125 protein-coding genes, 1 tRNA gene, 1 pseudogene, 1 riboswitch and 1 other annotated feature (1 of these 129 cut by a window edge) are annotated in these 114421 nt (G+C 38.5%); of the genes and pseudogenes, 14 read left to right on the plus strand and 113 right to left on the minus strand.

Annotation, left to right across the window (positions count from 1 at the left end; translation table 11 throughout):
- From ACH0AK_RS06010 to ACH0AK_RS06260, 51 genes and pseudogenes are all read right to left on the minus strand, one after another.
- The coding region (locus tag ACH0AK_RS06010) for a holin (RefSeq protein ID WP_499796788.1) at nucleotides 1-278 on the minus strand (278 nt) is incomplete at its 3' end.
- A gap of 1 nt (nucleotide 279) precedes the next feature.
- Entirely contained in the window at nucleotides 280-513 is a 234-nt protein-coding gene (locus ACH0AK_RS06015) for a hypothetical protein (RefSeq protein ID WP_062804778.1), read from the minus strand.
- A 17-nt stretch (nucleotides 514-530) separates the two neighbouring features.
- Nucleotides 531-1337: a hypothetical protein gene (locus tag ACH0AK_RS06020; protein ID WP_010734001.1), complete on the minus strand. Its 807-nt coding sequence runs from the start codon at nucleotides 1335-1337 to the stop codon at nucleotides 531-533.
- The gene (locus ACH0AK_RS06025) at nucleotides 1337-1474 is read right to left on the minus strand and encodes a CD1375 family protein (RefSeq protein WP_010734000.1); all 138 of its coding nucleotides are present in this window, start codon (nucleotides 1472-1474) and stop codon (nucleotides 1337-1339) included. The genes ACH0AK_RS06020 and ACH0AK_RS06025 overlap by 1 nt, the downstream gene beginning before the upstream one ends.
- Before the next feature lie 37 nt (nucleotides 1475-1511).
- Nucleotides 1512-1625 carry a CD1375 family protein gene (locus tag ACH0AK_RS06030; RefSeq protein ID WP_264082979.1) on the minus strand — a complete coding sequence of 38 codons (114 nt, stop codon included), beginning with the start codon at nucleotides 1623-1625 and terminating at the stop codon, nucleotides 1512-1514.
- A 1-nt stretch (nucleotide 1626) separates the two neighbouring features.
- The gene (locus ACH0AK_RS06035; RefSeq protein WP_010733999.1) at nucleotides 1627-1932 is read right to left on the minus strand and encodes a hypothetical protein; all 306 of its coding nucleotides are present in this window, start codon (nucleotides 1930-1932) and stop codon (nucleotides 1627-1629) included.
- 1 nt (nucleotide 1933) lies between these two features.
- Nucleotides 1934-4039 (minus strand): BppU family phage baseplate upper protein, encoded by a 2106-nt coding sequence (locus ACH0AK_RS06040; RefSeq protein ID WP_499796789.1) that lies wholly within the window; start codon nucleotides 4037-4039, stop codon nucleotides 1934-1936.
- Nucleotides 4040-4057: 18 nt separating this feature from the next.
- On the minus strand, nucleotides 4058-5101 hold the full coding sequence (locus ACH0AK_RS06045) for a hypothetical protein (RefSeq protein ID WP_010733997.1): 1044 nt from the start codon (nucleotides 5099-5101) through the stop codon (nucleotides 4058-4060).
- Complete coding sequence (locus ACH0AK_RS06050; protein ID WP_096081705.1) at nucleotides 5101-5976, minus strand: phage distal tail protein domain-containing protein; 876 nt, start codon at nucleotides 5974-5976, stop codon at nucleotides 5101-5103. The genes ACH0AK_RS06045 and ACH0AK_RS06050 overlap by 1 nt, the downstream gene beginning before the upstream one ends.
- Entirely contained in the window at nucleotides 5976-11024 is a 5049-nt protein-coding gene (locus tag ACH0AK_RS06055) for a tape measure protein (protein WP_499796790.1), read from the minus strand. The genes ACH0AK_RS06050 and ACH0AK_RS06055 overlap by 1 nt, the downstream gene beginning before the upstream one ends.
- Nucleotides 11017-11586 (minus strand): Gp15 family bacteriophage protein, encoded by a 570-nt coding sequence (locus tag ACH0AK_RS06060; RefSeq protein WP_169058388.1) that lies wholly within the window; start codon nucleotides 11584-11586, stop codon nucleotides 11017-11019. The genes ACH0AK_RS06055 and ACH0AK_RS06060 overlap by 8 nt, the downstream gene beginning before the upstream one ends.
- Nucleotides 11587-11594: 8 nt before the next feature.
- The gene (locus ACH0AK_RS06065) at nucleotides 11595-12056 is read right to left on the minus strand and encodes a hypothetical protein (RefSeq protein ID WP_126134284.1); all 462 of its coding nucleotides are present in this window, start codon (nucleotides 12054-12056) and stop codon (nucleotides 11595-11597) included.
- Between the two features lie 27 nt (nucleotides 12057-12083).
- Nucleotides 12084-12245 (minus strand): HeH/LEM domain-containing protein, encoded by a 162-nt coding sequence (locus ACH0AK_RS06070; protein WP_080637949.1) that lies wholly within the window; start codon nucleotides 12243-12245, stop codon nucleotides 12084-12086.
- Entirely contained in the window at nucleotides 12200-12676 is a 477-nt protein-coding gene (locus ACH0AK_RS06075; RefSeq protein WP_010733992.1) for a phage tail tube protein, read from the minus strand. Before ACH0AK_RS06075 ends, ACH0AK_RS06070 begins: the two co-directional genes overlap by 46 nt.
- Before the next feature lie 10 nt (nucleotides 12677-12686).
- Nucleotides 12687-13064, minus strand: a complete 378-nt coding sequence (locus ACH0AK_RS06080; protein ID WP_074799462.1) for a minor capsid protein — start codon at nucleotides 13062-13064, stop codon at nucleotides 12687-12689.
- Complete coding sequence (locus ACH0AK_RS06085; protein WP_224434333.1) at nucleotides 13064-13426, minus strand: minor capsid protein; 363 nt, start codon at nucleotides 13424-13426, stop codon at nucleotides 13064-13066. Before ACH0AK_RS06085 ends, ACH0AK_RS06080 begins: the two co-directional genes overlap by 1 nt.
- Complete coding sequence (locus tag ACH0AK_RS06090) at nucleotides 13426-13761, minus strand: putative minor capsid protein (protein ID WP_226076025.1); 336 nt, start codon at nucleotides 13759-13761, stop codon at nucleotides 13426-13428. Before ACH0AK_RS06090 ends, ACH0AK_RS06085 begins: the two co-directional genes overlap by 1 nt.
- Nucleotides 13758-14213 carry a head-tail connector protein gene (locus tag ACH0AK_RS06095; RefSeq protein ID WP_284592129.1) on the minus strand — a complete coding sequence of 152 codons (456 nt, stop codon included), beginning with the start codon at nucleotides 14211-14213 and terminating at the stop codon, nucleotides 13758-13760. Before ACH0AK_RS06095 ends, ACH0AK_RS06090 begins: the two co-directional genes overlap by 4 nt.
- Nucleotides 14214-14244: 31 nt before the next feature.
- A complete protein-coding gene (locus ACH0AK_RS06100) occupies nucleotides 14245-14349 on the minus strand; it encodes a HeH/LEM domain-containing protein (protein WP_161643373.1) in 105 nt (34 codons plus the stop codon).
- 59 nt (nucleotides 14350-14408) lie between these two features.
- Entirely contained in the window at nucleotides 14409-15293 is an 885-nt protein-coding gene (locus tag ACH0AK_RS06105) for a hypothetical protein (protein ID WP_265262215.1), read from the minus strand.
- Between the two features lie 13 nt (nucleotides 15294-15306).
- On the minus strand, nucleotides 15307-15870 hold the full coding sequence (locus tag ACH0AK_RS06110; RefSeq protein WP_284592128.1) for a capsid assembly scaffolding protein Gp46 family protein: 564 nt from the start codon (nucleotides 15868-15870) through the stop codon (nucleotides 15307-15309).
- Nucleotides 15871-16171: 301 nt separating this feature from the next.
- On the minus strand, nucleotides 16172-17320 hold the full coding sequence (locus ACH0AK_RS06115; RefSeq protein WP_284592127.1) for a phage minor capsid protein: 1149 nt from the start codon (nucleotides 17318-17320) through the stop codon (nucleotides 16172-16174).
- A gap of 4 nt (nucleotides 17321-17324) precedes the next feature.
- The gene (locus ACH0AK_RS06120; protein ID WP_438844318.1) at nucleotides 17325-18863 is read right to left on the minus strand and encodes a phage portal protein; all 1539 of its coding nucleotides are present in this window, start codon (nucleotides 18861-18863) and stop codon (nucleotides 17325-17327) included.
- A gap of 14 nt (nucleotides 18864-18877) precedes the next feature.
- Nucleotides 18878-20173 (minus strand): PBSX family phage terminase large subunit, encoded by a 1296-nt coding sequence (locus ACH0AK_RS06125; protein ID WP_271526013.1) that lies wholly within the window; start codon nucleotides 20171-20173, stop codon nucleotides 18878-18880.
- Nucleotides 20148-21035 carry a phage terminase small subunit gene (terS, locus tag ACH0AK_RS06130; protein WP_284592125.1) on the minus strand — a complete coding sequence of 296 codons (888 nt, stop codon included), beginning with the start codon at nucleotides 21033-21035 and terminating at the stop codon, nucleotides 20148-20150. Before terS ends, ACH0AK_RS06125 begins: the two co-directional genes overlap by 26 nt.
- Nucleotides 21036-21081: 46 nt before the next feature.
- Nucleotides 21082-21744, minus strand: a complete 663-nt coding sequence (locus ACH0AK_RS06135) for a hypothetical protein (RefSeq protein WP_081129468.1) — start codon at nucleotides 21742-21744, stop codon at nucleotides 21082-21084.
- A 35-nt stretch (nucleotides 21745-21779) separates the two neighbouring features.
- Complete coding sequence (locus tag ACH0AK_RS06140) at nucleotides 21780-21986, minus strand: hypothetical protein (protein ID WP_271526009.1); 207 nt, start codon at nucleotides 21984-21986, stop codon at nucleotides 21780-21782.
- Nucleotides 21987-22123: 137 nt separating this feature from the next.
- Nucleotides 22124-23395 (minus strand): site-specific DNA-methyltransferase, encoded by a 1272-nt coding sequence (locus ACH0AK_RS06145; protein WP_438770837.1) that lies wholly within the window; start codon nucleotides 23393-23395, stop codon nucleotides 22124-22126.
- Complete coding sequence (locus ACH0AK_RS06150; protein ID WP_271525986.1) at nucleotides 23385-23627, minus strand: hypothetical protein; 243 nt, start codon at nucleotides 23625-23627, stop codon at nucleotides 23385-23387. The genes ACH0AK_RS06145 and ACH0AK_RS06150 overlap by 11 nt, the downstream gene beginning before the upstream one ends.
- A complete protein-coding gene (locus ACH0AK_RS06155; protein ID WP_071866029.1) occupies nucleotides 23627-23806 on the minus strand; it encodes a hypothetical protein in 180 nt (59 codons plus the stop codon). The genes ACH0AK_RS06150 and ACH0AK_RS06155 overlap by 1 nt, the downstream gene beginning before the upstream one ends.
- 804 nt (nucleotides 23807-24610) lie before the next feature.
- Nucleotides 24611-24793, minus strand: coding sequence for a hypothetical protein (locus ACH0AK_RS06160; RefSeq protein ID WP_023520218.1), 183 nt, complete (start codon nucleotides 24791-24793; stop codon nucleotides 24611-24613).
- A 530-nt stretch (nucleotides 24794-25323) separates the two neighbouring features.
- A complete protein-coding gene (locus ACH0AK_RS06165) occupies nucleotides 25324-25740 on the minus strand; it encodes an ArpU family phage packaging/lysis transcriptional regulator (protein WP_034687947.1) in 417 nt (138 codons plus the stop codon).
- Nucleotides 25741-26486: 746 nt separating this feature from the next.
- Complete coding sequence (locus ACH0AK_RS06170; protein WP_499796791.1) at nucleotides 26487-26924, minus strand: hypothetical protein; 438 nt, start codon at nucleotides 26922-26924, stop codon at nucleotides 26487-26489.
- The gene (locus ACH0AK_RS06175; RefSeq protein ID WP_499796792.1) at nucleotides 26921-27211 is read right to left on the minus strand and encodes a hypothetical protein; all 291 of its coding nucleotides are present in this window, start codon (nucleotides 27209-27211) and stop codon (nucleotides 26921-26923) included. Before ACH0AK_RS06175 ends, ACH0AK_RS06170 begins: the two co-directional genes overlap by 4 nt.
- Nucleotides 27201-27743, minus strand: coding sequence for a DUF1642 domain-containing protein (locus tag ACH0AK_RS06180; RefSeq protein ID WP_347082602.1), 543 nt, complete (start codon nucleotides 27741-27743; stop codon nucleotides 27201-27203). The genes ACH0AK_RS06175 and ACH0AK_RS06180 overlap by 11 nt, the downstream gene beginning before the upstream one ends.
- Before the next feature lie 15 nt (nucleotides 27744-27758).
- A complete protein-coding gene (locus tag ACH0AK_RS06185) occupies nucleotides 27759-28091 on the minus strand; it encodes a nucleoside triphosphate pyrophosphohydrolase family protein (RefSeq protein ID WP_347082600.1) in 333 nt (110 codons plus the stop codon).
- A 13-nt stretch (nucleotides 28092-28104) separates the two neighbouring features.
- On the minus strand, nucleotides 28105-29199 hold the full coding sequence (gene dcm, locus ACH0AK_RS06190) for a DNA (cytosine-5-)-methyltransferase (RefSeq protein ID WP_499796793.1): 1095 nt from the start codon (nucleotides 29197-29199) through the stop codon (nucleotides 28105-28107).
- Nucleotides 29196-29600: a YopX family protein gene (locus tag ACH0AK_RS06195; protein WP_499796794.1), complete on the minus strand. Its 405-nt coding sequence runs from the start codon at nucleotides 29598-29600 to the stop codon at nucleotides 29196-29198. The genes dcm and ACH0AK_RS06195 overlap by 4 nt, the downstream gene beginning before the upstream one ends.
- Nucleotides 29597-29728 (minus strand): hypothetical protein, encoded by a 132-nt coding sequence (locus ACH0AK_RS06200; protein WP_260653152.1) that lies wholly within the window; start codon nucleotides 29726-29728, stop codon nucleotides 29597-29599. The genes ACH0AK_RS06195 and ACH0AK_RS06200 overlap by 4 nt, the downstream gene beginning before the upstream one ends.
- Complete coding sequence (locus ACH0AK_RS06205) at nucleotides 29725-29898, minus strand: hypothetical protein (protein ID WP_198508209.1); 174 nt, start codon at nucleotides 29896-29898, stop codon at nucleotides 29725-29727. The genes ACH0AK_RS06200 and ACH0AK_RS06205 overlap by 4 nt, the downstream gene beginning before the upstream one ends.
- Nucleotides 29899-29910: 12 nt before the next feature.
- Nucleotides 29911-30297, minus strand: a complete 387-nt coding sequence (locus tag ACH0AK_RS06210; protein WP_034687964.1) for a beta-sandwich lipoprotein — start codon at nucleotides 30295-30297, stop codon at nucleotides 29911-29913.
- Nucleotides 30294-30797 (minus strand): hypothetical protein, encoded by a 504-nt coding sequence (locus ACH0AK_RS06215; protein ID WP_185953858.1) that lies wholly within the window; start codon nucleotides 30795-30797, stop codon nucleotides 30294-30296. The genes ACH0AK_RS06210 and ACH0AK_RS06215 overlap by 4 nt, the downstream gene beginning before the upstream one ends.
- 25 nt (nucleotides 30798-30822) lie before the next feature.
- The gene (locus tag ACH0AK_RS06220) at nucleotides 30823-31104 is read right to left on the minus strand and encodes a hypothetical protein (protein ID WP_271525988.1); all 282 of its coding nucleotides are present in this window, start codon (nucleotides 31102-31104) and stop codon (nucleotides 30823-30825) included.
- Nucleotides 31098-31262, minus strand: coding sequence for a hypothetical protein (locus ACH0AK_RS06225; RefSeq protein ID WP_175401332.1), 165 nt, complete (start codon nucleotides 31260-31262; stop codon nucleotides 31098-31100). The genes ACH0AK_RS06220 and ACH0AK_RS06225 overlap by 7 nt, the downstream gene beginning before the upstream one ends.
- A 70-nt stretch (nucleotides 31263-31332) precedes the next feature.
- Nucleotides 31333-32187: pseudogene (locus ACH0AK_RS06230) on the minus strand (phage replication protein O); the annotation flags it as partial.
- A gap of 17 nt (nucleotides 32188-32204) precedes the next feature.
- On the minus strand, nucleotides 32205-32702 hold the full coding sequence (locus ACH0AK_RS06235) for a hypothetical protein (RefSeq protein WP_161643697.1): 498 nt from the start codon (nucleotides 32700-32702) through the stop codon (nucleotides 32205-32207).
- 4 nt (nucleotides 32703-32706) lie between these two features.
- The gene (locus ACH0AK_RS06240; RefSeq protein WP_271525990.1) at nucleotides 32707-33393 is read right to left on the minus strand and encodes a putative HNHc nuclease; all 687 of its coding nucleotides are present in this window, start codon (nucleotides 33391-33393) and stop codon (nucleotides 32707-32709) included.
- A gap of 5 nt (nucleotides 33394-33398) precedes the next feature.
- Nucleotides 33399-34073 (minus strand): Sak single strand annealing protein, encoded by a 675-nt coding sequence (locus ACH0AK_RS06245; protein ID WP_178946500.1) that lies wholly within the window; start codon nucleotides 34071-34073, stop codon nucleotides 33399-33401.
- Nucleotides 34057-34407: a hypothetical protein gene (locus ACH0AK_RS06250; RefSeq protein ID WP_271525993.1), complete on the minus strand. Its 351-nt coding sequence runs from the start codon at nucleotides 34405-34407 to the stop codon at nucleotides 34057-34059. Before ACH0AK_RS06250 ends, ACH0AK_RS06245 begins: the two co-directional genes overlap by 17 nt.
- Before the next feature lie 217 nt (nucleotides 34408-34624).
- Entirely contained in the window at nucleotides 34625-34750 is a 126-nt protein-coding gene (locus tag ACH0AK_RS06255; RefSeq protein ID WP_499796795.1) for a hypothetical protein, read from the minus strand.
- A 138-nt stretch (nucleotides 34751-34888) separates the two neighbouring features.
- Nucleotides 34889-35077 (minus strand): hypothetical protein, encoded by a 189-nt coding sequence (locus ACH0AK_RS06260; RefSeq protein ID WP_010733950.1) that lies wholly within the window; start codon nucleotides 35075-35077, stop codon nucleotides 34889-34891.
- A gap of 188 nt (nucleotides 35078-35265) precedes the next feature.
- Here ACH0AK_RS06260 and ACH0AK_RS06265 point away from each other — a divergent pair, with 188 nt between their 5' ends.
- Nucleotides 35266-35535 (plus strand): hypothetical protein, encoded by a 270-nt coding sequence (locus ACH0AK_RS06265; protein WP_023520241.1) that lies wholly within the window; start codon nucleotides 35266-35268, stop codon nucleotides 35533-35535.
- Here the strand turns inward: ACH0AK_RS06265 and ACH0AK_RS06270 are convergent.
- The 4 genes from ACH0AK_RS06270 to ACH0AK_RS06285 are packed head-to-tail and all read right to left on the minus strand — an operon-like array spanning nucleotide 35532 to nucleotide 37251.
- Complete coding sequence (locus ACH0AK_RS06270) at nucleotides 35532-35930, minus strand: hypothetical protein (protein ID WP_096081726.1); 399 nt, start codon at nucleotides 35928-35930, stop codon at nucleotides 35532-35534. The two genes, ACH0AK_RS06265 and ACH0AK_RS06270, sit on opposite strands and share 4 nt — an antisense overlap.
- Before the next feature lie 11 nt (nucleotides 35931-35941).
- Nucleotides 35942-36718, minus strand: coding sequence for a phage antirepressor (locus tag ACH0AK_RS06275; protein ID WP_096081727.1), 777 nt, complete (start codon nucleotides 36716-36718; stop codon nucleotides 35942-35944).
- Between the two features lie 17 nt (nucleotides 36719-36735).
- Nucleotides 36736-37044 carry a DUF771 domain-containing protein gene (locus ACH0AK_RS06280; RefSeq protein ID WP_096081728.1) on the minus strand — a complete coding sequence of 103 codons (309 nt, stop codon included), beginning with the start codon at nucleotides 37042-37044 and terminating at the stop codon, nucleotides 36736-36738.
- Nucleotides 37045-37047: 3 nt separating this feature from the next.
- On the minus strand, nucleotides 37048-37251 hold the full coding sequence (locus ACH0AK_RS06285; RefSeq protein ID WP_096081729.1) for a hypothetical protein: 204 nt from the start codon (nucleotides 37249-37251) through the stop codon (nucleotides 37048-37050).
- Nucleotides 37252-37554: 303 nt separating this feature from the next.
- On the opposite strand from ACH0AK_RS06285, the gene ACH0AK_RS06290 reads away from it, so the two are divergent.
- From ACH0AK_RS06290 to ACH0AK_RS06300, 3 genes are all read left to right on the plus strand, one after another.
- Nucleotides 37555-37893, plus strand: a complete 339-nt coding sequence (locus ACH0AK_RS06290) for a helix-turn-helix domain-containing protein (protein ID WP_074799438.1) — start codon at nucleotides 37555-37557, stop codon at nucleotides 37891-37893.
- A 9-nt stretch (nucleotides 37894-37902) separates the two neighbouring features.
- On the plus strand, nucleotides 37903-38307 hold the full coding sequence (locus ACH0AK_RS06295; protein WP_096081731.1) for an ImmA/IrrE family metallo-endopeptidase: 405 nt from the start codon (nucleotides 37903-37905) through the stop codon (nucleotides 38305-38307).
- A 279-nt stretch (nucleotides 38308-38586) separates the two neighbouring features.
- Nucleotides 38587-39759, plus strand: a complete 1173-nt coding sequence (locus tag ACH0AK_RS06300) for a site-specific integrase (protein WP_438840772.1) — start codon at nucleotides 38587-38589, stop codon at nucleotides 39757-39759.
- Nucleotides 39760-39844: 85 nt separating this feature from the next.
- Here the strand turns inward: ACH0AK_RS06300 and sufB are convergent, their stop codons facing one another.
- From sufB to ACH0AK_RS06360, 12 genes are all read right to left on the minus strand, one after another.
- Nucleotides 39845-41236 carry a Fe-S cluster assembly protein SufB gene (gene sufB, locus ACH0AK_RS06305; protein WP_034686829.1) on the minus strand — a complete coding sequence of 464 codons (1392 nt, stop codon included), beginning with the start codon at nucleotides 41234-41236 and terminating at the stop codon, nucleotides 39845-39847.
- 4 nt (nucleotides 41237-41240) lie between these two features.
- Nucleotides 41241-41711, minus strand: coding sequence for a Fe-S cluster assembly sulfur transfer protein SufU (gene sufU, locus ACH0AK_RS06310; protein ID WP_010734639.1), 471 nt, complete (start codon nucleotides 41709-41711; stop codon nucleotides 41241-41243).
- Complete coding sequence (locus ACH0AK_RS06315; protein ID WP_194179497.1) at nucleotides 41698-42933, minus strand: cysteine desulfurase; 1236 nt, start codon at nucleotides 42931-42933, stop codon at nucleotides 41698-41700. Before ACH0AK_RS06315 ends, sufU begins: the two co-directional genes overlap by 14 nt.
- Complete coding sequence (gene sufD / locus ACH0AK_RS06320) at nucleotides 42930-44219, minus strand: Fe-S cluster assembly protein SufD (RefSeq protein ID WP_019724375.1); 1290 nt, start codon at nucleotides 44217-44219, stop codon at nucleotides 42930-42932. Before sufD ends, ACH0AK_RS06315 begins: the two co-directional genes overlap by 4 nt.
- 14 nt (nucleotides 44220-44233) lie before the next feature.
- Nucleotides 44234-45007 (minus strand): Fe-S cluster assembly ATPase SufC, encoded by a 774-nt coding sequence (gene sufC / locus ACH0AK_RS06325; RefSeq protein WP_010734636.1) that lies wholly within the window; start codon nucleotides 45005-45007, stop codon nucleotides 44234-44236.
- Nucleotides 45008-45218: 211 nt separating this feature from the next.
- A complete protein-coding gene (locus ACH0AK_RS06330) occupies nucleotides 45219-46070 on the minus strand; it encodes a MetQ/NlpA family ABC transporter substrate-binding protein (RefSeq protein ID WP_023520252.1) in 852 nt (283 codons plus the stop codon).
- Between the two features lie 23 nt (nucleotides 46071-46093).
- Complete coding sequence (locus ACH0AK_RS06335) at nucleotides 46094-46780, minus strand: methionine ABC transporter permease (RefSeq protein ID WP_010734634.1); 687 nt, start codon at nucleotides 46778-46780, stop codon at nucleotides 46094-46096.
- Entirely contained in the window at nucleotides 46773-47807 is a 1035-nt protein-coding gene (locus ACH0AK_RS06340; protein WP_010734633.1) for a methionine ABC transporter ATP-binding protein, read from the minus strand. The genes ACH0AK_RS06335 and ACH0AK_RS06340 overlap by 8 nt, the downstream gene beginning before the upstream one ends.
- A gap of 67 nt (nucleotides 47808-47874) precedes the next feature.
- Nucleotides 47875-48124: a binding site (T-box leader), on the minus strand.
- A 67-nt stretch (nucleotides 48125-48191) separates the two neighbouring features.
- On the minus strand, nucleotides 48192-48530 hold the full coding sequence (locus ACH0AK_RS06345; RefSeq protein ID WP_010734632.1) for a glycine cleavage system H family protein: 339 nt from the start codon (nucleotides 48528-48530) through the stop codon (nucleotides 48192-48194).
- Nucleotide 48531: 1 nt separating this feature from the next.
- On the minus strand, nucleotides 48532-48888 hold the full coding sequence (locus tag ACH0AK_RS06350) for an arsenate reductase family protein (RefSeq protein ID WP_010734631.1): 357 nt from the start codon (nucleotides 48886-48888) through the stop codon (nucleotides 48532-48534).
- 6 nt (nucleotides 48889-48894) lie between these two features.
- On the minus strand, nucleotides 48895-50082 hold the full coding sequence (locus ACH0AK_RS06355) for an FtsW/RodA/SpoVE family cell cycle protein (protein WP_153830134.1): 1188 nt from the start codon (nucleotides 50080-50082) through the stop codon (nucleotides 48895-48897).
- Between the two features lie 187 nt (nucleotides 50083-50269).
- Nucleotides 50270-51091 (minus strand): LysR family transcriptional regulator, encoded by an 822-nt coding sequence (locus ACH0AK_RS06360; protein ID WP_010734629.1) that lies wholly within the window; start codon nucleotides 51089-51091, stop codon nucleotides 50270-50272.
- A 290-nt stretch (nucleotides 51092-51381) separates the two neighbouring features.
- On the opposite strand from ACH0AK_RS06360, the gene ACH0AK_RS06365 reads away from it, so the two are divergent.
- Both ACH0AK_RS06365 and ACH0AK_RS06370 read left to right on the plus strand, forming a co-directional pair.
- A complete protein-coding gene (locus ACH0AK_RS06365) occupies nucleotides 51382-52350 on the plus strand; it encodes a TDT family transporter (protein ID WP_499796796.1) in 969 nt (322 codons plus the stop codon).
- A gap of 122 nt (nucleotides 52351-52472) precedes the next feature.
- A complete protein-coding gene (locus ACH0AK_RS06370; protein WP_194179498.1) occupies nucleotides 52473-53516 on the plus strand; it encodes a YeiH family protein in 1044 nt (347 codons plus the stop codon).
- A gap of 87 nt (nucleotides 53517-53603) precedes the next feature.
- Here ACH0AK_RS06370 and ACH0AK_RS06375 read toward each other — a convergent pair whose 3' ends face one another.
- Nucleotides 53604-54068 carry a methylated-DNA--[protein]-cysteine S-methyltransferase gene (locus ACH0AK_RS06375; protein WP_010734626.1) on the minus strand — a complete coding sequence of 155 codons (465 nt, stop codon included), beginning with the start codon at nucleotides 54066-54068 and terminating at the stop codon, nucleotides 53604-53606.
- Between the two features lie 196 nt (nucleotides 54069-54264).
- Between ACH0AK_RS06375 and ACH0AK_RS06380 the strand changes: the two genes are divergently transcribed.
- Nucleotides 54265-55218, plus strand: a complete 954-nt coding sequence (locus ACH0AK_RS06380) for a glycosyltransferase family 2 protein (RefSeq protein ID WP_137072797.1) — start codon at nucleotides 54265-54267, stop codon at nucleotides 55216-55218.
- Between the two features lie 1378 nt (nucleotides 55219-56596).
- Here the strand turns inward: ACH0AK_RS06380 and ACH0AK_RS06385 are convergent.
- The 11 genes from ACH0AK_RS06385 to ACH0AK_RS06435 all read right to left on the minus strand — a co-directional run bounded on the left by ACH0AK_RS06385 (nucleotide 56597) and on the right by ACH0AK_RS06435 (nucleotide 69809).
- Nucleotides 56597-58837 (minus strand): glycoside hydrolase domain-containing protein, encoded by a 2241-nt coding sequence (locus tag ACH0AK_RS06385; RefSeq protein ID WP_226076070.1) that lies wholly within the window; start codon nucleotides 58835-58837, stop codon nucleotides 56597-56599.
- Between the two features lie 37 nt (nucleotides 58838-58874).
- Nucleotides 58875-59546, minus strand: coding sequence for a BacL2 family protein (bacL2, locus tag ACH0AK_RS06390; protein WP_499796797.1), 672 nt, complete (start codon nucleotides 59544-59546; stop codon nucleotides 58875-58877).
- A gap of 72 nt (nucleotides 59547-59618) precedes the next feature.
- A complete protein-coding gene (locus ACH0AK_RS06395) occupies nucleotides 59619-60023 on the minus strand; it encodes a phage holin family protein (protein WP_023520259.1) in 405 nt (134 codons plus the stop codon).
- 10 nt (nucleotides 60024-60033) lie between these two features.
- Nucleotides 60034-60717 (minus strand): LysM peptidoglycan-binding domain-containing protein, encoded by a 684-nt coding sequence (locus tag ACH0AK_RS06400; protein WP_226076081.1) that lies wholly within the window; start codon nucleotides 60715-60717, stop codon nucleotides 60034-60036.
- 158 nt (nucleotides 60718-60875) lie between these two features.
- On the minus strand, nucleotides 60876-61418 hold the full coding sequence (locus tag ACH0AK_RS06405; RefSeq protein ID WP_226076083.1) for a hypothetical protein: 543 nt from the start codon (nucleotides 61416-61418) through the stop codon (nucleotides 60876-60878).
- 80 nt (nucleotides 61419-61498) lie between these two features.
- A complete protein-coding gene (locus ACH0AK_RS06410) occupies nucleotides 61499-62773 on the minus strand; it encodes a hypothetical protein (protein ID WP_226076086.1) in 1275 nt (424 codons plus the stop codon).
- Nucleotides 62774-63445: 672 nt separating this feature from the next.
- Nucleotides 63446-64846: a glycoside hydrolase family 43 protein gene (locus ACH0AK_RS06415; protein ID WP_499796798.1), complete on the minus strand. Its 1401-nt coding sequence runs from the start codon at nucleotides 64844-64846 to the stop codon at nucleotides 63446-63448.
- A 30-nt stretch (nucleotides 64847-64876) separates the two neighbouring features.
- A complete protein-coding gene (locus tag ACH0AK_RS06420) occupies nucleotides 64877-66670 on the minus strand; it encodes a glycoside hydrolase family 2 protein (RefSeq protein WP_194179501.1) in 1794 nt (597 codons plus the stop codon).
- Between the two features lie 19 nt (nucleotides 66671-66689).
- Complete coding sequence (locus ACH0AK_RS06425) at nucleotides 66690-67523, minus strand: carbohydrate ABC transporter permease (protein ID WP_194179502.1); 834 nt, start codon at nucleotides 67521-67523, stop codon at nucleotides 66690-66692.
- Nucleotides 67524-67534: 11 nt separating this feature from the next.
- Nucleotides 67535-68410, minus strand: coding sequence for a carbohydrate ABC transporter permease (locus ACH0AK_RS06430; protein ID WP_041684286.1), 876 nt, complete (start codon nucleotides 68408-68410; stop codon nucleotides 67535-67537).
- A gap of 157 nt (nucleotides 68411-68567) precedes the next feature.
- Nucleotides 68568-69809 carry an ABC transporter substrate-binding protein gene (locus ACH0AK_RS06435; protein ID WP_023520267.1) on the minus strand — a complete coding sequence of 414 codons (1242 nt, stop codon included), beginning with the start codon at nucleotides 69807-69809 and terminating at the stop codon, nucleotides 68568-68570.
- Between the two features lie 246 nt (nucleotides 69810-70055).
- Between ACH0AK_RS06435 and ACH0AK_RS06440 the strand changes: the two genes are divergently transcribed.
- On the plus strand, nucleotides 70056-70964 hold the full coding sequence (locus ACH0AK_RS06440; RefSeq protein ID WP_010734611.1) for an ArsR/SmtB family transcription factor: 909 nt from the start codon (nucleotides 70056-70058) through the stop codon (nucleotides 70962-70964).
- A gap of 560 nt (nucleotides 70965-71524) precedes the next feature.
- On the opposite strand, the gene ACH0AK_RS06445 is transcribed toward ACH0AK_RS06440, so the two are convergent.
- From ACH0AK_RS06445 to ACH0AK_RS06460, 4 genes are all read right to left on the minus strand, one after another.
- On the minus strand, nucleotides 71525-72685 hold the full coding sequence (locus tag ACH0AK_RS06445) for a MalY/PatB family protein (protein ID WP_226076090.1): 1161 nt from the start codon (nucleotides 72683-72685) through the stop codon (nucleotides 71525-71527).
- Nucleotides 72686-72704: 19 nt separating this feature from the next.
- A complete protein-coding gene (malX, locus tag ACH0AK_RS06450) occupies nucleotides 72705-74273 on the minus strand; it encodes a maltose/glucose-specific PTS transporter subunit IIBC (RefSeq protein WP_499796799.1) in 1569 nt (522 codons plus the stop codon).
- 90 nt (nucleotides 74274-74363) lie between these two features.
- Entirely contained in the window at nucleotides 74364-75155 is a 792-nt protein-coding gene (locus ACH0AK_RS06455; protein ID WP_499796800.1) for a MurR/RpiR family transcriptional regulator, read from the minus strand.
- Between the two features lie 191 nt (nucleotides 75156-75346).
- On the minus strand, nucleotides 75347-76057 hold the full coding sequence (locus ACH0AK_RS06460) for a glucosamine-6-phosphate deaminase (protein WP_010734607.1): 711 nt from the start codon (nucleotides 76055-76057) through the stop codon (nucleotides 75347-75349).
- 544 nt (nucleotides 76058-76601) lie between these two features.
- Here ACH0AK_RS06460 and ACH0AK_RS06465 point away from each other — a divergent pair.
- A complete protein-coding gene (locus ACH0AK_RS06465; protein ID WP_010734606.1) occupies nucleotides 76602-77180 on the plus strand; it encodes a DUF4352 domain-containing protein in 579 nt (192 codons plus the stop codon).
- 247 nt (nucleotides 77181-77427) lie between these two features.
- Here the strand turns inward: ACH0AK_RS06465 and ribH are convergent, their stop codons facing one another.
- The 5 genes from ribH to ACH0AK_RS06490 all read right to left on the minus strand — a co-directional run bounded on the left by ribH (nucleotide 77428) and on the right by ACH0AK_RS06490 (nucleotide 81437).
- On the minus strand, nucleotides 77428-77889 hold the full coding sequence (gene ribH / locus ACH0AK_RS06470) for a 6,7-dimethyl-8-ribityllumazine synthase (RefSeq protein ID WP_062805754.1): 462 nt from the start codon (nucleotides 77887-77889) through the stop codon (nucleotides 77428-77430).
- An 18-nt stretch (nucleotides 77890-77907) separates the two neighbouring features.
- Entirely contained in the window at nucleotides 77908-79083 is a 1176-nt protein-coding gene (locus tag ACH0AK_RS06475; protein WP_023520270.1) for a bifunctional 3,4-dihydroxy-2-butanone-4-phosphate synthase/GTP cyclohydrolase II, read from the minus strand.
- On the minus strand, nucleotides 79080-79700 hold the full coding sequence (gene ribE, locus ACH0AK_RS06480) for a riboflavin synthase (protein WP_023520271.1): 621 nt from the start codon (nucleotides 79698-79700) through the stop codon (nucleotides 79080-79082). Before ribE ends, ACH0AK_RS06475 begins: the two co-directional genes overlap by 4 nt.
- Nucleotides 79685-80758 (minus strand): bifunctional diaminohydroxyphosphoribosylaminopyrimidine deaminase/5-amino-6-(5-phosphoribosylamino)uracil reductase RibD, encoded by a 1074-nt coding sequence (gene ribD, locus ACH0AK_RS06485; RefSeq protein ID WP_499796801.1) that lies wholly within the window; start codon nucleotides 80756-80758, stop codon nucleotides 79685-79687. The genes ribE and ribD overlap by 16 nt, the downstream gene beginning before the upstream one ends.
- 109 nt (nucleotides 80759-80867) lie before the next feature.
- Nucleotides 80868-81001, minus strand: a riboswitch (FMN riboswitch).
- A gap of 363 nt (nucleotides 81002-81364) precedes the next feature.
- Nucleotides 81365-81437: transfer RNA gene (locus tag ACH0AK_RS06490), tRNA-Thr, on the minus strand.
- 121 nt (nucleotides 81438-81558) lie between these two features.
- Here ACH0AK_RS06490 and ACH0AK_RS06495 point away from each other — a divergent pair.
- Nucleotides 81559-81801: a hypothetical protein gene (locus tag ACH0AK_RS06495; RefSeq protein ID WP_010736620.1), complete on the plus strand. Its 243-nt coding sequence runs from the start codon at nucleotides 81559-81561 to the stop codon at nucleotides 81799-81801.
- 99 nt (nucleotides 81802-81900) lie between these two features.
- Here ACH0AK_RS06495 and upp read toward each other — a convergent pair whose 3' ends face one another.
- From upp to ACH0AK_RS06530, 7 genes are all read right to left on the minus strand, one after another.
- On the minus strand, nucleotides 81901-82530 hold the full coding sequence (upp, locus tag ACH0AK_RS06500; RefSeq protein WP_010736621.1) for a uracil phosphoribosyltransferase: 630 nt from the start codon (nucleotides 82528-82530) through the stop codon (nucleotides 81901-81903).
- 216 nt (nucleotides 82531-82746) lie between these two features.
- Nucleotides 82747-83688: an alpha/beta hydrolase gene (locus ACH0AK_RS06505; protein WP_010736622.1), complete on the minus strand. Its 942-nt coding sequence runs from the start codon at nucleotides 83686-83688 to the stop codon at nucleotides 82747-82749.
- 472 nt (nucleotides 83689-84160) lie between these two features.
- On the minus strand, nucleotides 84161-85405 hold the full coding sequence (gene glyA, locus ACH0AK_RS06510; RefSeq protein WP_010736623.1) for a serine hydroxymethyltransferase: 1245 nt from the start codon (nucleotides 85403-85405) through the stop codon (nucleotides 84161-84163).
- 189 nt (nucleotides 85406-85594) lie between these two features.
- Nucleotides 85595-86620, minus strand: coding sequence for an L-threonylcarbamoyladenylate synthase (locus ACH0AK_RS06515; protein WP_226076106.1), 1026 nt, complete (start codon nucleotides 86618-86620; stop codon nucleotides 85595-85597).
- A 192-nt stretch (nucleotides 86621-86812) separates the two neighbouring features.
- Entirely contained in the window at nucleotides 86813-87649 is an 837-nt protein-coding gene (gene prmC / locus ACH0AK_RS06520; RefSeq protein ID WP_010736625.1) for a peptide chain release factor N(5)-glutamine methyltransferase, read from the minus strand.
- Complete coding sequence (gene prfA, locus ACH0AK_RS06525; protein ID WP_010736626.1) at nucleotides 87642-88715, minus strand: peptide chain release factor 1; 1074 nt, start codon at nucleotides 88713-88715, stop codon at nucleotides 87642-87644. The genes prmC and prfA overlap by 8 nt, the downstream gene beginning before the upstream one ends.
- A gap of 2 nt (nucleotides 88716-88717) precedes the next feature.
- Entirely contained in the window at nucleotides 88718-89302 is a 585-nt protein-coding gene (locus ACH0AK_RS06530; protein ID WP_010736627.1) for a thymidine kinase, read from the minus strand.
- A 178-nt stretch (nucleotides 89303-89480) separates the two neighbouring features.
- Here ACH0AK_RS06530 and ACH0AK_RS06535 point away from each other — a divergent pair, with 178 nt between their 5' ends.
- Complete coding sequence (locus tag ACH0AK_RS06535) at nucleotides 89481-90080, plus strand: class I SAM-dependent methyltransferase (RefSeq protein ID WP_153830075.1); 600 nt, start codon at nucleotides 89481-89483, stop codon at nucleotides 90078-90080.
- Nucleotides 90081-90334: 254 nt separating this feature from the next.
- Here ACH0AK_RS06535 and ACH0AK_RS06540 read toward each other — a convergent pair whose 3' ends face one another.
- The 4 genes from ACH0AK_RS06540 to ACH0AK_RS06555 form a co-directional block, all read right to left on the minus strand.
- Entirely contained in the window at nucleotides 90335-91300 is a 966-nt protein-coding gene (locus tag ACH0AK_RS06540) for a peptidylprolyl isomerase (RefSeq protein ID WP_499796802.1), read from the minus strand.
- A gap of 235 nt (nucleotides 91301-91535) precedes the next feature.
- On the minus strand, nucleotides 91536-92105 hold the full coding sequence (gene lepB / locus ACH0AK_RS06545; RefSeq protein WP_224434234.1) for a signal peptidase I: 570 nt from the start codon (nucleotides 92103-92105) through the stop codon (nucleotides 91536-91538).
- A gap of 207 nt (nucleotides 92106-92312) precedes the next feature.
- Nucleotides 92313-93092 carry a DUF6681 family protein gene (locus tag ACH0AK_RS06550; protein ID WP_224434235.1) on the minus strand — a complete coding sequence of 260 codons (780 nt, stop codon included), beginning with the start codon at nucleotides 93090-93092 and terminating at the stop codon, nucleotides 92313-92315.
- The gene (locus ACH0AK_RS06555; protein ID WP_023520277.1) at nucleotides 93089-93562 is read right to left on the minus strand and encodes a hypothetical protein; all 474 of its coding nucleotides are present in this window, start codon (nucleotides 93560-93562) and stop codon (nucleotides 93089-93091) included. Before ACH0AK_RS06555 ends, ACH0AK_RS06550 begins: the two co-directional genes overlap by 4 nt.
- 359 nt (nucleotides 93563-93921) lie before the next feature.
- Between ACH0AK_RS06555 and ACH0AK_RS06560 the strand changes: the two genes are divergently transcribed.
- From ACH0AK_RS06560 to ACH0AK_RS06570, 3 genes are all read left to right on the plus strand, one after another.
- The gene (locus ACH0AK_RS06560) at nucleotides 93922-95322 is read left to right on the plus strand and encodes a TrkH family potassium uptake protein (protein ID WP_224434236.1); all 1401 of its coding nucleotides are present in this window, start codon (nucleotides 93922-93924) and stop codon (nucleotides 95320-95322) included.
- A gap of 199 nt (nucleotides 95323-95521) precedes the next feature.
- Nucleotides 95522-96874 (plus strand): Mur ligase family protein, encoded by a 1353-nt coding sequence (locus tag ACH0AK_RS06565; RefSeq protein ID WP_096081777.1) that lies wholly within the window; start codon nucleotides 95522-95524, stop codon nucleotides 96872-96874.
- Nucleotides 96867-97568 (plus strand): type 1 glutamine amidotransferase, encoded by a 702-nt coding sequence (locus tag ACH0AK_RS06570; RefSeq protein ID WP_010736635.1) that lies wholly within the window; start codon nucleotides 96867-96869, stop codon nucleotides 97566-97568. The genes ACH0AK_RS06565 and ACH0AK_RS06570 overlap by 8 nt, the downstream gene beginning before the upstream one ends.
- A gap of 87 nt (nucleotides 97569-97655) precedes the next feature.
- Here ACH0AK_RS06570 and ACH0AK_RS06575 read toward each other — a convergent pair whose 3' ends face one another.
- The 14 genes from ACH0AK_RS06575 to ACH0AK_RS06640 all read right to left on the minus strand — a co-directional run.
- On the minus strand, nucleotides 97656-98807 hold the full coding sequence (locus ACH0AK_RS06575; RefSeq protein ID WP_438846695.1) for a mannitol-1-phosphate 5-dehydrogenase: 1152 nt from the start codon (nucleotides 98805-98807) through the stop codon (nucleotides 97656-97658).
- Between the two features lie 13 nt (nucleotides 98808-98820).
- Nucleotides 98821-99258, minus strand: a complete 438-nt coding sequence (locus ACH0AK_RS06580; protein ID WP_019723779.1) for a PTS mannitol transporter subunit IIA — start codon at nucleotides 99256-99258, stop codon at nucleotides 98821-98823.
- Nucleotides 99259-99270: 12 nt separating this feature from the next.
- Nucleotides 99271-101043 carry a PTS mannitol transporter subunit IIBC gene (locus tag ACH0AK_RS06585; protein ID WP_499796803.1) on the minus strand — a complete coding sequence of 591 codons (1773 nt, stop codon included), beginning with the start codon at nucleotides 101041-101043 and terminating at the stop codon, nucleotides 99271-99273.
- A gap of 257 nt (nucleotides 101044-101300) precedes the next feature.
- The gene (locus ACH0AK_RS06590; RefSeq protein ID WP_226076119.1) at nucleotides 101301-102317 is read right to left on the minus strand and encodes a hypothetical protein; all 1017 of its coding nucleotides are present in this window, start codon (nucleotides 102315-102317) and stop codon (nucleotides 101301-101303) included.
- Between the two features lie 60 nt (nucleotides 102318-102377).
- Entirely contained in the window at nucleotides 102378-102905 is a 528-nt protein-coding gene (locus tag ACH0AK_RS06595) for a hypothetical protein (protein ID WP_224434238.1), read from the minus strand.
- The gene (locus tag ACH0AK_RS06600; protein ID WP_224434239.1) at nucleotides 102902-104827 is read right to left on the minus strand and encodes a peptidoglycan amidohydrolase family protein; all 1926 of its coding nucleotides are present in this window, start codon (nucleotides 104825-104827) and stop codon (nucleotides 102902-102904) included. Before ACH0AK_RS06600 ends, ACH0AK_RS06595 begins: the two co-directional genes overlap by 4 nt.
- Nucleotides 104824-107226, minus strand: coding sequence for a VirB4-like conjugal transfer ATPase, CD1110 family (locus ACH0AK_RS06605; RefSeq protein ID WP_371740697.1), 2403 nt, complete (start codon nucleotides 107224-107226; stop codon nucleotides 104824-104826). Before ACH0AK_RS06605 ends, ACH0AK_RS06600 begins: the two co-directional genes overlap by 4 nt.
- Complete coding sequence (locus tag ACH0AK_RS06610) at nucleotides 107210-107593, minus strand: PrgI family protein (protein WP_023520286.1); 384 nt, start codon at nucleotides 107591-107593, stop codon at nucleotides 107210-107212. Before ACH0AK_RS06610 ends, ACH0AK_RS06605 begins: the two co-directional genes overlap by 17 nt.
- A 21-nt stretch (nucleotides 107594-107614) precedes the next feature.
- The gene (locus ACH0AK_RS06615; protein WP_010736644.1) at nucleotides 107615-108448 is read right to left on the minus strand and encodes a VirB6/TrbL-like conjugal transfer protein, CD1112 family; all 834 of its coding nucleotides are present in this window, start codon (nucleotides 108446-108448) and stop codon (nucleotides 107615-107617) included.
- A gap of 13 nt (nucleotides 108449-108461) precedes the next feature.
- A complete protein-coding gene (locus tag ACH0AK_RS06620; RefSeq protein WP_010736645.1) occupies nucleotides 108462-108665 on the minus strand; it encodes a hypothetical protein in 204 nt (67 codons plus the stop codon).
- A 10-nt stretch (nucleotides 108666-108675) separates the two neighbouring features.
- Nucleotides 108676-110316 (minus strand): immunoglobulin-like domain-containing protein, encoded by a 1641-nt coding sequence (locus ACH0AK_RS06625; protein ID WP_224434241.1) that lies wholly within the window; start codon nucleotides 110314-110316, stop codon nucleotides 108676-108678.
- A complete protein-coding gene (locus tag ACH0AK_RS06630; RefSeq protein WP_226076125.1) occupies nucleotides 110309-113431 on the minus strand; it encodes a SpaA isopeptide-forming pilin-related protein in 3123 nt (1040 codons plus the stop codon). The genes ACH0AK_RS06625 and ACH0AK_RS06630 overlap by 8 nt, the downstream gene beginning before the upstream one ends.
- A gap of 156 nt (nucleotides 113432-113587) precedes the next feature.
- Nucleotides 113588-114031: a PTS mannitol transporter subunit IIA gene (locus ACH0AK_RS06635; protein WP_023520289.1), complete on the minus strand. Its 444-nt coding sequence runs from the start codon at nucleotides 114029-114031 to the stop codon at nucleotides 113588-113590.
- 15 nt (nucleotides 114032-114046) lie between these two features.
- Nucleotides 114047-114421 carry the 3' end of a BglG family transcription antiterminator gene (locus tag ACH0AK_RS06640; protein ID WP_023520290.1) on the minus strand. It continues 1656 nt past the right edge of the window, so the window shows 375 of its 2031 coding nt (coding positions 1657-2031); its start codon lies off the right edge, out of view — the gene reads right to left on this strand; the stop codon is at nucleotides 114047-114049.

A 114421-nucleotide genomic window follows, 5' to 3' on the forward strand; every position in this document is an offset into this window, starting at 1 on the left:
CCATCACCATAATCCGGTGGATCAACGTCTGGTTTAACCATGCTGTTTCCTAAATCAAATAATCCGCCAGCGGCTAATCCTGATACAGCCCCAGCCCATGCGTAGATTGCTAAATCTTGTGGTGCTAGGGTCATTGCATAAAGCACCCCTAACAAAATACCCGCAATCACATTGATCACGGGTAAGAGTTTGTACTCCTTCATTTGTGTTTTAATTAACCCTGTGACACCAACGACTAGTGGTGTAATAATACTTGAAGCAGCTAAGATTTCTGTCATGTTATTTTCTCCCCTTTCCAATTTGCTTAAAAATAGATCTGATTTGTTCTTCAATAATTGAAAGCCGATTGCCATAGTCAATCTGACTTTTTTCTACGCGGATGATCGTCTTTTCTAACTTTCCTAACGTGTGATCAAGTTTCGTGAACATCGCATAAAATTTCGCCACACCCACCATTAATGATCCACCGAGTGTAAGAATCGCGATCCACTCCCCGATTGTAATTCCCTCCATAAGTAACCTCCTTTATATCAAACTTCTCGAATTTCCCGTAAAACAGCCTTTAATCCTTCAGAACTCACATTCCCACCATGTCCCCAAATTGAATTAGAAGAATAATCCACTTGAATTCTCTTATTGATCCAGTTACTACTAGAATTTAATACTTGACTCACATGTAAACCTGCTCGTTTAGGTAAAAATTGTGTCGTAAAATCATAATTCCATGCTGAACCGTTAGCGTAAGGTGCCCAGATCAGTAATAGTCCTGAATTAAGATCCTCGAATTTTTTAGAAAGTCTTATGATGTGACTCGTATTCATAGTCAATATTCCTGTCCAAAGGGGAAGACTTTCAATGAGCGAATCATTATAATTTGTTGTGTTCTTTGTAATAATGGCAGTAGTTCCTGAAGTTGTATAACTACACAACGGGAATGTAACTACCCTATCCCCTGCTAAAGTATTTCCATTAATTAAATGGTTAACTGCCTCTAAACGAACCTGATTATTTGTCCAAGAGTAATTCTCACTATCTGCTGGAAAATCATCAGTTGGAATTACCGATTCATTTAAATCAATCGTTAAACAAACATACCCACTTGAATTTGCTGGAAGAGTAATACTTTGTGCTTCTTTCACATATACCATTCTACCTTGTATAATCGCACTACCACTGGCAACTCTTACATCCAAACCACTGGAAGATAATTCTAATCCTTGTTCATAACCAGAAATCACATAACTTCTTTTTCTTGCTAAAGCATGGTACATTTTCGCATCATTTTCAGCACTGATTTTTATATTGTCAAATTGATATCCATCTACATTTCCAGCCATCAGTCCACCTCTTTAAATGTCAGTTCAGGTAATCCCATCTCAACCAAAACTTCTTTTACTTGTTCACGTATGATCTTTGGAACATCTTCAATTTTTTTCTTTTCTTTTATGATTAACGTTGCATATACAATGACCATTGTCTTATACTCCTTTTTTAAAATAAAAAAGACAATCCTACATCTCAGCCTGTTGAGATAAGATCGCTTTGACTTCTTTCTGGATTTTTTTAGGTACATCTTCAATTTTTTTTAACCCCTTGTTGATTAATTCAATATATATTTTTATCAAGTTATCCTCCTCCTAGAATCAATTCATATACTTCTGTTAAAGCTAACTGAGTTTCTGTTAGTTGCTCTTCTTGTCTTTTTACATTTTTTTCTAAATGTTTATAAAGTACTTGAAGATTATCAACCTGCTCACTAAGCACACTATTCTCTAACTCTTGCCAGCGATTTTCTGTTGGAACAAAAAACTGGTTGGCTATTTCAATTTCCTCTATCGGTGGAACATCAGTAAAAGGGACCTGAATTGGGAAATCATCTGAGACTTCTAGCTCTTTTCCACCAGTACGTCCATACTGCCAAATTTTTTTCATTTCATACCTCCTCAACCTTACTATTGTTTGTGGGTGCAGGTGCAAAAACTAATGCATGACCTCGAACTGCTAGTCTCTTCACTAATGTTGTTGGCGAATCAATAAAACGGACAATCGGTTTACGAGCATCATCAAAATTGTTTGATACAGTAATATGATAAGAACCAAATCCGCCGTCTGTGTAGTCTGGTAAACAGGAGCCACCAATCCAAATGTATCCGCCAAAAATATTCGGAACATCAGGATAAGTGAAGCCCGGATGACCATCATTTCCAACGCGAATTGTACTTCCTCTTGCCCAACCAATTGAATTCGAAAATTCTAATGTCTCCCACGCAAGCCACACACAGCCACCTAAATACACCGCACCATGATTTTTATATTTATCAGTCGCTACTGCTTTCGCGTACTCAACACCTATATTTACACCATTAGACTGTAAACCGCTTAAAAAGTTTTTAAATCCTGGGACCTGCTGTGGCTCATTTAGACTAACTGTTTGTAAGATTTTAGAATCCAAGTACTCTTCGGTGATATCCCAGCTATAATCATTTGGGTTACTACTATCTTTCAAACCTTCGCCAAAATATTTATATTCCAAAATATTCGGAGTGGCTATATCACCTTTTTCTATTTTTAATGATTCAATCGTTACTTGCCCCATTGTTGCTTGAGGGAATTGGTAAATTTGTAATGTGCTAGGAGAAACACTCCCATTCAAATTTACTTCTGAAGGAGTGAATGTCAGTCGCCAAGTATCTGCTAAACCTTCTACTATTTCCATGTCCCCAATATTAGAGGTACTATTCGGACCAGTCGTGTATACCCTAAATGATTGTGTACCTAGCTTGGTTCCTTTCAAAGTTAATGTATACGTCTGATTAGCAATAAATGGTTCAATCATTTCAGCAGAATATACTAAATATTGTCGACTACTTATCGGGAAAGCTTGTTCTTTATTTGCTAGATTTTCGTTCAATGGAACCTTGGAAATGTGATACGGTTCAACAAGTAGATTGGGTTGATAAGGCGTAGCAACCGATCCTTCTTCTATCTCTATGTTTCGAAGAGAGATTTTACCCTTAATTCGACTTGATGCTGTAACATCTTGTAAGACTACATACCACTGTTGAGGCAGTGTAGTCGCATAAGTGGCTATTTGCGTACCACTAATCGTGTGCCAGATATTAGTAGCTGTCGGGAGAGGTCTAACTGTAGATAACATAATATTTCCACCTGGTACGTACGTATTGGTTAATCGAATATTAGAGGCATCTCCCTCTAAACCTTCATGTAACATAATCTCGGCACTGATGGTGTATCTCTTGCCATTTTGAATAGCGGGTAAACGCATGCTTGTATTAAATTTAGTTAGTTGTGCAGATCCATCCAACGTAAAAATGATCTCGCCATCTGGTCCATCTTCAACCGTAGCTCCATTTCCCGATGTAAAATGAGCAGCTGTAATCTTTGGTAGCAAATTGGCATTCCCTGAGTAGTCGTAATTACCGAAATCAATACTGTTTGAGTACATCCGTTTTAGATTACCTAGCTCGTTGATTTGTTTGCTTGTCTCGTTGACTTTTTCATTTAAATTTAGAACTTGTTCGTTTAACTCTTTAACTACGTTCTCAATACCCTTATACTCTTGTTCCTTTTCTTCAATAAATAATCGGAAACGATTATCAAAATCCTTTAGTTTTTCATCTAGCAAAGACACATAAAGCGTTGCTTGACCTTGACTGATATCGGCATCATTTTCAACTTTTATTCGAAAGCTCTGTGTTGCATAACATTCTCCGTTTTCTCTCGTCACACGAAAGAACGCTTCCTTGAACTCACCTTGGACACTAAAATTTTCACGACTAAATTTATAGCTGATTTCACCTTCAGTAGGATCTAAAATTGTGGGCACGCCAGTTGTGAATGTGCCATTTGCATTTGTTCCATAAAAAACTATTGTACATCCATTGAGATTTATTGTTGATCCGTCTGGATCTAATAATTTAAAGGGATAATTTATAAATCGATTATCCCCAACTCGACCAATAATGGACTTTGAGAGCTTTCGTCCGTTACCGCCTAATTTAAGTTCAATAGGCTCCATTACTCCACTACCTTTCTTTTATTCATCAAAATATTCACTTAATCGACTTCGAATATTACCAAATGTTAATTGCATCTTGTTCTCAGTACTATTTACTCGCCAAGCAGTTAGAACTGATTGATAAATTGTATTTTTTATTCTTACATTCGCTAATAATCCAGTTTCAATTTCTTCAACATCAATATTTTTTGCTTGAAACATAACTTTACAATTGATTTCATGTGAATAAGCATTTCCTTTTAGTTCACTATTTGCAACTTCTAAATATGTGGGTTTATCTTCTAAATCCTGATCATATATATATACCGTATTAACAGTAGGTCTAATAATTTTATTGCTGTTTGGATTGTTAGTGACATTATTATCATTTTCTAAATAGTAGGTAGCTAAGATAATTGGATGGTCCATACTGTTAGTTGCTTTATCAACAATTAACAATGCATTCTCATTACCAACTCCTGGCTTTTTTACCCAATAATCCCAGTCACTAAATTCTGAAGAATTATCCATTATTTGAATACTTTTTTCTATTCTTTTTATACCAGTCTGTATTCTGCCTCCTGAGATTGCTTTAACATACCACTTTACGTTGTATTTCCTAAATCCATTAATCAAATAGCTATTAATCCTTCGAGAATTTAATTCAATTGCTTGATAACTATGAGCTGTATCACTTTCAACATCAATACTTAATGTTCCATTTAAATTCTTTGTACGGTCATTTAAAAGGTAGTTAGTGATGATTGATTTAGCATGAGATTCAAAGCTATTCCCACTTGTTCTATAAGTAGGGAAATAACTATCTCCAAGGCCCATCAACCCACGACAACGGATTGTTTTATTATCTTGAGAGTCGACTATCCCAAAATAAGCGTATTTTCCACTAGGTATATACTTTGCTCTTAGCCAATCACCTTTTTCAATTTTTATATCTTCTGTTAAGGTGAACTCACTGGTCAGTTCACGATTAACTTCATCAATACCAAAGTCGAACTCTCCACATATATATTCTCTAGGATAGGGAGTTAGATCCCAACGAAATAAATGAACAGATATAATCATTAAAACAGATCAGCCTCCTCATAAATCGTTATTTCTACTTCTGCAGTACCGATATGAAATACTATTATTGATTCTCCGACAGGCGCATGAACAAACCCGTTTTTAGTTATATCTTGTTGTTGATAGACCGAAGACTGTAATCCATTCTGATCTATTAATATAGCAGTCCTTTCTTGAAATAAACTAGAAACAACCAACTGCTGTTCTTCTTGTAAAGTTAGAAAATAACCATCTGAGCTAATTAATTTTGAACCTTGGAATATTTCCCAACGAGGGTTTACACAATAACCAGTTATTTTTATTCTTAGCGGAGTCAGATGATTTTTTTCAGCAGATAAATAGAGGGAACGATTATTAATTCGATAGTTCCCTTTTTTCTCATGTGCATTTTGAGTATAGACATACGGCCGGACATAATTATAGACTTTTCCATGGGCATTAACATTTATATTTTTTTGATGAATTTTTGCATACTTCACTGTATACCAAGGCGATAATCGGTCAATTATAATTGATTCTTTTAAAAATCCGCCTTGTTGTATAGAAGATTTCGATAACATAGAAACTGTAATCAGTGCTCTTTTTTGGCCTGCGTCAGTAGTATAAATTAAATAAAGTGGACTAAAGGATAAAAATTCTACAAAAGAATAATATACTTGATAGGCATTTTCATTTTTACGACGTCCAAAATGAAAATAAGCTTCAAACTGATGTTGTTTCAATACGTGCTTTTCAATTCTAGAATGCCCATTTTCGCTCAAATAATCAGTTTCAAAACCTATTCCTAAACCATTTACATTAGAAGCCCTTAAAGAGTGCGTATTATCTATGAGCCAGGTATCACCATGACTGTTTTCAATTGATAGATGTTGCACTAAAATCCTCCTCTCGCCATCGTCTTACCGATTATTTTTGTCAGTCCATTAGTGTCTTCAATCATTACTATCTGTTCTTTATTTGCCAAATCTGTTAAAGCTTGTGCAATTTTGGAGGTGTATGGGGATTGCGTACTGTATGATTGATTAATAATTTGTGTACCTCTAGCTTCCATACCCATACTTGAAGCGCCTAAAGCTATTTCTGGGGTAGTGATCCTCAGTATTCCTTTTGATAAATTATCTATCGATTGATATGCTACATCTGCATACTTATCAATTCCCACAGCTACACCTTCTGGTATCCATCGACCAACTTCTGATGCCATCACTCTAGATGGACTGTTAATATCTAATGCTTGTTTCATTGTATTAGCAACCTGATTGGCAATTCTATTTGCGGTTGCCAATACAGATGCTGTACCGGCATTTAATCCAGCATTCAATCCAGCCATAGCATCTCGACCCACTCCATTTAGCTGGTTAGGTAATCCTGAAAAAGCAGATACAACCGCCGAGCTAGTTCTTGATGCAGTTGAAACAGGCTGACTTGCAGATGAATTCATTCCACTATTTAATGAACTAATTGCGTTGCGACCTGCCATTTGCATCTGATTTGGCAACTGATTGAAGGATTGTACAATCCTATTTGATATATTTCTGGAAGTTGCGACAACCCTGCTCGACTCTGCCATCATTCCAGAATTCAATCGACTCATAATATCTCGACCGATCGATTGAAATTCACTTGGCGTATTAGTGAAGGTCCGTATCAAGTTGCTATTCAAAGCTTTCACAGTAGCTAATTGTACTTGCGATCCACTTTGGAAACTCATATTCATAGAATTCATACTATTGGAAGCTACCATAGGAAGCGCACTCAACGCGTTAGCTACATTAGGAACAACTTGATTAAAACTTACTGTCATATTTTTGATACCAATGTCAGTTTGTTTTACCATTTGGTCAACCAACTTATTTACTTCCGCAACAACCACTGGATTAGTGGCTGCGATTCCCGTTGCAAGACCTTCTCCCACTGCTTGTCCGTACTCAGCATAGATACCTTGGTTCATATGGCTAGATAGTTCATTATTTGGAGTGTCTGCGACAGCTTTAGCACTTTGTTGCACAGCCTCTTGACTGCTATCAATCCCTTGTGCTATCCCTCGACCTACCTCTGTTCCACTTTCCTTAGTTTTTTCTGTAATCATCTCAGCTTGAATAGTATTTTCTGGTATCATTCCTATAGCTTTGGCTGCTAACTCAACATCAGCATTAGATTGATTAATTCCTTCACTTAATCCTTTACCTGTTTCTTTACCAGTCGGAATATAACGATTTGCTTGTATGGTTTCCTGAAACATTGTTTCTGGAGTTTGTGCTACTTCTTTAGAAGCTTCTTCTACTGAAGTAATATTATCTAAAATTCCTTGCCCCAATTTTGTTGGTGGTGCTGTACCCATTGAGGCGTAGTCTGTTTGTTCTAGTTGAGGGCCCATAACTCTCTCTGGCGTTTGAGCAACTTCCTTTGCTGCTTCCTCTACTTTGGCGGTTGCCTCTACCATCCCATCCCCAATTTCTTCGACAGGTTGACGTCCCCACTGTGCAAAGTCTCGCCCCTCTGTTCCTCTCCGTAAAGATGCCTCACTTTTTTCTGGAATTAATCCAAATTTTTCAGCAACAGTTTCCGTTTCTTCACCAACGATATTCCCCATACTCGCCATCGCTTGCTTCATCGTTGCATCCGCAGTCCCATTTAAATCACTAATGTGCTGTTGTGCTGTTTCTGGTAATTTACCTAATTCAAGATCTAAATTTTCAACAAACCACGCCGATTGTTCAGCTGACATTTTTGGTAGGTCCTCCATATGAAGACCCATTTGTTCCAGCAGGGTTTTTGTATGTTCTCCACCTAACTCCGCTAATGAACCAAGATTTAATCCCATCTCATCTACCATCTGTTGCGTTTGTAATGCACCTGCTGGACCTAATTTTTCAAGTTGCATAATAATGCCATCATCTACACCGGCCTTCGCCAAAATGGCAACATTGGTCGACCACGTTCTCATAGCTTCAGCATTTTTTTGTAGATTTTCCTTCATTTGATCTAAGCTGATTGCTTCTTGTTGTTCAATCTGCTTAAAAGCATTCCCTGATTCTTCTACCAGCTTTTTGTACATGCTATTCATTGATTCCAAGGCAGCTTGTTGTGCATCAGATAGAACATTCCATGAAGTAATCATCTGAGAATTAGCTTCTGAGACGGTCTCTGCGACTGCTCGTCTTTTCTCTTGCTCCTCCGCGTACAATTGATTTCGTTCGGATTGATTTTCAACAAGTAAACCTTGAAGTTCATCTTCCTTCTGGGACAGTCCTTCCAGTGATTCTTTGACTTTTTTCTTTCCATCCACGCCAGATTCTGAGGCTTCTTGCTCCAATCTCATACGTTCTTTGGCTACTTCAGTTAATGAGGATTCAATGTCTGCAGCTTCTTGATTCAACGTCTTTTGTCGTTCGGTTAGCCGATTGACTTCTTCCATTCCTTTAGAAGCTTCAATCCGTTTGTTTATTTCTTCTGTGGTTGCATTAAGCAGGCCTGTTTCTTCATCGTAAGAGAGATTTAGACCAGTCACTGAATTATTCAGTTCATCAACTGCATCAGCCATCAATTTTTTATCCGCAGTCGATTTATCTTCAATTGCAGAAAGCCTTTGTAATTCGGCTGCTAGATCCTTGTTTCTTTCTGCATTCGACTCGATCACTTTTGCTTGTGACTCAAATTCTTTTGCACTGGACTGGGTTGACTTTCCGACATTATCTAGATCGTCTTTTAATCCATCTAATTCACTAGCTAATTCTTTGGTCTTTTTACGTGTATCTAAAAAATTTTTTCCCATTATGGCTGCAGCTATACCAGCTGCTCCTAAAACAGCTGCTGTACCCGCGACTACTGGATTCAATAGAATGCTAGCTGCTGCCAGTGCCTTCTTCGCTGCTGCAGAAGCACCAGCAGCAATCGCATAGGTTTTTTGGGCGGCTGCTGCACCTTTTAGTGAAGCTGCATTGGAAATGTTTGCTGCAACAACCGCTTTAGTGGTGGTGGCGTTCTGTAAGTTGAGACTGATTCCTAGTTTTGTAGCAACTGCATCAACTTTTTTAGCCATCGTCGCACCAGAAGTTGCACCGGTCAGGTATTTCAACATCTGAACATAAGATGCTGTAGCAACTGCTGCTTTCTGTACAATAAGTAGTCCACCAAATGCAGTTCCTAATCCGATAATCACGGGTGAAGCTGTCACAGCTGCGTCCTTCACAGCAATAACCCCACCGGTCATCGTATCAACAGCCGAAACAACAGGAGGGATTACACCAGCAATCCCATTTAGCGCACCTTCAAATGTTTTACCAAATCCTTGGATGTTTTCTTTCATCGAGCCAAAACGTGTTTCTGAGAATGCCTCGTCCATAGATGCGATAATATTTGCTGTTCCTCGGCTTGTTGCAGTAGCCATATTGGCAAACGACCCTGCCCAAGTATCACCAGCTTGTTGAGCCATCCCAGAAACCGATGTGAATTCATTCCCACCATCACGCATCGCCTGTTCAACCGTATCAAAAAACTGATTGGCACTAATTTCGCCATCACGCAACGCATCACGAATGCTCTGCATACTCATACCAGTCGCATCTTCATAGATTTTCCAAGGATCTACTCCACGGCGAACCATTCGATCCATTTGAGCCATGTTTACGGTACTGGTGGCTCTCATTTGGATCATGGCATCCATTACGTTATCCATTGTCTCCGCTGCACCGTCACCATACATAGCCACAGCGTCACCCCAGATTTGATAACTTTTTGTCGATTGTTCCAGTGAGCCGTTTTGCATCACTAAACGTTGAACGGTCTGAGCCGCACTATCCAGCATGTAGTTTGTACCAACAACGACATCTCGAACGCCTTCCATCCCTGCAGCTGCTTCTTCTGAACTGCCAGTTAATCGAGTCATCGTATTTTCAAAGTTATTCAAAGTATCAATACGACCAAATGCACCATCCAATGACCCTTTAGCCATAGACAATGCAGCAGTCGCACCTTTGGTGATCAACATTGCAGCACTCAATTTGCCGACGCTGCCAGTTAAGAGATTCGCACTAGGATTAGGCTTTTCAAAGGAATCGCCTAACTTATTTCCTGTTGTATCTGCGTGTTCTTGAAGGGCTAATAAATGTCCCTTCATTACATCAACGGCAGATCCTAATGCACTTGATCCACGTTTTGCGCCGGCTTCAATACTTTCTGAAATGCTCTTGCCTGCTTTAGTTGCTGACAATTCAACAGGAGGAACCATTTGTGCAGAGGACTTTTCTATTGACCCAAGTGCGCTAGCTGCTTGTTTTGAGCCTGACTCAAACGAATCCCCGATACTTCTGCCTGCCTTTGGTGACGTCGCTTCAATACTTGCTAGCATATTACTACTTGATTTTCCAATACCATCTAAAGAGCTCGTTGCCTCTTTAGCACCAGACTGGAAGGATCCGCCAAGCTCTTTTCCGATTTTAGGTGCAGAAGATTCCACGGAAGAAACCAAGCTTGCGACTGATTTAACGACACTGTCATTGGCCTGATTGGCATTTTTGGCGCCAGAATCAAAGGATTCCCCCATGATACGTCCCGACTTAGCTAGTTCAGTGCTCGTCGTGGCAGTTAGATCTGCCACTCCTTTAGCCACGCTATCTGTTGCGGTATTAGCGGCCTTAGATCCCACTTCGAAGTTTTCGCTTAATGATTTCCCAGCTTTGACAGTAGCCGTATCAGTCGATCTTCCCAAATCAGTCATCGACTGTTCAACTGAATCTACTGCTTGATTAGCAACTTTCGCTCCTGTCTCAGTATTGGCACCCATATTATTACCAATTTTTTTTGTAATATCATCAGCATTTTTTCCTAACTGTCCAAAGTTTTTTTCAATTGAACTTATTACATTAGGAACCTGCTTGGCGTCGACATCAATCAGAATACTTATTTTGCCATCTTTAGTCATTATCTTCCTCCTCTCTATCAGTATTTAAGGCATAGTATCTTTGTAAATCTGTCATATCTCGCTTATATTCTTCTGAATCATTATTTCCTGGTTTCCAAGCTCGAATCTGCATAATTCGTTTAAGTGGAGTGTCTGAAGGCAGATTATGTAAAAGAGCTCTAAATTTGGACCAAGTCAGTATTCCCTGTTTATCAATTAAATCGATGTTATATGCTTGAATAAAAGAAGCGTAAATAGTCTCTGCATCCGCTGATATATCTATTAATTGTTCGTGCTCTTCCACAGAAAGTGGATCTCCGTAAAAACTATATTTAATGAACGGTGGAACTTCCTTATGGATAAATTGGTCGTAAATAAATACCCATAGACTAAGTGCATCCTCAGATTGATAGCAACCTTCTCCAATTAATAAATCTAGACATAGACAAGCTTTCTCATAATCAGTGAATATTGCCTCGTTTAACACATCAAAAGCATCTAATACAATATCAAATGACAAGTTAATCAAATACTCACGTTCTTTATAAAAAAAGGAAGTGACTTCTGGGTCATTTAACCTCATGTCACCACCTACTTTTTATTTGCTACTTTTTGCTTTTTCTTTTTCTGAAACTCTTTGGTTAACTTTTTTGCGGCAAGCTCTCTATCCTTTTGTCTTTTCTTTTCTTGTTGTTCGACTTTTTTAACAATAGCTTTGATAGTTGGTTCATAAGCACGTTCAAGTGCATCAAAATCTGGTACACACTCATATAATTTTTTAAATGTTCCTTTACCAAAGAAAAAATCATATTGATATTCAAGAGTCCCTTTAGCATGTTCTATGACTGTTTCAACATTAGTTTCGTGGATAGAATCTTCTTTAAGTTTTTGTTCGTATATTTCGAATTCCTCATAGTTTTCTTCTACAATAATTCGTTTTAAATTTTCCAATGAGCTATCAAACCAGATTTCAACACGCTCACCAGTAATTGGATTTGTAAATCCTACTGGAAAGCCAGAGAGTTCAATATCGATATCAAGTGTTTGTTTCATAATTACCTCCATATAAAAAAGAGAAGGCTATAAAGCCTCCCCCAATATTTTAGTTAGTTCGTCTTTTTTAGCATTTGACGGGTATTCTATATTTTTACTATCAAGTGTTTGTTTTAATTCTGGAATAGTTAGCCCAGTAGCTTTCAGTTCTTCTGGCTCTGGGCTGTCTGCTTTGAATAAGGTTCCCATTTAGGTGTAGTATCATATAGAACAGTAAATTCAATATTACCAAATTCAGTAGCCCCTCCAGTTTTCGTTTGAGGACTTGATAAAGTTGCAATTCCTTCCCTTTTCTTTTTGGGATTATCTCGATCATCTGTTACTCGAAAACCAATTTTCCGATCATCTCCAAATAAACCAATCATTTCATCAATTAATTCGGATGCTTCATCACCCTCAAAGTATTCACCCGTAAAACTATAGCCTAGTCGATGAGAGGTGATCGTTTGTTCTGGTTCTCCCGACCCATCAAAGAAACCGTCTCCATCGTCAACTTCTTCTTGTGAGGCATCAGAGACACTCTTGATTTTTTTTAAACGAACCCAACCATCTTCAGTAATTTTTCCATCTTTCAATTTTTGAATTTCAAATCCAATTAGCGCAATTTTTTTTCGTTTCATAATATTCCTCCTATTTATCAAAATATAATGTTGCTTTGATTGCTAATCGATAATACAGAAATTTTTTGTCGTCATAACCTGTAAAAAAAGGTTCATCTACAATAGTTATTCCAACAAATTGATAACTATTGTTACTAGATGGAATATCTTCTTGTTCTTCTAGTAACTCACCTAGTTCAATCATTATCCGATCTGCATTTTCACATTTCGTTTTATAGACAAATTCATAATTTAGTTCTTTTTGTTTTGATCCATCCATAAAAGTTTCGACTGTTTTACCTCCAGGTAATGCGGTTAGACGCATCGACTCGTCTTTATCTAAAGAGTGAATACGAATTGGTACTGGTATTTGATTCGATACTTCTAACAACTGATCAATAAAATCCATTACCAATTCGCTCCCCTCTTGAACGCTTCTAACCAACTAGACATAAATATAGATTTTGCTTCTTTATCCCAATATGGACCAGTTCCCGGTGTAGTATAATCAGAAAATATTACCTGTGTTCCAAACTTATTTGTAAACCCTCCGTGGTAATGAGCCAAAGCATATCGAGCATTCCAAGTAATCTTTTCTCCATTACTTTCAACAAAAGACATATCTCTCAAGTGTTGGCTCCTCATAGGAACAAATCTTTCATTCATATCTAAATGAGCTTTATTTGCCATTTCATGCCGGCCATTTTGTATAGATGAATGACTTAATTTTCTTTTTGCTCGACTTAAATCAATTCTTACAGATGCTCCCACTAAACTACCTCCAATTCATAAGCGAATGGTTCAGGCGAGTCAGCAAGCAACGGAACGATTTTTGTGATTGTGTATTGTTCGCCAAAGATTTCAATTTGATCTGCAACTGAAAACTCCGGTAATGGTCCAGTGTATTTTTTCACCATAGAAATCAATGCATTTGGCGTTTGTACTTTCCCATCAATATCCCTTGGCTCAAATTTGACTGTGTCGTCAAAGCGGACATGATCAATCACAAGATCCTCTTCAAGAATCGGCTCACTTCGTGGACCCATTCCGTTTTTCTTGCGATAGATCATTGCATGGGGAAAGAATCGTTTTGGTGGCATTCTCATCGACTCACCCCACGATATAACAACCCTGTGCCAGATAACTGCAGCATAGCGTCCCCAGAAAGCAGGGATACTTCGTTTGTCGATGACGAACCACCTTTGCTTTTAGAAACACTCATCCGTCCGATGGACCAACTGTCAGGCTCTTGCATGCCAAACGTGGTAGTGGCATCTACTTCATGCATGTACTCGATTTGATAGGCAATAGCCAACTTAAAGGCATTGCGCCGCATCGGAATATCTGACTCGAGATCATTCCGCTGATAAAAACGTCTCGTTTGGATGTCCAACAATGCACTGGCTTTTCTCAGAAGCTTCTTGAACTCCTTTTCGGTCAGTTCCGTGTCACGATCCACGAGTCGCTTGTACTCTTTAAGAGACAGGTAGCCACATGGCTCGATGCTCTCCTGATCGTCAAAGCTTTCGTTCAACGGCTTACGTCTTATTCGTTCCATGGTTTTTCACCTCCATAAAAAAAGAGAGTGGTTATTCACTCTCTTTTAACAGCTCAATTAATTCTGGTTTCTTGGCAGTAGATGGATACTCAATGCCAAGACGATCCAACTCAGCTTTAAGTTCATCAACCTTCATATCATCAATGTCGATTGAATTGCCTTTTACGCCAGATTTCCCCGGTTCTTCCGGGGGATCTACTTTGCTAAAGTAGAGGCAATAACAGCATTTTCTTGATGTTTCATTTTAAATAAGTCATGGTAAATGCGGTTTTGGTACAACCAACCGTCCCCTTGTCCTACTTGACCAGGTGCGAATAAATAAACACTCGCAAATTTTGCTTTCGCAATTACCGCCGGTTTCGCTACCAACAGATAATTCAGTTGTTTAGAATCTTCTTTAGGAACAAATCCCTCTGTAAAGTCAAAGGAATCATAGAAGCGTTCTTCTGCCCATACCTCTTTAATGCGTACACCATCAAGGCTCGTTACACGAGTTTCGATTTGTGTTCCAGCAGAATCAACGTTAATAGTTCGTGTAAAGTTAGGTGCTTGCTCTAGGCAATCCATTACTTGGGAAGATACGTAAAGAATCAAGTTCTGGGTACCGTAACGACGTGTTTTCAGAACAGCAGCTTTTAATACTTCAACAACATTTTCTTTAGTGATTTTTTCGTCCTGAGAAAGTCCATCTTTCTCAGCGTATGCTGCCAATTTTGAAAATCGATATGCATCCATTTCTGGTGTTGCGTTTTCCTCAGAAAAGACACGAGTGATATTTCCAGCTGATGCAGCCTGATTCGTTTCATCCACATCCGCTTTATCTACATAAAATTCAATATCTCGGTCAAAATCCAATGTATAAGGAACGTCTTCAACTGTGATCTTCCCGGAGTTAAACCCTTTTTTCTCACGATTATGATTTTGATACCCCGATGTTTTAATATGAGGGACACGGAACGTCTTCGCATCTAACCAATTCACTTCAGGCGTTTCTAACTCCACTGTTAGTGATTCTTGTTGCAAGGTTTGATCTAACTCTTTTTGCCATTTCTCTGCATAATTCTGAACTGTAACTGTCATTTAAAAATTCCTCCTATTTTCCTTTTAATCCCGCTAAAAACGGGTCTAACTGATCTGGGTTTCCCGATTGAGGATTCCCTCCACTGACAAACTGCTTTTTCTTTTTCTTTGAGGTTGTTTCTCCTAAAATCTCTTTCGCCAATTTAAATGATGCCTCTGCTTTTTCAGCGTCGCTGCAATCAATCAAATCAATGATCTTCAACGGCAGTCCCTCTTCTTGCGCTTTCTCCCGATATTCTAGACGAATTTCTTTTTTAGCTAGCTCTGCCTCTTTTTGAGCAAGTTTTTCTTGGGCTGCTTTTCCACTCTGATCCTGCTCCGAGGACTCTTTATCCTCAGCATCCTTAGAAATATTTTTCTCCCATTCCTGTTTCGCCTTCTCAACGGCTTTCTTGGTTTCTGCAGCAACCATTTTGCCAACATCATCACGAGAATACTTCTTAGGGAACGTTGCTTTTTCCTTAGTTTCTACTTCTTCCTCAGTTTGAGTTTGATCTTGCTCATCACTAGCGGAATCAGACTCTGGATCAGCAAAAAACTGTAAGTTCATCTTCATTGACTTAAAAAAATCTTTCATAGTGACCTCCTAGTGGTTACGCCACAACCCGATAAATTTAATGGTTACGCCATCACCCGATACAGCTTTCTCTTTAATGCCTGAAAACTAAAAGAAGGCAAAAAAAGCCTAGCAAGCTAGACTAAACAAACCTAAATCTTCGAACTCCCAAAATTCTTCTAATTCATTTTCATCCATTGCAACCTCCTTCAAGTATCCGGCGGTTTCTTCTCATATTTCATTGCAAGGCCAATTTGATAAAATGCAAGTAAGATTTCAGATAAGCTCAATTTACTTTAATCCTCCACCATACTTCCTCCTTCTATGAATACACTTGCTCTCTCGAATAATCCCGACGTAACAATTGATCATGCTCATTGATAAAAGTACGCAGTGCTGCTTGACGTCGTCTGACCAGTCGTTTGAAGTGCAGAACATCTTCTTTGTTGTCCATTGTCGTTGCTGCGTTCAATTGCCGCTTAGCACGTCGAATAGCGACTTCCATGCGGCGCTGTTTTGCAACTAAGTCCGCATTGTCAATCGCTTGTTTTGGATCATACTGCTTCATATGAATATCAAGATCCTCATCATAGATTTGGATGTACAATCGATGTCGACAATTTATACCTTGGGTTCCGTCAGGCTCACCGTATCCATAATCATAGATCGATGAAATATGACGTAATTCTTCCGGCGCATCCTCTTTACGGACAAGCAAGACCCATCCGCCTTGGATATGGGCACAGTGTGGTCGTGCAGCCATATGGCTACTCATTAGCGCTGTGACAATTCCATGCTCTAACCCTCGCTTAAGTCGTAGATCCTGATAAACTCGATGAGTTGTGCTTTTCAAAACCATCCGAACGTAGCGCTCAAGGCTCCATTCACGTCCTGATTTGTCGACAAAGGTCGTCATCACCCCTTTTTCCACCATCGCATAGATCGATTCTCTAAGCGCCTGTTGTGGCGTTTTAGTGCCGCCAATGATTTTGGCTACAGTACCGTTTAAAACTTGTTGATACATTTTAGCCAGTGGATTATTCGGATAATTAGTGTCGATCAGCGTTTGATTGACATGATTGTCGAGATCTCGCCATTGCTGATTAAGATACGACTCCATCACATTGTCAATCTCAGTTCGTGATGGCGGTTCTTTTCCAGTTTGTTGAGATAAGTTTTTGTCAAGATCTGAAATGACTTCAAACCCCATATCCACGATGATTTTACGTAGCTGATCATAAGAATACTGACTTGTTTCATTGACCAATTGCTGCAAAGATTGTTGATTCAATAAATTTAATTGCTGCATCTTTTCAATTTTCCAACGAAAAGCGTTGTCCTCATTCAAAGGCGTTCGAGTTGGCATTTTCAAATGCTTAACAAGCATCCTCATGATCTCATCTTCCATCGCCATATAAGCATCTTGAATGTAAGAAGCCTCAATATCTAACTGGTTAGGTGTAATGGCCATTCAATCACTCCTCGAAGTCTTCGTATCCAGAATCTCGTATTTTACCAGTAGTCTCATCAACTACATCTAATTGCGCTTGTCGGTAAAGATCTTTTGCCTTACTTTCAGGTAACTTCATTATTTTGGCTAAAGTTAACCATCCGGGAATCAGCCCATCGTTTTTCAGTTCACGATAATAATCAGATTCTGACTTTTTATCTAAGAAGATGCCATCATCAAAATTCACACCTATCTCTTCACGATTTGGAGATTCACCACTAAATAGTGGTTTCCCATCAACTTCTGTGGCTCGACCTAGCTCACACAGCGCTAGCACAACATCCCGAATGAATTCCTCTAATTCGGTTGTTTGTTGGTTCCTTGATTGATACGTTTGCGAGTTCTCGCTGATTACCTCAGTTGCCGTCTTATTCGTCGTACGTACCCCGGCACCATCGAAAACGAACGTACCAGTCGACAGCCCCACTTCCATTTCTAGAAGTCGCAAGCGATGATTAATTGCTCCGATGTATTGTTCTGTTCGAATATCATGAGTTAAATCAGTAATTTTAAATTCATCAGGGTCCGTACCAGGAACAATGACATAGAAGTCATCATCTGTATCAAAGGTTAATTTCGTTTCGCCTGTTCCCTTGTCAGAAATTCCACTTAGCATAGATTCCGGAAAGGCCGCTCTTCTCTTACCCACGTCAATTTCATGATCGAACGCATCAAGTGCTTTGTTTAATCGATCAAGCGTTCGTTTACAGTTATCGTACACACCAACACCAAGTGGGGAGTATGGGTTGATATTATTAAAACCAGCTGTCTTGAAATAAGAGAAGATTGGACGTTCAATTTCTTCACCATGAACAGCCACCTCAAACTCTTCGTACTGCTTTAATGTGTTTAAAGATACTTGCATCCCCAACACATTAGATTTTTCACTTTCGTATAGTTCCATAGAGACCCAATACTCACCATCGATCCACTCATGGAATTCTAACAAGGTATAATAGAACGTTTTGTTCCCTTGGGTTTTGATCGTTTTAAATGCCATTGCACACTGACTGATCTTATTTGTACTGCTTTCCAATGGAAAGAAAGCATCCGGGAGCGCCCATGAAAATTCCACTTGTCCTGATTGATCATTGAAATAAGGTCGCACAACTAAGCCACCAAGAGCCATTGCTGGTTCAAGATACTTACTGAGATTACGCTTGAAGTCATTATGTTGAAACACAGACTCTATCCAAGCGCTAGCTTCATCATATTTTTTTGATTTATCGTCTTTTCCGATCGTGATTTCTGCCTGTTCATTGAACATTACCTTCGCATATTCAGAAGCAACCTTGCGGGCCATATTGATATTCGCCTTTGCCCTCTGATCAGAATTACAATGGGTGTACCCTTGATAATAGAGCAAGCTGTTTTGAATACGATCATATTCTTCACGACTCATTTGAATCTTTGGATGATCTAAAATACTTTGTAGCTCTTTTTTCGCTCCTATCGCAACCGCCCCCTTTCCAAAAACTCTTTTTATTGCTTGCCAAAATGACACTTGATCACCTCCTGCTAAAGAACATAGCGTTTCGTAAAGTAATTAATCGCATAACGACATTCGTCTAATGCATGGTTGTTTTTATCCACTGGGTAGCCAGAATCATTCCGAACGTACATTCCTAATTCTTTGATGAAATGATAGTGACCATACTTGCCATCATGATCGTAAAGAAAAAAGCGTCCTTTTGAAAAGGCGCTTTGCGTTCGTTCAATCCCTACTTCAATTTTAGTGCCATTGCTGGTTACTTTGTCTTTTGAGTTGTTATCTGCTTTTGTTGTGACGATTCCTAACACACGTAATTCCTCACTCAATGACTTACAGGCTGGATCGACAAAGAATTTTGAAGGTTTAGGCAGCCATGACCACTCTTTATAACACCATTCTTTAAACTGCTTAATTTCCTTGGCATACTCACTCATCGCTTTCGTGACACCCGTGTCGGCACCACTATGGTAGAAGTTAGCCATTCGATAGAGATAATACTTTCCGTCTTTCCATGTAACGAGATTTAAGGAACAGGTAGTTGCATCACTTTGTCCGCCGTCTGCACTAAAGAATGCTTCTACAGGCTTGCCGATGATTTCCTTCGACAGATGAGTATCTTCGTTAAACATTGAATAGATCACACCTTCAGGCATCACACGGTCACCTAGCCAATCTCGTTTGTAAAGATACTCGGAGACTTTACATTCCGCTTCCCATTCTTTTAAAGCTTGTTTCGTTAAAATAGGATTATCTTGTGGTCGCCAATGACGAAACTTAAAAGACCCAGTTTCTATAAAGGGTTTAAGCGTTTCTAGGTTCGGATGATTTGGTGCTGGTGGATTCTGTTCAGCGAGGTGATAACGAAAGCTAGAAGCTTTAGTCCGACGAAAAGCCTCTTCTATGACAGCTTTGTTAAGCAGGTTGAATTCTAAAAAAGTGACCGTTCCAAATGACATCCCAGTGATGGCGCCAACAGCGTTCACCTTACCTCCGCCTTTATAATAGATCCTCTTTTCTCCTGAAGGAAGATTTATCCATAGGTGATCTCCGTGCTCATCATGTCTTATTTCAGCGCAGCTGGCAAAGATATGTTCGAGTCCAAATCCTTCGCAATCCATAAACATTCGATAAGCTTGTTCTTGGTTATAAGCGAGTACAAGATGATTGGTATCAGGATGGCCAGCGTAGATCAGCGCCATCTTTTGTGCATCTGACATCGTTTTTCCCGAACGAATCGTTCCCTCGTTCAATTCCATCCGAATTCCCTTGAGCGATTGGAAAATATTCTCTTGTTGCTTAGTCGATAGTTTCAACCGGCTCATCTGCATCACTCTCCTCATCTTTCTTTATTGGGCCAATAAGCGATTGACCGATATCGATAAGGCCCTGTACTTTATTTTGCTCACCTTGTTTCAGAATAAGTTTAGAGACTTTATGTTCGAGAATATCCGCTTCAAAGGCTAGCTTCCGTTTCTGCTCTTCCATTAATACAACTTTTCCTCCTAATAGAGATAATTCATTTAGTTGTTTAATCGATTTTGTCAACTGGTTACTAATCCGAGTTAGCGAATCTTCAATTGAAAGAATATCATCAATTTTACGGTATACTTTTCTACTTACTTGGATATCTTGCATTGCTTCACGTTTGATTTCTAGCTTTTTGCCATCTTTTTCTATGGGAGTTTTTATTTTTCTTAGCTGTTGTAGTCGCTCAACTTCTTCCTCATTTAGCCCTTCTTCGGCTTTTTTGATTCTTTTCATCATTCGTAGCTGCCGAATCTTCAGTAACCGTATTTCTTCAGACAAAACAAAAGAAGGATCATCATCTAAACTTGAATAGATGTCCTTCTCATCATCACTTAACGTATTAAAAAATATTGTTTCGTACTCGCCAGTTTTCAAAGCGTTCTTATTGCCTACTGGCGGTGATGCTCGGCTATTACCTTTATTTCCCTTTGCATTCTGATTACCAAAAGGAGCGCCTCCTTGATTAGTAACGTTACCTTTCACATTGGTAACATTACCTTTCAATTCAGCGCTCCATTTATCTAGTGATTTCCATTTTCTAACTTGTGAATCTGAAACATTTAATTCTGATGCAATTTCCCTTAATTGCTTTTCTCCGTTGGATTCCAACCAAATTCTTTTGGCTTCATCACGTCTTGGATCACGTTTTCTTGCCATTCAATACACACCACCTCACATTCTGTTTAGGTTGAGTTTTGTTTTTCTAATCTCCTTTTTTTGCTCTATCCCATTCAGTTTTTAGATATTCACGAAAAATATTACGTATACTAGTAATTGAATTATCAATCAAACCTCTCATTTCACTAGCGTAAGTTTTATCAGTTTTTGGCAAATGCAAATTGTAGAAACCTGGTCTCGCTTCTCTTGCCTCTATATCTTTTATAATATCTACAGAATCTGATAACTCTTTCTCAATAGCCTTATGCTCGTCTTTTTTGCTGAAATGAAGTAATATTTTTTCTGCAGTTAAAATAGATTCTTGTATACAAATCATTAATTCCTCTTCTTTTTTTAATTGTTTTATTTTTAACTCCTTTTGTCTATTAATATAAGTTGGTTCTTGATTCATTTTCTTCTCTAAACCACTTAATTCCTCTTCAATATCTTGCATTCTGCTAACCAATATTTTAATATCGAACAGATAAGATAAATATTTACTAACTAAGTTTCGTACCTCGGTTATCCATTCTATTCTTGCTTTTGCTTTTAAATTAGCATCTATTTGTTGCTGAGCAATTTCTTTTTGAATTTTACTATTTTTACTTGAACTTCTATAAGCTAAACATGCAGCTATAAAACTAGCTAAAGTTGCTAAACTTGACCACATAAAATTACCATTATGATCAAATAAGATATTTAAAACCATCTTATGTCCTCCAATATTTTTAGTTTAATTATCCTCTAACTATCAATATCTTTCAACATGAGATCAGCTTCAATTAATATCTTTAAATCGGAAACTTTATCTAACTTGATTTGTCCTGATTGGAGATTTTTCAACCATTTCCCCAAAGCGACACGAATGATCTTTTTATATTCATCAATAGACTCTGCTTTCTCCATCGCTTTTTCAATCTCATAATCTAAATCAAAGTTTTCGTTTTCCATTGTGTAAGCACCCCGCATTTGTTAGAATGCTAAAAGACACAGAACTGTCTAGAAAGCACGCGCGTGTGGTTTCTGTGTCTTCGGGGGCTTACGGTCCTTGTTGAAGTAGTCGAGTGTTAGCGCACTCGGCTTCTTTTTTATTCTGAAACTAAAATTGCTTCGTTGCCTGTTGCTCGTTCCCATCTCTCAATAATTACATCACAAAATAGAGGATCTAATTCGAGAGTATAACAAACACGATCTAACTGGTCACAGGTCATTAATGTGCTACCAGACCCGCCAAACAAATCTAAAACGATATCCTGTCTTTTAGAACTATTTTTTACTGGTATAGCAATTAATGATAGTGGCTTTTGTGTCGGGTGATAATATGCATTCACATCATCTTTGGGAACTCTCCAAATGGTTGCTGGTAAATCTTCTAGTAAGTCGTCTTGCCAAACCGTTGTCTGTTTCCTATCTCCGTACCACGTAGGTGCATATCTTTCCTTATATGCATAAAAAACTGGTTCATGTTGCCAACGATACTGACTCCAACCAAACGTTGCATTGTTTTTAACCCAAATACACTGTGAACGAACTACAATACCTGCAGCATTCATGCTATTTTCAAATTCTCGTTGATAAGAAGATCCATGAAAGACATAAATTGCTGAGTTATCTTCCATAGAATCAGCATAGTTTTGGAATACAGACATTAAAAATTGATCAAACTCTTCATCACTCATATCGTCATTCATAATTTTATCTCGACCAGATTCGTTTAATTCTTTATTATCAGATTTCACCGCTACATTATATGGTGGGTCAGTGACAACTAAATTTGCCTTTTTACCTTGTAGCAATCTTTCGACGTCGCTCGCTTTCGTAGCATCGCCACATAATAAATAATGCTTACCCAGCTTCCATAGTTGACCATATTTAGTTCTAGGATCAGAATGATTTTCTATAAATTCATTCACTTCGAATCCATCTTCTATTACAGGCTTTTCGGTATCTTCTTTATACTCAAACGCAGTAAGTAATTCTTCTACTTCTTCCGATTCAAACCCTGTTAAAACAATGGTTTCATTTTCTAATTCTTTCAACAAAACAGAAAGCTTTTCATCATCCCAACGACCAGTAATCTTATTGAGAGCCACATTAAGAGCTTTTTCCTTATCAAGTGGTAAATCAACGACAGATGCCTCTATCTCTTCGCATAGGCCCAAATCTTTAGCCACAGCAACCCGTTGATGACCGCCTACGAGATTTCCTGTTCGTTTGTTAAAAATAGGTGGATCAACAAAGCCGAATTCCAAAATGGACTGTTTTAACTTCTCGTATTCGGCCATACCAGGTTCTAACTTAATTCTTGGATTATAATCAGCAGGCTTTAAGTCCTGTAACTTCATTACTTCAATTTGCATTTGTATCCCTCGAATTCTTGTTAATATTTTCTTCAATATGTGATTCATTAAAGTAGCCATATCCACAGTATCGAAGATTATATTTGTCAATTTCTTTCGGTGTCGCTTCTCTGCTCATTTCTACAATGGAGTATTTCTTTTTGATCTGAACTGACTGGACGACTCTAACTAGATCACCTTCATTCGGCTGTGGATACCTATTAGATAGTGATACGTACCAGTAGTTTCTCATCACGTGGCCTTCTCTCTATCTGAGATCAAATCATTGTAAAGAGCAGTAGCTCGTTCCTTTCCAACACGTAATCTACGTTGAATAGTTCCAATCGTAAATACTTGACCTTGACCAACTTCTTCAAAGCCCTTCTTTAATTGTTTCATTTCCTCAAAATCTTTATCAGTGTATTGTTTCATGAGTTCATTCCTCCTTAAGACAAAATAAAAAAGACCTCTCAACGAACGATCTTATGTAACTACACAGAGAAGTGTGTTTGATTTTCTTATAAATGGGCAATAATGATTTCACTAGACATTAATGCTCGTTTTTTGTAAACTGTTTTTTACTATAGTCATTTGCCTATACTAGCGGAAACTAGTATAGGCTTTTTTGATATAATTTGATTATTGGCCTCTGACGCATCTTGGATTAGCGTGTAATCTTTCTCCAAATTATTTGCCTCGTTTTCATAATTCCCTCCTAAGATATTGGTAGCAAGACTCTGTAACATCCAAGTTTATCTCATACATTCTAAGTGACAGACTTGTGTAAACAGTCCTCCCTAGACAATACACTTTGATCAAATGTTGTAAAAAAATGTAGCTTGTATTGCTTACGAGTCTTTACCTTGTCCCTTCTAATCATTCATCTGATTTAACTTTTTCATGACTTTTTATCCTTTCGCTGTATAATAGAGTAAAAAAGAGAGGTAAGTAAAATGCCTTACTATGTGATCAAAAAGAAAAAGTTAAAAATATCGAATAATCGATTCGTCATTCACGAATGCACTTGCCATCGTATTAAACAAAAAGATGAAATCACTGCTATCGGGTATCATACAGAACATAATGATGCTCTTCTCTCTATTAGCTTAAAAAGACCCTCAGACGAATTTTTATTTTGTAGCTTTTGTTGCAAAACTCGAATTATAAGTAAATAGGCCCTACAATCTGCCAGATTTGATACCGGCAAATTTTTTTCTCAAAACAAAAAGCTATCCTTTATAGGACAGCTTCTCTAATATCTTTTAACTTAACTACAGCTACCTTATTGCTGTCGTCCACTAACTCGACGACTGCTGTTCTTTCTAAAATATTACGAATTTTGATTTTATAAAGTTCTTTTTCTCCGACTACTTTAGCCATGTAGATGCCATCTTTTTTCAATTCACTAGTTTCTAACATAAATCGTTTCACCTCTGAGAACATTTTCCATACAGGATAAACAATTTTTGATAATTAGTAAAGCATGTTCATATTGTAGATACAAACAAATCCAACAACCTTACACAAGCCTGACAACCGCTTCTCTTCCCTACCACAGCCTCAGTTGCTATTGTTATGGGTCAGATACTTATTACACTGACCAGTGTTAAATAAGTCCTCCCAAAGTCACTGGAGTGGGATTGCACTACACACAAGAACCTACTAGGTTCTCACGAGGTTATTCACATTGACCGTTGCGTCTCCTACTTCCGCCACAGCGACATAATAAGAATAGACAGCAACATATGAACTATCCGCAGGAGCTGAACCCCACATCCTTTAGTTTATTTGCTGCTGTCTATCGAAGCTTAATTACAACGATGAGGGAGACTTCCTCCCTTCAAATTGTTTTTTTCGATGTCCTGTTTCCTAATCTATCGACAATATCATATTAACACGCTTTTTCGTCCAAAAACCCTACAATATCCCTACAAAAACCCTACAAAAAATTACCGATACTTTATCAATGAACCTTTTTTATACGCTTCTGCAAATTCGATTAATGCATTGGACTTTAGCTTTTCTACGTTTTTCTCTCCATACCCCTGTATTAGTTGTCCTATTTCATAATTAGAGTGCTTATTAACATCGCAAAAACTATAATAGAGTATTTGACGACTGATAAGACTCAAGCTCATCAATGCTACTAAAATCGCATCTCTTTCTGCTTCTAGGTCCATCATTTGAATAAGCGCATCTTCTGTTTTGTTGCCGTGTTTCGGCGATCTAGGCATGTCGGTTATAATCGGCGACTTAATGTCTATCAATGAACGACCTGCCATTCGTTCCAACCGTCGGAAGTTTTTCAACACATCTCTCGCATTACATCTTGTCTGCCTAAAGTCTACATCTCTTAGTAATTGCATTAAGTCAAACCGCTCCTTTTTGTGATATAATAAACTTGGCGAATTTATTAAATCAGTCGGAGCGATCCGGCTTTTTTTGCTTGCAACTCTTCTCAAAGTTTTATTTGAAATATTTTCCTGTTTTATCCTTATAATTTCATTCTTCTAAAAAAGGAAAATGCTATTATCGTTATTGTGGGGAAACAAGAGTGAGTTGTTTGATACATTTGAGTATGCTTTTGTTTTTGATTCCTTTTTTTATTTTTAATGTTATTTTCCTATTCTTCCATAATTGGAAAAAATATGACATCATACTTCTTCTATCTTCTTTACCTTCGATTTTCTTTATCTTAAAAATTGTATATCATTCATTATCAGATCCTATTTACTTGTTCAATTTCTATTTAATAGGTTTAATAATCACATCTATCTTCTACATAATTGTTCTTTTATTCATTTATAGAAGAAAGTGATTTGCCAACCGAAAGTGTTGGCTTTTTTTGTTATCCACAGTATCCACAGGTTTATCCACAATATATTGTAGGAACATACTTTCGCATACTATATATTGTATTTATCATAGAATTTCCATATCCACTCATCCCGCTTCCTCCTGTTTAGGTCGTTGCTCATTTCCTTGAACTTTAGTGCCTCGATATTTGATTGCGCAATCTGCGTGCTGGATCCTCCAATGTCCGTTTTTCCTCTCGAAATGTCCTTTACCACGATCAACGAAGCCGCCACATCGATAGCAATAGCCCGGGTATTTATTTCTCATTGACGGCCTCCTGTTCTAATCCCCATTGAGCGAATGCTGCTAGGACTTCGAATTGCTGATCATCTGTTAACTCCAGCAAAGGATCCCGTAATTCATCAAGATGCCCCCATGCTGCATTGTTCATCATCCAAAATACAACTTGCATTGGCTTTCCTGTTGGTGCAGTTAGTTTCAACCATTCCAATACGACTTTCTGGTTGCCGTTGAGTTGGACATTAGAAGCTAATAGTTCGTCCGCAAGATTATTAGCAAAATTATAAGATGCCTCAAAACGTGTAATATATTTATCAGCTATATCAGTCATTTTACAAATCCATTCAGGCTCTGACGTAACTCTTTCTATATCATCCGTATCTGAATAGATTCTGTTTGCGACTTTTTCTATAAAAGCTTTATCTTGTTCTAATTCTTTAGTTAATTCACTCATTCTTCTACCACCTCATACATTTTTTTAAATACATCTGGTTTATATATATGGAAGTTCCCAAACTCATCTTTTACAATGTAATCTTTATTAGTAAGTTGTTTTATTCCATCGCCTGTGGAAACACAAGGTATTCTTTCGCTTCTATTTTTTTCACGCCAAGTTTCATCAATGAAATTACGTTCGCCACTAAAACCACCGATGAAATCATGACACTCTTTCCAATTTTTCGAATAACTAGAGTTGAACTGCACTGCTTCTACAATTGCTGGTCTCTTTTTATATTCCATGTTTCTCCGCCACCTCTTCCACCGGCACAGCAAACGACCAATATCTTTCATCAATTGCTTTGATTTCTGATTCAGTGAACTTCATATCGTCGAAATCATTATTATCGGCTAGTTCAACTTCATCACCACTCTTCATTAAATAAGCCCCTTCAATATCTGGAATCATCATTTCTGGTAACACGATTATTTTCGGTAAATAAACATAATACAACGGCTCTTTCTCGACCTCGTAGCCAGATAACCATGCTTGAGCGAATGTTTCTTGATTATCATCGATCCATCTATCCGCTTTACTGTATTCAACCCCATAGAGAATCCATGGCTTAAAAGAGTCTCTTAGACTATCGCCTTTCTTTTTAGCGTATTCTATCCACTCCGCCACAAACTCCGGCACTACTGGCTTCTGCGGTTCATCTAGTGCATTCAGTAACTCCACAGCGTAATCCCTCATACCGATATGTCCAGCTAGAAACTCCTCTGGTCCAATAGCAGAACGATCTGATATTTTACGTTTAATTTCCTTGATATTCATCGCTGTTCCTCCTTGTTAAAACTTCTTTCCACCATGCTTATACTCTCTACTTTTATTAAACTCATGTTTTCGTTCAATGATCTCTTGTAGATCAATTTCATATCTTTCACACATATCCATGATCCGAATAACCACATCTGCAAGTTCTGACGGTACACCTTCAAGTTTTCCGTTTTCGCCCATGTATGTTTCATTTAAGTCATGACCATTTCGAGACTCTTCTAGCGCTTCTGATAACTCTGAATGACATAAAGCAATTAATGTTCCGAATTCTCTTTCTTCCTCCCACCATCCGTGATTCACTGCGTTCTCGTGTATTTCTTTTTGCAATTGTTTAATTGTCTTCATTGTTGTTCTCCCTTCACAATCTCTTTGCTATATCTGCAATCACTGGCACCGTCACACTGTTACCAGCTTGCTTATAAAGTTGACTATCGCTGTTTACTTCTTTTGCTCGATCAAATGCCCAATCTGGGAATCCTTGTAATCTCCAACACTCACGTGGTGTAAGTTTACGAATTCGATAGTTTTCTGTAACAACTGCTTGTTCTTCACCAGTTAGTAGTGTATTCGCTATTCCTTTACCCACACGTCCACGCCTAGTTTCTGAGTTGGGATGAGAGATGTTCACGCTGTCTCCTGGTAAAGCTGTTGCATATCCTTTTGTAGTTGCTTCTCTGACTAGGATTCCATGTCGATCTTGAGCTGTAAGAGTAAACATCTCTTCTCCATCTTCTTTAAAACGTCTGCCGTTTTGCCTTTTTTCTATGCGATCAGGCGTAAGCACTGGTATTGCTACTTGTTTCTGCTGTTTACTTTCAATAACGTACGACCCGACTCCTGCTGCTTCTCCATATCTTGCTGTGATTGTATTGACTGAACTTTGTTGTCTTTGTAACTCAACAAGCGATTGGTCATCTCTCTCGAAAGGAAATACTTTTCTGACACGTTCTCCTCTAAGATGTCCGATAATGAATACTCGCTCCCTGTTTTGCGGAACATAAGCCGCTGAGTTAATACAATCCCATTCCACATCATACCCGAGTTCATCCAAGGCTCTGAGGATCGTCTCGAACGTAGCCCCTCCTTCGTGATTAAGGAGTCCTTTGACGTTCTCAAGGAATAGATAGCGTGGTCTGAGAATAGATGCGAACCTTGCAATTTCAAAGAAGAGAGTTCCTCGAGTATCTTCGAAACCTTTCCGCTTTCCTGCAATGCTGAAAGCTTGGCACGGAAATCCGCCACAGATAATGTCGATATGTCCGAGTCCTCGAACAAACTCATCTGATACTGTTGTGATGTCATGCATTTCCACCTCTCCTTCTGTATCATGTATCGCTTTGTAACTAGCTCTTGCGAATTTATCGATCTCGCAGAAGCCTACGCATTCATGTCCAGCGTAGTCCATACCTAATCGAAATCCGCCGATACCTGCAAATAAGTCTAAAAATCTCATTTCTTCACTTCTTCCAACAACTCTGAATTCTGGTATAAATTTCCGACGACCTTTACATAAGGCTTTAGCCTAGCTAATAATAAACTTCCGGCACACCATGTTAAGTCGAGTTGATCCCATCCAACTACATAATTGCCTTCGATTTCTATTCCTACACCTCTATCTTCTTTTCTTTGAAAGGGATGATTTTCGACCGCTACAATATCCCCATCAAAAATCTCTACACCGTTCTTATCTTTCAGTCCTGTGGATTGCATGAGTATGGTATCGACTTCAAAGCTGTACCAATCACCTCTACCGTTTTCTATGGATAAATAGCCTATATTATCGCTAAAATCTATTAATTCAACTTCATGCATTGACTTGTTTTTCTTATCCCATGCTCGAAACTTCGGTGTCATTTGCTGTCCTCCATACTCTCAAAAATAACAATAGCCTTTTCTATGCCTTTTCGTTCTTCGCCAGTAGCGCATGCGTATAGATAGCTTCTTAATCGACGAATGGCTGTACTGATCGATATTCGTTTCATTTGCTGTCCCCTTTCTGTAACTTACCATAAATGGAACATCTACGACGAATTGCTTTTACTCTGCGTTCATTTTCGAGCGTAGGTTGTATTTTATATGCTCTTTTTGCACCCTTTAGCTGATTTCGAGCACCTCTTAATGCATCTGAATATAATTCTTTTGGTGCATCCATTTATTGTCCCTCCTACTTATTTTCTGTCATGGTGAAAGGTACAATGCTCTCAGGCATATAGTTGACTTCATATTTGTATTGGTTCACTTCAGCGCCAGCGAGATCTTCTATCACGTACATATTGAACTGCGTCATATTGATTAAATGCTTTTTGTAAACTCCTTCTTCCGTTTCGACTAGTATCTCAAGCTTTTCAGAATTACTAGTGTTTACCGAGATTCTTCCAATAACCTCAAATTCTACTGTGTTAGATAATGTGTTCATAACAGCGACACGACGAATTACATTGAAGTTATCTGCTTCTTGGCTTACGTTATGAGACACTTTCGTAGCTTGACGACATGCCGATAAACTAAAAACCATACCTATAGTCACAATTAACATTATTAGTTTTTTCATTTTTCTTCCTCCAAGTATTTGAATGTTCGTTTCTTAACGTCTGTCGTTTCCCTTTTTGCATACGTATATATCGTGCTTGGCTTCAATCCTAGCTCCCGACCGATATCTTCACATAATCCCTGAACTAAGATTTTTCCATCGTGATATACGGCGATTCTTTTCCTTTTTTGATTTCTTTTTATATACTGATTTTTTTCTTTATCTGGAATATTTTGTTCACGCCACTTGGCCCAAACCGAACCACCAACGCCAAGTGCTTCTTTAATGGCTTTGACAGTGTAACCAGTTTTTCGTAGTCTCTTATAATCTTCATAGGTGAATGTTTCAAAATTCATCTTTTGCAGAGGGTGTGAGTCGTCCATTGTGTCATAATCAATGAAGCCTCGTATCACCTGAACCTTCTTAAGCTCTTCGTCTGTTAGATCCTCAACGGATCGACCTCTCATTATCTGCATCATCTTTTTTCGATATAAACGTTTTTCTTGCTTAGATAAACTCATTTGATCCTCCTTCGATTGTGCATACCTATTCAAACTGTCTGGTGATACGCTCAAGCGCCTTTTTATACTCGATAATACTTTTTATCACGTGACCTTCTCTCAGCACGTAGTCACGCTGTATGGCTCTTAAACACATAGTCAGTGTTTGATAGTAACCAATAAAGGAAGTCGATTCTTCCTGCTCACCTTTAGTATTTTCGGTATATTGGATCTTTTCAGACTCATCACGTACGACACGTGAGAGAACAATATTTTTGCAATCGCTTGTAGTTGCGATCCGATAGTCCTCTATTCGCATATCTAACATTCATTCTGCGCCTCCTTTAATATTTTTAGTACGTGTGCTAGTGCGCTCTCACGTCCCGTATGGAACGCATTGAGCCACTCATCGTCATAAGCTAAACTTCGTCTTAACTCTTCGACACGCATCATTTCAAGTTGTGCAATAAAGTGGTTAACAGTCATCTTCTTTTTCCTCTTGAGCTTTCTGTGCCAAATATGCTTTGAAACGTGCATCGATTTCTGCTTTTTGTTGTGGATCAAGTTCTTTTTCTTCTTGAGGCTTATCAACCCAATCAGGAAGCTTCTCTCGTCTTATATTCTTTTGATAGCCAGATTTAGGTTGCTTATTTTTTTCTTTCTCTGATTTAATTTGAAATTTAAGCTTCTCAAACTGTTCCCGTAGCTTCTTAGCGCTTCTTATATTTCCAAACCAAAACTCATTTGTTGGCAACCAGTCGATCACATACTCAATAGCTTCGATACTTAATTTGTCTTGTTTTTCCATTAGCCTAATTATGTCAGCCCATTTGCTTATATCGACTTTATCCATTTCCTTCGGGAAATCATTGGTCAAATTATTTTGTAACTTTTGAGAAAGACGTAAGTGTTCGTCAGAATACTTACAAGGTGTTACATCTTTTATCTTTTTACTATCCTTACCTAACCTAACCTTACCTAACCTAACCTGTGTCTCCAAACTGTATCCATCGTGTATACATGATGGATACACATCTTCGGAAGGTTGTTCCGTAGAGGTTTCAGAAGGTTCTGATAAGTTTTCAACAAAGGTATAAGCATTCGTTTCTTTGACAGCTATCTGGGCTTTTTCATCTTGATATAAAGTAGGCTTATATCTGTCTTTTTGAATATAGTTGTGTATTTTCCAATGCTTAATTACGATCACGCCACTCTCGAAAACTAAGATGAATCTTTTTGCCATAAGCAGTTTTAAATCATCATCGCCACAACCAACCATACGTTGAATTTTTTTAGGATTATTGATAAATCCGTCGTCATCTGCACGCATTGATAGATGAAAATATAATGCCTGTGTTGATAAAGGCATATCTAGAAATGCATCAGAATCAATAATCGTCTTTGCGAACATTCTTCTTTCAGCCATTCTTATCCCCCTATTGATGCAAAAGGGACACTCCAAAAATAATCTTCATATTCTTTACCAAGATCTTTAGTTATTTCCCCTTTGATAATTTCAATTTCTTGTGTAAACTCCATGCCTCTTTCAAATGCAAAGATTTTAATATCTAATTGATGTTTCTTAGACATTTCTAAAAAGCCACTAGGCTCAACTGACCAAGCTTGCTTGAAGCCGGTAATTTCAACATTTCCAATCTCATTTTCCAAATAAAATTGTATTTCTGTAGATTCTATAAAAGCTCTTCGAGTATTCTTAATATAAAAACCGTCCTTGCAACTCATCGAAAATTCCCATTCATCCCTTTTGATCGAAACTTCATGTTGCCCTTGTTTTAAAATCGCATTTCCTTCTTCATTTTTTTCGAAAATCGGATATACATTTCCTGTCACATATTCTTTTAAACAGTTGATCACATTCTCTTGAGTTCCTCTGATTTTTAGTGTACCTTCAGCCCAGTTTGGCATGTGCCTAGCCTCCAATTTTTAGTCGTTTAATCGTTTCTTCGTTCAATTTAATACCGATGACTTGATACTTGTTCTTAAAATTAGTTACACCGATTTGATGTTTTTCTGTGTGGTGTATTCTGCAAAGTCCTGCGTAAGTGTATTCTGAATGATCAATTTTCTTACGTTTCCGTCTACCCAACGCTTTATCGAAGTGATCAATATCCGCTCCTGTTCTTCCACAGATACAACAGACTCTTTTGGTAATACATTTGTAGAAGTAGTATTCTTGATTCGCTGGTAAAATCTCATAACCTTCTTTGAATGGAATATGATGTTCAAAGATGAAATCTAAGATGATATTTGCTAGGATGTTTGCGTCACTTACGGTTGTATCCGATTCGTCCTTGAGGCTTATTTTTCGCCCTGTGACACCTTCAAAACGAGAGTAGAAGAATTCCTTCCAGAAATCTGTTGGCGTGCCTGTATCAATGAAGATATCGCCTATGAGCGCATAGATGAAGTTTCTTTGCTGGGCTGTGAAGCGACGTGGATCGATGAAACGTACTTCAATGATCCGATCACCTTCATAGCCTTCGTACATCGTTTTAAGTCGTTCAATGTTTACTTCTTCGTTGATTGTTGCGGCAATGTCTTTTCCTTTGAACTTTCTAAGAACTGCTGAATAGGAATCGATTAATGAATTAAACACTTATTTCACTTCTTCTTACTTAATTCATTTCGTTTTTTAGCAATTGCTCTTTCCATCAATCCGCATTGTTCATAAGTTAAATCCTCAAGAGCATTTACTTTCTCAGCAATTAGATTCCGTTTAACAGTCTGTTCGTTAACAAATTCGATTAATGTAGGCACCATGTCTTCGCCCATTTCTCCATTAAAGTTATTAATTATTTCTTCAAGCATATTCAATTTTTTTGTATCAATTTTTGGTGGAGCTGGAATATCTTCCCCTTGATAAACGTGTAATCCTAACCCATGGAGAGCTAAAGCTTTAACAAAACAACGCTTAACCGAGTTATTAATCTGACTTGCATCCGGTTTAGCAATTGGCTTATTGTTGTAATCTGTCACCGGGAAAAGTTCTGTCTCAGTCCTGCCTCTTAGCGTGACAGACACAGATACATAAGTTCCTGTTTCATCTGTCAAATAAGGTTTGTACTCTTCAACCAGAAAGTCTTGGTGCGTTCCTGAAACTACTCTGTAATGTTTATACTCGTTTATGGTTACTGTTGCCTCTGGATCGTCCTTTTTCATCATCTCCCACGCTCGTGCCCATGACAGATAATCAAACTTGCCCTTCTTCTTTAGAGACTTATTGAGTTTTCTACTAAATAGCTTTTCAAAATTTGTAGTTTCATTCGTTTCGCTCATCGAATACCGCCTCCAGATCAGCAATGTATTTTTTCCCTTGCCCGTAGTATGAGATATCGATCAAATTTCCTCTCTCATACTCTTCTAGCGCATCAATCAAGCCATCTTCGATAACGTAGATATATTCTGGTTTATTTGAATGTTTTGATAGATGGATAAGATAGATATGATCCCAAAGACTCACAAAGTTACCCAGATCATCTTGATCACATGCTAGTTCTTCATCCGTCAAAAGATTTCGTCTAATTTTTCGGTTATTTGTTTCTTTAATATTCATTTGTCCCCAATCGGGGTCAGTCAAATATTGATCTAGAGTGGAAAGTTCTTTTTTCATGTGTTAACATCTCCTTAGATGTATTTTCTTTAGTGACTCGATGCTTGCCGGCTGAGTCACTTTTTTTGTATTTTTTCTCCACACTTTGGACAATATGGTCCATCCCATGGATGACACTGTTGTAGTAACTTATTGTTAAGGCGTAATGTATGACGACAATCCGGACAATAAAAAACATGTCTATAAAATAGATACTCTTTTATTTTTTGTCTTAGTTTCATTTGATCTCCTGCCATTTCTTTTGTTTATTGATCACCTGTTGACTTAAGAAAGTTGACTTATTGTCACGCCACCATCTATCAGCAATCACCTTTCCTTTTTTCAAAGCTTCTTTTCGATCCATACGTTCTCCTTTCCTTCGAATCTATTAGGTTTATCAAAACCATTAAACTTGCGAAAATACTCCCTCCCACTACGCTGTAGTGCGCTACTAGTACGAGTAAACCTAAAATGACTCCGATAAAAAGCGTGTCTGTCTTTTTCATAGTCTTATCTCCCTATTTTTAATTTCTAACTTGCGTAAATCTTCAAGCTCATTCGCAATCAGCTCTGCTTGTCTATCTGAAAGCTCATCGGCTTTTCTGAGTGCTGCACGATCATCCTGTAATTCTTTTCTACGTAGCCTTATAAGATTGAGAATTTGGTGTTCTTGTTGTACTGTGTATGCCATCAAATTACCTCCTATATATCCGTATTCAGTGTCGAAAATTCGCAATTCTATCTACGACATCAAATTTGATTCCTCCTCATCCCTGCTTGTGCAGGTTCTCGTTATTGTTGTGCCTATGAGATTCTTCTTTTTGGTATAATTTAATTATCAGCACTGCAATGCTGAAATAATCGAAAGGAGAATACTAATTGAAAAAATATATAATAAGCTTTCGTTATCTTGAAGTCGCTGACCCAGAGCTAGCTATCAAGATTCGCGCAAAGATTGAGTCTTTGTCACCCGATACATGGATTCACGTTTTGGAAAATCAATTGTTAGTTCAATCTGAAAAAAATATTGAAGAAATATACTCGTATCTATCATCAGAGCTAAAAAATGTACGACTTTCAATTGCACAATTTGATAAGATTTTCATAAACGATGGTTTTATGAGTGAACTTGAATCCCGTAACTACTAGAATCTCGCTCGCCTAACATAATCTTCGTACAGAGCGATGTATTCTTTTTTTGAAATTGGCGGCCTTTCAAAAGTCATTCCTGAAAAAATAGATGACTGTTCATCAGAATCTGTTACTTTTTCAACATTCAATTCATGATGCTCCTTACTGCCTCTAATAGTAGGGAGCGTTTTTACTATTTCTTCTGCAAACTCTAGCTTTTCAACTAATTCCTTTGCATCTTTCAATTGCTCTATGGTTAATTGGATTTTTTCACTAGTTAGGCAAACAACAGCATCATCCTCGTTTATGACAGTTGAACCCAAATCTCTTGCAGCATTTAGAAACATCTCAGCGCCTTCCATCATCGTTTCCCACACTTGCCATTTTTTCTCTAATTTTTTATTGATTTTCATTCTGTTACCTCCTATGCGAGTTGTTTTTGTTCGATTAAAGGAAGTATTCCGTTATCCTTCAAAAGTTGATAGATAAAAATATGACCTTGTTGTGTCCACTTAGTACTAGGTTTCAAATTCTCGCTACCTTGTACTGGGATCATCTCGGTATGTGTGTAGCCCTTGTCTTGGTGTTTGCGATAAAGTAACCAAGCATTACCTTGACGGTACTGAACACCTAAATCATGCAATAGATTGTTCATCTTGGTTGCGCTCATGCCGTAATTTTTAGCTATGATACTGATTGTCATAAGGCTTTTGTTTTTTAAAATGTTGTCATAGTACTCCGCTTTGGGTTGTAACTCATTTACCCGTTGTTCAGCGACTAATCGTAAAGCACGTTCCTCTTTAAGTTTGGTTGCTACTCCGATAAGTAAATCTGGGTTATTTAGCAACTCATCTGTTGCATAAATACCGTGTTTACGGATTGCTGGTAGGACTTCGCTTGTCACCCAGCGTTTGAACTTTTTTGCTGACGGCAAGTTGCTACCAAAAATCAAATCATAAACTCCACTTTCGTTTATTAAAGTTGGATACTGGTTCCTTCCTAATTTATCTTTAAAAGATGGGGTGGTGTTTTGGCACCCTATGATTTTGTCTTCATTTTCAACGTGTTGTTTTAAAGCGTTATTCGAATCTTTAAACCCTAACGCTGTTGCAACATCTTTCCCTACAAAGTATGGTTCATCATTTGCTAAAACCGTTCGAACCTCGTTTTGTTCGAAATTAAAAATTTGTGGTTGATTCATTGTGTTGCCTCCATTCTCTAATAATCTGGTAAATCATCAAATAATCGTTTTAAAAACGGGCGGATATTCTCGGCATCGAAAAGCCATTTACCATCTGTGTCTTTTTTAGCTAACTTGTTTTTCCGAACATATGGGTCATCGACGATGTACTCCATTATCCATGCTCGTTTACGACGAGTAATTTTTTCCATGTCAGCAATAGTTAAAAACTGTGGTCGTAGATAATGCTCAAACAGTTCTCTAAGGTATGCGTCTGCATATTCTTTCCAGTACGCGTCATCAACCTGAATATCCACCGTCACTGACTGTCTTTGTTGCTGAAACATAGATTACGCCCCCTTTACTATTGCAATCTGTAAATCGTTGGCGATTGTACGTTTGTATGCCTGGGCTTTAGGGCCTTTTTGAACACCTTCTACAATTTGCTTGGCGTATGTCGGTGAAGTTCCGATTAATTCTCCTAGGTATTTCCAGGTTTTATCTTGACGTTTCATTTGAATCAGGACCATTTCATGAAAATCTTCAATGACCATAACGTCACCTCATTTCTCATATATTTAAGCTAGGAATATAGCTAGAAATTAAACTAATCGTTGACATTTAACTAATAAATATATTAGTATATAGGTATAGCTAAATAAGACTTTAAAAAGCCATAAATCAATATTTCTAAGTTTGCCGACCTCGAAAATTTGAATTTTATTGGTTCTCTTTAGTTTTGTTTCTAGCTAAATAACTAGCTTATGAATGAAGTATACTAATATTTTCATTAGTTGTCAACTAATAACTAATGAAAATATTAGTTATATTCTATCTGAGCTTTAAAGGTGATTAAAATGGAAATTTTAGTGGAACGGATTAAGCAGCTCTGCAAATCTAGAAGTATTAGTGTCTCAGTACTTGAAAACAAAGTAGGCCTCCCGACAAACACGATTTATCAATGGAAAAAAAGAGTACCTGGAACAGATAAGTTAAAAAAAATAGCAGATTATTTCGACACATCAATTGATTACTTACTAGGACGCACAGACAACCCTAATTCGACACAGGAGCGTGTGCCTGACGACTTAGACAAGATGCTCGACAACGCTATGACTTTTGGTGGTAAACCACTAACCGAGATAGATAGAGCGGCAATTCGCGCTTATATAGAAGGTAGACAAAGTTCGAAGTGAGGTGAGTGTATGCAGTTATTAGAAACGGTACTTAATGAATGTGGCGTAGGTATTGCTTATGTTGAAATGGAATCAGATGGCTGCTATATCGAAGAAGAGCATATTATCTTCGTTAACTGCAGCCTCTCGCAAGAAGACAGAAGAAAAACAATTTATCATGAAATAAAGCATGTTGTAGATCACAAAGAATTTATTGAGCTCTACAAGATATTTTATTTCAGAACTAAAATGGAATATGAAGCTGATCGCTTTATGATTGAGAATTTACTCTACGATTTTTTATCTGAATGTCATATCGATCCATATCAAATAAACATTTTTTCATTTATGGACTACTATGAACTAGATTACAATTGCGAATCTACTATCAGAAATCTTATTTTAGAAATGGTAAGAAACGAAGTTGCAGTTTAATTATTATTTTTTTGCCTGGAAAACGAACATACATTCTTGAAAAGGGATTCATTATGTCCGAAAAAAATTTGACTATACCAAACGGTTTTTTACTACAGAATGAAGCAAAATTTAATATTGACATGGATAACTACTTAAATTTAATACTAACAAATGATGTTTTGTCTCAAATAGAAATATCCGAAGGAGATATTGCGTTAGTAAAAAAACAACAGGCTTTCAAGATAGAGAGTTAGCCGTGTTAGAGTCCTAGAATGTCTAAGAAAGGTGTTGATTATCATGGCTAGTATCAAGCAACAAGAAAACGGAAAGTGGCGTTTTCGTATTCGATATAAAGATAACGGAAAATTTAGAGAAGTTTCGAAAAGTGGGTTTAGAACAAAGAGAGATGCACAAGCTGCGGCAAATGAACTTGAAAGACAATATAATAACGGTGTTCAGATTGGAGCTAATAACATATTAATGGCCGACTATTTGGAGGATTGGCTCGAAGTTTACAAAAAACCAAATATCAAACAATCAACTTATCTTAGGTTAGAACGTTCCATAAGACTTCATATATTACCTACGTTTGGAATGATGAGTTTAAAGGAAATAACCCGTACAGATATTGTTAAGTGGGTAAATGACCTAGATACCACAAAGCAACAAACAAGAAACACAATTCGATCAAATCTAAATGTGTTACACGATGCATTAGAGACTGCAGTATATGAACTCAACTATCTTGAAAAAAATGTTGCTAAAAAAATAAAACTCCCAACCGCTAAAGAAGAACAGAAATTGAAATTCTATTCTAAAAATGAGCTTGCTCAAATGTTAGAATACTTATCCTCTTATAAATTAGGTAAATACGCTCATTCCATTCAATATTACGTCTTATTCTACCTGTTAGCGAGTACTGGTCTCCGATTAGGCGAAGCTTTAGCGTTAGAGTGGTTAGATATTGACGGAGATAAATTAACAGTAAACAAATCACTATCTTACGATGATCATAACAATTCAATAATTACGCCACCTAAATCAAAAACAAGTATTCGTACGATCAAAATTGATGATCGTCTTGTTCATCTGCTAAAGAAACATAAAATAAACAAGAGTGAATGTATTTTGAGGTATCGATCGTACGATAGCCCAATAAATGAATCTATGGTATTTTCTAACGAAAACGGCAACTATTTGCGCCATTCAGTTGTTAGAGAATTTTTCTATAAAACATGTGAACGTGCGAATGTCCCTGTACTTTCCCCTCATGCTTTGCGGCATAGCCATGCAGTTCATTTACTAGAATCTGGGGCAAACATAAAGTATGTCAGTACTCGACTTGGGCACAGCACTATAAGTGTGACTGCTGACATTTATATGCACATTACAGAAAAAATCGAAGATGATTCTTTAAAACTCTACCAAAACTATATGAACGAAAAAGGAGCACTCAAAGAGCACTCCTAAATTTTTTTATTATTTTTGTGGCAAATTTGTGGCAAATGTCAATCACTCACCCCATGAAAAGCTTGAAATCATTGGTAATTTAACCTTAACCAACGCTGCCTTCCATCTCATAACTAATCAACCGATTCAACTCTACCGCATATTCCATCGGTAGTTCTTTTGTGAATGGTTCGACGAAGCCCATGACGATCATTTCTGTGGCTTCAGATTCGGTCAAGCCGCGGCTCATGAGGTAGTAAAGTTGTTCTTCTGAGATTTTGGAGACTTTTGCTTCGTGTTCCAACGAGACTTGGCTGTTGTGGATCTCGTTGAATGGAATGGTATCAGATTTGGACCATTCGTCCATGATGATGGTATCACATTCGATATGAGAGATCGAGCCGGCACTGTCTTTTCCAAAGGTGACTTGGCCTCGATAGTTTACTTCACCGCCGTCTTTTGAAATTGATTTTGAGACGATCGAGCTTGAAGTGTTTGGTGCATTGTGGATCATTTTTGCGCCTGTGTCTTGGATTTGGTTGGCTCCGGCAAATGCGATGGATAGCATGGTGCCTCGTGCGCCTCGTCCGTCTAAGTAGACACTTGGGTATTTCATGGTTGTTTTGGCTCCTAAGTTGCCGTCAATCCATTCAACAGTTGCGCCTTCGTAGGCTTTTGCTCGTTTGGTTACGAGGTTATAGACGTTGTCTGACCAGTTTTGAATCGTTGTATAGCGGCAGTAGCCGTCTTTACGGGTAAAGATTTCCACGATAGCTGCGTGTAGGCTGTTGCTTGAATAAGTCGGTGCCGTACAGCCTTCGACATAGTGGATGCTGGCGCCTTCGTCCACGATGATCAACGTACGTTCGAATTGGCCGGTGTTTTCGGCGTTGATTCGGAAGTAGGTTTGTAATGGAACATCGACTTTAACGCCTTTTGGTACATAGATAAACGTCCCCCCAGACCAAACGGCTGAGTTTAGTGCGGCTAGTTTGTTATCTGTTGGTGGCACGAGTTTTGCAAAGTATTCTTTGAATAGTTCAGGATACTCTTTCAATGCAGAATCTGTGTCGGTAAAGACGATGCCGAGTTTTTCGAATTCATCTTTCATATTGTGGTATACGACTTCTGATTCGTATTGGGCAGAAGCGCCGGCTAAATAAGCACGTTCGGCTTCTGGAATACCGATTCGTTCAAAGGTTTCTTTGATTTTTTCTGGTACGTCATCCCAATCGCGAGCAGGTCGGTCACTTGGTTTTTGGTAATATTTGATGGCATTGAAATCAATGTCAGATAAGTCTGGTCCCCAGTCTTGCATAGGCATTTTGTTGAATGCTTCCAGAGATTTCAAACGGAACTCCAACATCCATTCTGGTTCTTCTTTGATCCGTGACATTTCTCGAACGACTTCTTCGGTCAAGCCTTCTCCTGTACTAAAAACGGGTTCCACATCGTCGTGGAAGCCAAATTTATATTCTTCTAATTCTGGTACGCCCATTTGCTCACTCCTTTTCCTTGTGCTCATGATGGACGGTTGCAGTACCGTCTTCTTCCATTGCTTTGCCTAGTGCTTTCCAGGCAAGTGTTGCGCATTTGATACGCGCGGGGAATTTTGCGACACCACTTAACATGGCAGCGTCCCCTAGTGATTCAAGCTCTGCGACTTCTTTTCCTTGGACCAGTAGTAAAAAGTCGTCCGTCAATTGCTCTGCTTCTGCAATTGTTTTGCCGATGACCGCATCGGTCATCATTGAGGCACTGGCTGTGCTGATGGAGCAACCACTGCCGTCAAAGGCGATATTATTGATTTTGCCGTCTTTGATCTCGACTTGTAATTCAATGACATCCCCACAGGTGGGATTGTTCATTTCAATCTTATTCGTTGATTCCGTCAACGTGCCACGATGATGTGGATGGGATGAATGGTCCAAGATCACGTGACGGTAAAGATTGTCTAATTTAGATAGGGCCATGTTGGAAAAACTCCTTTGTTGCGAGAATTGCTTGGACGAAACGATCGGCATCTGCTTTTGTGTTATAAATGTAAAAGCTGGCACGAGCTGTCGCTGCAACCCCTAGATACTTCAATAATGGTTGGGCACAATGATGACCGGCACGAACGGCGACGCCTTCCATATCAAGGGCTGTCGCTACATCATGGGGATGTAGATTCTCTAAATTAAAGGAAATCACGCCTGTACGATGCGCAGGGTCTTTTGGTCCATAGATCGTCAAGCCTTCGATTGCTTGCAGTTTTGGTAAGACATAACCAACAAGTTCTTCTTCATATTGATGAATGCCTGCTAGACCAATCGATTCAAGATAATCGATGGCAGCGCCAAGTGCGATCACACCGGCGATGTTTGGTGTGCCTGCTTCAAATTTCCAGGGAAGTTCTTTCCATGTGCTGTCTTGTAGGCCAACAAAGTCGATCATTTCTCCACCGAATTCAACGGGTTCCATTTGTTCCAACCATTTCCGTTTTCCATATAATACACCTGTTCCGGTCGTTGCGCACATCTTATGTCCGCTAAAGGCAAAGAAGTCACAGTCTAAAGATTGGACATCGATTTTGATGTGTGGGGCAGATTGTGCACCGTCCACTACCAAAATTCCGCCTTTTTCATGAACGATCGTCGCCAACTCTTGGATCGGATTGATGACACCTAATACATTAGAGGCATGGGCGACCGACACGATCTTGGTTTTTTCTGTAATGATCGAAGTGGCATGTTCTAGATCAAGAAAGCCTTCTTCGGTCAATTCGATGTATTTCAAAGTAGCGCCAGTTCGTTTTGCCAACTGTTGCCAAGGGATGATGTTCGAATGATGCTCCATGTAAGAGATCACGATTTCATCACCGGCTTTGACAAAGGCATCGCCATAGCTTTGTGCTACCCAATTCAAGCTTGTGGTCGTTCCACGAGTGAAAAGGATCTCGGCGGTCTCTTGAGCATTTAAAAAACGACGAACTTTTTCTCTGGCAGCTTCATAATCATGGGTTGCTCGCTCAGCTAATGTATGCACGCCTCGATGGACGTTGGCATTGTTTGCGGAATAATAATGCGTCATAGTCGCTAACACTTGTTTGGGTTTTTGCGTAGTCGCTGCATTGTCTAAATACACCAGGGGTTCGTCATTGACTTCCTGAAATAAGATCGGGAAATCTTGACGGATACGTTCTGGAGAAATCATACATTTAACTTCCCTTCAATAACTGCCACTAGTTCTTTGCGCACCGCTTCAACTGGGATCGCAGTTAAGACAGACCCTAAGAAGCCACGAATGACTAAACGTTCTGCTTCTTCTTTTCGTAAGCCTCGACTCATCAAATAATACATTTCTTCCGGATCGACACGTCCAACACTTGCGGCATGTCCTGCTGTAACTTCGTGTTCATCGATCAAGAGGATCGGATTGGCATCGCCTCTGGCTTTATCTGAAAGCATCAAGACACGGCTTTCTTGTTGGGCATCGGCACCTTTGGCTTTTTTCAAGATGTGTCCAATACCGTTGAATGTCAACGTACCACGTTCGCGGATCACACCATGTTGCAAGATATGTCCAATCGTATGTGGGGCTTTATTTGTCACCCGGGTATCGATTCCTTGCGTTTGTTTTCCTGAACTGATTGCCACGATCTTGACTTCCGCATGTCCGCCTTCACCGACAAGATCTGAATCAAAATCAGCGACGATATTCCCATCGTTCATCACTCCGATTGCCCAGTCCACAAAAGCATCCCGTAAGATATGTCCACGACGGTTCATATATGCTGTGACATTTTCGCCTAATTGATCGACTGCTGCATATTTGACTTTGGCACCGGCTTTGGCGATGACTTCAACAATGATATTCCCAGAGACTTTTTGTAATTCTTCTCCAGTTGTTTGGAATCGTTCCAAGTAAGAGAATTCACTGTGTTCATCTGCGACGATCAAGACGTGTTTAAAGAAGTGTTGCGAAAATGCGCCTTCTTGGATAAACAGGGATTCGATCGGTTCTTTAATGACTACGTTTTTTGGTACATATAAGAACAAGCCACTATTCATGAATGCCGCATGAAGCGCAGTCAATTGGTCTTCGTCCATTTCAACCGCTTTCGTCATGTAATATTCTTGGACTAATTCAGGGTATTCTTGCATTGCCGTAAATAGATCTGTAAAGATCACTCCTTGTTCTGCAAGGTCTGCGGATAATTGCTCAAAGACAGTCAAGGTGCCTTGTTGCACGACTAATGGATTGTCTTTCATCGCATCAAATGCCGCAACATTTCCAGATTCAGGTGTCTGATCAGTCAACTCATTGATTGAAAACAATGGCCAACGGTGGAATTTCACACGTTCGATATGGGGCAATGGTAGTTCATCTGCTTTTTTCAGCGCCTCTTGACGAAGCGTCGTCATCCATTCCGGTTCACCTTTACTGAATGAAAAATCTGTAACAGCGTCAAGATGATCGAGCCATTTAATGTCTTTCATAGATGTGCTCCTCCTTACGCTTCTTCTTCTTTGTAGTCGATTCCTAATTCTTTACTGATGCCAGCATATCCTTCGGCTTCTAGGCGTTTTGCTAGATCTGCACTACCAGTCATCACGACACGACCTTCCATCATGATGTGGACGACGTCAGGTGTGATGTAGTTTAACAAGCGTTGGTAATGAGTGATGATCAAGGCACCAAAGCTGTCGCCACGCATTTCGTTCACGCCTTTTGCCACGACTTTCAGTGCATCGATATCTAAACCAGAATCGATTTCATCTAAAATCGCAAACGTTGGTTCTAACATCAAGAGTTGTAAGATCTCGTTACGTTTTTTCTCTCCACCAGAAAAGCCTTCGTTCAAATAACGTTCAGCCATTTCTTCTGGCATGTTCAAAAGTGCCATCTTTTCATCTAACTTTTTCAAGAATGACATGACAGAAATCTTGTCATCTTCCGGACGTGTCGCATTGATCGCTGCACGCATAAATTCGGCATTTGTGATTCCTGGAATCTCACTTGGGTATTGCATGGCTAAAAACAGACCTAAACGTGCACGTTCATCTACTTCTAGCTCTAACACATTTTGCCCATCAAAAAGGATTTCTCCTTCAGTTACTTCGTAATTCGGATTTCCCATAATTGCAGCAGACAAGGTCGATTTACCTGTTCCGTTTGGTCCCATGATGGCATGGATTTCCCCTGTTTTCATTGTTAAATTCACACCTTTAAGGATTTTCTTGTCCTCAATCGACACATGTAGGTTTTTTATTTCTAAGACAGACATGTAGTTCCCCTCCATATTCTGATTCGTTCTCACTTATTTTAGACTAATTGAGAATGAAGCGCAACGCCCCGACCAGTTAAAAATGTCATAATTTTGATTTATTGCAAATAAAACATCATTTTCAATTGATAATCTTTATAAACTGAATAAAATAGTTTTGTTCGTTTTTTCTCAAAAAAAGTCTAGGAATCATTCCCAGACTTTACAGGTTTTATTTTGCATCCGCATCGACAGATTTTACGGAGCCTTCCCATTGTTCTTCGATCCATTGACGAACATCTTCTTGATGCAAGACTTCAATCAATTTTTTGATCTTGTCGCTGTCTTCGTCACCTTTACGTGTCGCAATGATGTTGACATATGGTGAGTTATCTTTTTCTAGTAATACCGCATCTTCTAATGGATTCAATCCAGCGCCGTAAGCAAAGTTCGCGTTGATAGCTACTAGATCACCTTCATCATTTTGGTAGGTAGAAGCCAATAATGCTGGATCGATCGTATGATTGAATTTCAAGTTTTTAGGATTTTCATCGATATCATCAAATGTGGCTGTTTCTAAATCAACGCCGTCTTTGACTGTCACTAAACCAGCGTCTTTCAAGATCGTGATGATCCGTCCCCAGTCAGATTCTGAATTTGAAGTAATGATCGTTGCGCCATCTTCTAATTCAGAAATGTCTTTGATTTTTTTTGAATACAAGCCCATTGGTTCGATGTGGACAGCACCCGCATTGACAAAATCATAGCCTTTTTCGTCGATTTCTTTGTTCAAGTAAGGGATGTGTTGGAAATAGTTCGCATCGATGTCGCCTTCTGATAATGCTTGGTTTGGCAAGACATAATCGTCAAATTTGACGATTTCCAAATCAATGCCTTCGTCTTTCAAAAGAGGTTTCACATGTTCTAAGATTTCCGCATGTGGTGTTGGTGATGCGCCGATTTTCAAGGTTGTATCGTCGTCTGATGCGTTTGATGAGTCACTACTGCTTCCACCGTTTCCACATGCGGCTAATCCAACTGTCAGTAAAAGCGTTGCTGCAAATCCAAAAATTTTCTTTTTCATATCCTATATCCTCCTATTTCCTACTATCTTTTATCTGTTTTCTTCGTTAAGAAATCCCCGATTCCTTGAACAATAAATACAATGACTAAAATAATCAAGGTAGCGACAAAAGTCACTGTTAAATTACCACGTTGGTAGCCTTCTTGCCAAGCCAAGCCACCTAGACCGCCGGCACCGATTGCACCTGCCATGGCAGTAAAACCGATCATCGAGATCGTTGTTACAGTCAAACCTGAGATCAAAGCCGGGACACTTTCAGGTATCAAGACTTTCCAAATGATTTCCCAATAGCTCGCCCCCATCGCATCTGCGGCTTCTAAGACCCCAGGGCTGACTTCGCGAAACGCGATTTCTACAAGTCGAGCGTAAAAAGGAGCAGCGGACAACACGAGAGCTGGAATCGCTGCTTGTGCGCCTAACATCGTTCCCACGATTGCTTTGGTAAAAGGAATGATCAAGACCATCAAGATCATGAATGGTGTCGATCGGAAAATATTACTAATGATCGAAACGATGCCGTAAATGATCCGCGCATACGGTTTGTTTTTGCGACCGATCGAGTAAAGGATCAAACCAAGGATCAAACCGATGATGGTTACTAAGACCATGGAGATCAACGTCATGTATAACGTGTCCATGATGGCTTGTTGCATCGTCTCCATGTTGATTTGGCTGAAATCAAGGTAGGTTTCTGTGAAGCTTTTATCCATGATGGATCACCTCCACTCCGACGCCTTGCTCTTTGATGAAGTTTTCTGCTTGGTCCAATTCGTTTTCCTCTCCGATCATCAAGGTAGTCAGTGAACCAAACGAGCCTTCTTTAGTTTGCTTGATTTTCCCATATACGACGTTGATATCCACATTGTAACGACGAATGGCTTGAGAAATCACTGGTTCGTTGGCGTTCGTTTCGTTGAAGGTCAATGTCACTAAGCGACCGTCTGGATTTTCTTTGATCAACTCTGCCAATAATTCAGTGGATTCAGCTTCTGGTTCGATGTCTTGTTGGACGAAACGTTTCGTGACTTCTTGTTGCGGATGACGGAAAACGGTCAACGCATCGCCTTCTTCTACGACTTGCCCACGCTCCATCACTGCCACTTTGTTACAGATTTTGCGAATAACGTTCATTTCATGAGTGATCAAAACAATCGTCAAGTTCAACTTTTTATTGATTGCTAATAATAAATCTAAGACCTCTTCTGTCGTTTGTGGGTCCAATGCACTTGTCGCTTCATCGCAAAGGAGGATTTCTGGTTCATTGGCTAACGCACGAGCAATCCCGACTCTTTGCTTTTGTCCACCGGATAATTGGGACGGATAAGCTTGTCCTCGTCCTTCCAAACCGACTAAACGGAGCAATTCTTCTGCTCTTTCTTTCCGTTGTTGTTTCGATACACCGGCTAATTCCAAAGGGAACTGGATATTTTCTAGTACGGTACGTGACCACAATAGATTGAAATGTTGAAAAATCATGCCGATTTTTTTACGAAAAACGCGTAATTCTTTATTTTTTAATTTAGTAATGTCTTGGTCGTTGACAATTACTTGACCATCTGTAGGTAATTCCAAGCCGTTCAACAAACGGACTAACGTACTCTTACCAGCACCGGAATAACCGACGATGCCGTAAATGTCGCCTTGTTCCACTTGTAGTGAAACGTCGTTGATAGCGTGGATCGTCCCATGTTTCCCGCCAAATGTTTTCTTGACATTCGTCAATTGGATCAATGACATATCGTTCACATCTTTCTTTACTTATTTTCTCTTAGACAACAAAAAAACTTTCGTCCTTTGCGTTTAGCAAAAGGACGAAAGTTTAGACTTCCGTGTGACCACCTTGATTCGCTGCTATTTCACAATAACAACCTCGTTCAGTACTTGACGCTAGTCGCATACTGCTGTGCTATAACGGGCACTCCCGTAGTCAGTTTGCTTGCGCTCACTCACTCTGCTCTAAGACCATCTTCCATCTCATTTCCGTTACCCTTTCACAGCAAACCGGGCTCTCTTGAAACATCTGTGACATGTACTCTTCTTATCAAAGCTTTCAATATGATTGTTTATGATTATAGCAGTTACAAGAATCAGTGTCAAACATTTATTTGAACATCGTGTTTCTTAAAGTGCGTCGAATTCTGCTGCATCGACATCTTTAAAACTCAATAACCACGCAGTCATTTCATCTTCATCGTTCAAAACAGCGATATTCTCACTGATTTTTTCATTCACAGATGAGACTGTTCCAGATAATGGACTTGCAAATTCAGTGACTGCTTTTTCTGCTTCTACTTCAACTAGTGCATCGCCTGCTTGATACGCTTTACCGATTTTTGGTAAGTTGGCAAACGTGATCTCACCTAGATCTTCTTGCGCTTCTTTTGTCAAACCTACACAGTATTCTTTTCCATTAAATAAAATCCAAAGGTTATCTTTCTTCTTTAAGTGTTTCCCAGCCATTTTAATTGAATGCTCCTTCGTATATTTTTTCATTAAAACCGATTGTGACCAGTTGATTGTCTTTGACGATCAATGGACGTTTGATCAACATGCCGTCCGTAGATAACAGCTGACTTGCTTCTGTGAGGGATAATTCATCGATTTGGTCTTTTAGACCAAGTTCACGGTACTTCATCCCGCTTGTATTAAAGACACGTCGAAGCGGCACATCGGAATGCTTCAACCATGATTCGATCGTTTCTGCCGTAGGCGTATCTTTGACCATGTCGACCGCTTGATACGTTACTTGATGATTGTCGAGCCAAGCCTTGGCTTTTCGACAAGTGGAACACTTTGGGTACTCATAAAAAGTAAACAACTTACGTTACCTCCTAGAATTTTTTACCGGTGCTTCATTTTGATAACGCATAGATAAGATCAATCCGATCCCAATCATATTCCCTAAGATCGATGAACCCCCTTGACTGATAAACGGCAATGGAATCCCAGTTAATGGAAGTAAGCCGATATTTGCGCCAATGTTTTCAAAGACATGGAATAAGAGCATCATGATCAATCCACTTGCGATATAGGCATAAAACTCATTGTTCGTATCGAAGCAGACACGTATCATACGATAAATCAATACAAAATACAAGAAAATGACAAATGCGCCACCAATAAAGCCAAAATTCTCGCCAATGACAGTGAATATCATATCCGATTCTCGGACTGGCACGTAAATGTTGCTGACGTTAAAGCCTTTTCCGAACATCCCACCTGTTCCGATTGCTAAAATCCCTTGGGCGGGTTGGAAGCTAAAGCCCGACGTATCATGAAATGGATCGAGCCAAGAATCGATTCGGGCAAATTGGTAAGATTTGAACCCAACAGTATATAGGAATTCTCTTCCTGATTCTGTGGTCACAAGGAAAATCGTTCCTGCCCCCACAATAAATGCTAAAGCAAAGATCGGACCAATGATTTTCCAAGAAATCCCTGACATCAAAAAGACGCCACCAAAGATCGCCAGAAAGACGAGCATCGTCCCAAAGTCTTTTTGCGCCATGACTAACGCAATCACAGGAATCGAAATGATCAACATCTTTGCAATCAGCCAAAAATCAGATTTGATTGTGCGAACTTTGACTTGCGTATTGTGCTTCGTTACGATCAACGCCAGCATCAAAATATAAGCGATCTTCATCAGCTCGGCTGGTTGAAATGTGACACTTCCAAAACGGAACCAGTTTTTTGAACCAGTACTTGCCGCCAGAGTTTGGTCGTAAAATCGTAAGAGCAACCCCATGACAAGCAATCCTAGTCCATAGAGATACGGTGTCAATTTCCAGATCCATTTTGAATTGATCCGCATGACGATTGCAATCGCTACTGCTCCCACAAGGTACCAAATGATCTGCATCCCGACACCTCTTGTCACAGAAGGACCGTTTGGATCATGTGTCAATGCAACGTATAAGGATAAAATCCCAATCAAACATAATAAAAATACTGGTAGAATGACTCCGTAATCAATGCGGTTATCATTCGAAGTTTTTATTTTTTTTTCCATTTTTCATCCCTTTTCCTAAAAACCATACTGCCCTATATTATAGCTGTCTCCTTCTATAAATGAAAGCCAAAGCAAATGAGATTTGCGAAAAATTAATCTTATTCATTTCTCTTTATCCTTTCTTAAGATAAAAACGAAAAAAACGCTTATTCAAGGGAGAAGTTCTATTGATTCCGTCTGATATTTTTCATTTTTTCTTTTCCTTTTTATAGAAATCCAAGATCTCATTTCCTACTTCTAATAACCGTTCAGAGGTCAAATGGGTCCGTTGGATCAAATAGAACTGACGAGATTCAGCTAAAGGTTCAACGTGTATCCCTTTTGGTACTGCTCGTTTGGATAATATGGATCGTCCGATTCCTTCTTTCAACATCGCCACAATGACTTCATTACTTTTTACAAGCATTTTCTTCCCTTGGATATTCTTTTCTTCAAAATAACGTTGCGTGTAATGGAACACACCTGAAGAAGATTCCCTGACTAGCCATAGCTCACTCTTAGGATCACCTGCAACGACCAACGCATCTTCAAGTAAAGAAAAGCGTTGTACTCCGGTTGTTTCTAAAGGTTTTTCGATAAAACCAAAATCAGCTTCATGTTTTGCCACTTGCTCCAAACTCTCATGAGAATTCGCAAAAGCAATCGAAAACTTGATTTTTGGAAAACGCACGATCAACTCTTTCATCAATTGAGGCAATAAATACACCGCAAATGTATGGGAAGCGACGATCCGGCACACTTCTTCTTCATTTTTTTCATCCGCTAATTGTTGTTGTGTTGTTTCCCATTCTTCCAATAAAACCAATGTTCGTTCATAAAGCAAATCCGCTTGTTTTGTCGGTTTCATCTCTTGTCGTCCATTACGCTGGAAAAGTTCCACCCCAAGATCCCGCTCCAATTGTTTGATTTGATTGGACACCGCAGGTTGAGACAAATAGAGTAATTCAGCGGTTCGCGAAAAATTTCTTGTTTCATAAACGACACGAAAGGTTGTTAATAATTTAAACATCTAACCACTTCCATTATCTTTTTTTATAGTAACTATAATAACTATTTGATTTAAATATATCAAAAAGACTCTATAATGAAAAGTGTAAGGAACAGGTTGTGGACCTTCAGTTACACACACCTCACAGCCTTCCAGACAGCTTACTGCAACGATAAGGAGAAGCATCCATGCGATTTGTTTTTTCCCATTGAAAAACTTTACTATTCTTCGTAACAAGCAGTTTTCATCGTTGGCTACTTATCGTTGCAACGAGTCTGTCCTTGATTATCAATAAAAAAGGAGAGTAATGTATGAAGCATTTCTTGAAGATTGTTCCGATCCCGATTTGTGGGTTGATCCTTGGATTGACTTCTTTAGGGAATCTTTTAAAAGACTATCATTTGACACATGTAGGGAATTTTGTAGGTGCGATCGGTATGCTTTTGATGCTGTTGATCATCGGCAAACTGATCCTTTTATTTGAACACACGAAGCAACATCTATATGATCCAATCGTCGCTTCCGTCTCGCCGACCTTTACGATGTCTTTGATGGTCATCTGTACGTATTTTATTTCTTTCAAATCAATTGCGCCAATCGTCAAATTGATTTGGTTAGCCGCAGTGATCTTCCAAATCATCTTGGTTCTGTACTTTAATTACCATCATGTAGTTAAAGCAGACTTGTCAATAGAAGCAATTTTTCCAAGCTGGTTTATCGTGTATGTTGGTTTTGGTGTCATCACAGTAACTGCTGGAAACTTTTCTCCGATCCTTGGAAAGATCTTCTTCTGGCTTTCGTTAGCTTGTTATGTCGTACTACTACCAATCATCATCCATCGAATTTTCTTTGTCAAAAATATGGCGCAACCAACCTTGCCATTGATTGCGATTCTTGCAGCACCTGGTTCTTTGTGCCTGACAGGGTACTTAAAAAACTTTGAAGACCCAAATTTGGCCTTAGTCATGACGTTGTTCCTTGTTTCGCAAGTACTTTACTTTATCGTTTTAGCCATGTTACCACGTCTATTATTGCTTGATTTTTATCCAAGCTTTGCAGCCTTTACTTTCCCATTGGTAATCTCTGCTACAGCAATCTCTACTGCCACTGCTTATTTCCATCAATTAGGGTTTGCTACAGGGATCTTAGATGGATTGAAAGTCATCGAGTGTTTGATTGCCTGTGGCATGATCGCTTACGTCTTAGGACACTATGCCATCTACTTGATTAAAGAACACAGTCAACATAAACATCACCTTTCAAAGGGATTGATAGAATAGACTTCACCTTCTGTCTTTTTCACTTAGTAAAAAGGCAGAAGGTTTTTTTGTATTCACGAAGAAACAATTAAATGATACTATATTTTAGAAAAACTTTTTCTTAAATGAAAGGAAAGAATCAAATGAATGCTTTATTCACTTATATAAAAACGCTGAAAAAATTTGGTGGCCGAAAAATCTTACCCGGACTACTACTCGCCTTTTCTGTCGCAGTCATTAGTCGGCTACTGGGACCCTTTGTCCCTCAACTCGGTGCAGGAACGATTGCGATTTTACTTGGTATCGTCTTAGGAAACACCTTGTTTAAGCAACCTGAACTTGCGGTGGGTACCAAATTTGCCGAAAGTAAACTATTAGAATGTTCCGTTTTCTTGCTTGGTGCAACTGTGACGATCCAAACGATTGCACAGATTGGTTTCAAAGGTGTAACTTTCGTGTTACTCCAAATGACTGTCACGATTCTTGGTGCCTATTTCATCGGAAAAAAACTATTGTTCAGCGATACATTTTCCTTGATGATGGCAGGTGGAAACGCCATTTGCGGTTCTTCAGCCATTGCTTCGATTGCTCCAGTGATCCATGCAGATGAAGAAGAAAAGGGTCAAGTCATTACCTTGGTCAATCTTTTAGGAACAGTGATGATGTTGACACTTCCCTTTTTAGGTCTCCAACTCTTTGGTGATCAACTGATCGAAAAAAGTGCACTTATAGGTGGTACTTTACAATCCGTTGGACAAGTTGTTGCTGGAGCAAGTCTATTAGATACTTCAGTCGTGCAATTTGCAATGCTGTTTAAAATCATGCGGATCATGATGCTTGTGGTCGTGGTCTTCCTCTTTGAAAAATTTATGAAAAAAAAACAGCCGGCCGTCTCTTCAACGTATACGCCAAAAAACCACAAACGAAAAATGCCACTTCCTTGGTACGTTTTAGGCTTCTTGATCGTGTGTTTAATCAACAGCTTCTTTACCATTCCCCATGTGATTGATCAAAGCGCTAGTTTTATTAGTGGTTGGTTTGAGGTCACTGCATTAGCCGCGATTGGCTTACGTTTGGATTTTGCAAAGTTCATGAAAGAAGGAAAACGATTCTTGACGTATGGATTGACTGTGGGACTTTTACAAACGATCATGGCTTTATTCTTTATTTGGTTGATCAAACTATAAGTAAAAATAAGCACCAACACCTCGGAAAGATTTTCTATTTCGAGGTGTTGGTGCTTATTTATCTGTGCTGTCAGCTAGTAGTACAGCCTAATGAGCTAAAATATTTTCAAGCACTAATAGTTGCCGTTTGATCACTAACCCATTTTCAGCTTTCCCCATATACCCAGTCAATTGTCCATTTTGCCCAATCACTCGGTGACAAGGAATAACGATTGGTAGAGGATTCAAACGATTGGCTTGACCAATCGCACGAGCTGCCTTTGGTTGCCCGATTGCCTGTGCCACTTGTTTATATGTGCGACTTTGTCCATAAGGGATTCTTGTGAGCACTCGCCAAACCTTTTGTTGAAAGGCTGTTCCTCTTTGGAAAGATAAAGGTACATCGAAAACGTGTCTTTCACCTGAAAAATACTCTTCCAGCTGTTGTTTTGCCAAGGATAAAATCTGAGCATTTGCTTCTTCATTTTCAGAAATTCGTTCAAAAGAGACAGCTGTTAATCCTTTTTGATCGGCATCAAGCCATAAAGGACCGATTGGTGTTTCAATTTTCATTTTTGTCCGCCTTCCTCCTCACTTATTTTATTTATCATCTATGATTCAAGAAAAAAAAGCAACCTAAAAGTTTATTTAATGCCATAGAGATGGTACACTGAATAAGGCGCTTATAACATATTTTATTTTTGTTATTTAAGCATACTTTTATTTATATAGGTTATATGAAAAAAACATGCTTGAAAGGAACGAAAACATGAAAATATCAATTGTCATCCCTTGTTTTAATGAAGAAAAAACTGTCCCACTTTTTTTTGACGAAGTCGAAAAATTTCGTGGCGATTACGAGTTCGAGTATCTTTTTATCGATGATGGGTCAAGTGATGGCACATTGGCTGCCATCAAAAAATTAGCGAATGTACATGAATCCGTTCGTTTTGTCGCTTTTTCACGAAATTTCGGAAAAGAAGCTGCACTATATGCCGGCCTGCAAGCCTCTACAGGAGACCTTGTCACTGTCATGGACGTCGATTTACAAGATCCGCCTGAATTATTACCAGTGATGATCGATAAAGTCATCAACTCCGATATCGATTGTATCGGTACACGCCGTTCTACTCGTGAAGGTGAACCAGCTATCCGTAGTTTCTTTGCGAAGAAATTTTACCAATTGATCAATAAAATCAGTGATACTGAAATGATTGACGGTGCAAGAGATTATCGCATGATGACTCGCCAAATGGTGGATGCGGTCTTAGAATTAGCGGAATACAATCGCTTTTCAAAAGGACTATTCAGTTGGGTAGGATTCAAAACTGAGTATCTCTCATTTGAAAATCGCGAACGCGTTGCCGGTGAAACGTCTTGGTCATTTTGGAAATTATTCAACTATTCAATTGATGGGATCGTCAATTTTTCTGACACGCCATTGAACATCGCCTCATTTGTTGGTGCATTATCATGTATCGGTTCAGGAATCGCCATATTATTTATTATTTTACGTGCGTTATTATTTGGTGATCCAACTTCCGGTTGGCCTTCACTCGTCTCGATCGTTTTATTCATCGGCGGAATCCAACTCCTTTGTCTTGGCATCATTGGGAAATATATCGGGAAAATCTTCCTAGAAACGAAAAAACGCCCAGTCTATATCGTACGGGAAACTGAAAAACAAAAAGCCCACCAAATTGGGGAACAAACAGATAAATAAGTAATGAATGAAGCTATCCTTTCAAATTAGAGGGTAGCTTTTTCTTTTATGATAGCCAGTTAAAATAACTCTCATTATAAAAAATATTTTAACTGATTGCGTTTTATCTATCCATTCATTGCGTATACTTATAGATGATAACGTTTCTATCTGTTAATTATAGCTGATAGCATTTTTTATGTTAGATTTTTGACTAATCCGTAAGAATGGAGTTATTACATGGATAATTTTTTAGTAATAGTTGCTTACTTTTTTCTCTCTCTTCTCTATATATTTTTATTCTCATTGGCTTTTTTTTTTTTGAAAATGGAAAAATATCGTAAACAAATCTTCGAGAATAAATACTTATTACCAGATATTGAATACACAAAAGAGTATTATTTGATTACGAAAAGAAGTAATCTATTTGTTTTTACTGGCTTAACTTCTTGTATCATAGCTGGCATATTTTTGATAAATAACAAATATTACTTAACTTTAGGATGCGCCTTATTTGCTGTACTCTGCTTACACTTATCTCTAGACAAATGGCGATACTTTAAAAGAACAATCTCTCAAGGTTACCTAGTAACCTACAGAAAAAACTATATTCTATCTATTTTTTTACAGAACCAGAAGAGCAACAAAAGATTCTTTCTAGGCAAAGAGTCATGCTTGTACTCGCATACCTAGGAGCTTTTTCAGCAATTATAATTGTAAATTGTATTCTTTGTTCTAAAATTTTTGATTTGTAAGAATGATTAAGTAAATTTCCCCTGTAAGGCACTATGCAGAAAGTTATTCAAGAAGCTTTACATATTTATAAAAGAGGAGAAACAGCATGCATAATTTCTTGGTTATGACCAGTTATTTTTTTCTATTACTTATGTTAATTACATTAGTATTCTTAAGCTACATAAACACTAAGATAGAAGTGTTCAAAAAGACAGTAATTAAACGTAATATTCTGAGTTTCAGTACAGCTGAAGCAAATGAATATATTCCGATTCTTAGAAAAAGTAATCGTTTTATACTTTTCTCATTAATTTCTTGTATTTTGTCAATTTTTTTTATAACCGAGAATAACATACCTTTCTCCATACTATTTATTATCCTAGGTATAATTTTTTGTCTTGTAGCTTTACAAAAATGGCGATATTTAAAAAAAACAATTTTAGCAGGATATTTAATCATTACTAAAAAAAAGAATCATTTTACTTATTTTTTCACTAATTTAGAAGAGAAACAAAAAATCCTGTCCTGGCAAAGCAAAATGATCTACTCAGTTTACTTGATATTTATTTTTGGTTCCTTGTCACTGTTTATTGGTTTAATGACTACAGTTTAACAAGATAAACCAAAGTGCTTTTCAACTTTGATTTATCTTGTTTCCTGATTGTTATGCTCCAATAAAATGAGAATATATCCCCATTAAAGTGATACCAATTACTGCTAGTGCAGCAACAACGGTTGAAATAGAACCAGTAATACCAACAATAATTGCTCCTATAGCACCTATGATAGCTGAACCGTACGCATAAAGCAGTACAACGGCTGTGGTTGATACCAATACCCCAACAATTAGCTTAGTATCCCACTCAAACGTCCCATTCTCCAACTGTTCTACGACGTCCTGATAAACTGGATCTGGTAAGGGGGAATCAACAAGCGGACGTAAGTAAATCTCAATCTCTAATTGAAATTTGGATGTAATTTCATGGTCTCCGTGCTTCAACTCTTTCTCAAAGGTCATCAAGATACGTGTACCTATTAACCCTTCTTTCGTTGCTAATCCAACTGCAATCGCTCCATTATCTACTTTTGGTCCAAGTTCGTTGATGACATCTTCAAAACTTTTTGTGTCTCCTTTAAGATACTCACTGTATTCCACGATCGAATCAGTGATTTCATTGTAATAAGGAGACATATCCACTTTTTTATCCTTCACCAATACAGAAATCCCATATTCTTCTCCTGAAATAGACCACTCCATATGCGGTTTCAAATAGACCACATAATTTGGTGCTGGCTCTATACGTACTTCTTGTTCAAATTCAAATGCTGTTTCTGCTACACCGAAATTTTTATACAACTTCAATAACTCTCTTTTCGCAATTGCTTCTGGAGATACAGAAAAAGATGAAATACCTCGATCTCTACCTGACACAGCAACTTTATCGATACCTACTCCCGCTGTGGTCAGTTCAATAAACTGATCAAATGCCCATTGTTTAGGCATAGGAAATCCTAAATTACCACTAAAGCCTGAGGACATATTAGATACAAAAGCTTGAGTTGCATAACTCGCATCAATGATTTTCTGACAAACATTTCTAGTACCATAAACGCCAACATTATATGTCTGGTCTGATGAAAGAATTGACCATACTCCCGCAAAATAAGGTAAGACGGTTCCGGGGATATTTCCGTCTTGAATATCCACATCACATGCAAAATAAATGGTTGTTCCTAAAGGAAAACCTAAGTTATATGCTGCTTCAATCGCCAGTTTTCCATCTTTTAGGCCTTGATCTTGCGTGAAATAAGATTCATACCAACCGCCATCTTGGTAGATAGGAAAAATAGCTAAGCCAACTTGTGTAATTGCTTCTATCTCTTCGAATGATAAACTTTTATCACGTTCGTCGGCTCCTGTTCCAACCGTACCTGTCAAGTAGCGTCCAACAATCGAAAAACCTTGTGATTTCAAACCTTCCGCTGTTTCTTTAGTCAAAATTGTCGAGGTGTCAAAGGCCTCTGCTGAACGATTCGTGTTCCCGTTTGATGTTAGTAAACCTTTCATCACGGTTAAATCCGACGTTTGATTATACGGTGGCAATACCATAAACTGTCGGAAAGCAAGAATTTGCTCCGCAATATATGACGTAAAGTTTCCTGAAAAATCACCTTGTTTGTTATAACCGTTCACATAAAGACCGTATTGCAAAATTCGAACAAATGGACCGATGTCTCCTTGATTTAGTACTGGGGTACCCGCTTCAGTCCCAGGACCATAATTACCATTTGCTGTATTTGTATCCATACCAATTTCTGCTTGAAGACCATAAATCAATGCTGTATTGGTTTGACGCTGATAAACGCCATCACAAGGCAAAATCCCCGTATATTGCCAGTACTCTCGATTCAATCCTTGTTGCATCGAGCGAATCGTCGCATCTCCACTTGGTACTAAAACAAAAGCGCTCATATCAAACAAGGCTTTGGCCCATGTGGAATCTAATGTACTATTGACTGATTCAAATCCTGCGGCAATTTTTAACTGCTTTATTGCATTGTCATTGTCCGTTGTGTAAATGGTATTAAACTTTCCAGTTCCCATTCCTTTACAACGAAATGCACCATCAATCAACTTTACAAAATTACTTTCATATGTGTTGATTAGATTGGGGGTGACTTCTTTATCCCATAAAGCAGAAGTGGTAGCACCGAAGTTATCAACTAATGTCGTAATTCCTAGTTCATGTTGTACCGCTCGAATCAATCCATAAATCGTATTCCATCCAGTATAACCATCTTCCGGTACTGAACCAAAGCCTGCTACATTTCCATATGTCTCATTCAACCATTGCTGTACCTCTAACACCCAAGGATCACGTGTTTGTTTTGCTTTCTTATCCATTCTTTTCACTCCTCAACATTATTTTGATTCGAATCACTTAGATATATTGAGATTTTTTAGAATTTGTGACAGTATTCAGGAAATATTTTTCTTGAAGCAAATATTTTTTTAAGCGTTTCTTCATTCTCTCCACTCTTTTACGCACTGACGGATGGTAGTCCTTTTCTGAAAACATGATTTTCGCTGCTTCAGAACAAGTAAACCCTTCAACTAGCAATGAAAAGAAGAACCCATCAAGTGGTTCTTGCTTTTGATAATTACAAACCATCTCTTTTAAATCGATAGTTGAATCAATTTCCACCGATGACTGACTCTCTATAAATCCAGGATCTAAAGATTGCCAACGCCCAGCATCATAAGTAATCCCATTTTTGTCATTCTTATTGTTTGAACTTTTTTTGTAAAGACGCCATACATCTTTCTCAGCAATTGCTAAGCGATAGAGAAACAAATTTTTAAACTTCAACTCTTTCTTCTTTCTTTCCAGTCGATAATCTTCAATCGCTTTCCATGTAGCTAACAGATAAGTACTATAAAAATCTTCAAAAGGTATGTATACGCCCAATTTCTCTGCTGAAATTTGGGCATTTTTAGCACTTTTTTTTAAATATGGAAAAAAATCTCTGAGTATTGCTTCCAGTAACTCTCCATTTTGTTCTATTACATACAAATCCACTCTTTCTGTTATGCTTATCCAAAAACTCATCATTAGCCACTCCATTCATTCTTTTGAAAAGATATGTCGATAAGTTGAATAAATCTGTGACATAGAATCTACTCTTTATTTTTCTATTTTTTGGATATTAGCTGCCTTTTTTAATTTCTGTTCAATCGATTCGATGATCTGACGAAAATATTTTGTTAGATTTGTTTCTGCCATATTCTCTAAAATACTTCCGATTTCCGTCAGTACTAAGAATGTTGTAAATACTTGCACTAGTGTGAATTCAAGTTGAACATTATTTTTTGATAGAACGATGTCCACGACGCCTGTCAAAATCAATAAAATAAAATGACTAAGCTTCTTCCACAGACCTTGCCAGCTCAAATTAGAATACCAAGTTCTTTGTACTTTCGCTTTTAGCCAACCAGTGAATAAATCTAATAAAATCAACAAAAAGAAGATATGAATCAATTCTTTTTCAGTTTCAAATAAATGTATAAAAATCTCCATTTTACTAAACATTATCTCCCTCTTAACTGATAACTTCGCAACATTTTTCGTAATAGAATTTACGTGAAGCTAATCCATTGTATCCACCATTTACTTTAAATGTCACTTGTTCAACAGTAGGTGATAATAAACAGAAATCATTCATCCCATTGACCTCCCACCAATAGCCAGCACTTGACCAAGGATATCTTTCAGCCACATAAGTTACTCCTTGATTGACAACTTCTGGATCTGCGATTGATAAAGAAAACTGTGTATAGTTATAACGACCAGTTAGTTGAATAAACCCTGCCCCTTTGAATTTTCTACTATCCCCACTAAAAACATTTCCAAGGTCACTACGCCCTTCATAAGCTTCTCCAGAAGCAAGTTCTATGCGCCATTTCCCACAACCTGACTCGTGACTACACTGGCTAATAAAATGCTGTAAAAGATTAAGTTCAGTGATACGATACACGTTGATGCACTGATTTAAATCGTTGATTATCTGCTCTGAAAAATTACTCCATCCAATTGCTTCAAGTTGGCTCCTAGTAATCTTTCGCGTAAGTGTATCATTCGACTCTTTCATGATCATCAGCTCTTGCCCAACTAAAATAAAGTCAGGATTTTTGATTCCATTCCATTGTTGTAATTGACTAACTGATACCCCAAATTTTTCACCAATCCTACTTAACGAATCTCCAGATTTTACAACATACTTCATTTTGATTCTCCTCTCAAAATTTTTGCGTATTTAAATACGTTTAATATGTCGATAAAATGAAGAAAATTGTGACAAAAAAGCATCGGCAGAATACCGATGCTTTAAATCGCTTATTTATTTAATGACTTATAAATAGATTGAGCACAAAAAATACTGGTTTATGGAATTATTTTTTTCATAGGATACATAATGACTTGATGTTCTTTCACTTCCTCGCTGAATAAAAACAATCTATCTGCTTCGATCCTGTACTTATGATCTTTGATCACATTTGCATAGTTCACACTTGCTGGATCTGGTTCTAAATAGAAGTTATCTTGATTAACCGAATATATTCCAGCATACTCTATCAGCCCAGACAGATTGATTCGCTGTACTTCACCTGATTCATTGAAGATCAAAATACCCCCTCCCTCCAGTTTCCAGGAATACTTAATCAAGAGATCGTGTAACTGGTCGTGGGAAATATCGCTTTTTATTTTTAATTTCTGATATGCTTCATCGAGTTTTCCCGGACCAGGAAAGGCTTTTTTATATTCCTCGAATGTTAAATCGTCTGAATCAGCTATTTCCTGTGATTGAGTGCTTTCTTTTGTTTCCGGAACGCTGTCACTCATTTCAAATTGTCTTGTATTTGTTTCGCTACTACAGCCAGCCATTAGTAATAGAAATAGCAGGATGGATATTATTCGTATCTTCATTCTAGTTTGCTCTCTTTCCCGTCATTTCAAAAAAATAAAGAAGACAGAATATCAACGGCTTATTCAAATAATCAATTTATTTAATTCAAAATCCGAAAATTTATTCCATCTGCCACACTATTTGTTGAACGTGCGACATTTATTCTCAAGTGACTAAAAAATGTATAAGAATCGCTAAATGTGTTCCATCCACAAGCGGCTAAATTTTGATTTAACGTACCAATTCTTGTTGTCAGATATTCACTCCAATAACCTGTAGCTGTACTGTAGGCTCTAGATGAACATACATAAGCTTGTACTTGATAATTCGTATAGCCCCCGTTTAAGGAATAAAAGTACCACGCATTACTGTCACTACTTACATATCTTTCTTCTCCGTTAAATGCAGATGCATTTGCAATCCAATTAAAGTTATAATTAGTGGCTGTTCCTTGACCGGCTAAGGGATCGTTATCGATAACATATGAATCGATCCGTGGTTGTTTAGCTAAATTAGATTTTTTTACACTAGTTGAAGTTTCATCTCCTGAATATTGTTTTTCTTTTGGAAATCTATATTTCTCTAAGTTGTCATTTTTTATTTCATCTATATCTCTAATTGACACTTCCGAATCAAAATCAATCGTATCCACAATTAAATAATTGGTTATTACGGAATCAACAAAACCTTCAAGCTTAAGAATAACCCCTGTTTCTTCATCAATCCACGCTTTAAAATTTTGAGCGTTTAATTTTATCCCTAATTCATCTGGATACTCTCCTTCAATCATAACAACGTCCCTACCGAGTAGCTTTTCTGTCTGAATAATTTCCCAATGATTATAGAGAGAAAAAAGTTGAGCACCATAAAGTTGTGAAAAGACAGCATCTGCCGACATAGATAGCGGTAAAACAGAATCTCGTTGATTCAAAACCGTTTCTCCTGAAGCATTTTTTGTTAATCGATTTTCAATTGATTTCATTTTATTTGCTTGATTTACATCAACATTGTATTGACTTATAAAATAGTCTTTTTGTTTAAAATCTATATCAACTAAATTATTATTTTGGGATTTATCGTAGATGATTGCTTTTTGCTCACCCGTTGTTTCATCTTCAAATACCTCAACAAATTCTTCATCCAAAATTCCTTTAGAAAAGTCCAGTTTTGCTTGTACTTGATACTCCCTGTCAGATAAATTCCCATATTTTTCTCGAAAAGATATACTTACCCTATCGTAAAAATCGGCTGAATTAACTACCTTATTGGCAATCTCACTTTCCTGTTCACTCAATTGATTGACTTCTTGTGCAGAGACTGCATCACCAAAAGTTACTATTCCAATCACCCCCATAAAAAATAGCATTTTTTTCATTTTAATTCCTCCTTAACCTACAATTATAATTCATTACCAAGCATACTTACTTTTTTTGATTTCAGAAGATATCTTCACCAATAGAATAATGTATGTAAACAAAATATAACTTCTTATTGTATATATTTATATAAATAAAAATATGTGATGTTAGTTATTTAGAATTTATCTGTTCTCCGTTCATTTTTGCTCATTTATTTTACTTTTATGTAAACACCCTACCTAGTACCAGTATTGTATAAAAAAATAATGGCTTTTGATACTGCTATAGAAATTCCTCACTCATATTAACTAAATCAAAAAATGCCAATGGTTTTCGAATTTTTTATCACTTTAAGTTGCAAATCATGATACGGCACAGGCAAGGCTTTTTAATGAAATGAAAAAGAGCTCACTTCTGTTTTTGTCATTTATTCGGTTTTAAGGTGAAAGACAAAAGTTAATTTTGCTTTTGTTTCAGATCAACCAATCATTCTAAAATTTCTCTTTACATCGTTTGATAAAAAATTCAACTAATTTATTCAACTAATATAAAAAAGACTATAAACAAAACTCTAGCTTTAAGAGTTTGTCTACAGTCTAAGACTCATGCTAGATCATATAAAGACAAATTAGTATGAACCAAATGATTGTCACCAATCGTTGTTAGTTGGAAGAATTCCTCAATATTCTTTATTTTACGATTTCTAAACGATCAATACTTAGAGTATCAACTCCAATCTCAGACGAAAGGGTGATTTCCTGCGATCCTTTCGGTAACTTCATGCGGACTTGTAGCGGTTGATAATATTCGGAAGGATAGACATCCACCACGTGGCTTGCTTGTTTCGTTTCAATCTTGACCTGAATTGGGTCATTTAAGGAGAGATAATCAGTAGTTTTGACGTAGGCAATCACCAGAAATTCGTCTGATTCTTCAATCTGCGGGGTAAAGATAATTTTGTCAGTCGTTGATTCAAAGCCTTGGACGACTTTCTTAGAGAGTGCTTCCTCATCTTCGACAAGCGCTAAATCGCCTTCCGGCAAAGCACGGCTAGCAGTTAATCGCAGTCGATTCGGCTCAGCTTTTGGTAACGCTTGAACATGCCACTCATCCAAAGGAGCTTCCAGTAGGACTTTATCCTCTTGATCCCAACCAAACTTTTGCAAGCGGATCGAACGGTCCCAGCCCGAATGATCCCACCGAGCAGCGTGATAAATCAACCAGTCTTCAGAACCATCTTTTGATTTGGCAAATCCATTATGACCAGGTCCATACACAGTGTTTGTCTGTTGGAAAATTGGCTCTGGTTCCTTTTGCCAATTGGCTTTTTCTAGCGGATCATCAGCTACATCTAGGGTCATAAGACCTAGCGCATAATCGTTGTCCCAGCTCCCACTCGCAGAATATACCAAATTGACTGTCTTATCTTTGGTTATCACTTGAGGGGCTTCATTGATCAATGGCGTTTGACGCATTTCCCATTCATATTCTGGTTTTGAGATAAGCCGTTTTTCACCAACTACTTTTGTAGGAGAAACCATTTCCGCTAAATAAAGATTTTGAGCAATATTTTCATATCCTTCCCAACCAGACCAAAGGAAATAGCGTTTGTCATTGATCTCTAAGACGGTGCCATCAATCGCAAATTTATCATCCATCCCTTTGATCTCTTCCAATTGCCACTCACCCATGTAAGGATCTTTTTGATGATTGACTAATGCGTACATACGATGCGTTTCTGAAGGGTGATTAGCCGCGAAATACATCACCCAGCGATCATCTAAGTAATGAAGCTCCGGTGCCCAGATGCTTTCAAATTCTTCCGGTATTTCCCAGATGATCTTTTTTTCACCGGTTGCTACGAGAGAGAGGTTTTCAGCACGCCATAGCGTTAAGTTATTCTCAGTCGTTTTGGTATAATAAAAGTAAGACTCCGTTTGCAAGATCCAAGGATCCGCTCCATCATTATCGATAATAGAAGTAAAATCGGACACTTCTTCCCCCGTATCAGTTCCAGCCCCACAACCTGTTATCACAAGCGCAGCAAACAGGACACTTACACTACTGAGCCAAGCCACTGATTTTCCCATCGGACATCGCCCCTTTCCACAACAATGGGATTATTCCACCTGCGTTGGATGGAACTGATCATTGATTTCTTTAATAGCTGCTAAATCAACTTTCGGTTGTCGGTCATAGGTCAGTAGCCCATTGATTTCTTGCTCAACATCTGTCAATTGGGTATAGCAATAACCCCAAAGTCCGATAGAATCATAAACAGCCGTCATTATTCGTTGATAATCCTTCAAGAAATCTTGTTTATTCACCACTGAGGTATAACCCCAACCTGGTTGTCCAGAAACATCAAAGCCAATACCGCCAAACTCGGTTAATAAAATAGGCTGATCCTGATAAGAAAATCCTCCAGCGAAAATCGGCCATGGTGTTGATACTCGATTCACCAATTTTTCTCTCGTACTGAGACTGTCTTTAAAGTACAGATATTTTTGTCGTTCAGATTCTTGTCCATGAGCATAATTATGAATCGCACAAATATCTGTCTCCGTCATCGCCCAACCATCATTTGAAATAACCAATCGTTGCTGGTCTAGTGAATGGATGAAGTGATACATTGCTTGAGAAAAATGCTGTTGTTGGCGATCAAAAGAGATTTTTGGTACACCCCAGCTCTCGTTGATCGGTACCCAAGTGACGATCGAAGGATGGCTATAGTCACGAGTAATGATCTCTGCCCACTCCTGCATCAAGCGCGTCACAGAAAGGTCGGTATAGATCGCCGGTGCTGCACACTCGCCCCAAACCAGAAATCCCAATTTATCTGCCCAGTATAAAAAGCGCGGGTCTTCTGTTTTTTGGTGTTTACGACAACCGTTAAACCCCATTTCTTTTGCTAATAAGATATCTTGTTTAAATGCTTCATCCGTAGGGGCAGTCAACAAGCCATTAGGCCAATAGCCTTGATCAAGAACCAACTTCTGATAGTAAGGTTTGTTGTTTAAGTAGATCATGCCATTTGCTGTCTGTATTTTACGCATACCAAAATAACTTTTTAATTGATCGATTGCATTTCCCGCTTCCTTAAGAGTCAATTCCACATCGAATAATTGCGGATTTTCGGGTGTCCAAGACCAGCCTTCGTGATGAAAATTGGTCCGGAAAATTTGTTGTTGAAAAATATCGACTGCAAAACTTAACTTAGAAGTCACAAACTCTGCAGCCCCACTGATGACTAAAGCACCTTTAAAATAGATTTGATACTCTAACACTAATTGTGGCTTTAACTGATTCAATTCAACATCGATCATCACGGCGCCAGCATCAAAATCACTAGTAAATTTCACTTGATGCAAGTGGGTCGCAGCAACTACTTCTAGCCAGACCGGCTGCCAGATCCCCGTTGAGTTTGTGTACCAGATCCCTGCTGATTCTTCTTCCCAAAATTGTTTCCCACGTGGAATGCTTTCATCAAAATGCGGATCGAATGCTCGCACACTTAGTATCTGCTCTTCTCCCGTCACAAGAGCATCCGTAATGTCAATATCAAAAGAGGTGTGCCCTCCGCAATGATTTTTCACATGATGTCCGTTGACAAATACATCGGCCTCATAGTCCACTGCACCAAAATGTAAAAGGACACGGCTTTCTTCAGGAACCTGTACATTGAAGGTCCGATAATACCATACAACATCATGAACTTCTCGCTGATCAATGCCACTTAATGCACTTTGATAGACAAAAGGAACATTGATCTTGTAAGCATAATTTGCTTCATTTGTGTACCACTTTTCTTTCAAACCAAGATTTTGGTCATCAAAGGCAAATTGCCATTCACCATTTAGGCTTAACCAATTCCCTCTCTCAAATTGCGGTCTCGGGTATTCTTCTCTAATCATATTTCCTCCAAAAAACAAATTATTTTATACCACTTTGCAACGACATCGACGCCATAAAGCTCTTTTGCGCCACCAAATACAATAAAAAGGTAGGGATCAAAGCCAAGATTGCACCAGCAGTTCCAATTCCTGGATAGGTCATGTATTGACCTTGCAGCAATTGCAGCCCCGGTGTGATCGGTAATTTATCAATATCGTTGATCACGATCGATGGCCACAAGAAGTCATTCCATGAGCCAGTAAAACTAAACAATGCAACCACAGTCAATACAGGTTTGATCAGCGGTAAAATGATATAATAAAAAATTTGAAACTCATTTGCCCCATCGATCACAGCCGATTCATCCAATTCTTTGGGAATTCCTAAAATGAACTGTCGAACGAGGAAAATGTTATAAACACCTGCTGCTCCAGGTACGATGACTGCTAGAAATGTATTTGTCCAACCTAGAGTATCAACGATTTTGAAGTTCGGGATCAAATTGACCACTCCGGGAAACATCATGGTTCCTAACAATAAAGCAAAAATAACATCTCTTCCCTTAAAAGTGAGTCGTGTATAGCCATAGGCCGCAAACGAGACGATCACCATAACTAATAGGGTATGTGAAGTTGAAATAATCATGGAATTCACAAACCAGCGGAACACAGGAGAAGAATCATTGCCCTGTAACAAGCTCAAAAAGTTAGCAAGTGTCCAATCTTGTGGAATCAAACTGAACCCAACCTTTTGAATCTCTGCCTCTAATTTAAATGAGGTGAAAATCGCCCATATCAAAGGAAAGATCCAAATGACGCACACGATTGCTAGTAAAATAAAGGCAATCCTTTTCCCTAGTTTGTTTTCTCGCATCTTCTTCCCTCCTATCTTTCCATTTTTTTGATGACCAGAAATTGCACAATCGAAACTGCCATGATCACAAAACCTAATAGAATGGCCATCGCTGAAGAAATGCCTGCAACCGAGGTGCTACTACCAAAGGCATTTTCTTGGATATACATCATCAACACCCGAGTGGAATTATTGGGTCCGCCTCCCGTCAACATTAGTGGCTGACCATAGATATTAAACTGAGCGATGGTCGTCATGACCGTTGTAAAGATGAGTTGGTTGCGAATACTAGGTAAAGAAATACGGAAAAATTTAGTAACACTATTCGCACCATCTAATTCCGCTGCTTCTAACTGTTCTTTTGAGACGCCATGTAATGCAGCCACATAAATAATCAGATTCCCACCTAATGTCCACCAAATCGTCACAATCAAAATAGCGATCCAAGCCCATGGTTGAGTGCCCACAAAATTGATATCGATGCCGAATACTTCTTTGATTGGTCCAAATGATTTACTCAAAAGAAATCCCCAAATGATCATGACCGCAGAGATTGCAAATAATGTAGGTAAATAAAGAATCGATTGAAAAAAACGCATCAATTTTGGTTTAGTAGACAACGCAACTGCTAATAATAAAGGGATCGCGATACATAGTGGAACTGAGATTGCCGCAAAAAACAGCGTATTTTTCATTCCATTAAAAAATTGCGTATGATATAACGAGTCTTGATCAAATAAAATTGTTTTAAAATTATCAAATCCGATAAAAATCGGCGTACTGAACAAATCCCATTCAGTAAAAGAAACATAAATCCCAATAACTGCCGGAACTAAAAAGAATAAAAGAAAAAGGAGCATATGCGGACCAATAAAAACGACTGGCCAGGCATTTAATCTTTTTTTCATCAATACACATCCTTCTCTGTATTTCTAGTCAACCCTTCAACAAGAAACGACTGTGACAGCAAATTAGCCTACCCATCGGAATTCCTAGCCATCAAAAAACCGACTGAATTCTTTTTACGGTCACTCTTCCTTCTGCCACAGTCTCCAAGTGAGGATATTATTTCATCTTTTCTTCTACGACTTTTTGGATCTCACCAAAAGTTGTTTGGATATCTGCTTTTCCTGTGATCATATCCCATGAACGATTATCATATTCACTAAAAATGTAAGATAAGCCATCAACCGTGTTGACAGAAATTGCCGCTTGTCCTTTTTCTGTTTTCAACAAGAATGATTGTGGCATCTCCACATATTCTTCATTGTCTAACATTGCTAAGGAAGTTGGATTTGCGCCAGATTTGACCCACTCTAGTTGGTTTGCTTGTAACCAAGTGAGAAAGTCGATCATACCACTTTTCTTTTCATCCGAACGTTCTTGGCTCGTTTTAAGCATCGCAAACTGATCGACGCCTGAACCTTGAACGATATGTCCAGCATCCCATTGCGGCGTAAATGTCTGACCCCAAGTGAAGTCACTTATTCCTTCCATATTACTTAACATCCATGTTCCTTCTGGAAGAAAAATCAGCTGTTGGTTTGCAAAAAGTTTGTTTGCATCTTCGCCATCTGGGACCATATAGCCGGCATCATATAGCGTTTTAAACTCTTGAACGGCATTGTAAGAAATATCATTATCGATAGCGATGTTTCCTTGTGCATCTTGCCATTCTCCACCCATTTGCTGGTAAAGATTAGAATAATTTTGCATGCCCCATGTATAGCCAAAACTATAAATACCATCTGCTTTTGCTTTTTCCCCAGCCTGTCTGATTTCTTCATATGTCACTACGCCATCATCCAATGCTCCTGGAACATATTTATCCACCAAATCTTGGTTGTAATACATCACCCACGAACCCATCGTTGCTGGAATCCCATATTGACTATCCTCCACCACACCAGTATCCCAAGCAGCTTCTACATAATTTCCACGTGTCAATTCAGTTCCTTCAATCATGTCATCCCAAGTCTCAAGCATCTCTTGGTTCTTATACGTGGGTAAAGCTTCCGATGCAATCAAAGCTAAATCTGGGACGCCTTTGCCAGATTTTCCAGCAGTCGTCAACTTCGAAGTAAAGGTGTCACCTTGCATACTAACTAACTTTACTTTAAAGTCTGGATTTGTTTTATTGTATTGATCAACCGTTTTTTGGATTTTTTCACCGTCCGGTCCCGTCGTCGAAGACCAAAGCAAAATTTCCGAATCATTGCTTGAACTATTACTTCCACCACAAGCAGCTAAAAACACCGTACATAATAAGCTTGTTCCAACTAAAACAATTAATTTTTTTACTTTCAATTTCCACACCCCTTTTATTTAACTAAAAAGTAAAATGATACCTGATTATCAATAAACATAATTGTTAGACTATCGTCCACCAATGTTTACACCGTAAAGTTACTATAAAAATAAATCGCTGTCAATATTATTTTAACAAGCTTATTACGGTAAATTCCATCATTTTGCAATTTTGTAAATTTAAAAGCATGTGATATAATTAATCCATATTTTCATTAAACTAATTAGTATAACGAGGTGATAGCTATGGAATTGGATTTAACGAAAGCATCTTTACCGATCTACGAAGCACTCGCAAATGAAACTCGCTTAGCAATTTTAAGAGAATTAGGAGATAGTAAGAAAAGCATCAGTGAAATTGGGCAAAAATTAGCGATCAGCAATGCTTTGATGACAAAGCACATCCGAAAACTTGAACAAGCACAGTTGATCAAAACAGAAAAAGGATCGGGGCAAGACTGGAAGAAAAAATACTTATCTCTAAAAACTGATTTCATCAATATCAATTTCCCCGCAAAAGTGTTTCCGCAAATGAATTTAACCTCCCAATCAGTGAAAATAGGTCACTTTACCGATTTTGAAGCTAAGCCTTCCTGCGGTATGGCGACGAAAGATCGATTGATTGGCGCATTAGACGACCCTAAGTCTTTTCTTGACCAAGATCGTGTTGATGCGAGCATCATCTGGCTAAATAATGGGTTTCTAGAATACAAAATTCCAAATCCTTTGAAAACTGGTGAAAAAATCGAGTTATTGGAAATCAGCATGGAAATCGCTTCTGAGTTCCCAATCTCTAATAACTATTGGCCAAGTGATCTTTCATTTTACTTAAACAACCACTGCATTGGTAAATACACCATTCCAGGGAACTTTTCAGATGTTAGAGGTTCCTTGACTCCAAAATGGTGGATCGATGAATTTAGTCAATATGGATTACTTAAGCATTTACGCATCAATCGCTATGACACTTCCCTCGATGGAGAGAAATTAACAGATCACAACCTTAATGAAATCGACTTAGACCATAGTGACTTTTTCACCTTTAAAATCGCTGCGCCTGCTACTGCTGAAAATGCTGGTGGTTTGACTATCTTCGGCGATCGCTGGGGGAACTATCCTCAAGATTTATTATTTAATTTTTACGTATCTGAATGACCTATTTTTTCTTTATCCAACAAAAAAAAGGACTCAGCAAAGTGATCAGAACTGACCTAATAAGCCGAGACAAAATTAAAAAGTACCTACTTATTAAATGCATATTAACGAAGAAACGTGTCTGGGAAATTAATTCTCTTGCACCACCTAAACCGAATAAACGGTTAATTAAAAGAATGGACTTCTTTCAGAAGAATGTAGATGATCTCTCCTAGCCAATTCTATTGCTTGAAACGACCAATGCTTGGCAAGCCCTTCATTTATGTTCTTTTAAGAATAGAAACAGGACTTCTCGTTTGGGTTCAAGAAGTCCTGAATTTTTTTATAAATCTAGTTTAACGACTTCCTTGTTCTAGTTTCTTTATTTCATCATGGATGGCAAAAAGTGCGCTCCTTTTTTCAGGAAACGCACTTTCTCCATATTTTTTCAACTTCTTGAACCTATACATATAAGCTATTCGCGTGAACTTCTAAACATAAGCCAGATACCCGCTTACCTTTAACTTTTTATCTCGTTTATTATACTAAGTTCCATTTATTTGTATTTGTTACTATCCTATCTACCCCAAACTCTCCGTCAATCGCCTCAATCCTTCTTCCAATTTCTTACGTGGGCATCCCACGTTCAATCGCAAAAAATTGTGACTAGCTTTCCCATATACTTCGCCTGACATGATCGCAACCTTGCCTCGTTCGATCATTCGTTGCTGAAGTTCTTCCATAGTGAATGGGAGTCGGGCACAATCGAGCCACATCAAGTAGGTGGCTTCGCTTTTGGTCACGATGATTTTCGGATGATGTTTTTTAAGGTACGCAGTGACAAAAGCAATATTATCATCAATGTACTGATTGAGTTCACTGACCCAGTTGTTTTCTTTTTCATACGCCGAAATCGTAGTAACTAATCCAAAAACACTCGTGGAACCGAGGCCATCAGCTTCTTTCATCTGTTGTAAAAACCGCTGGCGCAAGGACGAATCTGGAATCAATCCGTAAGAAAAAATCAATCCAGGAAAATTAAATGTTTTACTTCCTGATGTGACGACTGCGACATTTTTTTGAATCAATTCTGTCAGTGGTTGATGGTGTTGTCCCTTTCTGAGAATATCCATGTGGATCTCATCCGAAATAATGAACACCTCGTTTTTTTGAGCAAGCTCGATGATGTTCACTAATTCTTTTTTGGTCCACACTCTACCTGTTGGATTGTGGGGACTACACAATAACAAAATTTTATTCTCCGGTTGCTCAAATTGGCGCCTCAAGTCCTCAAAATCCAATTTATAGGCACCTTCTTGATAAATCAATTCATTGCTTACCAGTTTGCGGCCATTCCCAGCAATCAGTTTATAAAAGGCATCATAAGCAGGCGTTTGGATAATCACACCTTCTCCCGATTCGCTTAATAAACAAATCAGTTGCTTGATGCTATAGATGACGGAAGGACTGTAAACCAACCAGTCCTCGTCGATCTGGTGTCCAAAACGTTCTTTGTACCAGTGAGTGACTGCTGATTTGAAATCTGTGTGATTCCAACGAGTATAGCCAAAAATTGGATGTCTTAACCTTTCTTGGAGCGCAGCTTCGACGCCTGTTGGTACTTTAAAATCTGTATCAGAAATCGTAAATGGCAAGAGATCATTTTTACCGAAGCGGTCTTCAATATAATCCCATTGCGTACAATACGTCCCTTTACGATCGATTTGTTCATTGAAAGACATCTTCTACACTCTCCCGATTTCAGAACGACAAGATGTCGTCCAGTTGATTTCTAACAGTCGTCACTTTTGTTCCTATAATGACTTGTACATTCGTATCATCCAAATGAACCACGCCTAATGCACCTAATTTTTTCAGTCGGTCATCATCAACGATCGATCCGTCATTCACCACTAACCTTAGACGTGTGATGCAATTATCTAAAGAAGTGATATTTTCAGCACCACCTAAAGCAGCCAAGATTCCTCGTGCATCAACTGTGCCTTTTCCTTTATATGTTACTTCTTCGTCTGTATATTCTGTCTCAGCAGTCATTTCTTCACGTCCAGGAGTCTTTAAGTTTTTGCGTAAAATCACTGTTTTAAATGTAAAGTAATAGATACCAAACCAACAAGCCCCCACAACTAAAACCAACCACCATTTAGTATAAGTGCCTTGCATGACCCCAAAAATAATAAAATCTAGGATTCCGCCATCGGTATTCCCGATCGTTACGCCCAACAAACTCATGACCATAAATCCGGCACCAGTCATCAACACATGGAATCCCCATAAGAGAGGACTGACAAATAAGAAGAGAAATTCGATTGGTTCAGTAATTCCTGTTACAAAAGTAGCAATCACACCTGAAATCAATAATCCCTTGATTTTTGCACGATTCTCTAGCTTTGCGGTTTGATACATCGCTAAAGCCGCTGCGGGAAGGCCAAACATGAATGTCGGCATTTTCCCTTGTGAAAGAAAAGCAGTGGCGCTCGGTGAAATCGCCAATCCTTGTTGCAATTCATTATAAAAAATATTTAGTGCGCCAAAGACTTCTTGCCCATTGATGACCTGACTTCCTCCAGCTTCTGTAAACCGGATCATCGATACTAAAATATGATGTAAGCCAAATGGCAATAAGAGTCGTTCTCCAGAACCGAATAAGAACGGGCCAAATGCACCAGAGCGTTGGATCAAATTTCCGATCCCAGTGATCAACATGGCAAAAAGTGGCCAAACCATCGGAATCAACACGCCAACAATTGCTAAAGTTACTGAAGTAATGATGGGTACAAAACGTGTCCCTGAAAAGAAGGCAAAACTATCTGGTAATTGGAATTGATAAAATCGCGTATGGAGCTGATAAACGATTAGCCCGACAATGATCCCTCCCAGAACACCCATAGATAATGTTTGGATACCAAAAACCATTTCTTGACCAGCTTCACGTAATTGTTCACTTGCTGCCAATTGATTCGTTTCTTGCAAATAAAAATTGATCGATAATTGCATCACTACATATCCACTAAACCCAGAAAAAGCAGCCACGCCTTTTTCTTTACGTGCTAAGCCTAAAGGAATCGCCATGGCAAACATCACAGGTAAATAGCTAAAAGCAAAGCCACCAATCGTCGACATAAAGCGAAACATCACCTGTAACCAAGCAGCACCTAAAAATGGAAAAGCAGTAATTGCTGATTCAGCGGAGAACGCACTCCCAATCCCTAAGAACAATCCCATGAAAGCTAACAGTGCGACTGGTAACATGAACGTTTTGCCTAACCCTTGAAAAATCTCCATCCAACTTGCTTTCTTCCCTTTTTGCATCCCTTTTCCCCCTTACTCTATTTCTTACCCTTAAAATGTAAGCGATGACAAAGGCGGTTGCAATACTTCCTGTCCATGTAGAATGGGCATTCATAAATTAGAATCTCCATTCTGAGAAATGACTTGTTTCGCATAATGGATCATCAAAATATCTAACAAGATATCCATTGAAACTCTTGGACTCAAATCAATATTCTGATGATAGATCGTCAACATTTCTGCAATAAATGCGACCGTCGACAATTCTTCTAAAGAACTTGTCGGTTGACCAATAAAAGACAGCAGAGGAACATTTCGCTCCTTTAGTCGTTTAGCATAATCGAGCATTCCTAATGTTTCCCCACTATGACTAATAAAAATAGCAAGATCTCCTTCTCCTAGTTGTTTACTCACTGCTAGCAATTCGTCCCAATCGGTTGAATGCCCCACATTTTTACCAAGAAAATGCAATTTTCGATTCAGGGAAACAGCGACCGGAATACTTTGCCCTACAGCAAACAGTTCAATACGTTGTGCTTCTTTAATCATATTGACTGCGCGATCGATTTGTTTCGGCTCGATTTTTTCTAACGTCTCTGTAAACTGACGAAGGATTTCATTGATCAATGGTTTGAATTCATCCGACACATCAGTAGAACCACTCGTTTCTTCTAATGACCGGTAACTTTTAAGGGCAAACTTAAATTCTTGAAATCCTTTAAAGCCAAGCTTTTTTGCCATTCGAGTAATAGTCGATTGGCTGGAAAATGTTTCACTCGCTAATTCTTCGGCTGTCATGGAGGAAACTTTTCTTGATTGATGCAAACAATAATCTAAGATATTTTTTTCCACTTGATTTAATTCAGAAAATTTATATTGGATTCTCTTATAAAACTGATTCATCTCTTTCTCCTATTCTGGCAGTTTTTCGCCAATGAACGATATAGTCTGTTTTCTTATCTATTCTACCGGAGAATACGATGGAAAACGAGTCTACAGTTAAATTCAGACATGCAAAAAAATCCACAAAAATCGGTAATATGATTTTCGTGGATTCTGTGTTGTTCTTTGAAACAATCCATTGATATGACTATTTATTTTAATAATTTTGCAGCTGCTTCATCTAAAATCACTGTGATATCGGGATGAGTCATCAAGATCGATGCAGGAATCTGCTCTGTTACTGGTCCTTCGATCACTTGTTTGATGATCTCTGCTTTATGCTCCCCGTTAACGATCAATACTAACTGTTTCGCTGCCATGACCGTCTTTGGCCCAAATGTCACAAAGTAATCACCAGGTTCTTCTCCCAGATGTTCTTTTAACGATTCATACATCTGATCTCCTGGAATGACTGGAATGCTATAAGTCTCCTTACTAAAATCCGTATATCCAGGCATGTTTCCACAAAAATGACCATCTTCACCAAGCCCCATCAAGACTAGATCCAATCCACCCGCTTGCGCCATTCGTTTATCCACATCTTGATAATTATCAATAGTCAGTTCATGGATATTTTCAGTAGCGACCCCTATAGGATCATAAAGGGCTTCTTTCAGTCCTGACATAGTCAGACCATACTGCTTGTCCTTTAATGCCACTTCATCAAAATTATAATAATGGATCATCGATGTATCCATCTGTAATTTACTAAGCGTCTCCACTAAAATCTCGTACGCCATCTTAGGCGAATTTCCTGTCGTCAAAGACAAATTCACTCGTTTTTTCTTCAACATTTTTTCCAAGACGATCCCCGCTGTCACTTCACTAAGCGTTTCATAATCTTTTGCAATCACTAAATCCATTGCTGTCCACTTCCTTTCACTCATTTAGTTAAAGTGTAACAGTGTCAGGATGTTTTTGATAGCGTTTTCTTAAAAATGAATCAAAATATATAACATTAATATAAAAAATAAACGTTTTTTTAAGGTAATTTTTTCTTATTTTAGATACACATAAAAAAACAAATATTTTTTTACATATTTAAAAATATTTGATATTATTATAATGGTTTTTTATCACATTAGCTTCATGAAACAGTGGGAATTTCTATCACTCAAACATATTTTTAAAAATCATGATTTTAATAATCTTACATTTAAACTTTCGACGTCGATGCTGAGATATTACGAGACCCAAATGACATATCTTCCAAGGGAAATCATGAAATATATCAGCAATATGAAAAATGTGTTGAGTAAAATATTGTAACATTACGGAACTTTTAAATATTATATATGTATAGAAAGAAAACAACTAATATACGAAAAAGTCCGTGCTGCAACACGGACTAATTACTTGTCTCTGAAATAACAAAGTATATTATAACAAGAAATGAGGAATTGTAAAATGGCAAAAAAAGTAATGGGACAAGATGGAAAGATGTATAAAGTAACTAAACCTTTCTATAAAAAAGTTTGGTTCTGGGTACTAGCAGTAATTATTATCGCAATTATTGGCGGTTCATTAGGTGAAAGTAATAATAAAAATGGTGGAGAAAAGATATCCTCACAAAATCAAACTGAAACAACTAAAACTACTCAATCATCGAGTAACGCTATTGAATTCTATAAAATTGGGGATACTGTTAAAGTCGGGGATGCTTCATACACTCTCAATAGTGTTGAACTAACTGACGAAAGAAATCAATTTGAAGATGAACAACCAGCAAACGTAGTCAAAATCAATTATACTGTAAAAAATGAAAGTGACTCAGACATTCCTGTAGGTGCCGATGTGGAAGTGTATGGATCGGACGATAAAAAATCTGAAAGCTATGCGAATGAAAATACCTTGGGGTCTGTTGCACCAGGAAAACAGATGGACGTTATAGCCCATTTTGGTTTAAATCAAACAGGTGATATTGAAATTCATTTTTCTCCTTTAGTATCATTTGAAAAAGCAGCAATATTCAAAGCAACAGTATAAAACACAAAATACACCGTCAATATATAGGTATAAACCTTTATATGACGGTGTTTATCTAGTGTGCCAACTATAGGAATCAAACCTACACGTTACTTGTAAAGGGAATTGACACTACAATTGCTAAGAATAGTGAAATGAATCATCAACAAAAATAGATGACTAATGATTATTTCCCCCTCATAACTGATTTGAATCTAAGGTTAGTATATCCGCAGTAAAATCATCATATTTAAAAAAATAATAATTCTTAAATTTGTTGTGAAAGAGAAATCATCTCAATTAACCCTTGAGCAGCTTCACTACCTTTATTTCCTGCTTTCGTACCTGCTCTTTCAATTGCTTGCTCAATGGATTCTGTGGTTAATACACCGAACATCACGGGAATATTGGATTCTAGGTTAATATGTGCGACACCTTTTGCTACCTCATTGGAAACTAATTCATAATGAGTAGTTGCGCCTCTGATCACTGTCCCCAACGTAATCAACCCATCATAACTATCCTTTTTGCTGAGTTTTTTGGTAATAAAAGGAATTTCAAAAGCTCCCGGTACCCAATATATATCAATTTGTTCTTCTTTAACGCCATGTCTTTTTAAATTATCCAACGCTCCTTGTAACAATTTTTGATTGATAAATTCATTAAATCGCGCGACTACTATCCCTATTCGAAGATCCTTTGTAGAATAATTTCCCTCATAAATCGTCATGTCTTCACTCCTTTATTTTTATACTGATAAATAATGATTGAACTTATCTTTTTTTGTTTTTAAATAGGCTTGGTTTTCCTTTTGTGGAAAGGTTTCAATGGGTACTCTTTCTACAATCGTAATTCCATCTTTTTGTAACTCTGTTACTTTATCAGGATTGTTTGTAAGTAACCGAATAGAAGTTGCACCAATTGATTTTAAAATGTCTGCTGCAAAGTGATAATCCCGTTCATCCGGAGCAAAGCCCAATTCAATATTTGCTTCATAAGTATCAAACCCTTGTTCTTGCAATTGATAAGCTTTTAACTTATTTCTCAATCCAATTCCACGACCTTCTTGGCGAAGATAAAGAATAGCTCCAGTCCCCTCTTCTGCAATCATTCTCATTGCTTCATGTAACTGTTCACCACAATCGCAACGATGAGAACCAAAGACATCACCAGTTAAACATTCTGAATGAACACGGACTAATGTAGGAGACTGACTATTTTGAATATCTCCTTTTGTTAGCAATAAATGCTCCAGCTTTTCTCCATCTTCATAAATAGTCAATTTGAAATCACCATAATCTGTCGGTAAATTTACTGTTATATGACTACTTTCTTCTAAAAAATTTACCAACTCTTCAATAGTGATCAAGGGTAATTGCCATTCTTTAGATAAACGTGTCAGATCTTTCATCCTTGCCATCGTCCCGTCCTCTTTCAGGATCTCACAAATATAAGCGGCCTCCATACTATTAGCTAATTTGGCCAAATCAATTGCAGCTTCGGTGTGTCCTCGACGTATAAGCGTTCCACCATCTACACTAATCAAAGGAAAAATATGTCCTGGTCTAAGAAAATCACTTGATTTCGAATGAGGATCAGCCAATGCTTTAATGGAAGTAGCTCGATCAAATGCTGAAATACCAGTTTTCGTATGTTTATGATCCACACTAATCGTAAAAGCTGTACCAAACGCATCAGTATTATGAGTTGTCATTTCTTCTAAAGATAAGTGTTGCGCAATCTTCTTAGATATTGGCGCACATATTAATCCTCGACCAAATTTAATCATGAAATTAACCGCCTCAGGTGTCACATATTCGGCTAAACCAACTAAATCTCCTTCTGATTCTCTATCTTCATCATCAGCTACAATGATTAGACCGCCCTTTTTCAAAGTCTTTATTGCTTCAGTAATATTACTCATAGTAAGTCCTTCTCCTTGTACCTCTCAAATTTTTTTCTCTGTGCCTTTACATATTTTCCAACGATATCCGTTTCTATATTCACAAGATGTCCTACACCTAAATTCCCTAGATTTGTCAAAGATTTGGAATGTGGAATCAGACTAACTGAAAAGCTTGCTGCTGTTGTATCCGTAACTGTTAAACTTACTCCATTAATTGCAATTGATCCTTGTGGAATGATTTCACCTTCATATTTGGTTGGGTAAGCAAATGTCAAAACTAATGCGTTTTGATTCTCTATTTTTTTGATCAATCTTGTAACAGTATCAATATGTCCCGAAACAAAATGGCCTTCAAAGCGTTGTGTCATGGAAACTGCTCGTTCTAAATTTACCCTATCTCCAACTTTTAAGGTGGAGAAAGTGGTCCTTTTAAAGGTTTCAGGCATTATTTCAGCTCTAAAAAAAGTACTTGAAACCTCAATAGCAGTTAAACATACCCCATTGACTGCCATACTATCTCCAATTTTGTAATCACGTAGGACACTATTGGAAGTTTGAAAAGTGAGTTGGATCATTTGTTGCTTTCGTCGAATTTCTTTGACTGTTCCTTGTTCAATGATTAATCCTGTGAACATTGCTTTCGTTTCCCCCTAACTCGAATGTCTTCTCCAAGCTGTTCAACTTCCAAAAATTCTAATTGTTGATCTTTAGAAACTAAACGTTCACTATGAAAAGACATCGGACTTTTTCCACCAAAAAGTTTGGGTGCAATATAACTGATGACTTCATCCCAGAGACTTTCTGCTAAAAAAACATCATGGATTTTCGCTCCACCTTCTATATACAACGACTGAATACCTTTCTTTCTCATGGTCTCAATAAAGAATGGAAAAGAAAACTTAGGTGTATAAAAAATGGTTACATGGGAAAATAGTTCCTCTAGCTTAGGATTTTCCGTAAATATCCAGACCGGACTTGTTGTCGTTTGAAAAAGATCGAGTTTAGGGCTTTTAAGTATCCGTCCTCTACGATCCAAAACAATGCGTACTGGCGGGAAGATAGTTTCAACATCAGGTAACAAACGAGGGTCATCAATTAGAACGGTTTCGCTCCCTACCACGATTCCTTGATATTCTCCTCGCTCTTTGCGAACTCTTGAGATTGCCTCTGAGCCTGTTATTGAGTACCTAGAATCTTTCTGTATAGAAATTTTCCCATCTAGTGTAACAGCTTGTTTTAACGTGATGTAGGGACGATCCATTTCAAAAAAATGGTTATAAAAAGGATTCAATGCTCTACATTTCTCTTCTTCTACGCCTACAATTACTTTGATTCCATGCTTTTGTAAAAATTTTCTGCCTTTTCCTGCTACTAAAGGATTTGGATCAAGTTGGCCTATGACTACCGTTGTGATACCAGACTGGACAATGGCTTGCGTACAAGGTGGCTGTTTTCCTTGGTGGTTACAAGGTTCTAAAGTAACATATAAAGTTGAATCAAACAGTTCTTCGGGGGAACCACAATTTTGAATAGCATTTACTTCAGCGTGAGCCTCACCATAATGTAAATGCGCACCTAGTGAGAGTAGCTTTCCTTCTTTAACAATCGCAGCTCCAACTAATGGATTGGTAAAGGTCTTTCCCTTTCCTTTTCTTGCCTCTTCAATCGCAGCTAACATGAAAGACTGGTGCATATCAATTCCCCCTTTCAACAAAAAATGCCCTGCGAATTTAATCACAGGGCATAACTAAATAAACTTAAAGATAATCGATTTTAATACAAATAAAACCGATCTTCAGTCGATTTTTCTTCTCCCATCCAGACTTTAACTGTCGGTGCCAGATTTTCACTAGCTCAACCACAAAAATGTGGTTCACGGACTTCGAGTAAACTCGTCACCGTCGGTCGGGAATTACACCCTGCCCCGAAGAAATATTCAATTCGTTTAGAGTATATTCTTAAAGCTCACATGTGTCAACCTTAAAAAAAACACATAAAAATAAAATGTAGGTTAAACATAACCACTTAATTAGTGTTAATTGCATGAATAGAATACGATTATATGCCTATGAAATGGCAACTAATAGAATATTAAAAAACTTTTTGACCTATGATTAAAATTCGTTTAAAATAATTCGAAAATGCAAGTAAAATTTTTTATTTTCGTGTCTCATCAATCAAAATGAACAATTGGAATAAAATTATTGTAAGTAGGCATTTTTAGTCATTCACTTTTCAAAAAAACAAAAAGCAGTCATATCGAAGGCGTAAAAACCTTGATATGTCTGCTTTTATCGTATGCCAGCTATAGGGATCGAACCTACGACCTACGCGTTACGAGTGCGTTGCTCTACCAACTGAGCTAAGCTGGCGTTTCCAAGAGAAATTATAGTCGTTATGTTAAGAAATGTAAAGGGGTAATGTGGAAGATTTTTCTACTTTCATGATTTTTTTCAAAAAATGTGCTATAATTATAGATGAAAGGCAGGTTTTATGAAAATGGCAACTTTTGGAAAATTTGAAACAAAGGTCGAACCGTCAGAATTTGGAGAAAAATTTACCACTGATACACATGTTACCTTTATGATTCACGGAAAAACGCAAACCGGAACGATTTCCAAGCAATTGAAAAACTCTGCTGTTGTTGCAATTGATGAAACTAATGAGAATACCGATTTGATGGCCCAAAGTAAAGGCGTCGTCATTATCAATTACAAAGATATGAGTAAGATTTAGTTTTTTCAACCATCCATCAAGTGGATGGTTTTTATTTTGACTGAATGAAATAAAAAAAAATCTGGGAAAATCCCAGATTTTTTGTATAGCTGATTTTTCCTATTTAGTACCAAATAAACGGTCGCCAGCATCGCCTAGACCAGGAACGATATAGCCTTTGTCGTTTAATTTTTCATCTAATGAAGCAGTATAGATATCAATATCTGGATGTGCTTCTTGTAAGGCTTTAACACCTTCTGGAGCTGCAACAAGGCAAACAAATTTAATGTTTGAAGCGCCACGTGCTTTCAGAGCATCGATCGCCATGATCGCTGAGCCACCTGTCGCTAACATTGGATCAACTACGAATAATTGACGTGCGTCGATATCTTCCGGTAATTTAACGAAATACTCGTGCGGTGCCAATGTTTCTTCATCTCTGTATAATCCGATGTGGCCGACTTTAGCTGCTGGGATCAATTCTAAGATTCCGTCAACCATTCCAATACCTGCGCGCAAGATTGGGATAATGGCTACTTTTTTACCAGACAATGTTTTTTGTGTTGTTTCTGTGATTGGTGTTTCGATGACAATGTCTTCAAGTGGCATATCACGTGATACTTCATATGCCATCAGCATAGCGATTTCATCAACAACCTCACGGAAAACTTTTGTACCACAATTTTTGTCGCGAATAATCGTTAATTTGTGTTGGATCAATGGATGGTCGATTACTTGAAATTTGCCCATTTTTTTGTCTCCTTTTTCTCTCGTTTCTTTTTAATTGTAAAACAAAATCACTGACTTGACTAGTCTAAACCGTCATTTTCCTAAAGAAAATCAAAGAAATAAAAAAACAAAGCGGTGTTCTTTTTAAAATCAGCAAAAAATAACAAAAACGCCTGAAAATCAGACGTTTTTTGTTATTTTTCTAATTTATTAATGGATAAAGATGACAAAAAACAACTAGTTTTTTAGCCATTCTGTGGAAAGAGTCATTGCTGCTCGTGTCGCATTGGTTTGGTCCATCGCATTTACCATGACAAAATCATGGATGATCCCTTGGAAACGTACTTGCGTAACTTCCACACCAGCTTCACGAAGTTTTCTAGCGTATGCTTCTCCTTCATCTCTTAACACGTCCGCTTCACCAGTCAAGATCATTGCAGGTGGTAAACCTGTCAATTCTTCTTTACTTGCACGTAGAGGTGAGGCAGTGATTTCTGCTCGTTTCTTTTCATCTGTCGTATACTGATCCCAGAACCATTGCATCCCTTCTTTTGTTAAGAAGTAATTCTCTGCGAATTGGTTATAAGAACCTGTATCGAAATTTGCATCAGTTACAGGATAATATAGTAATTGTTTTTTGATTGGTAATCCTTGACGTTGCTTTGTAAGGATCGTCATCACCGTTGCCATATTCCCACCTACGGAATCCCCAGCGACTGTCAAGTTCTCAAGATCCAAGCCTTTCGACTCAGAAAGCTCCGCAAGTTTTTGCAAAATCGCGTAGTTTTGCTCGATGGCAGTAGGATATTTTGCTTCTGGCGAACGACTATACTCAGGAAAAATAACGATCGAATTTGTACGAACAGCCAATTCTCGAATCAATTTGTCATGTGTCTTGGCACTTCCAAATACCCAACCAGCACCATGTATATAAAATATGACAGGTAATTTTTCTACATTTCCTTCAGGACGGATAAAACGCACATTGATTTGTCCCCAATCATTGGTATCCATTTTCAAATCCTCGATATCCACAGGTAATTTTTCCACAGAAGAACTTTGAACTTCTTCTAGAAGATCACGCCCTTCTTCCGGAGGTAATTCATAGATACGCGGGTGCGGTGCATTAGCATCACTAAACTCAATTGCTTCTTTTTCTAATGAAATTCGATCAGTCATACGGATTCCTCCCTAAATTGAATGCAACAAATAAAATTACACCTCATATACTAGAGAGCAACCAGACAAAAGTCAAAAAATCAGATTGAAAGAGGTTGTGAAAGAAGCGCTCAGCACTAAGGCATAAGACAGAAAAATAAAAAATGGCTATTTCATTTTTTATTTTTTTGGCTTATGACCGAAGTGTTGCTTCTTGAACACCGTTTATCTAGGTTGTGAGCAAGCCGTTCAGCTCCAAGTATTAAGGCAACAATTGAGAAAATAGCTTCTCATATTTTTCAATTGTTGTCTTAATATTGAAGGAGCTGGCTTGCGAACACCGTTTATCCAAGTTGTGAAAGAAGCGCTTTGACCTGAGCAGTAAGATGAAAAATCAGAAAAAAGGTGAGACAACCAAACAGCTACATGCCTGGTTGTCTCACCTTTTTCTATTCTCTTACCTTCTTATTGATGACTCTTAGTTATAAACTATTTATTTTTTATATAATGGAAATTGCTCTGTTAATTCACGGACGCCTGCACGCACTTCTTCTAATTGTGCTTCATCATCTTTTGCCTGTAAGGCTTTGACGATCAATTCAGCTACTTTTGCCGCATCTTCTTCGCGGAAGCCACGGGTCGTAATTGCTGGTGTCCCAATACGGATACCGCTTGTTTTGAATGGGCTTAGTGTTTCAAAAGGAATCGAATTTTTATTGACGGTGATATGAACACTGTCCAAAATCGCTTCTGCTTCTTTTCCGTTCAATTCTAAGTCACGTACATCGATCAAAATCAAATGGTTATCTGTGGCACCTGAAATCACTCGGGTACCAATCGATTGATTGAATACTTTTGCCATAGCTTTTGCATTGGCAATGACTTGTTCGCTATATTCCTTAAATTCAGGAGTCAATGCTTCTTTAAATGCAGCAGCTTTTCCGGCAATCACATGCTCCAAGGGGCCACCTTGGATGCCTGGGAAGACTGCGCTATTGATTTTTTTCGCCAGCTCTTCATTGTTCGTTAAGATCATCCCACCACGAGGTCCTCGTAATGTTTTGTGAGTAGTAGTTGTTGTGATATCGGCATAAGGGATTGGGCTTGGATGGACACCCGCTGCAACTAAACCAGCAATGTGTGCCATATCGACCATCAATTTTGCCCCAACTTCGTCCGCGATTTCTCTGAATTTTGCAAAATCGATCGTCCGACCATAGGCACTTGCTCCTGCTACGATCAATTTTGGTTGATGTTTTCTCGCTAAGATGCGTACGACATTATAATCAATGACTTCTGTTGACGGATCTACACCATAAGCAACGAAGTGGTACGTTTTTCCACTAAAATTGACTGGAGAGCCATGTGTCAAATGTCCGCCAGCAGAAAGATCCATTCCTAAGATCGTATCCCCCGGTTCAACTAACGCAAGATATGCAGCTGTATTGGCTTGTGATCCAGAGTGTGGTTGAACATTGACAAAATCGGCACCAAATAATTCTTTGGCACGGTCGATCGCCAGATTTTCAACGATATCCACAAATTCACACCCACCATAATAGCGACGTCCTGGATACCCTTCTGCGTACTTATTCGTTAAAATACTTCCTTGTGCCGCCATCACAGCTTCAGAGACAAAGTTTTCAGAAGCGATCAGCTCCAGATTGTTTTCTTGTCTTTCCTCTTCTTTTGCGATTGCTGCCCATAAATCAGGGTCAAACGTTTTGTAGTCTACCACAAACAACAACTCCTTATTTATTTATGTGTCAACTTCTCTAAATTTCAAATGATTGTTCAGTTTATTTGTCTTTTTTTGATGTTGACCAAACATTACTAGCTAAGAATACGAACATTATTTCTTAAATAGCTATTTTAGTTTGTTTCCTAGATTGTATCACAGAATGATTTTGCAGCAATCACTTCTGGTTCATTTTTTATAATAATTTTGTCCTGCGGCTTTTTTCAACCGATTCATATAAGCAATACCTAGCCCTTCTTCAGGTGCAACTTGTACTAGAATCAGATCAAGAGCTAATCGATCATCATCTAAGCCACGTAACCCCGCAAACAACCCTTTCGTTGCTGCCTCTACTGAATTATCGTAATACATATACACAGCTGCGACATCCTTGCGTACCTGATCAGCAATTGTTGGTCCAGCTAAAACACCGGTACGTAGTTTTTGCTCTTTTGTCCAGATGATCGCCTCTGGCCAATCCTTTTTTTCAACCATTAGTACTCGAGTATCAGGTGAGTAATGTTTGTATTTCATCCCCGGTGATTTTGGTGTTTCAGATTCTTTGACCAAATGGCGGTCTGTCGCCACTGGACTTTCAATGACAGCTTCTAGTTGCTCTTTCGTGATTGCTCCTGGTCGTAAGATCATCGGCGGTGCAGATGGGTCACTCAGATCAAGTACCGTTGATTCCACACCGATCCTCGTCGCCCCATCGTCAATGATTCCTGTGATTTTTCCATTTAGATCATGAAAGACATGGTCTGCTGTTGTTGGACTCGGTTTACCTGAAGTGTTGGCACTTGGCCCGACAAGTGGTACACCTGCTAATTGGATTAATTCTAACGTTTTCTTGTTATCTGGCATGCGAAAAGCAGCTGTGGATAAACCACCAGTGACAATCCCTGGTAAACTAGCTTTTTTGATGTGAAAAATCAAAGTCAGTGGTCCTGGCCAGAAGTTTTTCACAATTTGTTCTGTTAATGGGTGAAAGTTGTCCACATACTCTTTTACTTGTTCGAAGGAGGCGACATGGACGATCAATGGGTTGTCTTGTGGTCGACCTTTCACTGTAAAGACTTGTTTGACAGCCTCCGGTAAAAGGGCATTAGCTCCTAATCCATAGACAGTTTCCGTTGGAAAAGCCACTAGATTTCCTACTGCTAATTCCTTCGCAGCTTCATTCAATTGTGTTTCATCATATTTAATTGTTTCCACAGTCTATCCACATCCTCTTTTTTCAAAATCCTTGTTTTATTCCGTTTTTTCAGGTAGTTATACACAAATTGTTGATAACTAGTTTGTCAATAGTGGATAAGCATGTTGATAACTAAAATATTCGTTTTCATCCTTATCAAATCAGTGTTTTTTTATTATAAAAAAACAGAAAAAAATTTTTTCATCCACAAACTAATTGGTAACAAAAATCATTCGATCATTTCCTGCCATATCTTTTTTGATCCGTACTTTTTTTGTCGGAAAGGCTTGCTCCATGATTGCTTTGACAGCTGCTCCTTGTTGGAAACCAATCTCTAAAAAAAGTTGTCCATCGCTAGCTAATATTTGTGCAGCTTCCTTTGCGATTTTCTGGTAGATCGCTAAACCATCTTCTTCAGCAAACAATGCCATCTTCGGTTCATAGGTTCGTACACTCTGATCCATCACCGACCATTCTGCTCGACTGATATAAGGTGGATTAGAAATAATGACATCAAAGGTTTGATCCATGACAGGTTCCAACGTATCACCATGATAAAAATTGATCGTTGTTTGTTCATGTTCTGCATTTTCCTTAGCGACAGCTAGTGCTTCTAAAGATAAATCAATTGCTGAGACTTGCCAATTTTTTCTAGCAGCTTTCAAGCTGATGGCGATTGCTCCAGTTCCTGTACCGATATCCACGACATTTAAGGTTTCTTCGCTTGTTTTTGCCAAACACAGTGCGACTAATTCTTCGGTTTCTGGACGAGGAATCAAAGTTGCTTCCGTGACTTTCAAGCGGTGATCAAAAAATTCAGCATAACCTAATAAATAGTGGGGCGGATAATGTTGCACTAGTCGTTGCATATCTGCATCGATCATGGCTTGATCCTCGGCTGTGATCGGTTCATTCATTCGCATGAGCCAATCCAGTTTCGTCCACTGCTTTCGTTCAAGAAAGACAAACTGGATATTATACCCTTCTACTCCTTGTTCTTCTAAAAAAGAAGAAGCCCGTGTGAGGACTTCTCGATAGGTTTTATCCATTTTGCATCTCTTCCAACTTAGATGTTTGGTCGTACACGATCAATGCGTCGACGATCTCATCTAGTTTTCCTGCTAGAATCTGATCCAATTTTTGGATCGTCAAGCCAATACGGTGGTCGGTCACGCGATTTTGAGGGAAGTTATACGTACGGATACGCTCTGAACGATCCCCAGTCCCTACCGCAGATTTACGGTTCGCATCATATTCGCTTTGTGCTTCTTGTTGGATCTTGTCGTAGACGCGCGCACGTAAGACTTTCATCGCTTTCTCACGGTTTTTCAATTGTGAACGTTCATCTTGCATCGCCACCACGATTCCAGTTGGTAAGTGAGTCAAACGTACCGCAGATGCTGTCTTATTGACATGCTGTCCACCGGCTCCAGAAGCGTGGTAAATATCGACGCGGATATCCTTGTCAGCCAGATCGATCTCTACTTCTTCTGCTTCAGGCATGACAACGACAGTTGCCGTTGATGTATGGATACGTCCTTGAGATTCTGTTGAAGGGACACGTTGGACCCGATGTGCGCCACTTTCATATTTTAATTTCGAATAGACATTTTCACCTGAGATCATCATGATGACTTCTTTATAGCCACCGATCCCTGTCACACTTGCTTCCAAGACTTCTGTTTTCCAGCCTTGGCTCTCTGCGTATCGTTGATACATCGAGAAAAGATCCCCTGCAAATAGTGCGGCTTCGTCGCCACCAGCGGCTCCGCGAATCTCCATGATAATGTTTTTGTCATCGTTTGGATCTTTTGGAAGTAACAAAATCTTGATTTTTTCTTCTAGTTCTTCTTTTTCTTTTTTCAAATCAGCTAATTCTTCTTTAGCCATCTCTGCCATTTCGTCGTCTAACTTTTCGCCGAGTAATTCTTCTGTATCTTTGATCCCTTGAACAACTTCCTTGTAGCGACGATAAACTTCAACCGTTTCACGTGTATTTGCTTCTTCTTTTGAAAGCTGCATGAAACGTTTCGTATCTGAAATCACTTCTGGGTCACTCAGTAGTTCCCCAAGCTCTTCGTAACGGTCTTCGATTGATTGTAATTGATCGTACATGCTTAATCTCCTTCTGTGATCATCAATGGATGAAAATAGTGTTTTCGACATACGGGATAATAGGCTTCATTGCCACCAATTTGGACTTGATCTCCTTCGTACACCGGTGTTCCGTCTATATAATGTAAATTCATCATTGCTTTTTTATGGCAGAACCAACAGATCGTTTTCATTTCTTCGATTTTGTCTGCATAAAGCAATAAATATTTCGATCCTTCAAATAATTCATTTCTAAAATCATTTTTTAATCCGAACGCCATCACCGGAATATTGAGTTCATCAACGATTCTCGTGAATGCTAAGACATGTTCTTTTGTTAAGAACTGCGCTTCATCGATCAATACACAGAATGGTGGATGTTCCATCTGCTGGATGACTTCAAATACATCGGTCGTTTCAAAAATGGGAATTGCTTCACGTTTCAGCCCGATTCTGCTTGAAACTACGCCAACGCCATCTCTTGTATCGATTCCGCTGGTCATCAAAACAACCGGTTTGTTTTGTTCTTCATAATTATGTGCGACTTTTAAGATCTCGATTGTCTTGCCGCTGTTCATTGCGCCGTACTTAAAAAATAGTTGTGCCATGTCCTCATTCACCTTCCAGTTTGTTCCTATGGTATTATACTTGATTTTCAATCATTTTTACAGTGAGAATTTTCGAAGCGAGATTTCCCTAGTGTAAATGTTGGTATTTTCGTTATAAATCAATAAACTACCCGCACTTCTTTTGGTATAATCGAATGAAAAATAAAGGAGGGCACTTATGTCCGAAATATTCCACCAAATGGCGAACCATTATGATACCCCCGAACGAATACAATTAGCTGCTACGATTCGTTCAGCTGTTGAAAAAGAATTTTCTGCACAGACTCATGACCAGAAATTGATCGATTACGGTGGGGGAACTGGTCTTGTCACGTTACCCTTTGCCTCACGTTTTAAAGAAGTGATCATTATAGATTCAGCCGCAGGAATGCTAGCGATGGCTGATAAAAAAATCAAAGAGGCAAAACAAGCAAATGTACGAACACTTGAATTGGATGCTACAAAGGATTTGCCGGCAGAGAAAGCCGACATCATCTTACTATCTTTAGTCTTGTTACATATTCCAGAAACGAAAGTCATTTTAAAACAACTTTCGCAAATGCTTCATCCAAGCGGAAAACTTTATATCGTTGACTTCGATAAGAACGAAAAGATCCAGCATCCAAAAGTCCATAATGGTTTTGACCACGAGGAGCTAAGAGAACAATTGAAGCTTGCTGGATTTAAACCACTCTCAATTGAAACATTCCATCACGGAAAAAACTTGTTCATGAAACAAGATGCTTCTTTGTTTTTGGCTATAGCAATCAAAGAATAAGCATTTTCTATTTCTATAAAAAAACCTTTCATAAATACGCAAAGTGTCTGTGACATTAGTCCTCTTGTACCACCTAAAACCGAATAAACGGCGGGAACAGAAGTAATCTCTTCGGAAATAAGGCGCCATCCACAAAAATTTGAAGAACAATTTTCGTGGATGGCGCCTTATTTCTCGAGGCTGAACACTTCTGTCCCGACCTCTTTTGATTATTTTAATTGAGTTCGTATTTGTTTAGTTCTTCCACTGATCAATTAGTTTGAACTATCTGTCGAAGTACTTGTCGAAGCTTCAGTTGAAGCATCGGTTGAACTTTCGCTTGTGGATGGTTCCGTCATCAAGCCACTTAGTACGTTTTTGAAATCTTCATCTTTGATTTTTACATTTGCTTTTTTCAATTCATTACGCACAGCTTCTTGTTGGAATGTTGGATCTGCTATTTTTGTCTCTGTTGCTATTTTTTCTAATTCATCTTTATATTTCGACATATCATTGCCTTTTTCTTGTTGTTTGACCATTTTCACAAGATAATATTCCGTGGCGTTCGTAGAGGAATTAGTCGCTGTGATAACATCAGATACTTCCTCATTTTTAAGTTTGAACGCTGCTTGTTTGACTTCTGTTGGCACACTTTTAGATTGCGAGTCAAAGGTGATTTCTCCATCCTTTTCTTTTGTCGCTTCATCGGTCGATTTTTCTTTGGCGATTTTAGCAAAGTCGCCCCCTTCATCGAGTGACTTTTTGATTTCCTTGGCTTCATCTTCGCTACTTACTTTGATCAATTGTGCCTCTACTTCTGGATGGAAGTTTTCCCACGCTGTTTTAAGATCTTCATCCGTCAATTCGACATTCGCTCGTAAACCTGCTTTGTAAGCTAACCCTCTTTTTATTTCTTCTTTATAAGATTCAGTTGTATAGCCCGCTAATTTCAATTGCGAATCGAAAGAATCACCGAGTGCTTCTTTGCTAGCGTTGTATTCTTTATCTACATCTTCAGCCGTAATTTTGTCGCCATAATTTTCTTCAAAAATCTGGAAGATGATCAAATCTTGGACAGCGGTCTCCGCACCCTTGATTTTTTTCAAGTGGTCCACTAGTTCCTGCTCTGAGATGGTACCGCCTTTATACGTCACTGCAGCTTGATCTGAAGGATTTGTTGAACATGCAGAAAACAAAACCAGTCCTGATGATACAGCTAATATTGAGATGAATTTTTTCATGCTGTCACTCCTATATATTTTAATAGTTATTTATATCTATGTGTCTTTCACTTTAGCCTTACTTTATGAACAAACTTTGAAAATAACGTAATTTTATAAAAAAATTATACTTGATCACTTGTTGTTGTAGTTTATATAACAAAAAAACCTCAACATTCCAAACGAATGTTGAGGTTTTTTCAGGGTATATCTTTACTGTTTAGAGTTATATCGCTATCGCATTACGTATCATCGATTAAATGATATTGATCTTATTCAACGGCCAATAGCGGAAAACGACTTTACCTTGGATCAAGTCTTCATCGACTAAACCAAACATGCGGCTGTCTTTTGAGATCAAACGATTGTCGCCCAGTACCAAGTATTGTCCTTCCGGAACAGTGAATTCAAAATCACTGGTGAACGTTTCAGCATTTTCAGCTTGCGATTGGAAGGCTGAATTATAAGAATATTCCTCTTGTAGTTTGTCTTCTGAAAATTCTTTTTTATACTCATCTAAGTAGGGTTCATCTTGCTTTTCCCCATTGATGTATAGTTGATCATCTTCCATTTTCACAGTATCGCCTGGCATCCCAATGATTCGTTTGACGATCATCCGTTCTTCATCCCCAGGTTCTTTTGTTGTAATGATATCCCAGCGGTCAAAATCTGAGATTTTAGATGAGATCAAACGTTGCCCATCATGTAACGAAGGGTCCATGGAATGACCACTCACTGTGACTGGTGTGAATACATAGACTCTTGCCAAAATGATGGCGGCTAAAATAACGATCAAGATTCCCCAATTTTTCAAAAAGTTTTTCACTTTATACCTCCTATTAACCAAACATTTTTATGTTATTTTTTATTTATTTGTTAGCTATTCTTTATTTTACATTTTTTATCAATTAAAAGAAAGAATAAGTGTCGGATCGTGTTGGGAATAATCCGTTTTTTTTTTAGAAATGTTTTTTTGAACTTCATGTATCTTTCATATTAGAGCGAAATAAATACTCGATGGAGAAGATTTATCCTATACTTTTGATTTTTTTCTTCGTTGGGTTCGACTGTATGTCACTTCACCTTCTTGTTCTTTTGGTTGATTTTTCTTGATGATCAACTTCAAACGATAGGGTTCATGGTATCTAAGACCATCTTTGACAAAATCACCGCCTGCAAGGAATAAGCCTACGGGTTCAATATGATCTTCTGGCGAGTCGACCTTGATCGTTCCTACTTTTTCCATGCTGGAATAATTACGGCCGATACTTAATTGATAAGTTTTGTCGGAGACTTTTTTCACATAATAGTAGGGATAAAGTGTATTTCGATCAATCAAGAAACCGTCCATTCGACCAAGTTCATTGACCTTGATTTCCCCTTTTTCAATCAAATAACGCATATTCTCTGCTAGTTTCAATTGGTAGTCTTCATCGAATAGAACATTGGCTTTTTCTGTATTGACTTTGTCGATATTTCCGTTGTTCCCGCGAACCGTTTCTCCTTCAATATTGAATGCTTCATCAGGTAGATATTTTACGATCACTTGGGTCACATCGGCTTTTGAATTTTTATCAAAAAAGTAATAAAACACATTTAGAACAGTGAAATATAAAAGAACTAAAAAGCCTAATCCATATAAAAAGAACTGCAAATAGTTTTGATTTTGCCATAATCCATAAACAATCCGTAAAAGGTAAACGGTCGGAATCACACTTAATATAGTATAGCCTCGGTTCAAATATTTAGGACTGATATCTAAATATCCTAAAAACTTGTGTATCCCATTGATGATATCTAATATAAATGTCATTCTTCATCACCTGCCTGTTGATTATACATCTGTGTTTCAGCGGATTGCTCTGTAGGTGCATTATTTTCATTTAGATTGCCTTCACTTGGCGTAGAAGTACTTGGCGTTGTATTAGGCGTCGTACTGCTTGGTGTAGTGGCACTTGGCGTCGTACTTGAACCGCTGTCGTCCCCTTGATTTTGACTAGTCGAATCGGTCGTATATCCTGTATTTCCTTCATCCACGGAACTTTCTGGTATTGAGTTTTGGTTGTATGTAGAATTGGTTGTGTCTTGTTCTACAGTCGTCGGTGTTGTTTCTACCGTGTCATTCGTTTGCCCTGTTCCTTCATTGGTAGAAGTCGTCGTAGTCTCTGTGGAACGACTTGGTGCACGATAGCTAGAACTATTAACAATGCCTGTTGTGGTAGCAACAATCGTCGAAATCGTCAATACAGCGATTGGCTTTAATATAGGTGCTACTTTTCGCATATTCTCTCATCCTTTTCCTTGTTGCCGCTTGAAGTCTTGATCCGTTTGGCAAAAATTGATTTTTCTCACACGTATTCTTTAGTTTTACCATAAATTTCTTATTTTTTTCTTATTTTTTCATGAAACTTTTGTGTAGATTACTCAAATGTTGTTTTAGTCGTAATCAGACAGTCTATGACTAGTTGATACACTTCATTTTATCATGGATCTCCCTCCAAGTTGTTTCGCAAAGTCATCTTTATTATAAGACACTTTTCCAATAACTAAAATCCTAGTAAATTTTAGTTTTATTATTTCTTTGTGTATTTATTTTATTGTCGGTATACTGGAAGAAACATCTAACAAGGAGGATCGAATTTGTGCAATTGAATCTTTTTTTCCGGAAATGGCGAAGGCGTAGTGCAAGATATGCTTCTAGTCACTTTTCTTCTATTCAAATTATTGTATTTTATTATATTTTAATGACTATGATTTCTTTGGGCTTGTTTTACATCCCATTTTTCCGAAATCCGGGTAGTCATGCTTCATTTATTGACATGCTTTTTATGGCTATCAGTACGATCAGTGTCACTGGTCTTTCGACATTTGACATCCACGCGATTTTTAATAACAATGGCATTATTTTACTCGAAGTGTTGTTTCAAGTGGGTGGTTTAGGGATCATGATGATCTCAACGGCATTTATTATCTTTTCTAAGCGACGGATCACCTTACGTCAAAGACAATTGATCATGACAGATATGAACCAACCACGTTTATCTGGTATCGTTCGTTTGATTCGGATCACTTTTGTCATATTGCTCTGGTTCCAATTGCTATTTGGTGCCTTGTTCTCCGTTTATTTTTATATTCGCGGCTATTTCGATCATTGGCACGAAGCCATTTTCCATGGATTTTATCAAGCTATTTCCGCGGTCACAAATTCGGGATTCGATATTACTGGTGAGTCGATCAAGCCATTTGAACATGACTATCCATTTTTATTTATGATCATGTTCCTGATTTTCATTGGTGGAATCGGTTTTCCAGTATTGATGGAGTTTCGAGAATGGCGCTTGTATCGAAAAACAAAAGCCAAGATTCCTTTTCGGTTCTCTTTGTTTACAAAACTCGCCATCCTCGCTTTTGTCATTTTATTTGTAAGCGGGACTGTCTTGATTTTTTTACTTGAAAAAAATCACTTGTTCAAAGATCTCCATCCTAGTGTCCAGTGGATCAATTCAATGTTTTATTCCATGACAACTCGTAATGCGGGTTTACAGATCCATGATCTAGGAGATTTTCAAATCACCACCTTGATCGTCTTTTCCTTATTGATGTTCATTGGTTGTAGTCCCAGTTCTGTCGGCGGGGGTATCCGAACCACGACTGTGGCGATCATTGGCCTTTATCTTTATTCATTTTTGAAAAGTGAAGATAACATTAATATTTTTGGTCGTCGAATTGATGAAGATGATGTCCGAAAATCAGTAGTCGTTTTTATGCTCTCCTTAGGGATGTGCTTCTTCTGTATTCTTTTTTTATCTGCCACGGAGAAACAACCGCTGATCTCAATCATCGTGGAAGTGACTTCTGCTTTTGGGACAACGGGGTTATCGCTAGGAATTACCGGTGATCTATCAACAGTCGGTAAAATCACGATCGGTGCGTTGATGTTTATTGGACGTATCGGGATGTTGTATACATTAATGTTATTTGTGCCAAAAGAAACACGAGATTTAGGTTATGAATATCCTACTGAGAAAATCATTATCGGGTAAGCTAGTCTATCGTTACCATAAAAAAACGATATGTAAGAAGCAAGGAAGCGATCGTTTTTCGTTTTCTTGCTTCTTTCGTTTTTGTTTTGCGAACAGTATAAACTTTTGTAAAATAAGACAAAGCAATTTAACCTTTTTTTCAACATATGGTATGATTAGTTGAATTTATTTGTAATTATGACGTTTTGGAGGTTACATAATGGGAATACGCAGTCAATTTGCGATTGCAGTTGGTAAAACCGCACAATGGGGACTAAAAACCTTTTTTAAAGGAGGATCAAGTTTACCTGGTAAACTTGCTTTATCGATCGATCCTCATATTTTAGATACATTAGCAAAAGACTATCAAGTCGTCGTCGTAACTGGAACAAATGGAAAAACATTGACGACCGCTTTGACCGTCAATATCTTACGACAACAATTTGATGAAGTCTTGACGAACCCTACTGGCGCCAACATGGTCCAAGGAATCGTTTCGACTTTTTTACAAGCAAAAGCCGGAAAAGGCCAAAAGAAATTTGCGGTGTTAGAAATCGATGAAGCCAGTCTAAGTAGAGTGACTGAATACATCAAACCTGAACTATTTTTGTTTACAAACATTTTCCGTGACCAAATGGACCGTTACGGTGAAATCTACACCACGTATAAAATGATCGTTGACGGTGCCGCAAAATCGCCAGATGCTACGATCATCAGTAATGGCGATTCACCGATCTTCAATTCAGTTGAGACCGTCAACCCTAGAAGATATTATGGATTTGATCACGAAGAAGACCATGAACAGATGGCCCACTACAATACAGATGGCGTGTTGTGTCCGAAATGTCATCACATCTTGCACTACAAAATGATCACTTATGCAAACTTAGGTAAATACTATTGTCCAAATTGTGACTTTAAACGTCCAGAACTGGATTATCGTTTGACAGAAATGAAACGAATGGACAACAAATCAGCTGATTTCGTCATTGATGGCAATGAATATGGCATCGAAGTTGGTGGCATGTACAATGTCTATAATGCTTTAGCAGCTACTGCGGTGGCTGAATATTATGGTGTTGTTCCTGAAAAAATCAGACAAGGCTTAGGGTATGACGAAAAAGTATTTGGTCGTCAAGAAGACATCGAAATCGATGGCAAGTCCTGTACCTTAGTCCTAGTCAAAAATCCTGTAGGGATCAACCAAGTCATCGACATGATGGGACATGCGCCGTATCCATTTTCACTAGTAGCCCTCTTGAATGCGAACTACGCAGATGGAATCGATGTGAGTTGGATCTGGGACGGAGAATTTGAACGCTTTGCAGATATGGAAATCCCTGCTGTGATTGCTGGTGGCGATCGCCACACAGATATGGCACTACGTTTGAAAGTAGCGGGTATCGCTGAAGATAAATTGACACAATCAAAAGAATTGACTGATGTCATTGAGAAAATCAAGCAACTACCGACGGATCATGTCTATATTTTAGCGACCTATACAGCTGTCTTACAATTACGAAAAGAATTAGCGAGTCAAGGCTTTATCAAAGGAGGCATGAATCGTGGCTAACTACGAATTACGCATTGCCCATCTCTATGGGAATCTGATGAATACTTATGGTGACAATGGCAATCTCTTGATGCTCCAATATATCGCCAAAAAAATGGGGGTCACTTCTCATACTGAGATCGTCAGCATCCATGAACCCTTTGAGGCAGATAAATATGACTTAGTTTTCTTTGGAGGTGGTCAAGATTTTGAACAAATGATCATTTCAAAAGACATTCAAGAAAAGAAAGAATCATTGACTAATTACATTGAAAATGATGGTGTCGTACTTGCGATTTGTGGCGGTTACCAACTACTTGGTCATTATTATATGGGCGCAAACGGTGAAAAAATCCAAGGAATCGGTGCGTTGGATCATTACACCTTAAGCCAAGAGAATAATCGCTTCATTGGTGACATCGTGATCCACAACGAAGAGTTCAACGAAACCTATTATGGATTTGAAAATCATAATGGTCGAACATTTCTTGGCGAAGGCGAACGCCCGCTGGGAAAAATCGTCAAAGGTCAAGGGAATAATGGGGAAGATCAATCAGAAGGTGTCATTTACCGCAACGTTTACGGCTCCTATTTCCATGGTCCGATCTTAGCACGTAATGAACATCTAGCGGAGCGTCTCGTTCGCTTAGCATTAGAGAAACGTTATGGAAAAGAGCTTGATCTACCAACAGTTGCCGCAGCTCCAATCAAGTAAACAGCGAAAAACCTCTAAAAATATCTAAGATATTTTTAGAGGTTTTTTTTACAATCCACTTGTTTATTCCATTGATCGTATCAAGAATCAAGCTACTTGTTTCGCATAACGCATCACATTTTGCTTGATGTTACTGATTGTTGTCGGATCATGGATACCTGTGACTTCTTGGATCAACTGATCCATATTTTCTCGCACTTTCATCTCTTGCAGTTCACAACTTTGCTCATCTTCAGGATCATAGTAGTTGAAAATGATCCCCATCGTAGCTGTCAAATGTGGACAAGTCAAATTGTATTCTTGCAATTCACGAACCGGACGAGTAAAGCGTTCTTGATAGCCTAACTTCCGTAAAGGCGTTCGAGCTACCCGAGTGATGGCATCTGAGATATATTTATTTTGGAAACGTTGGATGATTTTCTCAATATAGGCTTCATGTTGTTTATTATCAAAGCCCCATTTTGCTTCCAGTAAACTTCCTGTTTCTTGTAGTACTGATTTTAGTTGGGCAACGACTAACGAATCTTGCATTGCCTCATCGATCGTTGCATATCCCAATAATGCACCGGTGTAAGCTACAGTCGCATGCCCTGTGTTCACACTAAATAGTTTTCGTTCAATATATGGTTCCAAATCTTTGACGTATAGTACGCCATTTAACGAAATCTCTTTATTTTTTCGTTGCGTATCATCAATGACCCATTCTTTAAAAGGTTCCACTTGCACAAACAAAGGATCTTCATGTTGTTGCATCGGCACGATGCGATCCACTGCTGCATTCGGAAATCCGATGGACTGATCTGCAAAGTGGGTATCTGACAGATATTTATAGACTTCCATTTTTAGATGCTCAGAGCCACCAATCATATTTTCACAAGCGATGATGTCTAGCGGTTGCTGATTGCCCTCTTGTTCTCTTTGCTCGATCCCTTTTGCAATCAGTTCAGCAATGAATGGTAAAATATTGGGACCGATCGCTGTGGTCACAAGATCTGCTTGTGCTATTTCTTTGATCACTTGTTCAGGCTGTTTTTGGTTGTTCAATCCGCGAACGCGTTCAACGACAAGTTGTTTTTTCGATTCGTCAGCTAGTTCGATCGTATACCGGCTTTTTTCATTTAATGAATCGATGATCTGTTCGTTGACATCAACAAAAGTGATGTCAAACCCATTCTCAGCTAAAACTTCTCCAATAAATCCTCTGCCGATATTTCCGGCACCAAAGTGTACTGCTCTCATTCGTCTTCTCTCCTTAGGCAATTGCTAGATTGTGTGTGACTTCTTCTTTACTCAGTGCATCTGCTAATTGGACAACATTGTCCATGTCGCTACAATAAAGAGCGATTTGTTGCACTAATTGCAGATGTTCTTCTCCTACGCCAGCGATACCAAACAAGACTGTCGCAATCTTTTCTTCTTGTTCAGTCCCGAAATTGACACCATCTGGCACTTGGATCACACAGATCCCTGATTTTTTTACGAATGCTTTGGCTTCATCTGTTCCATGAGGGATCGCGATAAAATTCCCCATATAAACGGATAACATCGCATCACGTTCCACCATTGCGTCAATGTAGGGTTCTTCGACACAACCGGCTTCCACTAATTTTCTTCCACAGTATCGGATGGCCTCTTCCTTTGTTGCAAAAGCCTTATTCAACTCGATCATATCAAATGCTAATTCAGACATTTTATTTCCTCCTTATGCTACTTTTTTCAAATAGTGAGCAATCGTTTCATATTTTTGTGGACTGACCATCGTCGCCACTGAAAAATGAAGTGAATGCGGTGCCACTGAACGTGCCTCCTCAGACAAGGATTCTCTTGAAACGATCAGTGTATTCGATTGCTCCGTCAACTCATCAATATTGATTTTTTTCAGAGGGATCTCCAATTGGTTTTTCTTCAATATATCTTTCAATAAGGACAATCCCATTGTCGCTGATCCTGCACGATCGTCATGAACAAGTAAAATCTCTTTGATATCTTTTAATTCAGATAAATCCAAATCATCTGTTGGAGTAGTAGAGAGTGGTTGGCTTGGCTGTGTTTCTTCCTTACTTCCTAATGCTTGGATGATTTCATCATACTTTGGTGAATTTAAGAAGTTTTCTACTGCAACAAAATGAGCATGTGGCGCTTTTTGTTTTGCTCGTTCCTGCAACTCAACTTGAGTCACGATCAATACGTCTGCTTCATCAGATAATTGACTAACGGCTTGATTCGTCACGAGTTGAGGTAAGTGATGCTCTTGGACTTTTTTTCTTAACAAGGAAGCACCCATCGCACTTGACCCCATTCCAGCATCACAGGCAAAAATGATTTTTTTGATCGCTGATAAAGCTGGTTGTCCCTGACTAGTAGTTCCAGTTCCTTTCGCTTGTTGTTTCGCTTGACGAGTCGCTTCCACTGATTTTTCAAAATCTTCACTTGTTTCTTTCGCATCAGCTTTTAGAATGACTGCAGAGATTCCAAAAGAAACGGCTGTTGCAGCGACGATCCCTAAAATAACTGGTAAGTAAGCACTCAATGGTGCCATTGCTAAAATGGCAATGATCGAACCCGGTGAAGCTGGCGCACGTAAGCCTGCATCCATTAATTGGAAAACGAAACTACCTGTCATCCCACCAAAAATCACTGATAAGAATAATAACGGTTTCATCATTACGTATGGGAAATAGATTTCATGGATTCCACCTAAGAAATGGATGATCATTGCACCCGGTGCAGATGATTTTGCCGCGCCTTTGCCAAATAGTGTGAAAGCTAACAATACACCTAGACCTGGTCCAGGATTAGCTTCCAACAAGAACAGGATCGATTGACCGGCTGTAGCCACTTGTTCTGTTCCTAAAGGAGTCAAAATGCCATGGTTGATCGCATTATTCAAAAACAAGATTTTCGCTGGTTCGATAAAAATACTCGTCAATGGAATCAAATTTGCATTTAAAATTGCTTCAACACCTGTTGCCATCGCTTGCGTCAGTGTATCCACCACTGGACCAATTGCAGAAAAGCCGATCAATGCTAACGCAAAACCGATTAATCCTGCAGAAAAATTGTTGACCAACATCTCAAACCCTGATTTGATATGTTTTTGAAACACTTGATCGAATTTCTTGATGGCAAAGCCACCTAATGGACCCATGATCATGGCACCTAACATCATCGGAATATCTGTCCCAACGATCACACCCATCGTCGCAATTGCTCCGACGACTGAACCACGATCACCACCGATGACTTTCCCTCCGGTGTAGCCGATCAATAAAGGAATTAAATACGTCAACATTGGGCCGACCATCGTAGCAAACGCTTCGTTTGGTAAATAGCCATCTGGAATAAATAATGCTGTCAAAACACCCCAAGCAATCAACGCACCGATATTCGGCATCACCATACTAGATAAGGTACTTCCTAACTTTTGTACTTTTGCTTTGAATGAAATTTTATTTTTTGGTATCGTCTCTTCCACTTCAATCGCTCCTTTATCTCTTTCTTTAACCAAATTGTATCCGCTTACCATTTAGATAAATAGTCGGATTTTGTCACAATCATTTGTGCCAAAACATGGAGTGATCCAAATGAGTGATTTGATGAAAGACTTCTGGTACTAATTAGAGACGCTGAAACAATTATTTTCTTCATTTAAGGGAGCATTTTATCTGTAGATACCTACGAAAAGGCACATCCTCGTGATTTTTTGGACTCTTTTTTACAAAGTAAGGTTTTTTATTCCATTGACTCTCCTAATCGAGCCAACCGTTCTTCCCAAAGCATTAGATTTTCAGACATATCGGCTGACGCCTCATAGAACGTAATGAAATCTAAAATAATCGTTCCTTGCTCTATGTATGCCGCCATCACCGCTTTTAATTCTTCCGTTTGGATTTGTTCAAATGCTTCTTTCGCTTTGTTCATTTCTTTTTCTTTCAACCAATCAAGACTTTTTTCAAAATAAAACTGATCCAGTGCTAACGTGATCTCCTGATGTTTCAAGTGGCGATTCAACACAACGGCTTCTTGTACTTGTTCCAGCTCCAAATAAGCAATCGCTAACTTGGTTTGGCGCTTTTCCGTCAATTGTTCCACGTGGGTCGCAATCACTTTTTTCCAATCGTTTTGATAAAAAGCCAGATCAAAGGTGGCATTTCCTGTTGGCTTTTGCTCATTCAACTTCTCTACCCAAGAAAATTCCTGTTCTTCCACTAAGTGATCGATCAATTGCTGATACTGAGTGGGATATTCTTCCGCAGCTTCTTCATATGCGCCTGCTTCTACTAATGACTGCCATGAACTTTTCTGATTTTCTTCGGTTGTCGCTTGCTCATTATTCGTTCTTTGTTCAACAAACAAACCGACACCTTGAATCACAACAAAAACGATTACTCCACTAAGAAGTAATCGCTTGATGATTTTTTTCCAATTGATTTGTAACAACTGATTTTTTTTCAGTGTGTTGCTTGAATGAGGGAACTGACTCTTCTCTTTTGTATTGGCTATTTCTTGCTCCCAGTGTTGACTTAAGATCTCTTCAATCTCCTCTGTCAAAGGAAATTGAAGCACTTTTTCTATCATCATTTCTCCCTTACGATCATAAATACGTATGCGACATTGTCCTTGTGTGTTTGCCAGCAAGACTCGTCGATTTTCAGTTTCTAAATCTTCCAAAGCCTGAAACAAATCCAACTGAGTCTCTTCTACTTGTAAGTGATGGATCTGATCGATGATTACAGTTTCTTTCGCCATACGTTGTCACTCCCCTCATTCATTTTTGTTGCGTCCATTTGTAAGGTCTTCCTTACTCAATCATTGTATTTCCATAAAAGAAGACAGCTGTTCGAGATCATCCAAGACATAGCGATGATTTTTAGTGTCATAGTGATAAGTCAGTTTGACACCCTCACGATGGCGAATATCTTTTTTTACAACTCCGCCTTCTTCATTCAATAAAGACGTCGTAAAATCAACCAAACAGAGGACTTCAACCATTTCCTCGTTCGTTTGTTTAAAATAATGCTCGCTTTTGAGCCAGCGACTGAAGCCAAAACGCTGTGGACTATGCGTTTTTTTACCTTGTTCTGTTTTTACTTTATCTTTCATCTTGTTAGAAAGAGCATCAACATATGCAGAGTAATTGTCGCCGACTGTTTCAAACGTATAATAAGCTTGTAAAAATTCTCTGACTTGTGCTTCCGAAAGTTGTCTGGATTTTTTTTCAGAGGCTTGTCTTTTTTCTTGTGAACGAAAGACAAGTGACCTACCAACACTAAAAGTCATGCTACCAAACAGAAAGAAAGCTAGAATGAGACAAAGGAAGCGGGATTTTGCATTCATTTTTTTTCTCCCAACAATCGATAGAAATAAACAGGCGCCAGCTGGAAATCACCTGCATAGCCTTCAAATGGAGTGATGACGATATCGCCTTCTTGACCATACCCTCGTGCAGTAGCAGGTGTGCAATGAAGGATCGTTTTACCACCATCATCTAAAAATAGCCCTGTATGGCCGTAACTACCTAAAGAGTGTCCTTTCTTCCCCCACACAAACAAGTCACCGGCTCTGACATCTTCTCGACTGATTGGCATCAGGAAAGTCCCTTCCAAAGAATACAATGTCTCAGTGCTACCTAGTGGCACAGGCAAGCCAACACTTCTCATCGCCCACAGAACAAAAGAAGAGCAATCATGATAAGGAAAGGTGCCTCGTTCAAAGCCTTGTGAGTACTGAACGTTTTGACGATACAATGTTCTGGCTTGTGTCAACACCTCTTGACCCACTGTGTGATTCGATTGCCAGAGTAAGCTCATCTCTTTACTGCCACCTAGTTGTACAAATAATTCTTTGATCGTCGGTACCCAGTATTGGTTTAATCCCAGGGGATCATTACTTGCACCTACAGGACAATACACACTTCCGAGTTGCTCGACTGTCATCAGTCTTTGGTTCACGATCAATTGGTTTAGTGTTCGAGCGGTGGCGGCAATCCCTTCTTCAAGTGTGGCGTAGGAAAGCAACTCATTTTCTCGCATCAAGCCACCTGGATTGTTCTTTTCTCGAATTCCTTCGCTCGTCCCCCAAGCAGTTTCGTGGATCATGATGGCTGCTAGAACAATGGGGGAGATATTATTCTTTTTAGCTTCTTGGATAATCGTTTCTGCATGGTCACTAAATGCGTGACAATGCAGTAAAATCACTTCTCGAAATTTCTGTCCATTAAATGTAACGTCCGTTTCAATGGGATCAAGCTGTGTCTCATTGTTATCGACTACATTGGGGAGATAAAAAGCTGGATTGACGATTTCACCTTTTTTCTGGTAAGACAGATGCAGTTCCTCTTGTTTTACTCTCCCGATCTCTGTCCCCACCGATACCATCTGTCCTTCAGTAGCTGTTAGATCTACATCATGATAAGTAATGGTTTGATCGTTCATTGTGATGGTTACGTTCTCTCGGTCTCTTGTAATTTCTCCAGCGATCACAGCGACTATGCTTTCTTTCGGTTCTGTCTGGATGAGCAGTCCTTCAAGTAAGCTTTTTTCTTGATTTGTTACGTAATAACCAAAGCGTTGTTTTATGCGTAAAGAGTCTGTTTCTTTCAATGGATTGCTTAATTCAGTCAAACTTGCATAAAGACCAATTTCTGCTAACAGCTGTCTGCGTTCTTTCCACTCCGGCGTCCAAGTGATCACTTGCGACAATGATCGTGATGTTAATTTGATTTGACCTTCGTTACTGTCTACTTGCCACATCTGTTCATGCAATCCTTGGATCGTTTCTTTGAGAACATCTGGATTTCCTAATTGGTCTTCACCATAAGCCATGTCTAAATAAATCAGCACCTCTTCAATATCAGACCTGATCACGACTTCATTTGCAGCCACTACTCGTTCATTTACTAGAATCAAACTCTTAGTTGAGTTTAATTCTAGTGTCAATTCCACATCCAATTCGGTTAAATATTTCCATACCTTCGTCAATTCAAGCTCATTGATTTTGATCGTGGCAGACGAAACGAAGCCGATCATACTGAAAAAGAGAAAAAATATGAGAATGCTAACACCAACAAGTAGGTAAAGGCTGACTTTGCTACTGATCGAAGTTTTATTTCCAAGTAAAGAGAAATCAACTATTTTTGTCTGATATGCAAGCATGACTCTGCGAGGATCTTTCGTTTTCCTACGCAGAAAATGTCTGTTACTCCTTCGTTTATTTCGTGATTTCACGGTCTCTTCAATGCCTACATCGTTTTTTTTCATGGCGATACATCCTGTCGTAATCTGTGGCGTTCGACAGGATCAGTGGTGATCAACTCATAAAGTTTTGTTGTTGGATCAACAGTGTTGGAAAAAGGGACAATGGCATTGCCTGCCCGTATCAATCCTGCGCCTTTGATTGGATTGAGTAATTGTCTTTGTTGCTGATACGAAAGATTGAATAAGGAAGACAGCTCATCTAAATCACTTTTCGCTTGTTTCAACATAATGATAAATTCCGTATTACTTAACATTCGGCGTGCTTTATCTGATAATAATAAGGTTTCGACATTTTGGGTAATACCAGTGGCAATCGCACCCCATTTACGGATTCGGCTCCATAGTTCAAAAAAATAATTTTCACAGTAAGGATCATTTAACAGGAGTTGCATTTCATCAATATAGATCCAAGTAGTGATGCCTCTGTCTCGATTGCGAACGACCCGATTCCACACTTGTTCCAAAACAACCATCATCCCAAAAGTTTTCAATTGATTCCCTAGTTGTTTCGTATTGTAAATCACAAAACGTTTATTTAAAGAAACATTAGTTGGTTTAGAAAACATCGAAAGTGAACCATCGATATATAACTCTAAGTCTAACGCCAATGTCTGCGCCTCTTTTTCCGGTTGTTCTTTTAAAAGCGGAAACCAATCTTCCGCCAATGTCGGCGCTGATTTTTCTGAGATTTTTTGAAAATTGAAATACGTCAATCGCGTGACACGATCAATGATCGATCGTTGTGCCGAATTTAACCCAGTTGGCCCACCGATCAAGGCTTCACAAGCAGTTAACAGAAAGTCAGATTTCAATTTTACTGGATCTGCCTCTCCTCTCAAGTCTTCTGAAATATCTAGTAAGTTGATGAAGGTATTGGTATTAGGGGCGATATTGATGATTTGAGCATCAAAATCATTGCCGATGATCGTATCTTCATCTTCCGGATCAATCGAAATGACTTCATCTTCGGGATTTTTAAGTAACGTCGTGATTTCTTCATATTTTTTGGCTACACCTTTGCCTGAACCAGAGCTACCTAAAATCATGCCACTCGGCGTGTTTAGTTGCTTACGATTGATCCTTACACTATTTTTGGTCATTTCATTTTTCCCGTAATATTTGCCATCTATATGATTAAGATCTTGCGCTGAAAATGGAATAAAAATCGCTGTACTTTCTGTCGTCAACGTCCGTTGTTGTTCGATCCAATTTTTTCCTAAAGGTAAGACCGAATTGAATCCTTCATCTTGTAGATAGTCTAATGCATTGAAATGACAACGATTTTTACGCCCAACATGTTGGACTTGTTCCGCAATATCAGCAAGTTTTTCTTTGGTCTGAGATCGGAAATAAACGAGGAAGGTAACAAAATATAATTTTTGACCGGTTTTGACTAGATCGTCTAATAAAGCTTCGGCTTCTTTGATACTATTGGTCAATTCATACGGAATATTTGAATAAGGATCATAGCCTTTTTGTGTCGCTTTTCTTTCAGCAGTTGTTTTGTCCCCTTCCATATAAGCTTTTTTAATTTGAACCAACTGATTTGCTTTTTCAGAATCCACTGGTTCAATGTGGATCGATAAACACAACTCTTCGCCAATATCCATTAATTCTAAGATCAATCTATCTGAAAGTTTGGTGGGGTAATCTTTCAAATATAGGACTTGGGCATACTCTGAGCCAATTTCGATATAGTCTTTTGCTTTAAAGCTGAAACTTGCAGGGGTAACAACTGCTTTTGTCGACAAACGGCTATAAACTAAATCTGTATAATTGAACTGGAACCATTCATTAGGTTTGATCAATTCATGGAGCAGTTGCAACCGTTCTTTGCCAGAAAGTGTTTGACTACTTGATTCGATTTCCGAAAGACTATGACTAAGTTGTTGTTCGATACGTGTCAAGGAATGCTTGGCTTGGTCATAATCAGTAGACTGCGTGCTGAAGGTCAATAGATTTTGTTTGCTAAAATTCGTTCCTCCTTCTGTCATGGTTCGCCGCAGCATTTCATTCAATTCTCGACGGTAGATGTCCTGACTCTCCCCTGTTTCTTTATAGAACAATTGCTTTTCCAGTTCCTTTTGTTCCATTCGCTTTTTTTTCAAGGTAATCGTTAGATGCGTTCGTTCATCACAACTATCTAGTAAGGTACAATACCCTTGAAAAATAGCTTGTTGGTCTTCTACAGGTGCAATTTGGTAATTGACATCTGAAAACTGGATACTTTTTGAATAATATCCGGAAGCAAGTTCACAAATTCCACTTTCGTACATTTTTTCATAACGAATCTTCCTTTGTGCATGTTTGGCTGGTGCTGATTTTCGTTCTTTTTTTCCTCTTTTTTTCTTTTGCTTGTGTAATAGTTTGGTTAAGGAAGACTTTTTAATTCCCTTGTTCACTTCGATATTTCTCTGTTTTACTGTTTTTCCTCGTTGAAATCCCTTCATGATCTTCCTCCAAACGAGCATTTTGATATGGATAGTGCTTTGTTGCGATAAGATGGCGCCAACGGATAAGGAGATATTTTTCTAAAGGTAACTGATTTTTTTTGATCCAACCCACCGATAAAATCGGACTAGTAAAAAACATCAATACAATTCCTAGATCATCAATTGAATAGCCCCAAATAAAATGATTAAGTAGGCCGACCGGTAAAATCACGATTAAAGCCAATGCAATAACGATAACCTGTCTTAAAGAGAAGCCAAAAAAGATCTTCTCTTGATACTCTTTGATTTCTTTTCTGATCACGACTTCAATCGCCATTTTTCACACTCCTTTTCTCACTCAGGCCGCAACGATGATCGCTTTCGACCATTTCATGGTGTAAAACAAACACATGGATAGCGCCAAGCAATTACCGACGATCGCACTGATCACTGCAATCATCCCCTGCGTCTCATCAAATGAAAAAATAGTACTCACTAGTAGTGGATAGATATTCAACACGATAAAAAGCAATACACCTTGTAAAGATGCCGCACCAAATAGTTTTAAAAAATTCTTTCCGACATGCCCGATTTCTGTATTCACTAAAGCGACAATCGGTAAAGGTGAGATACTCAAATAAAGATACATTTCCAAAAAGCGTAAAAAGATCAGCACTTGAGCAAGGACGCTAACAATGATCGATAGAATCAAGGGAACGAGTAAGATCATCAACAACACCATTTTTTCAAAAAAACCTAGCTGATCGATCTGCTCCATCACGTTGAAGATATCCATTGTCTGATCCGTCACACCTCGAATCTCCAATTGATTGATTCCTTGACTAACAAAAATACCTACATCCATAATGGCATTGAGGAAAACCATCAAGTGGCGTAAAAGCAGTACGGTCAATCCGATTTTGATAAACAATGGCAAAAAAAGATCCAGTCCACCAAACTCTGACTGCTTGCCATATAGTCGATGTGCGAGTTGTTGAAATTCGATCAACAATAGAAAACCTAATAGGGAATAAGCAATAGGTTTGACGACACTTTCCATGATCGTCACACTGTAACGATAGATTTCCGGCAGATAATGTTCGAGGTTTTGTAAAAGACTATTTTTATGATTCGTCGATAAACTTAATTGTTCTGCAATCGTTTGTAGCAAAAATTCGATCGCACCGTCCATTCTTTTTCGCTCCTCACATTGAAATATTCGTGATCCACGCACCAGCAGCTAAAATCACTGCACCCCCAACGATTTGAAAAATGGCATGTTGCATCCCTGGCCCATTATGCTCTTTGATTGCAACGCCTAATTGGATAATGCCCCAAACGGTCAGTAAGCTTCCTGCAGTAATCACCCCGTTGGAAAATAAAGACATTGCTTGATTGAAATAATCCATTTATTTCTCCTTATTCGCTCAATTTCTCTGGCATTTCTGGATTGTTGTCTTGAATAATGACATGAAAAGATACTGTCGTTTCTGTAAATGTATCTTTGACCGTCAAATAAACAGGATAGCTTCCAGGTGTATCCCAAGCGATTTCTTCTATGATCTCAACATCTTCTATTCCAATACTCTCTTCACGATCCGAAACGGAGATCCCTGCTAATAAATCTGGCTTTTCTTCGCCTACAATGATTCTCTTATCCTCTATCCCAGAAAATACAGGTGGTTCATTGATTACTTGGATGCTCCCAAAGGTTTTGGTGATCTCTCCATGTGTATCTTGGACTTGAAGAGGAAAACGATAGGTATTTAATCGGGAAGTGTCGATTTTCTCCCAAAAAGGCAGATCGATTGCCACATGTAATTGCTCAACCGGATCTTCACGATCTGCAAGAACTAGTTTTGCTAGATAGCTTTCTTTATTCAGTTCACTAAATACAGGAAGAGTCATATGCGTATTTGTAATCGTCGGCGCTTCATTTGTTAAGTGAACACGGATCGTACGCTCTGCCGCTCTTTTGCCATACCGATCAACGACATTCCCAATTCTTACGAAGTAGTTTCCTGGTACATATGGGACAAGATCGGATGCCAAGATATTGTCTGAAGTAAGGTTGATCGCACCATCTTCTTGATCATTTGCGGAGAAATAATCAAATAAAGAGAATGATTGATCAACAGGTAAAACGAGCTGGTTCGGCCCCGCGATTATTGGTGCTTCATTGGTGATCCTCATATTACTTATCAGCTTGGTACTTGCTCCAAATTGATCAGTCACAGAATAAATCACTTCATAACTGCCTTCTTGTTCTGTTTGGAGTGTGGTTTGTACTTGAACTTCTGAGGTCAATTCACCATCTTCTTCATCATGAGCAGAAATGCCCGCTAATAAATCAATACTTGAACCAATCGTGATGTGGTGACTTTGTCTTACTTGCTGAATGATCGGAGAGTGATTAAACAGAAAGGTGACTGTCGCAACACTCACTTTCCCTTTTGAATCAATTGCTGTGATCTGCATCACTTGGTAGCCAGATTCATTAGGATCGACGGGCGTATAATGGATCACTGGAACGGGATCACTTCCTTGAACAACAGTAAAATAGGTAAAGGGATCAATTGCTGTTCCTCTTGGTAAGATCTGCAATGGAGCATTTGCATGGACGTAAGGACCTTGCCAATGATTATCGCTCTCTGGAATTGCTGAAATATTGGATAGAGTACCTTTTTGTTCGTTTTCTTCGAAGCGATTCGTGAGATTGCTTCTTGATTCTGTATTTTCCCGATTTTGAGAGACTGTTGTGGCTTCAAGGTAAGCGATTCTCAGCTGATTGGTTTCATCCTTGATCATTGCTTCCGTGGGAAGATCCAGTGGTTTTCTAAATTGAGAAGCAAACTCAAACAAATGAGAAGAATTGTTTTCTTTTTTGAAATAGCTCTCCTCTGGTGTCTCCATGCTGATTGCCTGTTTCATTTTGCTTGAAGTAGGGCCAGCTGTTGATGGATCTTCTGTTTGTTGTGTTTTACAGCCGCTGACGAACAAAACAACTGAACAACTGAATATGAACAAGCCAAATCTCATGTATTTTTTCCTTTTAGTCATTCAAACCACCCTTTTTTTGTTGATAGATCAAAAGACCACTCACTCCTAGAAATAAACTACCTAGCCCTACTAGAGAAACAGAAGTACGACTATTTGTTTTAGGTAAATCACGAGTATTTTCCTGCTTTTTCGTTTCTTCTTTTTCCCCTTCTTTTGGTGTATTGAAATGAACAGTCTGTTCTTGATTCGTCAAATCATCTTCACGTGCTACCTCATTTTCTTGCTCAGACTCGTAGTATAAAATGTGAGTGGCAGTCAACTGCTCCTTGTCTTTTAGCGTATTGGCTTTCAGCTCAAGAAAAACTTCAAATTGATCTTCTTTACTCTTTGCTGTGTAGGTTGAGATTGCTTCGTTGATGAGTTCTCCGGTGGCACCTTTTCGGTACTGGGTCACTACGGTATACACATGACCGACTTCAATGGCTGCTCCTTTGATCCAGACTACGTCTTTCAATTGATTGTCTTTGGTTGGATCAAGCTCCTTACTTCCGTCGATTGCTGTGAACAAACTCGTCAATGCTAATTTTTCGCGTTCGTTATAGGCTTCTAATACGATCAACTCACCATCTTTTTCAATAGTTACTGAAAAATCTAAAGGTTCTTCTAAAGGTAAATACCCTTCCAATGGTTTTCCTTCAATAAATTGATAGGTCCCATAGGGCAAATCGCTTACTTCGATTTTTCCCTCATCATCCGTGAGATATTCTTCAATAAATTGAAGGATATCTCCGCCATTTTCTGCTTTTTCTACCTGATATAAACCAAATGGTACTTGCACCAAAGGTTGTTCATTCAAGCGATCTCGTTTGATCAATTCAATGGATTGTCTTGCTAAACGGTTAGGGACTTCTAAGCGAATCAATGCACTATGATTTTCTGCTGTTACACTGAAAATCAATGGTTCTTCTAACGGGAGATAGCCTTCTGGCGCTTTGACTTCATGAAGCTCATAGCGATCCACGCCCCAAGGTAAGCTCTCTGTTGTCACTAATTCCCCTTTTTGATTCGTTTCAAAAATCTCAGTTTTTTCTGTATCATTCGGACGTGTCATTGCTACAAATGCCCCTTGTCCATCATTCGCCCAAGTATCAAAAATCTTGAATTGTGCGCCAGCATAGGGAATTTGTTGTCCTGTTTCTTGATCGATCTTGATGAGATGTACGCGTGATTCGATGATTTCATCTTCTAATAAAAAGAAATGTGTGTAGCCTTCCTCACTGATCGTCACTTCAAATGGTTCAATGATCAAATAGCCATCCGTTCCTTTAGTTTCAGCGATCGTATACGTGTCATAGGGTAAATCGATAAATTTAAAGTAGCCGTTTTTTTCAGTGACTTGGACATATTCTTTTCCTGTGGTATGAGCGGTGGCTGTTAGTTCGATTCCTTCGAGTGGTGGTTTATGATTCGTTTGATTGGATGTTAATGCGTGTAAAATTTCGAAGATAGAAGTGGGGATAAGAGGTTTTGAACCAAATTTATATCCTTCGACATGTCCCTTGATGACGCGATCAGTGACTGTTTTGCTATGAACAGCCACCGTTTCATTTTGTCCTGCGTAAGTCAAATGTATAGGATAGATGGTCGGATCTAAGTTATATCCTTTCGGTGGAATGGTCTCTTGTAAATAATAGGTTCCTAGTTTTAACCCTTTTAGCTCAGCTGATGCACTTCCATTAACCTCTTCCATCGTCAATTCCGCCACTGTTTCTCCGTCTTTGTCCGTTAATTTATAGACAGCTCCGATCAATTGGGCACCTCCTTGAGGCTGATTGCCTGTTTCTGCATCTTCTTTGATGACCTTCAAATTAGCTGTCTGTTCTTGATTAGCTAATGTGATACTCGTCAATTCATTCACTTTGACAGTGACAGTCTGGGGCGTTGGATTTAAAACGTAGCCTTCTGGCGCTTTGATTTCTTGAATCGTAACGACCGTATCAACGAGTAGATCATGCCAAATAGCAACACCATCAGAATCTGTCGTCAATTCTTTTATCTGTCCATCCGCAGTCGTGAAACAAAAAACGGCGCCTACTAATGGTTGTTTTGTTTGTTGATCGACTTTGCGGATACCTGCATGTCCATATTTTTGCACGCGTAACTGAAAGGAGGTTCTTGTCAGCTGTGGCACTCTACCGACTACCATGTTTTGTGTATAAGGATGTTGGTACACGACGATTGCTCCTTGATAACTACTGGGGATATGATAATCAAATGCGATTTCACTTGTCGCCGGTGCTTCTTTCGATGCAGTGACTGTTACTTGATTACCTTGCTTTTCAATGGTTACTCCATTGATTTGTTGAACAGGCGATGAGCTATAATTTGAAAATGCTCCTGTTGTGTCGGTCAATATTTGGCTTTCGCCGGCTTTTATATCCAATATTTGTCCATCAAAACTCGGTTGGGTATAGAACCGTTCCACTTGTTCCATCACTGTTCGTTTGAATGTTTGGTAATCGTTCATTGTCAAAACACCAGTAATACTGGTGGGGGTGATTCCTTGTTGCTCCCAAGCAAGGAGTTGCGTCATCAATTCTTTTTCCATCGTGTAGTTTGTCGCAATCACCCCATAGTATTTAATCAAAGAAATTTTCTTCAATAATTCTGTGTTTTGAATACTTGAAGTATACCCGCTATTTTCTCCAATATTCAGCGCTACTCCTTGTTCCAGACAAAGCGCAATCTCTCCCTTCACTCGCTTGCCGTACCAACCAATTTCTCTGCCACCATTAGATAGATGGATATCGATATGAGGGATATGGATCGCTGGATCAACAACGACACTTTCATTTGCAAATGGATCAGCCAATCTTGGAGAATATTCATGGATCGCCGCTTCAATATAATTCGTCGAACCAATAGTAATCAATTTCCCAGTGGCCCTTTGGACTAATTGATAGTTTTTTTTGAAATTTGTCCAGCTATTATCCTGTGGGATTGATTGTTCAGCTGTACGTAAAGTTTGATTGGGATCAGATGCAGTGATTTGTTGATACATGGGTAGGTCAGGCAATGTTTCTGCCGAGACTGGTCTCACTTTCATTTGAAAAAAAATAGTGATTAAAATAATGATTGGTAGAATCAAAAATAGTGATTCAGAGGATTTCTTCATTCTTTGGCTCCTTTCATTAGTGGAATAGATCAACTGGGAACATGTGCCCTTCTCGTCGTACCTCCTTCACTATATAATTACGATTTTGGCGAGATTCTCCCAAAAAAATAGAAAAAAAAACGACCAATCAATTGATTGGTCGTTGCGTATTTTACGTCAAAACTCCTCAGCTTGTTTTAAGATTTGTTGGATTTCCTCTACTGTTTGAGCATCGCTCAATGCCATCACTTGATCGACATCGGAACAAAAAAAGGCGAGTTCTTGTAAACTTGTTAGTTGTTGGTTTTCTCGCATGATCACTGCAAATAAAATCGTTGCGATTTTCTTTTCTTCGTCGATACCAAAGTCAACGCCATCAGGTACTTGGAACAAAAAAATACCTTCTTCAACAATCTGTTCATCTTTTGCTTTTCCATGAGGAAGTGCCACAAAGTTGCCGATATAGACACTTGCTGCTTCTTGGCGAGCAACCATCGCATCGGTATATTCCTTTTGGATCACTCTTTTTTCAAGAAGTTGTTCACCAATCTGCTGAATGGCTTCTTTCCAGCTACCAAACTGTTGGTTCAACCAAATATGTTCAGATGGAATCTCAAGCATCAATAGAGCCCCCCTTTATTTTTTTATTTCATCGATCAAAATTTTAGATAACAACTGATAGATGATTGCCTCATTTCCTGATCGAAAAATCTCAGTATTCAAATCATTCATGATCAATGCACCACTTATTTTCCCAAGTAACTTTCCAGTAGCTTCATCAATTGGAGACGGGGCTAACATCACTAACATTCTTGATAAATCAACTTTCGTTTTGTCCATTCCTTCGATTTCCAATACTTGCTTCAATTGAAAAATACAGAAGAAGGGTTCTGTGACCTCAGAACTAGAAGTATGGAAAAGCCCCATGTTGGTATGAGGTAAACCGATCGGTGCTTGTTGATATCTTTTCATTAAACGCTGATAGACTTTTTCTTTATCTTGGACCAACCC

Origin of the sequence: Enterococcus pernyi (genome assembly GCF_045371165.1) — a bacterium.
GTDB lineage: Bacteria > Bacillota > Bacilli > Lactobacillales > Enterococcaceae > Enterococcus_B > Enterococcus_B pernyi.

Excerpts from the sequence above, each read along its gene's own strand:
- ACH0AK_RS06040 (WP_499796789.1), bottom strand. The coding sequence starts at position 4,039 with ATGGAGCCTATTGAACTTAAATTAGGCGGTAACGGACGAAAGCTCTCA.
- ACH0AK_RS06215 (WP_185953858.1), bottom strand. The coding sequence starts at position 30,797 with ATGAGTTTATCTAAGCAAGAAAAACGTTTATATCGAAAAAAGATGATG.
- ACH0AK_RS06420 (WP_194179501.1), bottom strand. The coding sequence starts at position 66,670 with ATGATTAGAGAAGAATACCCGAGACCGCAATTTGAGAGAGGGAATTGG.
- ACH0AK_RS06165 (WP_034687947.1), bottom strand. The coding sequence starts at position 25,740 with ATGCAATTACTAAGAGATGTAGACTTTAGGCAGACAAGATGTAATGCG.
- ACH0AK_RS06045 (WP_010733997.1), bottom strand. The coding sequence starts at position 5,101 with ATGATTATATCTGTTCATTTATTTCGTTGGGATCTAACTCCCTATCCT.
- ACH0AK_RS06625 (WP_224434241.1), bottom strand. The coding sequence starts at position 110,316 with ATGACTAAAAGGAAAAAATACATGAGATTTGGCTTGTTCATATTCAGT.
- sufC (WP_010734636.1), bottom strand. The coding sequence starts at position 45,007 with ATGTCTGTCTTAGAAATAAAAAACCTACATGTGTCGATTGAGGACAAG.
- ACH0AK_RS06505 (WP_010736622.1), bottom strand. The coding sequence starts at position 83,688 with ATGACTGATCGAATTTCATTAGAAAAAGAAGCAATTGAGTTTAGTGAT.
- ACH0AK_RS06250 (WP_271525993.1), bottom strand. The coding sequence starts at position 34,407 with ATGAAAAAAGAACTTTCCACTCTAGATCAATATTTGACTGACCCCGAT.
- ACH0AK_RS06245 (WP_178946500.1), bottom strand. The coding sequence starts at position 34,073 with ATGAGCGAAACGAATGAAACTACAAATTTTGAAAAGCTATTTAGTAGA.
- ACH0AK_RS06370 (WP_194179498.1), top strand. The coding sequence starts at position 52,473 with ATGAATGCTTTATTCACTTATATAAAAACGCTGAAAAAATTTGGTGGC.
- ACH0AK_RS06180 (WP_347082602.1), bottom strand. The coding sequence starts at position 27,743 with ATGAATATCAAGGAAATTAAACGTAAAATATCAGATCGTTCTGCTATT.
- ACH0AK_RS06225 (WP_175401332.1), bottom strand. The coding sequence starts at position 31,262 with ATGACTGTTAACCACTTTATTGCACAACTTGAAATGATGCGTGTCGAA.
- ACH0AK_RS06395 (WP_023520259.1), bottom strand. The coding sequence starts at position 60,023 with ATGTTTAGTAAAATGGAGATTTTTATACATTTATTTGAAACTGAAAAA.
- ACH0AK_RS06315 (WP_194179497.1), bottom strand. The coding sequence starts at position 42,933 with ATGATTTCTCCAGAACGTATCCGTCAAGATTTCCCGATCTTATTTCAG.
- ACH0AK_RS06100 (WP_161643373.1), bottom strand. The coding sequence starts at position 14,349 with ATGAAGGTTGATGAACTTAAAGCTGAGTTGGATCGTCTTGGCATTGAG.
- sufD (WP_019724375.1), bottom strand. The coding sequence starts at position 44,219 with ATGAAAGACATTAAATGGCTCGATCATCTTGACGCTGTTACAGATTTT.
- sufB (WP_034686829.1), bottom strand. The coding sequence starts at position 41,236 with ATGGGCGTACCAGAATTAGAAGAATATAAATTTGGCTTCCACGACGAT.
- ACH0AK_RS06135 (WP_081129468.1), bottom strand. The coding sequence starts at position 21,744 with ATGGTTTTAAATATCTTATTTGATCATAATGGTAATTTTATGTGGTCA.
- ACH0AK_RS06495 (WP_010736620.1), top strand. The coding sequence starts at position 81,559 with ATGAAAATGGCAACTTTTGGAAAATTTGAAACAAAGGTCGAACCGTCA.
- upp (WP_010736621.1), bottom strand. The coding sequence starts at position 82,530 with ATGGGCAAATTTCAAGTAATCGACCATCCATTGATCCAACACAAATTA.
- ACH0AK_RS06035 (WP_010733999.1), bottom strand. The coding sequence starts at position 1,932 with ATGAAAAAAATTTGGCAGTATGGACGTACTGGTGGAAAAGAGCTAGAA.
- ACH0AK_RS06065 (WP_126134284.1), bottom strand. The coding sequence starts at position 12,056 with ATGAAACAAACACTTGATATCGATATTGAACTCTCTGGCTTTCCAGTA.
- ACH0AK_RS06475 (WP_023520270.1), bottom strand. The coding sequence starts at position 79,083 with ATGAGTAATATTACTGAAGCAATAAAGACTTTGAAAAAGGGCGGTCTA.
- ACH0AK_RS06295 (WP_096081731.1), top strand. The coding sequence starts at position 37,903 with ATGCAGTTATTAGAAACGGTACTTAATGAATGTGGCGTAGGTATTGCT.
- ACH0AK_RS06345 (WP_010734632.1), bottom strand. The coding sequence starts at position 48,530 with ATGGCTGGGAAACACTTAAAGAAGAAAGATAACCTTTGGATTTTATTT.
- ACH0AK_RS06095 (WP_284592129.1), bottom strand. The coding sequence starts at position 14,213 with ATGGAACGAATAAGACGTAAGCCGTTGAACGAAAGCTTTGACGATCAG.
- ACH0AK_RS06410 (WP_226076086.1), bottom strand. The coding sequence starts at position 62,773 with ATGAAAAAAATGCTATTTTTTATGGGGGTGATTGGAATAGTAACTTTT.
- ACH0AK_RS06210 (WP_034687964.1), bottom strand. The coding sequence starts at position 30,297 with ATGAAAAAACTAATAATGTTAATTGTGACTATAGGTATGGTTTTTAGT.
- ACH0AK_RS06080 (WP_074799462.1), bottom strand. The coding sequence starts at position 13,064 with ATGGATTTTATTGATCAGTTGTTAGAAGTATCGAATCAAATACCAGTA.
- ACH0AK_RS06555 (WP_023520277.1), bottom strand. The coding sequence starts at position 93,562 with ATGCGAAAAGTAGCACCTATATTAAAGCCAATCGCTGTATTGACGATT.
- ACH0AK_RS06155 (WP_071866029.1), bottom strand. The coding sequence starts at position 23,806 with ATGAAACAATACACTGATAAAGATTTTGAGGAAATGAAACAATTAAAG.
- ACH0AK_RS06610 (WP_023520286.1), bottom strand. The coding sequence starts at position 107,593 with ATGGCGATTGAAGTCGTGATCAGAAAAGAAATCAAAGAGTATCAAGAG.
- ACH0AK_RS06540 (WP_499796802.1), bottom strand. The coding sequence starts at position 91,300 with ATGAAAAAATTCATCTCAATATTAGCTGTATCATCAGGACTGGTTTTG.
- ACH0AK_RS06405 (WP_226076083.1), bottom strand. The coding sequence starts at position 61,418 with ATGAAGATACGAATAATATCCATCCTGCTATTTCTATTACTAATGGCT.
- ACH0AK_RS06270 (WP_096081726.1), bottom strand. The coding sequence starts at position 35,930 with ATGAAAATCAATAAAAAATTAGAGAAAAAATGGCAAGTGTGGGAAACG.
- ACH0AK_RS06290 (WP_074799438.1), top strand. The coding sequence starts at position 37,555 with ATGGAAATTTTAGTGGAACGGATTAAGCAGCTCTGCAAATCTAGAAGT.
- ACH0AK_RS06575 (WP_438846695.1), bottom strand. The coding sequence starts at position 98,807 with ATGAGAGCAGTACACTTTGGTGCCGGAAATATCGGCAGAGGATTTATT.
- ACH0AK_RS06195 (WP_499796794.1), bottom strand. The coding sequence starts at position 29,600 with ATGACACCGAAGTTTCGAGCATGGGATAAGAAAAACAAGTCAATGCAT.
- ACH0AK_RS06375 (WP_010734626.1), bottom strand. The coding sequence starts at position 54,068 with ATGAAAATTGAAACACCAATCGGTCCTTTATGGCTTGATGCCGATCAA.
- ACH0AK_RS06340 (WP_010734633.1), bottom strand. The coding sequence starts at position 47,807 with ATGTCATTGATCCAATTGACGAATGTCAAGAAAACATTTGGCGGGAAA.
- ACH0AK_RS06015 (WP_062804778.1), bottom strand. The coding sequence starts at position 513 with ATGGAGGGAATTACAATCGGGGAGTGGATCGCGATTCTTACACTCGGT.
- ACH0AK_RS06635 (WP_023520289.1), bottom strand. The coding sequence starts at position 114,031 with ATGCTTGAGATTCCATCTGAACATATTTGGTTGAACCAACAGTTTGGT.
- ACH0AK_RS06175 (WP_499796792.1), bottom strand. The coding sequence starts at position 27,211 with ATGGAATATAAAAAGAGACCAGCAATTGTAGAAGCAGTGCAGTTCAAC.
- terS (WP_284592125.1), bottom strand. The coding sequence starts at position 21,035 with ATGGCAAGAAAACGTGATCCAAGACGTGATGAAGCCAAAAGAATTTGG.
- ACH0AK_RS06535 (WP_153830075.1), top strand. The coding sequence starts at position 89,481 with ATGTCCGAAATATTCCACCAAATGGCGAACCATTATGATACCCCCGAA.
- ACH0AK_RS06150 (WP_271525986.1), bottom strand. The coding sequence starts at position 23,627 with ATGAGAAACTACTGGTACGTATCACTATCTAATAGGTATCCACAGCCG.
- ACH0AK_RS06365 (WP_499796796.1), top strand. The coding sequence starts at position 51,382 with ATGAAGCATTTCTTGAAGATTGTTCCGATCCCGATTTGTGGGTTGATC.
- ACH0AK_RS06075 (WP_010733992.1), bottom strand. The coding sequence starts at position 12,676 with ATGAAACGAAAAAAAATTGCGCTAATTGGATTTGAAATTCAAAAATTG.
- ACH0AK_RS06125 (WP_271526013.1), bottom strand. The coding sequence starts at position 20,173 with ATGAGCCGGTTGAAACTATCGACTAAGCAACAAGAGAATATTTTCCAA.
- ACH0AK_RS06615 (WP_010736644.1), bottom strand. The coding sequence starts at position 108,448 with ATGGACGGTGCGATCGAATTTTTGCTACAAACGATTGCAGAACAATTA.
- ACH0AK_RS06025 (WP_010734000.1), bottom strand. The coding sequence starts at position 1,474 with ATGGTCATTGTATATGCAACGTTAATCATAAAAGAAAAGAAAAAAATT.
- ACH0AK_RS06300 (WP_438840772.1), top strand. The coding sequence starts at position 38,587 with ATGGCTAGTATCAAGCAACAAGAAAACGGAAAGTGGCGTTTTCGTATT.
- ACH0AK_RS06445 (WP_226076090.1), bottom strand. The coding sequence starts at position 72,685 with ATGTCTTTCAATGAACAAATCGATCGTAAAGGGACGTATTGTACGCAA.
- ACH0AK_RS06530 (WP_010736627.1), bottom strand. The coding sequence starts at position 89,302 with ATGGCACAACTATTTTTTAAGTACGGCGCAATGAACAGCGGCAAGACA.
- ACH0AK_RS06465 (WP_010734606.1), top strand. The coding sequence starts at position 76,602 with ATGGCAAAAAAAGTAATGGGACAAGATGGAAAGATGTATAAAGTAACT.
- ACH0AK_RS06565 (WP_096081777.1), top strand. The coding sequence starts at position 95,522 with ATGGGAATACGCAGTCAATTTGCGATTGCAGTTGGTAAAACCGCACAA.
- ACH0AK_RS06460 (WP_010734607.1), bottom strand. The coding sequence starts at position 76,057 with ATGGATTTAGTGATTGCAAAAGATTATGAAACGCTTAGTGAAGTGACA.
- ACH0AK_RS06430 (WP_041684286.1), bottom strand. The coding sequence starts at position 68,410 with ATGAAAAAAAGATTAAATGCCTGGCCAGTCGTTTTTATTGGTCCGCAT.
- ACH0AK_RS06235 (WP_161643697.1), bottom strand. The coding sequence starts at position 32,702 with ATGCCAAACTGGGCTGAAGGTACACTAAAAATCAGAGGAACTCAAGAG.
- ACH0AK_RS06275 (WP_096081727.1), bottom strand. The coding sequence starts at position 36,718 with ATGAATCAACCACAAATTTTTAATTTCGAACAAAACGAGGTTCGAACG.
- ACH0AK_RS06090 (WP_226076025.1), bottom strand. The coding sequence starts at position 13,761 with ATGAGAATGCCACCAAAACGATTCTTTCCCCATGCAATGATCTATCGC.
- ACH0AK_RS06115 (WP_284592127.1), bottom strand. The coding sequence starts at position 17,320 with ATGGCCATTACACCTAACCAGTTAGATATTGAGGCTTCTTACATTCAA.
- ACH0AK_RS06020 (WP_010734001.1), bottom strand. The coding sequence starts at position 1,337 with ATGGCTGGAAATGTAGATGGATATCAATTTGACAATATAAAAATCAGT.
- ACH0AK_RS06110 (WP_284592128.1), bottom strand. The coding sequence starts at position 15,870 with ATGAAAGATTTTTTTAAGTCAATGAAGATGAACTTACAGTTTTTTGCT.
- prfA (WP_010736626.1), bottom strand. The coding sequence starts at position 88,715 with ATGTACGATCAATTACAATCAATCGAAGACCGTTACGAAGAGCTTGGG.
- ACH0AK_RS06060 (WP_169058388.1), bottom strand. The coding sequence starts at position 11,586 with ATGAGGTTAAATGACCCAGAAGTCACTTCCTTTTTTTATAAAGAACGT.
- ACH0AK_RS06205 (WP_198508209.1), bottom strand. The coding sequence starts at position 29,898 with ATGGATGCACCAAAAGAATTATATTCAGATGCATTAAGAGGTGCTCGA.
- ACH0AK_RS06220 (WP_271525988.1), bottom strand. The coding sequence starts at position 31,104 with ATGTTAGATATGCGAATAGAGGACTATCGGATCGCAACTACAAGCGAT.
- malX (WP_499796799.1), bottom strand. The coding sequence starts at position 74,273 with ATGCAAAAAGGGAAGAAAGCAAGTTGGATGGAGATTTTTCAAGGGTTA.
- ACH0AK_RS06355 (WP_153830134.1), bottom strand. The coding sequence starts at position 50,082 with ATGGAAAAAAAAATAAAAACTTCGAATGATAACCGCATTGATTACGGA.
- ACH0AK_RS06335 (WP_010734634.1), bottom strand. The coding sequence starts at position 46,780 with ATGGATAAAAGCTTCACAGAAACCTACCTTGATTTCAGCCAAATCAAC.
- ACH0AK_RS06415 (WP_499796798.1), bottom strand. The coding sequence starts at position 64,846 with ATGGGAAAATCAGTGGCTTGGCTCAGTAGTGTAAGTGTCCTGTTTGCT.
- dcm (WP_499796793.1), bottom strand. The coding sequence starts at position 29,199 with ATGAGATTTTTAGACTTATTTGCAGGTATCGGCGGATTTCGATTAGGT.
- ACH0AK_RS06580 (WP_019723779.1), bottom strand. The coding sequence starts at position 99,258 with ATGTCTGAATTAGCATTTGATATGATCGAGTTGAATAAGGCTTTTGCA.
- ribH (WP_062805754.1), bottom strand. The coding sequence starts at position 77,889 with ATGACGATTTATGAGGGAAATTATTCTACAAAGGATCTTCGAATAGGG.
- ACH0AK_RS06595 (WP_224434238.1), bottom strand. The coding sequence starts at position 102,905 with ATGAATGCAAAATCCCGCTTCCTTTGTCTCATTCTAGCTTTCTTTCTG.
- prmC (WP_010736625.1), bottom strand. The coding sequence starts at position 87,649 with ATGGATAAAACCTATCGAGAAGTCCTCACACGGGCTTCTTCTTTTTTA.
- ACH0AK_RS06385 (WP_226076070.1), bottom strand. The coding sequence starts at position 58,837 with ATGGATAAGAAAGCAAAACAAACACGTGATCCTTGGGTGTTAGAGGTA.
- ACH0AK_RS06070 (WP_080637949.1), bottom strand. The coding sequence starts at position 12,245 with ATGGGAACCTTATTCAAAGCAGACAGCCCAGAGCCAGAAGAACTGAAA.
- ACH0AK_RS06255 (WP_499796795.1), bottom strand. The coding sequence starts at position 34,750 with ATGGATCGAAAAGAAGCTTTGAAAAAAGGAAAGGTGATTGCTGATAGA.
- ACH0AK_RS06170 (WP_499796791.1), bottom strand. The coding sequence starts at position 26,924 with ATGAGTGAATTAACTAAAGAATTAGAACAAGATAAAGCTTTTATAGAA.
- ACH0AK_RS06600 (WP_224434239.1), bottom strand. The coding sequence starts at position 104,827 with ATGAAAAAAAACGATGTAGGCATTGAAGAGACCGTGAAATCACGAAAT.
- ACH0AK_RS06630 (WP_226076125.1), bottom strand. The coding sequence starts at position 113,431 with ATGAAGAAATCCTCTGAATCACTATTTTTGATTCTACCAATCATTATT.
- ACH0AK_RS06145 (WP_438770837.1), bottom strand. The coding sequence starts at position 23,395 with ATGCAAATTGAAGTAATGAAGTTACAGGACTTAAAGCCTGCTGATTAT.
- ACH0AK_RS06330 (WP_023520252.1), bottom strand. The coding sequence starts at position 46,070 with ATGAAAAAGAAAATTTTTGGATTTGCAGCAACGCTTTTACTGACAGTT.
- ACH0AK_RS06590 (WP_226076119.1), bottom strand. The coding sequence starts at position 102,317 with ATGGCGAAAGAAACTGTAATCATCGATCAGATCCATCACTTACAAGTA.
- ribD (WP_499796801.1), bottom strand. The coding sequence starts at position 80,758 with ATGCACCAGTCTTTCATGTTAGCTGCGATTGAAGAGGCAAGAAAAGGA.
- ACH0AK_RS06550 (WP_224434235.1), bottom strand. The coding sequence starts at position 93,092 with ATGACATTTATATTAGATATCATCAATGGGATACACAAGTTTTTAGGA.
- ACH0AK_RS06380 (WP_137072797.1), top strand. The coding sequence starts at position 54,265 with ATGAAAATATCAATTGTCATCCCTTGTTTTAATGAAGAAAAAACTGTC.
- ACH0AK_RS06400 (WP_226076081.1), bottom strand. The coding sequence starts at position 60,717 with ATGAAGTATGTTGTAAAATCTGGAGATTCGTTAAGTAGGATTGGTGAA.
- ACH0AK_RS06185 (WP_347082600.1), bottom strand. The coding sequence starts at position 28,091 with ATGAAGACAATTAAACAATTGCAAAAAGAAATACACGAGAACGCAGTG.
- ribE (WP_023520271.1), bottom strand. The coding sequence starts at position 79,700 with ATGTTCACAGGATTAATCATTGAACAAGGAACAGTCAAAGAAATTCGA.
- ACH0AK_RS06425 (WP_194179502.1), bottom strand. The coding sequence starts at position 67,523 with ATGCGAGAAAACAAACTAGGGAAAAGGATTGCCTTTATTTTACTAGCA.
- ACH0AK_RS06200 (WP_260653152.1), bottom strand. The coding sequence starts at position 29,728 with ATGAAACGAATATCGATCAGTACAGCCATTCGTCGATTAAGAAGCTAT.
- ACH0AK_RS06285 (WP_096081729.1), bottom strand. The coding sequence starts at position 37,251 with ATGGTCATTGAAGATTTTCATGAAATGGTCCTGATTCAAATGAAACGT.
- ACH0AK_RS06440 (WP_010734611.1), top strand. The coding sequence starts at position 70,056 with ATGGAATTGGATTTAACGAAAGCATCTTTACCGATCTACGAAGCACTC.
- ACH0AK_RS06140 (WP_271526009.1), bottom strand. The coding sequence starts at position 21,986 with ATGGAAAACGAAAACTTTGATTTAGATTATGAGATTGAAAAAGCGATG.
- ACH0AK_RS06105 (WP_265262215.1), bottom strand. The coding sequence starts at position 15,293 with ATGACAGTTACAGTTCAGAATTATGCAGAGAAATGGCAAAAAGAGTTA.
- ACH0AK_RS06360 (WP_010734629.1), bottom strand. The coding sequence starts at position 51,091 with ATGTTTAAATTATTAACAACCTTTCGTGTCGTTTATGAAACAAGAAAT.
- ACH0AK_RS06160 (WP_023520218.1), bottom strand. The coding sequence starts at position 24,793 with ATGTTAGAAACTAGTGAATTGAAAAAAGATGGCATCTACATGGCTAAA.
- ACH0AK_RS06260 (WP_010733950.1), bottom strand. The coding sequence starts at position 35,077 with ATGGCATACACAGTACAACAAGAACACCAAATTCTCAATCTTATAAGG.
- ACH0AK_RS06620 (WP_010736645.1), bottom strand. The coding sequence starts at position 108,665 with ATGGATTATTTCAATCAAGCAATGTCTTTATTTTCCAACGGGGTGATT.
- ACH0AK_RS06280 (WP_096081728.1), bottom strand. The coding sequence starts at position 37,044 with ATGTTTCAGCAACAAAGACAGTCAGTGACGGTGGATATTCAGGTTGAT.
- ACH0AK_RS06455 (WP_499796800.1), bottom strand. The coding sequence starts at position 75,155 with ATGAATCAGTTTTATAAGAGAATCCAATATAAATTTTCTGAATTAAAT.
- ACH0AK_RS06055 (WP_499796790.1), bottom strand. The coding sequence starts at position 11,024 with ATGACTAAAGATGGCAAAATAAGTATTCTGATTGATGTCGACGCCAAG.
- sufU (WP_010734639.1), bottom strand. The coding sequence starts at position 41,711 with ATGGCCCTATCTAAATTAGACAATCTTTACCGTCACGTGATCTTGGAC.
- bacL2 (WP_499796797.1), bottom strand. The coding sequence starts at position 59,546 with ATGATGAGTTTTTGGATAAGCATAACAGAAAGAGTGGATTTGTATGTA.